This is a genomic window from Mesorhizobium sp. M1409, from assembly GCF_040317535.1.
In the GTDB taxonomy this organism is placed as follows: domain Bacteria; phylum Pseudomonadota; class Alphaproteobacteria; order Rhizobiales; family Rhizobiaceae; genus Mesorhizobium.
This window is the reverse complement of record NZ_JAMYKV010000013.1, coordinates 1-109,878: the sequence shown is the minus strand read 5'-3', so window position 1 is coordinate 109,878 and position 109,878 is coordinate 1. Positions and strand designations below refer to the sequence as shown.

Annotated in this window: 113 protein-coding genes, 2 tRNA genes and 1 pseudogene (1 of these 116 only partly in view); 67 read left to right on the top strand and 49 right to left on the bottom strand. The window is 62.4% G+C overall.

What is annotated here, in order from left to right; all coding sequences use genetic code 11:
* A protein-coding gene (locus NKG99_RS13450) for a S10 family peptidase (protein ID WP_352868210.1) crosses the window boundary here: on the bottom strand, positions 1 to 938 show its 5' portion. The gene continues 580 nt to the left of window position 1, outside the view; 938 of the gene's 1,518 nt are visible here — the first part of the coding sequence; it begins with the start codon at positions 936 to 938; its stop codon lies off the left edge, out of view.
* 243 nt (positions 939 to 1,181) lie between these two features.
* Between NKG99_RS13450 and NKG99_RS13445 the strand changes: the two genes are divergently transcribed.
* Entirely contained in the window at positions 1,182 to 1,688 is a 507-nt protein-coding gene (locus tag NKG99_RS13445; RefSeq protein WP_352868207.1) for an OsmC family protein, read from the top strand.
* Positions 1,689 to 1,904: 216 nt separating this feature from the next.
* On the opposite strand, the gene NKG99_RS13440 is transcribed toward NKG99_RS13445, so the two are convergent.
* The 13 genes from NKG99_RS13440 to NKG99_RS13380 form a co-directional block, all read right to left on the bottom strand.
* Positions 1,905 to 2,123 carry a hypothetical protein gene (locus tag NKG99_RS13440; RefSeq protein ID WP_023761619.1) on the bottom strand — a complete coding sequence of 73 codons (219 nt, stop codon included), beginning with the start codon at positions 2,121 to 2,123 and terminating at the stop codon, positions 1,905 to 1,907.
* 167 nt (positions 2,124 to 2,290) lie between these two features.
* Positions 2,291 to 3,037: an SDR family NAD(P)-dependent oxidoreductase gene (locus NKG99_RS13435; RefSeq protein WP_352868204.1), complete on the bottom strand. Its 747-nt coding sequence runs from the start codon at positions 3,035 to 3,037 to the stop codon at positions 2,291 to 2,293.
* A 350-nt stretch (positions 3,038 to 3,387) separates the two neighbouring features.
* Positions 3,388 to 4,857, bottom strand: coding sequence for an amidophosphoribosyltransferase (purF, locus tag NKG99_RS13430; protein ID WP_183453881.1), 1,470 nt, complete (start codon positions 4,855 to 4,857; stop codon positions 3,388 to 3,390).
* 105 nt (positions 4,858 to 4,962) lie between these two features.
* Positions 4,963 to 5,631, bottom strand: coding sequence for a CvpA family protein (locus NKG99_RS13425; RefSeq protein WP_352868202.1), 669 nt, complete (start codon positions 5,629 to 5,631; stop codon positions 4,963 to 4,965).
* An 84-nt stretch (positions 5,632 to 5,715) separates the two neighbouring features.
* The gene (gene radA, locus NKG99_RS13420) at positions 5,716 to 7,119 is read right to left on the bottom strand and encodes a DNA repair protein RadA (protein ID WP_352868200.1); all 1,404 of its coding nucleotides are present in this window, start codon (positions 7,117 to 7,119) and stop codon (positions 5,716 to 5,718) included.
* 69 nt (positions 7,120 to 7,188) lie between these two features.
* Positions 7,189 to 8,679, bottom strand: coding sequence for a replicative DNA helicase (locus NKG99_RS13415; protein ID WP_352868197.1), 1,491 nt, complete (start codon positions 8,677 to 8,679; stop codon positions 7,189 to 7,191).
* A 219-nt stretch (positions 8,680 to 8,898) separates the two neighbouring features.
* A complete protein-coding gene (locus NKG99_RS13410) occupies positions 8,899 to 9,876 on the bottom strand; it encodes a small ribosomal subunit Rsm22 family protein (protein ID WP_352868195.1) in 978 nt (325 codons plus the stop codon).
* Between the two features lies 1 nt (position 9,877).
* Positions 9,878 to 10,201 carry a YnfA family protein gene (locus tag NKG99_RS13405; protein ID WP_352868192.1) on the bottom strand — a complete coding sequence of 108 codons (324 nt, stop codon included), beginning with the start codon at positions 10,199 to 10,201 and terminating at the stop codon, positions 9,878 to 9,880.
* 68 nt (positions 10,202 to 10,269) lie between these two features.
* Complete coding sequence (locus tag NKG99_RS13400) at positions 10,270 to 11,574, bottom strand: cyclopropane fatty acid synthase (RefSeq protein WP_352868189.1); 1,305 nt, start codon at positions 11,572 to 11,574, stop codon at positions 10,270 to 10,272.
* Positions 11,575 to 11,847: 273 nt separating this feature from the next.
* Positions 11,848 to 12,432: a 50S ribosomal protein L9 gene (gene rplI / locus NKG99_RS13395; protein ID WP_352868186.1), complete on the bottom strand. Its 585-nt coding sequence runs from the start codon at positions 12,430 to 12,432 to the stop codon at positions 11,848 to 11,850.
* Positions 12,433 to 12,731: 299 nt separating this feature from the next.
* Complete coding sequence (gene rpsR / locus NKG99_RS13390; RefSeq protein ID WP_006203718.1) at positions 12,732 to 12,980, bottom strand: 30S ribosomal protein S18; 249 nt, start codon at positions 12,978 to 12,980, stop codon at positions 12,732 to 12,734.
* On the bottom strand, positions 12,980 to 13,471 hold the full coding sequence (gene rpsF / locus NKG99_RS13385) for a 30S ribosomal protein S6 (protein ID WP_352868182.1): 492 nt from the start codon (positions 13,469 to 13,471) through the stop codon (positions 12,980 to 12,982). The genes rpsR and rpsF overlap by 1 nt, the downstream gene beginning before the upstream one ends.
* A 560-nt stretch (positions 13,472 to 14,031) precedes the next feature.
* Positions 14,032 to 15,960 (bottom strand): LTA synthase family protein, encoded by a 1,929-nt coding sequence (locus NKG99_RS13380; RefSeq protein ID WP_352868179.1) that lies wholly within the window; start codon positions 15,958 to 15,960, stop codon positions 14,032 to 14,034.
* Positions 15,961 to 16,237: 277 nt separating this feature from the next.
* Between NKG99_RS13380 and fabD the strand changes: the two genes are divergently transcribed.
* From fabD to fabG, 4 genes are all read left to right on the top strand, one after another.
* Complete coding sequence (gene fabD / locus NKG99_RS13375) at positions 16,238 to 17,191, top strand: ACP S-malonyltransferase (protein ID WP_352868176.1); 954 nt, start codon at positions 16,238 to 16,240, stop codon at positions 17,189 to 17,191.
* A gap of 72 nt (positions 17,192 to 17,263) precedes the next feature.
* On the top strand, positions 17,264 to 17,485 hold the full coding sequence (gene relB / locus NKG99_RS13370) for a type II toxin-antitoxin system RelB family antitoxin (protein ID WP_352868173.1): 222 nt from the start codon (positions 17,264 to 17,266) through the stop codon (positions 17,483 to 17,485).
* Positions 17,469 to 17,735, top strand: coding sequence for a type II toxin-antitoxin system RelE family toxin (locus NKG99_RS13365; RefSeq protein WP_352868170.1), 267 nt, complete (start codon positions 17,469 to 17,471; stop codon positions 17,733 to 17,735). Before relB ends, NKG99_RS13365 begins: the two co-directional genes overlap by 17 nt.
* 40 nt (positions 17,736 to 17,775) lie before the next feature.
* Positions 17,776 to 18,513, top strand: a complete 738-nt coding sequence (gene fabG / locus NKG99_RS13360; protein WP_352599135.1) for a 3-oxoacyl-[acyl-carrier-protein] reductase — start codon at positions 17,776 to 17,778, stop codon at positions 18,511 to 18,513.
* 18 nt (positions 18,514 to 18,531) lie between these two features.
* On the opposite strand, the gene NKG99_RS13355 is transcribed toward fabG, so the two are convergent.
* Entirely contained in the window at positions 18,532 to 20,505 is a 1,974-nt protein-coding gene (locus NKG99_RS13355; RefSeq protein WP_352868283.1) for a putative bifunctional diguanylate cyclase/phosphodiesterase, read from the bottom strand.
* A 22-nt stretch (positions 20,506 to 20,527) separates the two neighbouring features.
* A complete protein-coding gene (locus tag NKG99_RS13350) occupies positions 20,528 to 21,058 on the bottom strand; it encodes a putative pterin-binding protein (protein ID WP_352868167.1) in 531 nt (176 codons plus the stop codon).
* A 498-nt stretch (positions 21,059 to 21,556) separates the two neighbouring features.
* Here NKG99_RS13350 and NKG99_RS13345 point away from each other — a divergent pair, with 498 nt between their 5' ends.
* The 5 genes from NKG99_RS13345 to gmk all read left to right on the top strand — a co-directional run bounded on the left by NKG99_RS13345 (position 21,557) and on the right by gmk (position 26,148).
* Entirely contained in the window at positions 21,557 to 21,793 is a 237-nt protein-coding gene (locus NKG99_RS13345; protein WP_006203723.1) for an acyl carrier protein, read from the top strand.
* Between the two features lie 34 nt (positions 21,794 to 21,827).
* The gene (gene fabF / locus NKG99_RS13340; protein ID WP_352868162.1) at positions 21,828 to 23,090 is read left to right on the top strand and encodes a beta-ketoacyl-ACP synthase II; all 1,263 of its coding nucleotides are present in this window, start codon (positions 21,828 to 21,830) and stop codon (positions 23,088 to 23,090) included.
* Positions 23,091 to 23,192: 102 nt separating this feature from the next.
* A complete protein-coding gene (gene mltG, locus NKG99_RS13335; protein WP_352868159.1) occupies positions 23,193 to 24,440 on the top strand; it encodes an endolytic transglycosylase MltG in 1,248 nt (415 codons plus the stop codon).
* Positions 24,441 to 24,597: 157 nt separating this feature from the next.
* Positions 24,598 to 25,488 carry a YicC/YloC family endoribonuclease gene (locus tag NKG99_RS13330; protein ID WP_352868156.1) on the top strand — a complete coding sequence of 297 codons (891 nt, stop codon included), beginning with the start codon at positions 24,598 to 24,600 and terminating at the stop codon, positions 25,486 to 25,488.
* Positions 25,489 to 25,491: 3 nt separating this feature from the next.
* Positions 25,492 to 26,148: a guanylate kinase gene (gene gmk, locus NKG99_RS13325; RefSeq protein WP_013532512.1), complete on the top strand. Its 657-nt coding sequence runs from the start codon at positions 25,492 to 25,494 to the stop codon at positions 26,146 to 26,148.
* Positions 26,149 to 26,154: 6 nt separating this feature from the next.
* On the opposite strand, the gene NKG99_RS13320 is transcribed toward gmk, so the two are convergent.
* The 8 genes from NKG99_RS13320 to NKG99_RS13285 form a co-directional block, all read right to left on the bottom strand.
* Complete coding sequence (locus NKG99_RS13320; protein ID WP_352868152.1) at positions 26,155 to 26,448, bottom strand: DUF1330 domain-containing protein; 294 nt, start codon at positions 26,446 to 26,448, stop codon at positions 26,155 to 26,157.
* A 67-nt stretch (positions 26,449 to 26,515) separates the two neighbouring features.
* Positions 26,516 to 27,355, bottom strand: a complete 840-nt coding sequence (gene rsmA, locus NKG99_RS13315; RefSeq protein WP_352868149.1) for a 16S rRNA (adenine(1518)-N(6)/adenine(1519)-N(6))-dimethyltransferase RsmA — start codon at positions 27,353 to 27,355, stop codon at positions 26,516 to 26,518.
* A 10-nt stretch (positions 27,356 to 27,365) separates the two neighbouring features.
* A complete protein-coding gene (gene pdxA / locus NKG99_RS13310; RefSeq protein WP_352868146.1) occupies positions 27,366 to 28,382 on the bottom strand; it encodes a 4-hydroxythreonine-4-phosphate dehydrogenase PdxA in 1,017 nt (338 codons plus the stop codon).
* 13 nt (positions 28,383 to 28,395) lie between these two features.
* Positions 28,396 to 29,331, bottom strand: a complete 936-nt coding sequence (locus tag NKG99_RS13305; protein WP_352868144.1) for a SurA N-terminal domain-containing protein — start codon at positions 29,329 to 29,331, stop codon at positions 28,396 to 28,398.
* Positions 29,332 to 29,422: 91 nt separating this feature from the next.
* Complete coding sequence (locus tag NKG99_RS13300) at positions 29,423 to 31,843, bottom strand: LPS-assembly protein LptD (RefSeq protein WP_352868141.1); 2,421 nt, start codon at positions 31,841 to 31,843, stop codon at positions 29,423 to 29,425.
* Positions 31,843 to 32,928 carry an LPS export ABC transporter permease LptG gene (lptG, locus tag NKG99_RS13295; RefSeq protein WP_352868281.1) on the bottom strand — a complete coding sequence of 362 codons (1,086 nt, stop codon included), beginning with the start codon at positions 32,926 to 32,928 and terminating at the stop codon, positions 31,843 to 31,845. The genes NKG99_RS13300 and lptG overlap by 1 nt, the downstream gene beginning before the upstream one ends.
* On the bottom strand, positions 32,925 to 34,127 hold the full coding sequence (gene lptF, locus NKG99_RS13290; protein WP_352868138.1) for an LPS export ABC transporter permease LptF: 1,203 nt from the start codon (positions 34,125 to 34,127) through the stop codon (positions 32,925 to 32,927). Before lptF ends, lptG begins: the two co-directional genes overlap by 4 nt.
* Before the next feature lie 113 nt (positions 34,128 to 34,240).
* Positions 34,241 to 34,429, bottom strand: a complete 189-nt coding sequence (locus tag NKG99_RS13285) for a hypothetical protein (protein ID WP_352868135.1) — start codon at positions 34,427 to 34,429, stop codon at positions 34,241 to 34,243.
* A gap of 51 nt (positions 34,430 to 34,480) precedes the next feature.
* Here NKG99_RS13285 and NKG99_RS13280 point away from each other — a divergent pair, with 51 nt between their 5' ends.
* Both NKG99_RS13280 and NKG99_RS13275 read left to right on the top strand, forming a co-directional pair.
* Positions 34,481 to 35,992, top strand: a complete 1,512-nt coding sequence (locus NKG99_RS13280; protein ID WP_352868278.1) for a leucyl aminopeptidase — start codon at positions 34,481 to 34,483, stop codon at positions 35,990 to 35,992.
* 28 nt (positions 35,993 to 36,020) lie between these two features.
* Complete coding sequence (locus tag NKG99_RS13275) at positions 36,021 to 36,470, top strand: DNA polymerase III subunit chi (protein ID WP_352868133.1); 450 nt, start codon at positions 36,021 to 36,023, stop codon at positions 36,468 to 36,470.
* A gap of 130 nt (positions 36,471 to 36,600) precedes the next feature.
* Here NKG99_RS13275 and NKG99_RS13270 read toward each other — a convergent pair whose 3' ends face one another.
* Positions 36,601 to 37,119, bottom strand: a complete 519-nt coding sequence (locus NKG99_RS13270; RefSeq protein ID WP_352868131.1) for a DUF995 domain-containing protein — start codon at positions 37,117 to 37,119, stop codon at positions 36,601 to 36,603.
* 133 nt (positions 37,120 to 37,252) lie between these two features.
* Complete coding sequence (locus tag NKG99_RS13265) at positions 37,253 to 38,176, bottom strand: glycoside hydrolase family 26 protein (protein ID WP_352868128.1); 924 nt, start codon at positions 38,174 to 38,176, stop codon at positions 37,253 to 37,255.
* Positions 38,177 to 38,779: 603 nt separating this feature from the next.
* Here NKG99_RS13265 and NKG99_RS13260 point away from each other — a divergent pair.
* Positions 38,780 to 40,660 (top strand): glycosyltransferase family 2 protein, encoded by a 1,881-nt coding sequence (locus tag NKG99_RS13260; protein WP_352868125.1) that lies wholly within the window; start codon positions 38,780 to 38,782, stop codon positions 40,658 to 40,660.
* A 289-nt stretch (positions 40,661 to 40,949) separates the two neighbouring features.
* Entirely contained in the window at positions 40,950 to 41,351 is a 402-nt protein-coding gene (locus NKG99_RS13255) for a hypothetical protein (protein ID WP_352868122.1), read from the top strand.
* 245 nt (positions 41,352 to 41,596) lie between these two features.
* Here NKG99_RS13255 and NKG99_RS13250 read toward each other — a convergent pair whose 3' ends face one another.
* The 3 genes from NKG99_RS13250 to NKG99_RS13240 all read right to left on the bottom strand — a co-directional run bounded on the left by NKG99_RS13250 (position 41,597) and on the right by NKG99_RS13240 (position 45,389).
* Complete coding sequence (locus tag NKG99_RS13250; RefSeq protein ID WP_352868276.1) at positions 41,597 to 42,598, bottom strand: glycosyltransferase family 2 protein; 1,002 nt, start codon at positions 42,596 to 42,598, stop codon at positions 41,597 to 41,599.
* A gap of 44 nt (positions 42,599 to 42,642) precedes the next feature.
* A complete protein-coding gene (locus NKG99_RS13245; protein ID WP_352868119.1) occupies positions 42,643 to 43,569 on the bottom strand; it encodes a lysylphosphatidylglycerol synthase domain-containing protein in 927 nt (308 codons plus the stop codon).
* A gap of 191 nt (positions 43,570 to 43,760) precedes the next feature.
* Complete coding sequence (locus NKG99_RS13240) at positions 43,761 to 45,389, bottom strand: ArnT family glycosyltransferase (protein WP_352868117.1); 1,629 nt, start codon at positions 45,387 to 45,389, stop codon at positions 43,761 to 43,763.
* 228 nt (positions 45,390 to 45,617) lie between these two features.
* Here NKG99_RS13240 and NKG99_RS13235 point away from each other — a divergent pair, with 228 nt between their 5' ends.
* Positions 45,618 to 46,220: a DUF995 domain-containing protein gene (locus NKG99_RS13235; protein WP_352868115.1), complete on the top strand. Its 603-nt coding sequence runs from the start codon at positions 45,618 to 45,620 to the stop codon at positions 46,218 to 46,220.
* A gap of 430 nt (positions 46,221 to 46,650) precedes the next feature.
* Positions 46,651 to 47,070, top strand: a complete 420-nt coding sequence (locus tag NKG99_RS13230; protein ID WP_352868113.1) for a hypothetical protein — start codon at positions 46,651 to 46,653, stop codon at positions 47,068 to 47,070.
* A 1-nt stretch (position 47,071) separates the two neighbouring features.
* Here the strand turns inward: NKG99_RS13230 and galE are convergent, their stop codons facing one another.
* Together galE and NKG99_RS13220 are read right to left on the bottom strand one after the other, a co-directional pair.
* The gene (gene galE, locus NKG99_RS13225) at positions 47,072 to 48,103 is read right to left on the bottom strand and encodes a UDP-glucose 4-epimerase GalE (RefSeq protein ID WP_352868111.1); all 1,032 of its coding nucleotides are present in this window, start codon (positions 48,101 to 48,103) and stop codon (positions 47,072 to 47,074) included.
* Positions 48,100 to 49,137, bottom strand: a complete 1,038-nt coding sequence (locus NKG99_RS13220) for a UDP-glucuronic acid decarboxylase family protein (protein WP_352868109.1) — start codon at positions 49,135 to 49,137, stop codon at positions 48,100 to 48,102. The genes galE and NKG99_RS13220 overlap by 4 nt, the downstream gene beginning before the upstream one ends.
* A gap of 802 nt (positions 49,138 to 49,939) precedes the next feature.
* On the opposite strand from NKG99_RS13220, the gene NKG99_RS13215 reads away from it, so the two are divergent.
* The 6 genes and pseudogenes from NKG99_RS13215 to NKG99_RS13190 form a co-directional block, all read left to right on the top strand.
* Positions 49,940 to 50,545: a hypothetical protein gene (locus tag NKG99_RS13215; RefSeq protein WP_352868107.1), complete on the top strand. Its 606-nt coding sequence runs from the start codon at positions 49,940 to 49,942 to the stop codon at positions 50,543 to 50,545.
* Between the two features lie 61 nt (positions 50,546 to 50,606).
* Positions 50,607 to 51,461 carry a 23S rRNA (adenine(2030)-N(6))-methyltransferase RlmJ gene (locus NKG99_RS13210; RefSeq protein ID WP_352868104.1) on the top strand — a complete coding sequence of 285 codons (855 nt, stop codon included), beginning with the start codon at positions 50,607 to 50,609 and terminating at the stop codon, positions 51,459 to 51,461.
* A 214-nt stretch (positions 51,462 to 51,675) separates the two neighbouring features.
* Complete coding sequence (locus NKG99_RS13205; RefSeq protein WP_352868102.1) at positions 51,676 to 52,128, top strand: hypothetical protein; 453 nt, start codon at positions 51,676 to 51,678, stop codon at positions 52,126 to 52,128.
* Positions 52,129 to 52,266: 138 nt separating this feature from the next.
* Positions 52,267 to 52,848, top strand: a complete 582-nt coding sequence (locus NKG99_RS13200) for a TetR/AcrR family transcriptional regulator (protein WP_352868099.1) — start codon at positions 52,267 to 52,269, stop codon at positions 52,846 to 52,848.
* Positions 52,845 to 53,681 (top strand): EamA family transporter, encoded by an 837-nt coding sequence (locus NKG99_RS13195; RefSeq protein WP_352868097.1) that lies wholly within the window; start codon positions 52,845 to 52,847, stop codon positions 53,679 to 53,681. The genes NKG99_RS13200 and NKG99_RS13195 overlap by 4 nt, the downstream gene beginning before the upstream one ends.
* Before the next feature lie 101 nt (positions 53,682 to 53,782).
* Positions 53,783 to 54,379 (top strand): annotated as a pseudogene (locus NKG99_RS13190) (LysE family translocator); the annotation flags it as partial.
* Between the two features lie 35 nt (positions 54,380 to 54,414).
* Here the strand turns inward: NKG99_RS13190 and NKG99_RS13185 are convergent.
* Positions 54,415 to 54,726: a transcriptional regulator gene (locus NKG99_RS13185; protein WP_352868094.1), complete on the bottom strand. Its 312-nt coding sequence runs from the start codon at positions 54,724 to 54,726 to the stop codon at positions 54,415 to 54,417.
* 565 nt (positions 54,727 to 55,291) lie between these two features.
* On the opposite strand from NKG99_RS13185, the gene NKG99_RS13180 reads away from it, so the two are divergent.
* Together NKG99_RS13180 and NKG99_RS13175 are read left to right on the top strand one after the other, a co-directional pair.
* Positions 55,292 to 55,759: a hypothetical protein gene (locus NKG99_RS13180; protein ID WP_352868093.1), complete on the top strand. Its 468-nt coding sequence runs from the start codon at positions 55,292 to 55,294 to the stop codon at positions 55,757 to 55,759.
* Between the two features lie 486 nt (positions 55,760 to 56,245).
* Positions 56,246 to 56,842, top strand: a complete 597-nt coding sequence (locus NKG99_RS13175) for a glutathione S-transferase family protein (protein WP_352868091.1) — start codon at positions 56,246 to 56,248, stop codon at positions 56,840 to 56,842.
* 135 nt (positions 56,843 to 56,977) lie between these two features.
* Here NKG99_RS13175 and NKG99_RS13170 read toward each other — a convergent pair whose 3' ends face one another.
* A complete protein-coding gene (locus NKG99_RS13170) occupies positions 56,978 to 57,634 on the bottom strand; it encodes an outer membrane protein (RefSeq protein ID WP_352868089.1) in 657 nt (218 codons plus the stop codon).
* Between the two features lie 413 nt (positions 57,635 to 58,047).
* Between NKG99_RS13170 and NKG99_RS13165 the strand changes: the two genes are divergently transcribed.
* The 7 genes from NKG99_RS13165 (at position 58,048) to NKG99_RS13135 (ending at position 63,599) form a co-directional block, all read left to right on the top strand.
* Positions 58,048 to 58,812: an SDR family oxidoreductase gene (locus NKG99_RS13165; RefSeq protein WP_352868087.1), complete on the top strand. Its 765-nt coding sequence runs from the start codon at positions 58,048 to 58,050 to the stop codon at positions 58,810 to 58,812.
* Entirely contained in the window at positions 58,809 to 60,872 is a 2,064-nt protein-coding gene (uvrC, locus tag NKG99_RS13160) for an excinuclease ABC subunit UvrC (RefSeq protein WP_352868085.1), read from the top strand. Before NKG99_RS13165 ends, uvrC begins: the two co-directional genes overlap by 4 nt.
* 101 nt (positions 60,873 to 60,973) lie before the next feature.
* Positions 60,974 to 61,570 (top strand): CDP-diacylglycerol--glycerol-3-phosphate 3-phosphatidyltransferase, encoded by a 597-nt coding sequence (gene pgsA / locus NKG99_RS13155; RefSeq protein WP_352868083.1) that lies wholly within the window; start codon positions 60,974 to 60,976, stop codon positions 61,568 to 61,570.
* 1 nt (position 61,571) lies between these two features.
* Positions 61,572 to 61,829 carry a molybdopterin converting factor subunit 1 gene (gene moaD / locus NKG99_RS13150; RefSeq protein ID WP_352868081.1) on the top strand — a complete coding sequence of 86 codons (258 nt, stop codon included), beginning with the start codon at positions 61,572 to 61,574 and terminating at the stop codon, positions 61,827 to 61,829.
* Position 61,830: 1 nt separating this feature from the next.
* Complete coding sequence (locus NKG99_RS13145) at positions 61,831 to 62,307, top strand: molybdenum cofactor biosynthesis protein MoaE (RefSeq protein WP_352868079.1); 477 nt, start codon at positions 61,831 to 61,833, stop codon at positions 62,305 to 62,307.
* A 94-nt stretch (positions 62,308 to 62,401) separates the two neighbouring features.
* The gene (locus tag NKG99_RS13140; protein WP_352868077.1) at positions 62,402 to 63,166 is read left to right on the top strand and encodes a YbaY family lipoprotein; all 765 of its coding nucleotides are present in this window, start codon (positions 62,402 to 62,404) and stop codon (positions 63,164 to 63,166) included.
* A 163-nt stretch (positions 63,167 to 63,329) separates the two neighbouring features.
* Positions 63,330 to 63,599: a hypothetical protein gene (locus tag NKG99_RS13135; protein ID WP_352868075.1), complete on the top strand. Its 270-nt coding sequence runs from the start codon at positions 63,330 to 63,332 to the stop codon at positions 63,597 to 63,599.
* A gap of 30 nt (positions 63,600 to 63,629) precedes the next feature.
* On the opposite strand, the gene NKG99_RS13130 is transcribed toward NKG99_RS13135, so the two are convergent.
* Entirely contained in the window at positions 63,630 to 64,238 is a 609-nt protein-coding gene (locus NKG99_RS13130; RefSeq protein ID WP_352868074.1) for a class I SAM-dependent methyltransferase, read from the bottom strand.
* 125 nt (positions 64,239 to 64,363) lie between these two features.
* Entirely contained in the window at positions 64,364 to 64,786 is a 423-nt protein-coding gene (gene ndk / locus NKG99_RS13125; RefSeq protein ID WP_352868071.1) for a nucleoside-diphosphate kinase, read from the bottom strand.
* A 199-nt stretch (positions 64,787 to 64,985) separates the two neighbouring features.
* Here ndk and NKG99_RS13120 point away from each other — a divergent pair, with 199 nt between their 5' ends.
* Positions 64,986 to 65,240 carry a DUF2934 domain-containing protein gene (locus NKG99_RS13120; protein WP_352868068.1) on the top strand — a complete coding sequence of 85 codons (255 nt, stop codon included), beginning with the start codon at positions 64,986 to 64,988 and terminating at the stop codon, positions 65,238 to 65,240.
* Positions 65,241 to 65,327: 87 nt separating this feature from the next.
* Here the strand turns inward: NKG99_RS13120 and NKG99_RS13115 are convergent, their stop codons facing one another.
* Positions 65,328 to 66,020, bottom strand: a complete 693-nt coding sequence (locus NKG99_RS13115; RefSeq protein ID WP_352868067.1) for a glutathione S-transferase family protein — start codon at positions 66,018 to 66,020, stop codon at positions 65,328 to 65,330.
* Positions 66,021 to 66,081: 61 nt separating this feature from the next.
* On the opposite strand from NKG99_RS13115, the gene NKG99_RS13110 reads away from it, so the two are divergent.
* Complete coding sequence (locus NKG99_RS13110) at positions 66,082 to 66,594, top strand: DinB family protein (RefSeq protein WP_352868066.1); 513 nt, start codon at positions 66,082 to 66,084, stop codon at positions 66,592 to 66,594.
* Positions 66,595 to 66,830: 236 nt separating this feature from the next.
* Here NKG99_RS13110 and NKG99_RS13105 read toward each other — a convergent pair whose 3' ends face one another.
* Positions 66,831 to 67,790: a LysR substrate-binding domain-containing protein gene (locus NKG99_RS13105; RefSeq protein WP_352868064.1), complete on the bottom strand. Its 960-nt coding sequence runs from the start codon at positions 67,788 to 67,790 to the stop codon at positions 66,831 to 66,833.
* A gap of 110 nt (positions 67,791 to 67,900) precedes the next feature.
* Here NKG99_RS13105 and NKG99_RS13100 point away from each other — a divergent pair, with 110 nt between their 5' ends.
* The 13 genes from NKG99_RS13100 (at position 67,901) to NKG99_RS13040 (ending at position 81,793) form a co-directional block, all read left to right on the top strand.
* Positions 67,901 to 68,734, top strand: a complete 834-nt coding sequence (locus NKG99_RS13100) for a hypothetical protein (RefSeq protein ID WP_352868062.1) — start codon at positions 67,901 to 67,903, stop codon at positions 68,732 to 68,734.
* Positions 68,735 to 68,779: 45 nt separating this feature from the next.
* Complete coding sequence (locus NKG99_RS13095; protein ID WP_352868060.1) at positions 68,780 to 69,706, top strand: DMT family transporter; 927 nt, start codon at positions 68,780 to 68,782, stop codon at positions 69,704 to 69,706.
* 10 nt (positions 69,707 to 69,716) lie between these two features.
* A complete protein-coding gene (locus NKG99_RS13090) occupies positions 69,717 to 69,920 on the top strand; it encodes a hypothetical protein (protein WP_352868274.1) in 204 nt (67 codons plus the stop codon).
* A 152-nt stretch (positions 69,921 to 70,072) separates the two neighbouring features.
* Complete coding sequence (locus NKG99_RS13085; RefSeq protein WP_352868273.1) at positions 70,073 to 70,528, top strand: Ros/MucR family transcriptional regulator; 456 nt, start codon at positions 70,073 to 70,075, stop codon at positions 70,526 to 70,528.
* A gap of 136 nt (positions 70,529 to 70,664) precedes the next feature.
* On the top strand, positions 70,665 to 72,542 hold the full coding sequence (locus NKG99_RS13080) for an ABC-F family ATP-binding cassette domain-containing protein (RefSeq protein ID WP_352868057.1): 1,878 nt from the start codon (positions 70,665 to 70,667) through the stop codon (positions 72,540 to 72,542).
* 195 nt (positions 72,543 to 72,737) lie between these two features.
* Positions 72,738 to 74,846 (top strand): molybdopterin-containing oxidoreductase family protein, encoded by a 2,109-nt coding sequence (locus NKG99_RS13075; protein WP_352868056.1) that lies wholly within the window; start codon positions 72,738 to 72,740, stop codon positions 74,844 to 74,846.
* Positions 74,847 to 74,918: 72 nt separating this feature from the next.
* Positions 74,919 to 75,068 (top strand): arginase family protein, encoded by a 150-nt coding sequence (locus tag NKG99_RS13070; protein WP_352868054.1) that lies wholly within the window; start codon positions 74,919 to 74,921, stop codon positions 75,066 to 75,068.
* 395 nt (positions 75,069 to 75,463) lie between these two features.
* Positions 75,464 to 75,637, top strand: a complete 174-nt coding sequence (locus tag NKG99_RS13065) for a hypothetical protein (protein WP_352868052.1) — start codon at positions 75,464 to 75,466, stop codon at positions 75,635 to 75,637.
* An 84-nt stretch (positions 75,638 to 75,721) separates the two neighbouring features.
* Positions 75,722 to 77,815: an ATP-dependent helicase gene (locus tag NKG99_RS13060; RefSeq protein ID WP_352868050.1), complete on the top strand. Its 2,094-nt coding sequence runs from the start codon at positions 75,722 to 75,724 to the stop codon at positions 77,813 to 77,815.
* 16 nt (positions 77,816 to 77,831) lie between these two features.
* Entirely contained in the window at positions 77,832 to 78,611 is a 780-nt protein-coding gene (gene dapB, locus NKG99_RS13055) for a 4-hydroxy-tetrahydrodipicolinate reductase (RefSeq protein WP_352868048.1), read from the top strand.
* A gap of 202 nt (positions 78,612 to 78,813) precedes the next feature.
* Positions 78,814 to 79,800: an ABC transporter substrate-binding protein gene (locus NKG99_RS13050; RefSeq protein ID WP_502913485.1), complete on the top strand. Its 987-nt coding sequence runs from the start codon at positions 78,814 to 78,816 to the stop codon at positions 79,798 to 79,800.
* Positions 79,801 to 79,960: 160 nt separating this feature from the next.
* Positions 79,961 to 80,815: an ABC transporter ATP-binding protein gene (locus NKG99_RS13045; protein WP_352868044.1), complete on the top strand. Its 855-nt coding sequence runs from the start codon at positions 79,961 to 79,963 to the stop codon at positions 80,813 to 80,815.
* Positions 80,816 to 80,914: 99 nt separating this feature from the next.
* A complete protein-coding gene (locus NKG99_RS13040; RefSeq protein ID WP_352868042.1) occupies positions 80,915 to 81,793 on the top strand; it encodes an ABC transporter permease in 879 nt (292 codons plus the stop codon).
* 20 nt (positions 81,794 to 81,813) lie between these two features.
* On the opposite strand, the gene NKG99_RS13035 is transcribed toward NKG99_RS13040, so the two are convergent.
* Together NKG99_RS13035 and NKG99_RS13030 are read right to left on the bottom strand one after the other, a co-directional pair.
* Positions 81,814 to 83,166 (bottom strand): sensor histidine kinase, encoded by a 1,353-nt coding sequence (locus tag NKG99_RS13035; RefSeq protein ID WP_352868041.1) that lies wholly within the window; start codon positions 83,164 to 83,166, stop codon positions 81,814 to 81,816.
* The gene (locus tag NKG99_RS13030) at positions 83,163 to 83,840 is read right to left on the bottom strand and encodes a response regulator (RefSeq protein WP_352868038.1); all 678 of its coding nucleotides are present in this window, start codon (positions 83,838 to 83,840) and stop codon (positions 83,163 to 83,165) included. Before NKG99_RS13030 ends, NKG99_RS13035 begins: the two co-directional genes overlap by 4 nt.
* Positions 83,841 to 84,309: 469 nt before the next feature.
* Between NKG99_RS13030 and NKG99_RS13025 the strand changes: the two genes are divergently transcribed.
* Positions 84,310 to 84,552 carry a DUF680 domain-containing protein gene (locus tag NKG99_RS13025; protein WP_352868036.1) on the top strand — a complete coding sequence of 81 codons (243 nt, stop codon included), beginning with the start codon at positions 84,310 to 84,312 and terminating at the stop codon, positions 84,550 to 84,552.
* A 207-nt stretch (positions 84,553 to 84,759) separates the two neighbouring features.
* Here the strand turns inward: NKG99_RS13025 and NKG99_RS13020 are convergent, their stop codons facing one another.
* The 3 genes from NKG99_RS13020 to purM are packed head-to-tail and all read right to left on the bottom strand — an operon-like array spanning position 84,760 to position 87,104.
* Entirely contained in the window at positions 84,760 to 85,269 is a 510-nt protein-coding gene (locus NKG99_RS13020) for a SixA phosphatase family protein (protein WP_352868035.1), read from the bottom strand.
* 15 nt (positions 85,270 to 85,284) lie between these two features.
* A complete protein-coding gene (purN, locus tag NKG99_RS13015; protein ID WP_352868032.1) occupies positions 85,285 to 85,998 on the bottom strand; it encodes a phosphoribosylglycinamide formyltransferase in 714 nt (237 codons plus the stop codon).
* Complete coding sequence (purM, locus tag NKG99_RS13010) at positions 85,995 to 87,104, bottom strand: phosphoribosylformylglycinamidine cyclo-ligase (RefSeq protein WP_352868030.1); 1,110 nt, start codon at positions 87,102 to 87,104, stop codon at positions 85,995 to 85,997. Before purM ends, purN begins: the two co-directional genes overlap by 4 nt.
* Before the next feature lie 249 nt (positions 87,105 to 87,353).
* On the opposite strand from purM, the gene NKG99_RS13005 reads away from it, so the two are divergent.
* From NKG99_RS13005 to NKG99_RS12980, 6 genes are all read left to right on the top strand, one after another.
* On the top strand, positions 87,354 to 88,343 hold the full coding sequence (locus NKG99_RS13005; protein WP_352868027.1) for a methyltransferase: 990 nt from the start codon (positions 87,354 to 87,356) through the stop codon (positions 88,341 to 88,343).
* 207 nt (positions 88,344 to 88,550) lie between these two features.
* Positions 88,551 to 89,108 (top strand): CDP-alcohol phosphatidyltransferase family protein, encoded by a 558-nt coding sequence (locus NKG99_RS13000; protein ID WP_352868025.1) that lies wholly within the window; start codon positions 88,551 to 88,553, stop codon positions 89,106 to 89,108.
* On the top strand, positions 89,080 to 90,288 hold the full coding sequence (locus NKG99_RS12995) for an AI-2E family transporter (protein WP_352868023.1): 1,209 nt from the start codon (positions 89,080 to 89,082) through the stop codon (positions 90,286 to 90,288). Before NKG99_RS13000 ends, NKG99_RS12995 begins: the two co-directional genes overlap by 29 nt.
* A gap of 1 nt (position 90,289) precedes the next feature.
* Positions 90,290 to 90,994 (top strand): DnaA regulatory inactivator HdaA, encoded by a 705-nt coding sequence (gene hdaA, locus NKG99_RS12990; RefSeq protein ID WP_352868021.1) that lies wholly within the window; start codon positions 90,290 to 90,292, stop codon positions 90,992 to 90,994.
* Between the two features lie 325 nt (positions 90,995 to 91,319).
* Positions 91,320 to 91,577, top strand: a complete 258-nt coding sequence (locus NKG99_RS12985) for a type II toxin-antitoxin system Phd/YefM family antitoxin (RefSeq protein WP_352868019.1) — start codon at positions 91,320 to 91,322, stop codon at positions 91,575 to 91,577.
* Positions 91,574 to 91,957, top strand: coding sequence for a type II toxin-antitoxin system VapC family toxin (locus NKG99_RS12980; RefSeq protein WP_352868017.1), 384 nt, complete (start codon positions 91,574 to 91,576; stop codon positions 91,955 to 91,957). Before NKG99_RS12985 ends, NKG99_RS12980 begins: the two co-directional genes overlap by 4 nt.
* Before the next feature lie 54 nt (positions 91,958 to 92,011).
* On the opposite strand, the gene NKG99_RS12975 is transcribed toward NKG99_RS12980, so the two are convergent.
* Positions 92,012 to 92,088: transfer RNA gene (locus NKG99_RS12975), tRNA-Pro, on the bottom strand.
* 124 nt (positions 92,089 to 92,212) lie between these two features.
* On the opposite strand from NKG99_RS12975, the gene NKG99_RS12970 reads away from it, so the two are divergent.
* The 3 genes from NKG99_RS12970 (at position 92,213) to NKG99_RS12960 (ending at position 93,147) form a co-directional block, all read left to right on the top strand.
* Positions 92,213 to 92,518: an ETC complex I subunit gene (locus NKG99_RS12970; RefSeq protein WP_056587179.1), complete on the top strand. Its 306-nt coding sequence runs from the start codon at positions 92,213 to 92,215 to the stop codon at positions 92,516 to 92,518.
* 46 nt (positions 92,519 to 92,564) lie between these two features.
* Positions 92,565 to 92,641: transfer RNA gene (locus tag NKG99_RS12965), tRNA-Arg, on the top strand.
* Positions 92,642 to 92,922: 281 nt separating this feature from the next.
* Complete coding sequence (locus tag NKG99_RS12960; RefSeq protein WP_352868015.1) at positions 92,923 to 93,147, top strand: hypothetical protein; 225 nt, start codon at positions 92,923 to 92,925, stop codon at positions 93,145 to 93,147.
* 103 nt (positions 93,148 to 93,250) lie between these two features.
* Here NKG99_RS12960 and NKG99_RS12955 read toward each other — a convergent pair whose 3' ends face one another.
* Entirely contained in the window at positions 93,251 to 93,409 is a 159-nt protein-coding gene (locus NKG99_RS12955; protein ID WP_352868013.1) for a hypothetical protein, read from the bottom strand.
* 40 nt (positions 93,410 to 93,449) lie between these two features.
* Here NKG99_RS12955 and NKG99_RS12950 point away from each other — a divergent pair, with 40 nt between their 5' ends.
* A complete protein-coding gene (locus NKG99_RS12950; RefSeq protein ID WP_352868011.1) occupies positions 93,450 to 94,094 on the top strand; it encodes a GGDEF domain-containing protein in 645 nt (214 codons plus the stop codon).
* Between the two features lie 140 nt (positions 94,095 to 94,234).
* Here NKG99_RS12950 and NKG99_RS12945 read toward each other — a convergent pair whose 3' ends face one another.
* Positions 94,235 to 94,993: a glycosyltransferase family 25 protein gene (locus NKG99_RS12945; RefSeq protein ID WP_352868009.1), complete on the bottom strand. Its 759-nt coding sequence runs from the start codon at positions 94,991 to 94,993 to the stop codon at positions 94,235 to 94,237.
* A gap of 557 nt (positions 94,994 to 95,550) precedes the next feature.
* On the opposite strand from NKG99_RS12945, the gene NKG99_RS12940 reads away from it, so the two are divergent.
* Complete coding sequence (locus NKG99_RS12940) at positions 95,551 to 96,516, top strand: glycosyltransferase family 4 protein (protein ID WP_352868006.1); 966 nt, start codon at positions 95,551 to 95,553, stop codon at positions 96,514 to 96,516.
* Positions 96,517 to 96,670: 154 nt separating this feature from the next.
* The gene (locus NKG99_RS12935; RefSeq protein WP_352868004.1) at positions 96,671 to 97,897 is read left to right on the top strand and encodes an anion transporter; all 1,227 of its coding nucleotides are present in this window, start codon (positions 96,671 to 96,673) and stop codon (positions 97,895 to 97,897) included.
* A 2-nt stretch (positions 97,898 to 97,899) separates the two neighbouring features.
* Here the strand turns inward: NKG99_RS12935 and NKG99_RS12930 are convergent, their stop codons facing one another.
* Entirely contained in the window at positions 97,900 to 98,481 is a 582-nt protein-coding gene (locus tag NKG99_RS12930) for a TetR/AcrR family transcriptional regulator (protein ID WP_352868001.1), read from the bottom strand.
* Between the two features lie 88 nt (positions 98,482 to 98,569).
* On the opposite strand from NKG99_RS12930, the gene NKG99_RS12925 reads away from it, so the two are divergent.
* The gene (locus NKG99_RS12925) at positions 98,570 to 99,451 is read left to right on the top strand and encodes a crotonase/enoyl-CoA hydratase family protein (RefSeq protein WP_352867998.1); all 882 of its coding nucleotides are present in this window, start codon (positions 98,570 to 98,572) and stop codon (positions 99,449 to 99,451) included.
* Here the strand turns inward: NKG99_RS12925 and NKG99_RS12920 are convergent.
* The 3 genes from NKG99_RS12920 to NKG99_RS12910 form a co-directional block, all read right to left on the bottom strand.
* The gene (locus NKG99_RS12920) at positions 99,412 to 99,720 is read right to left on the bottom strand and encodes a cupredoxin domain-containing protein (RefSeq protein WP_352867995.1); all 309 of its coding nucleotides are present in this window, start codon (positions 99,718 to 99,720) and stop codon (positions 99,412 to 99,414) included. The two genes, NKG99_RS12925 and NKG99_RS12920, sit on opposite strands and share 40 nt — an antisense overlap.
* 115 nt (positions 99,721 to 99,835) lie before the next feature.
* Positions 99,836 to 100,924: an HPP family protein gene (locus NKG99_RS12915; RefSeq protein ID WP_352867992.1), complete on the bottom strand. Its 1,089-nt coding sequence runs from the start codon at positions 100,922 to 100,924 to the stop codon at positions 99,836 to 99,838.
* A gap of 130 nt (positions 100,925 to 101,054) precedes the next feature.
* Positions 101,055 to 102,239: a cystathionine beta-lyase gene (locus tag NKG99_RS12910; RefSeq protein ID WP_352867989.1), complete on the bottom strand. Its 1,185-nt coding sequence runs from the start codon at positions 102,237 to 102,239 to the stop codon at positions 101,055 to 101,057.
* A 609-nt stretch (positions 102,240 to 102,848) separates the two neighbouring features.
* Between NKG99_RS12910 and NKG99_RS12905 the strand changes: the two genes are divergently transcribed.
* The 7 genes from NKG99_RS12905 (at position 102,849) to NKG99_RS12875 (ending at position 109,819) form a co-directional block, all read left to right on the top strand.
* Positions 102,849 to 103,484, top strand: coding sequence for a DUF1326 domain-containing protein (locus tag NKG99_RS12905; protein ID WP_352867986.1), 636 nt, complete (start codon positions 102,849 to 102,851; stop codon positions 103,482 to 103,484).
* Positions 103,485 to 103,493: 9 nt separating this feature from the next.
* Complete coding sequence (locus tag NKG99_RS12900) at positions 103,494 to 104,348, top strand: DUF2182 domain-containing protein (protein WP_352867983.1); 855 nt, start codon at positions 103,494 to 103,496, stop codon at positions 104,346 to 104,348.
* A 407-nt stretch (positions 104,349 to 104,755) separates the two neighbouring features.
* Entirely contained in the window at positions 104,756 to 105,784 is a 1,029-nt protein-coding gene (locus tag NKG99_RS12895) for an amino acid ABC transporter substrate-binding protein (protein ID WP_352867980.1), read from the top strand.
* 63 nt (positions 105,785 to 105,847) lie between these two features.
* Complete coding sequence (locus NKG99_RS12890; protein WP_352867977.1) at positions 105,848 to 107,035, top strand: amino acid ABC transporter permease; 1,188 nt, start codon at positions 105,848 to 105,850, stop codon at positions 107,033 to 107,035.
* A gap of 9 nt (positions 107,036 to 107,044) precedes the next feature.
* Positions 107,045 to 108,202 (top strand): amino acid ABC transporter permease, encoded by a 1,158-nt coding sequence (locus NKG99_RS12885; protein ID WP_352867976.1) that lies wholly within the window; start codon positions 107,045 to 107,047, stop codon positions 108,200 to 108,202.
* A 78-nt stretch (positions 108,203 to 108,280) separates the two neighbouring features.
* Positions 108,281 to 109,030 (top strand): amino acid ABC transporter ATP-binding protein, encoded by a 750-nt coding sequence (locus tag NKG99_RS12880; RefSeq protein WP_031260969.1) that lies wholly within the window; start codon positions 108,281 to 108,283, stop codon positions 109,028 to 109,030.
* 117 nt (positions 109,031 to 109,147) lie between these two features.
* Complete coding sequence (locus NKG99_RS12875; protein WP_352867973.1) at positions 109,148 to 109,819, top strand: TIGR02117 family protein; 672 nt, start codon at positions 109,148 to 109,150, stop codon at positions 109,817 to 109,819.
* The last annotated feature ends 59 nt before the right edge of the window (positions 109,820 to 109,878 follow it).

Below are 109,878 nucleotides of genomic sequence, written 5' to 3'. Positions count from 1 at the left end.
TCAGCCACGCGTTGGCTCGCCAGCCGCCTGCCTTGCTCCAGTCCGCTGGTGAGCGCCGTAAGATAATCGCCCATCGCATAATGTTCGACTTCGGCCAGCTTCTCCCGTAACGCATCGCCGGTGACGCCTTCGGCGCGCAGGCGCACCGCCGCCAGTGAAGGCAGTTCAAGCGCCCAGTGCAGCGGCTCGAATTCGTCGGGTTGCACCAGCGTGAACTCCAGCGCCGGCGAGATCAGCACGATGCCGTTCGGACTGATGCCGATGTCTTCCTGCAATGTCCTGGCGAGCAGCGCCGCGCGGAACCCGCCATAGCTTTCGCCGGCGAGGAACAACGGCGATCCGGTGCGGCCGTTCTGCGCGAGATAGAGCCGGATGAAGGCGCCTATCGAGCTGGCATCCTGATTGACGCCCCAGAAGTCGTGCGTGTCCTGGCCGGGTGCCTCGCGGCTATATCCGGTTCCGACCGGATCGACGAAGACGAGATCGGTCATGTCGAGCCAGCTGTCCGGATTGTCGATAAGTCTTTGCGGTGAGGGCAGGAATTCGCCGTCGGCTCCCGTTGCGATTATACGCGGACCGAGTGCGCCGATATGCAGATAGGCGGACGCTGCTCCAGGGCCGCCGTTGAACACGAAGGTGATCGGCCTCTGCGGGTCTTTGGCCATGCTTGCCGGTGGCTCCAGCGTGTAGGCGACGTAGAAGATCTCCGCCGTGACGTCGCCCTTGCCGGAAAGCAGCGACAGAGTGGCGGCCCTTGCCTGATAATCCAGCTTGCGCCCGGCGAGGGTGATCGAATGGTTGGTGGTCCGCGGCGGAGGCAGCAGGGACAGCACGCCGCCCGAGGGGCCTGGCCGCTCCACCGTTTCAGCCAGGAGGGGCTGCGCCAGGGCGGCAAGCATCGGCAGGATAAGGAAGATCAGTTTCAGCTTGACCGGCATGATGGCTCCGCGAGAACGACTCCCGCATAGGTATGGCCGAGATGATCGAAGTCAAAGGAAATGGCTGTATGGTTGGACAACTGCCGCTGCCGCTCCTTCTCCCTTCTTCCTGCGAGCGGGCTGCTGGCTCCAACCGCGTCTTGGCGGCTCGCCCGTATGCGGTGGCGGTGAACAGCATTGCCTTTCCGTAGTGATCGGCGCAAATCTCGACCGCACGAAATAGCCGACGAAAGGGGAGAGCGGATGGATGCGACCGAACTGAAGGCCATGCAGGCGCCGCTGAAGCAGACCTATCGTGACGATGCTTCGCAGGCCCTGATCACGCTTCGCGCCAAGGGCTCGATCGACGACCAGTCGGTCGCCTGCAAGGTGGAGACGGGCAGGGCGCTCGCCATCGCCGGGCTGCATCCGGCAACAGGTGGCTCGGGCCTTGAGCTCTGCTCGGGCGACATGTTGCTGGAGGCATTGGTGGCCTGCGCCGGGGTGACGCTGAAGGCGGTGGCGACGGCGCTCGAGTTCAAGCTCGGCGCCGCCACGGTGGAAGCGGAAGGCGACCTCGATTTTCGCGGCACGCTCGGTGTGGCAAAAGATGCGCCGGTCGGCTTTCGCGCCATTCGGCTCAATTTCAACCTCGACACCGATGAGCCGCGGGAGCGGGTAGAGTCACTGCTGAAGCTGACCGAGCGCTATTGCGTGGTATTCCAGACCATCAACCAGAAGCCGGAACTGACGGTTTCAGCTCGACGCTGAGGATCTCCCCCTTGAGGGGAGATGTCGCCGAAGGCGACAGAGCGGGTCGGAACGACGGGACGCGACCTTCTTCCGCCGGCAGAGGAGGTTAGCGCTCGACGCGCGGCGACCCCCTCTGGCCTGCCGGCCGTTCGTCGTTCGGAAAGCCAAGCAATTGGCTTTCCGTCCGCTGTGCGGACCACTCCTCAACCCCCTCAAGGGGCGAGATTACGCTCATTACTGCGCTGACGGTTCTTCGGCGTCGCCCTCGTCGGTGAAGGGCGAGGCGCTCGGCACGCATTGCACCGACCAGCCGGCCGGTGTCGGCTGTTTCTGATACTCAGCGATGGCGGCGGTGCACTGTTCGCGCTTGTCGAAGGTGCTGGGCAGGACGACCATGCCGCCTTGCGGGCCGGCGATTACCAGATACCAGACCAACGCTGCGGTCGTTGCCATGGGGATTTCCTCGTTCTGCCAGTTGGGTGGTTGTTGTGGGAGTCGCTGCGATCCTACCAACTCCACGGAAGTGACGAAAGCATGGCCGCCGCGCAGCCTCCAGCCGTCACATCACAGCCGCGTGATGAGGCGGCGGGTTTGTCACGCTGCCGCCCGCGCGAGTGCGGCTATTCCGGCTGCCGATAGGCGACGAAGCGGTTGTGCTTGGCCTGGAAAATCAGCCCGGTCTCCTTCAAGTCGGGGCTCGCCAGCGGCACGATGAGCTTGGCGATCTCCGAGGGGTGCGGCAGCGTCGCCGGATCCTCGCCGGGCACCGCCTGCGCCCGCATGGCGGTGCGGGTGGCGCCGGGATCGGCGGCGTTGACGCGCAGCGGCAGGCTTTGCGTCTCATGTGCCCAGGAACGCATCATGGTCTCGACCGCCGCCTTGGACGCCGCGTAGGGCGCCCAGAACGCGCGGGCCGAGTGCGCCGCGTTGGATGACAGGATGATCGCTCGCCCGGCGTCGGAGAGCCGCAGCAGCGGGTCGACCGAGCGGATCAGCCGCCATGTCGAGGTGACGTTGATGGTCATCACCTTCTCGAAGGTTTTTGCTTCGACATGACCGATCGGCGAGATGACGCCGAGCACGCCGGCATTGGCGACGAGAATGTCAAGCTTGCCCCAGCGCTCATGGATGGCGCCGCCCAGCCGGTCGATGCCTGCCATGTCGGCGAGGTCGAGCGGCACCAGTGTCGCCTGGCCGCCGTCCGCCTTGATCTGATCGTCAAGCTCTTCCAGACCACCGACAGTGCGCGCCACCGCGATGACATGCGCGCCGGCGGCGGCCAATTCCTTGGCGATGAAATAACCGATGCCGCGCGAGGCGCCGGTGACAACCGCAACGCGGCCGGTAAGGTCGAGGGGACGGGTCAACGGGCAACTCCGAGGGCTAGCGTTCTAACTCGGACTTGGCTCTGCCTCGTCAGCCTGCATATTTGGCGAAAGCGGAGGTGGGAGCGCAATCTCCCCCCTTGCGGGGGAGATGTCCGGCGGGACAGAGGGGGGTGTGAAGGATCGCCAATTTTCGAAATGATCCGACCCCGAGAGAGAACCCGGCCAAGCGCGCGGCTGGAATTGATCGACAGGATGGAGGGACAGCACCCCCCTCTGCCCTGCCGGGCATCTCCCCCGCAAGGGGGGAGATCGGCTGCTTCGAGGAGGCCGCAACAAAGTGATCGCGGCGAAATTTGCAAACCGGCGAAATTCACGGTTGCAGCAAGGCCCTACGTCCCGCTCGTCGCCAGCAGCGACAGCGTGCGCACATTGTCGTGGCCTTCGAAGTCGAGCAGGCGGGTCGGGTACTGGCCGGTGAAGCAGGCGTCGCAGAATTGCGGCTGGTCATTGTCGCGGCTGGCCTCGCCGACGGCGCGGTAGAGCCCGTCGATTGTGAGGAAGCCGAGCGAATCGACGCGGATGAATTCGGCCATTTCTTCCACCGACATGCGCGATGCCAGGAGCTTCGACTTCTCCGGCGTGTCGACGCCGTAGAAGCAGGAGGCGCGTGTCGGCGGCGATGCGATGCGCATATGCACTTCCTTGGCACCGGCGTCGCGCACCATCTGCACGATCTTCTGGCTGGTGGTGCCGCGCACGATACTGTCGTCGACCAGCACCACGCGCTTGCCCTCGATCATGCGGCGGTTGGCGTTGTGCTTCAGCTTGACGCCCATATGGCGGATCGAATCGCCCGGCTGGATGAAGGTGCGGCCGACATAATGGTTGCGGATGATGCCGAGCTCGAAGGGAATGCCCGCCGCTTGGCTAAAGCCGATCGCCGCCGGCGTGCCCGAATCCGGCACCGGCACGACGATATCGGCCTCGACCGGGCTTTCGACTGCCAGCTCGGCGCCGATGCGCTTGCGCACCTCATAGACGTTGCGGCCTTCGACCGACGAATCCGGCCGCGCGAAATAGACATACTCGAAGATGCAGAAGCGGGTCTTCTGCGGCTCGAACGGGAACAGGCTTTCAATGCCCTTGGACGTGACGACGACCATCTCGCCGGGCTTCAGGTCGCGCACGAAACGCGCACCGATAATGTCGAGCGCACAGGTTTCGGAGGCCAGGATCCAGGCGCCGTCGAGATCGCCGAGCACCAGCGGCCGGATGCCGAGCGGGTCGCGGCAGCCGATCATCTTCTTGGCCGTCATCGCCACCAGCGAGAAGGCGCCTTCGACCTGCCGCACCGCATCGATGAAACGCGAGTTCAAATCGCGCTCCTTGCTGGTGGCGACGAGGTGCAACAGCGTCTCGGTATCGGAGGTGGAGGAGAAGATCGCGCCCTGCTTCTGCAGCGCCCGCTGCACGGTCATGGCGTTGGTCAGATTGCCGTTGTGGGCAACGGCGAAGCCGCCATCGGCCAACTCGGCGAAGAAAGGCTGGATGTTGCGCATGCCGGCGCCGCCGGTGGTGGCGTAGCGCGTGTGGCCGATGGCGCGGTTGCCTTGCAGACTGTCGATGACGCGCTGCTTGGTGAAGGTGTCGCCGATCAGGCCGACATGGCGTTCGACATGGAACTGGCTGCCGTCATAGGAAACGATGCCGGCCGCTTCCTGGCCGCGATGCTGGAGCGCATGCAGGCCCAATGTGACGATGGCCGCAGCATCTTGCCGGCCGAAAATGCCGAACACACCGCATTCGTCGTGGAAATGGTCGTCGGCCTCGGCGGAAAGCACGTCGTCTGCGTCTGCCATCTTAAGCTCCGCTAAAATCGCCATATAATGCGGGTTCGCGTCGAAAGCAACGCGCGCCGTGCAGCCATTCACACCATCGTCAAGTCCCAGCGCCCATTTCCGGCGTCAGTTTGCCGGTGCAGCCGGTGCTGGATTGGCCGGGGTGTTGTCCGCCGGCGGTGTTGCAGCATCATCATCAGGCGCCGGCGTGTTGGCATCGTCCCCACCCGCCGGAGCATCCGCTGCCGGTGCGTCCGGAGCAGCGGGCGTCTCGGTAGCCGGCTGATTCGGATTGAGCTTCTTCAGGATGGCGTTTTCCGGATCCTCGGGCAGCAGGCTTTCGAGCTTGGCGCCGATCTGCTCGAGCAGCGGCCGCGACTTGGCCTCCGTCACCCAGGCCGGTGCCTTGGCGCCGGCCAGCCAGTTGAAGAACAGCAGTGCAACGGCGACGACCAGAATGCCGCGGGCGGCGCCGTAGAGGAAACCGAGCGTACGGTCGAGCGCGCCGATCCTGGAATCGATGATCCAGTCGGCAAGCTTCATGGTGATGACCGAGACGACGGTCAGCGCGATGACGAAGACAACGCCGGCGGCGGCCGCCATGGCGATCTTTTCATTCTCGATGTAGGGCGCGAGGTAAGGCACAACCGGCTTGTAGAAGAAGAACGCCGCCGCCGCCGCCGCTGCCCAAGAGACGACGGACAGGATTTCGCGCGAGAAGCCGCGAACCATGGCGAGCATCGCCGAGACCAGAGTGAAGCCGACGAGAATTCCGTCAAGCAGCGTAATCGGCATGTCTTTCGCCCCACTCCATGAGCTGCATTATAGCGCGGAGCATCGGATTTTCCCAAACCGGTTCCCGCCTTCGGGTCCGATGCCCTAATCTTCCTCGTCCGCGCGGCTTCGGCGTGAGCCGGCTATGCGCGCGACGAGGTCGGCAAGCTCGGTCGGCTGGAAAGAACCGGCCCCGATCCCCCCGGCCAATTCCCCGCTGCCCGAAGGCAGGACCGCGCTTCCAAAACCCAGCTTTTCGGCTTCCTTGAGGCGCTGTTGCGCATGCGCGACCGGCCTCACTGCGCCCGAAAGACTGATTTCGCCGAAATAGACGCAATCGGCGGGAAGGGCAAGGCCGGTGAGCGAGGAAACCAGGGCCGCCGCCACCGCAAGATCCGCCGCGGGCTCCGAAATGCGATAGCCGCCGGCGACGTTGAGATAGACATCATGGCTGCCGAAGCGCACGCCGCAATGGGCTTCGAGGACCGCCAGGATCATCGACAGCCGGGCGCCGTCCCAGCCGACGACGGCGCGGCGCGGCGTGCCGAGCGAGGAGGACGCCACCAGCGCCTGGATCTCGGCCAGCACCGGCCTTGTCCCCTCCATGCCGGCGAAAACCGCCGCGCCCGGCGATTTGGCATGGCGTTCGCCAAGGAAAAGCTCGGATGGGTTGGCAACCTCGCGCAGGCCCTTGTCCGACATTTCGAAGACGCCGATTTCGTCGGTCGGTCCAAAACGGTTCTTCACCGTGCGCAGGATGCGGTAATGATGGCCGCCTTCGCCTTCGAAGTAGAGCACGGCGTCGACCATATGCTCGACGACGCGCGGCCCGGCGATCTGGCCTTCCTTGGTGACATGGCCGACCAGCACGATCGCCGCCCCTGTGGATTTCGCATAACGGATCATCGCCTGGGCGGCGGCGCGCACCTGGGTGACGGTGCCGGGCGCCGAATCGGCAAGGTCGGTCCACAGCGTCTGGATCGAATCCAGGATGACGAGATCCGGCCGTTTGCCGTCGGCTATTGTGGCGAGGATGTCCTCGACATTGGTCTCGGCGGCAAGTTCCACCGGAGAGGAGGCAACGCCAAGCCGCTGCGCCCGCAGCCTGATCTGCGCGACCGCCTCTTCGCCCGAGACATAGACGATGCGGTGGCCTTTTGACGCCAGAGCGGCCGCCGCTTGGGTGAGCAGCGTCGATTTGCCGATGCCGGGGTCGCCGCCGACCAGAAGCGCCGAACCGCGCACGAAACCACCGCCGGTGGCGCGATCGAGTTCGCCGATGCCCGAAATGATGCGCGGCGCGTCCTCGATGTCGCCGGACAGCGTGGTCAGCACCACCGCGCGGCCCTTGCGGGCGTTGCGTGTATTGGCCGGACCCGAGCCGATGCCGCCGGACGTACCTTCCTCGACCAGCGTGTTCCACTCGCCGCAGGCATCGCATTTGCCGGCCCAGCGCTGATGCACCGATCCGCAACTCTGGCAGATGAATTGTACGCGCGACTTGGCCATCAGATTTATGCCCCCCGATGTCTGGCAGGACAGAGGGGGGCGCGAAGGAACGAGGCCTGTCTCAATAGGTCACTCGAACCTTTCCGGCAGATGATGCTCCTCGGCAAGGTCGGAGAAGCGGGTGAACTCGCCCTGGAAGGCAAGGCTGACGGTGCCGGTCGGTCCGTGGCGCTGCTTGGCGATGATCACTTCGGCCTTGCCCTGGACCTCGATCATCTTCGCCTCCCAGGCGAGGTGCTCGGGCGTGCCTTTCTCCGGTTCCTTGTTCTTGATGTAATATTCCTCGCGGTACACGAACAGCACCACGTCGGCATCCTGCTCGATCGAGCCCGATTCGCGCAGGTCCGACAGCTGCGGATGCTTGTCGTCGCGGCTTTCGACCTGACGCGAGAGCTGCGAGAGGGCGATGATCGGCACGCCAAGCTCCTTGCCGAGCGCTTTCAGTCCGGTGGTGATCTCCGTGATTTCCTGGACGCGGTTCTGCGACGCCTTGGCGGATGAACCCTGCATCAGCTGGATATAGTCGATGACCATCAGATCCAGCCCGCGCTGGCGCTTGAGGCGGCGGGCGCGGGCCGCGAGCTGGGCGATCGAAATACCGCCCGTCTGGTCGATATAAAGCGGCCGCTTGTGGTTCTCTTGAGTGTAGGCGACGAGCTTGCCGAAATCGGCTTCCGTCAAATCGCCGCGCCTGATCTTCGACGACGGGATCTCGGTCTGCTCGGAAATGATGCGGGTGGCCAGCTGCTCGGACGACATTTCGAGCGAGAAGAAGCCGACGACGCCGCCATTGGCCGCCTTGACGGAACCGTCGGCCTGCTGGGCCGGCTCATAAGCGGCAGCGATGTTGTAGGCGATGTTGGTGGCCAGCGACGTCTTGCCCATGCCCGGGCGGCCGGCGATGATGATCAAATCCGATGGCTGCAAGCCGCCCATGCGGTGGTCGAGATCGCGCAGGCCGGTGGCAATGCCGGACAGGTGGCCGTCGCGCATATAGGCCGCGCTGGCCATGTCGACGGCATTCTTCAACGCATCGGAAAAACTTTCGAACCCGCCATCGTAGCGACCGTTTTCGGCCAGCTCGAACAGGCGGCGTTCGGCGTCTTCGATCTGTTCGCCGGGCGCCATGTCGACCGGCGCGTCATAGGCGATGTTGACCATGTCCTCGCCGACGGTGATCAGCGCGCGGCGCGTGGCAAGGTCATAGATGGCGCGGCCATAATCGGTGGCGTTGACGACGGTCACCGCCTCCACCGCCAGCCGCACGACATATTGCGCCATCGTCATGTCGCCGACCTTCTCATCGGCCGGCAGGAAGGTTTTTAGCGTTATCGGCGTCGCGACCTTGCCCATGCGGATGAACTCGGACGCCACCTCATAGATTTTGCGGTGCAGCGGCTCGTAGAAATGGCTGGCCTTGAGGAAGTCCGAGACGCGGTAGAAGGCGTCGTTGTTGACGAGGATGGCGCCGAGCAGCGCCTGCTCGGCCTCGATATTGTTTGGCGCTTCACGATAAAGCGGTGTTTCCGCGACGCCGAATTTTCGCGCTGCCTCTGCCATGATATCCCCGATTTTGATCCCGACCTTCGATATCAGAACGAGACGAGTCGATGCTGACCTTTCTGCATCACTGCGCGACCAAAGAGCCTCGATGCCCGTTGTTCACAGGAACGACCAATCGTCCACAGGAGAGTATGCCCGCGCCCCGATTCCGATTGACTCGACAAGGCGATGATTCGTATCCGACTCGTCAGAACGAAGCAAGAACGATTTCGCCGTTCATGTTGCCGCTTTGTCCAGCCTGTCGCCCCAGCCAAGCCGCCGGGCGAGCTTGAAGTCGGCGCCGTCGCGCTTGGTGAACAAGCGCTCGGCGGCAGTGCCGTCTTCCCTGCAAAGCTTGAGCAGAACCTTGCTGGAGCCGGATTTCGGCGGCGCAAGAACGCGTGCCTGGTGTGAAGTGGGCGCGTCTCGGGAAGCCGCGACATAGATGAACTTCTCGTCTTCCCAAGGCACGTCGGCGTCCTTGGCCAGCCGGTGCAGGCGCGAGCGGGCGACGCGGCGGGAAAAATGGCACCAGTCGGGCTGGGCGAGCGGGCAGGGCGCCTGATGCGGGCAAGGGGCAAGCACATGCGCGCCCGCCTCGATCAGCTGTCGGCGCACGGCAAGTATTCGTTGCCATCCGGCAGGGGTGCCCGGCTCGACGATCAGCAGCGTGTCGGCGGTGAGCTGCCAGAGCCGGTCGATGAGCTTCTGCAGCGAGGCCGGGGCAATTTCATCCAGCACATAGGCGCACGTCACCAGATCCGCTGGCTCGAGGCCGGCAAGATCGATGGTGACGTCGCCGGCCAGCCAACTGGTCTGGGCGAAAATCGCGTCGCCCGCTAGCGCCTCGCCCACCTTGCGCACCGCCGCGCTCGCTTCCAGCAGCACCGCCTGTTCGAGATCGGGCCACTGGTCGGTCGTGGCCCAAAGCACCGTACCAGGGCCGGCGCCGACATCGAGCAGGCTCCTGGGCTGAAAGTCGGGCCTGGCGTCGCTCAGCGCGTCGAGGCTGGCACGGATCGCGGCATAGGTCGCCGGAAGCCGCGTCGCCAGATAGGCCTTCACCGCCAGATCCTCGGCCATATGCAGGCGGCCGTCGCGCAACTCGGCACGGTAGCGGTCGGACAGCATCTTTGCCGCTTGCTTGAGCACCGCCAGCGGAATGTTTTCGAGCAGACGCTCGACACCTTGGCGAAGTTGGGCCGGCAGTTCCATCTCACGCGCCCCGCGGGGCGAGAAGGATCACCGAAGCGCCTGCAATGCAGAGCGCCGCTCCGGCAAAATCCCAGCGGTCGGGGCGCACACCCTCCACCAGCCACAGCCAGCCAAGCGACGCCGCGATGTAGATGCCGCCATAGGCGGCGTAGGCGCGGCCGGCGGCGTTCGTGTCGACCAGCGCCAGCAGGAGGCCGAACAGCGCGAGCGAGGCGAGACCGGGGAGCAGCCAAAGCGGCGACTTTTCCAATCGCCACCAGGCCCAGAACGAAAAGCAGCCGGCGATCTCGGCCAGGGCGGCAGCGGCATAGAGGACATAGGTCATGAAAAAGGTCCCGAGACGATCACGGGACCTTTTTCAGTGCAGGCGCCGACAATGGCAAGCGGCAATGCTTATTCCGGATCCGCAACCTTGCGGCGGCGAGCTGGCTTGGCGGCGGGGCTCTTTTTGACCGGCGCCGTTTCGCGATGCCCCATATCACGCATCTCAAGCGCCTTCTCGCACTTGGCCATGTAATCGCGTGTCATCGGCAGCGTGTCGTTCTTCTTGGTGATCTGGATCTGAAAGATGACCAGATCCTGCCAGCGGAAGGCTGCTTCCGAGGCCGCCAGGTAGAATTCCCACATACGGCAGAAGCGCTCGTCATAAATCGCCTTGGCCTTGTCGCGGTTGGCGGCGAAGCGCTGGCCCCAGTGCTTCAGCGTGTCGGCATAGTGGAGCCGCAGGATTTCGACGTCGCTGACGACCAGGCCCGATTTCTCGATCGCCGGCATGACTTCCGAAAGCGCGGGTATATAGCCGCCCGGGAAGATGTATTTGCGGATGAAGGCGCTGGTTGCCCACGGCACGCCGGAACGGCCGATCGTGTGCAACAGCATGACGCCGTCCGGCTTGAGCAGCGTCGCGCTCTTGTCGAAGAAGGTGCGATAGTGGTTGACGCCGACATGTTCGAACATGCCGACCGAGACGATGCGGTCGAAACGCTCGTTGAGCTCGCGGTAGTCCTTGAGCTCGAAATGTACGCGGCTTTCCAGCCCTTGCGCGTGCGCCCGGTCCGTTGCGACGCCGTGCTGCTCGGTCGACAATGTCACGCCCTGCACGTCGACGTCGAACGCCTTGGCGAGGTAGAGACCGAGCCCGCCCCAACCGGAGCCGATGTCGAGCACCGTCTGGCCGGCTTTCAGCCTGAGCTTGGCGGCGATATGGCGTTTCTTGGCGGCCTGCGCTTCGTCGAGCGTCATGTCCGGTTGTTCGAAATAGGCGCAGGAATACTGCATGTCGTCGTCGAGGAAGAGCCGGTAGAGATCGCCTGACAGATCGTAGTGGCGCTGGACGTTGCGGCGCGAGCGCGAAGCGGTGTTGATCTGCTGCAGGCGGCGGAAGGCGTGGCGCAGGCCTTCTATGGCTTTCGACCAGGTGGCGTCGATGCCGCCGCTGCCCATATTCTGGAAGGCGATGCGCATCACGCCCAGCACGCCACCTTCGAGAATGTCGAGTTCGCCGTCCATGTAGGATTCCGGAACCGCCAGCATCGGATCTAAGGTGATGGCGCGCTCGGCATGCGCGGTCTTGATGTGCATGTGCACCGGTTCGCCGCTGCCGTCGCCGAAAACCACCGTCGCGCCCTTGGCGCCGGTTACCTTGAGATTGCCGGTGCGCACCAGGCGGTCGAGAACGCGCTTCAACAGAATATTCATGACCAAATGTCCCCTCTCGGCCAGACAGGCTGTCTTGGCGCGTAACCGCGAAAATCAGAATCGATTTCGAGGAGCCTTGCGCCGAGCCAAAGTTCACAACGTCACTTGCGCGACCAAAGGACGCGCGACGCTATAGTCTGCAACAATATATAGGGGTTCGAAAAGTTCCATTTGGCACAAAAATGCCCGGGCAAGAGGCCCGGGCATTGGTCCAGTATGGCTGGATGCCGGCAAAGTGATCGGAGCACAGCTCCAAACCTCCGCGACGTATGATCAGGCGTTGTCTTCGCCACCCTCGAATTCGGTGTTCGGGTCGAAGAAGTTTTCCGGCCGGGCATTGTCGTTGATGTCCTCGCCATAGATGGCCTCGGCGGTGGTCAGTGTCTCGCCCTTGGCCTGGCGTTCGGCTTCGTCGGCCGTGCGGGCGATGTTGAGCGTGATCGTGACTTCGACTTCCGGATGCAGCGCGATTGCCACATTGGTGACGCCGATGGTCTTGATCGGCTGGTTGAGCAGGATCTGGTTGCGGTTGATCGAAAAACCTTCCGCCGTCAGCAGGTCGGCGATGTCGCGGGTCGACACTGAACCGTAAAGCTGTCCGGTTTCACCAGCGGAGCGAACGGCGATGAAGCTCTTGCCGTCGAGCTTTTCGGCGACTTGGGCAGCTTCCGACTTGCGCTCGAGGTTGCGGGCTTCGAGCTGGGCGCGCTGGCCTTCGAACTTCTTCTTGTTGCCTTCGTTGGCGCGCAGCGCCTTGCCCTGCGGCAGCAGGAAGTTACGGGCAAAGCCGTCCTTGACCTTGACGGTATCGCCCATCTGGCCGAGGCGGGAAACGCGTTCGAGAAGAATGACTTCCATGGTTTTGTTCCTTTGGTTGGGCGCCAATCGATCGATGAGGTCGACGCCGAATGTCTCTGGAACAGGTCAGGAAGCTTGAGCGCCTGGGGCGCTGGTGTCGCTGTCCTGCCTGTCGCGGCAGTTAGAGGTTTTTGACCTCAACCCGGGATTTGACGTTCAACCCTGCGGCGCCCGTCGCCGTGGGAGAAGAGCGGGCGGCGAACCGCCCGCATGCTAGATCATGATCCCGAAAAGTGGATACCGGTTTTCTCGGACAAACGGAAACCGTTTGTCCAGAGATCATGGTCAAACTAAAAGTCTTAGCGAACCACGTAGGGCAGCAGGCCGAGGAAACGGGCGCGCTTGATCGCCTTGGCGAGTTCGCGCTGCTTCTTCTGGCTGACCGCGGTGATGCGCGACGGCACGATCTTGCCGCGCTCGGAAATGTAGCGCTGCAGGAGACGCACGTCCTTGTAGTCGATCTTGGGCGCGTTGGCGCCGGAGAACGGGCAGGTCTTGCGACGGCGATGGAACGGGCGCCGGGTCGGGATCTGATTGATGTCGACCATTATTCTGCACCCCCTTCAAAGCCTTCGCGCGGACGGCGCGGACCGCGATCGGCACCGGCGTCGCCGAACGAGCGCGGCGGACGGTCGCCACGATCACGGTCGCCGAACGAGCGTGGACCACGATCGCCACGGTCGCGATCGCCGAAACCGCCGCGTTCCGAGCGCTCTTCGCGCTTCTGCATCATGGCCGAAGGGCCTTCCTCATGCGCCTCGACCTTGATGGTCAGGAAACGCAGCACGTCTTCGGACAGGCCCATCTGGCGCTCCATCTCGTTGAGCGCGGCCGGCGGGCAATTCAGGTCCATCAGCGTGTAGTAAGCCTTCCGGTTCTTGTTGACCCGGTAGGTGAGGGACTTCAGTCCCCAGTTCTCGACCCGGCCGACGGACCCGCCATTCGCGGAGATGACACCCTTGTACTGTTCGACAAGCGCATCGACCTGCTGCTGCGAGAGGTCCTGCCGGGCAAGAAACACATGTTCGTAAAGAGCCATTATGTCTTATGCCTTTCTTCGTTTCTCTCCCGGTTCCCGGCGGCAAAAGCCTCTGCAACTTCTCTGACCCGCAAAATCGGGGAAGAAAGGAGCATGACGAGACGGTCGAGAGCGGAGACACGGGAGGCGGAAGCACTTCTGGCATCACACGGAGGTTTTCGAAAAAACCTCCGGCCCTCCGTTCAGCCCCCAGCTAGGACCGGCAGATTGCGGGCGTCTATATAGCAATCCGGCGGCAAAGCAAGGGCAGACGACGTCCTCCGTGTCGCAGGCGGCGAAAAAATCAAGCAGCAACAACGGCAAGGTTTGTGGCGGCAAACCACGGCTTAACCGCACTATCAGGTTGTGCGGAGTTGAGCCCCCGCCGCCAACCGCACGCTTTACAGCGCCTGTGCTTCGGATCCGAGCGACTATTATGCCGTAAACGATCCGACCAAACTGCCGAACGTGTTCCTGGGGTTCGCCAACAAGTTCACGAAGCTGCAATTGACGAACTGAACACCCAACCGAACGGTCGAACCGGGTCCAGATGGACAAGTCTGTTCAACTCGCCAGTCTGTTCAACTCGTATGAGCGACAACCTTGTCGACCGTTTCGGGGAAGAAGTCGGGCGCCGCGTGGCGTTTGCCGAACATCATGTCGTACTGCAACAGGCGGAAATCGCGGATCGCTGGATCGATCTCTTTCTGCCGCGCCCAATCGGGCGTGGCCTCGCCAGCCGGCGTCAGCAACAGGTTGCGGTCGACGACGCGGTAGCGCTCGCTCATCTCGCCCAGGAAGCCGGTGTAGTAGGGATGAGTGATGCCGGCCGTCTTCAGGATATGATAGGGCAGGAAGGCCGGGCTGACGGCGCCCATGTCTTCAGCCGGCCCGGTGCGGTTCGACCAGATGACCAGCGGCGTCTCGTGGTGTTCGAGGGCGGCCTCGGGCGACGCTTCCTTGCGCGGCGCGACATTGTCCTTGAGGAAGCCGGTTTCGACGTAGACCGGCCCTAGCGGCGGCAGATGGTCGCCGAAGAAGGCGATCACGGTCGGGCGAGAGCGTTTCTTTGCCCATTCGACCAGGCGTTCAAGGCCGCGATCGGCGTCGGCCGAGCCCTCGGCGTAGCTGAGCAGCGATTCGCGCGCCCACTGGCTGATCGGCGCCTGCACCGTATGCGTCGGATTGTAGTAGCGGTTCGGCTCGTAGGGGCCGTGGTTTTGCAGGCTGACCGCAAAGAAGAACACCGGCTCGTCGCTGGCGTCGGCCTCGCCGATGATCTCGTCGGTCATCGCCGCGTCCGATGCCAACGGCCCGCGCTTTTGCATCGGCGGCAGCGTCTCTTCCGACTTGAAGTCGTTGAAGCCGAAATCAGCGTAGACCGCGCCACGGTTCCAGAACCAGTTCGTGCCGGGGTGGATGGCGCGCGCCCGGTAACCCTGGCTCTTGAGGAAGGTTGCCAGCGAAGGCGTCGGCGTGCGCACATATTGCTGATAGGGGATGCTGCCGGCCGGCAGGAACGCGTTGGAGAAGCCAGTCAGCGCCTCGAACTCGATGTTGGCGGTCATGCCGCCGAATTCCGGAGAGAACATCGAGCCCGAGCGCAGCGCCCGCACATTGGGGATCGGATCGGGCTTGATGGTGACGCCGGGCAACTTGGTCGGATCCCAGAAGGATTCGCTCATGACGATGATGATGTCGGGCTTCTCGGCCGGCACCGAGGCGGTCACATCAGGCCTGCCGATCGCCGCGATCGCCTTGTCGGAATAGCCCGGCGGGGCCGAGACATGCGCCATCGGCACATTGAGGGCAAAGGCCAGCGCAAAGCCGTTGGAGGCATAGTTCTCTTTCTGGTCCCACATGATCGGGATGATCTGCAGCCTGTCCCTGGTCCAGGAGAAGGTGGCGTAGTCCATGATCGAGACGAAGAAGGCGAGCAGCGGCACTGCCAGCGTCAGCCGGGCAAGGCGTCCCTTGCGGCTGAGCGCCGGCACCTTGCGGCGCCACAGCCGCCAGCCGTAGACGAGCAGCGATAGGCCGGCGACGATGCCTGCGACCATGGCGAGCGCGGTCATCGGCCGGTCGCGCACCAGGAGCGGCAACAGCGCGAAGATCTGGCGGGCATAGAGGAAATCGGTCGGATAGAGCGGATCGCCGAGATAGTGCGACTTCTGGTGACCGACGAAAGCAAGGGAAAGCGTCAGCGGCGCGACGATCATCAGGCTCTGGTGGCTGCGCCCAAGCACCGCATCGAGGCCGATCAGGATCAGCGCAAACACGACAATGGTGGTCCAGCCCGGCTTGAGTGGCTGCAGGAAGAAGGAGATCGTGCCGGCAAAGTCGCCGCGCACGATCAGCTCGATGGCAAACACCAGGATTGCAGCGATCGCCAGGCTGACCAGCCCATAGCGCACGACCGGCCATCTCCTGCCCGGCAGGTAGCCGGTGGAGGGGTCGTCTTCCAGGAACTGCGGCGCGGCCTTACCGGCGCGTTTCGAACTCTTTGCCACTTTTGATTTCCCCACCCAGCGACAAACACGTCACTCGGTTGTCATGGAACTGTCACCCAATGCTAGCGCCTGTGGCCAAAATAAGAAGAGCCAGCAAACGAATCGTGAGCGGTTTTCATCAGGAGTGATCGCCAAAAAGCTTTTCGGAACAGGCACTCGGCGTGTGACACTGCCGTCAGGAAGGGTTGAAGTGGCTTGACTTGGCGGCCCGCCTTGCGTCACAGGCAAGCAAAACTCGTCTACCAGGCAAGCAAAACCAACCCTTGGGAGCCCTCGCATGGCCGTTGCATTCACCTTTCCTGGACAAGGCAGCCAGGCTGTCGGCATGGGCAAGGATCTCGCCGACGCCTTTCCGGAGGCGCGCGGGATTTTCCAGGAAGTCGATGACGCGCTCGGCGAAAACCTGTCGAAGCTGATCTGGGAAGGGCCGGAAGAGACGTTGACGCTGACCGCAAACGCGCAACCGGCGCTGATGGCGGTGTCGCTCGCCGCGATCCGGGCGCTGGAATCGCGTGGTTTGTCGCTGAAAGGCAAGGTCGCCTATGTCGCCGGCCATTCGCTGGGCGAATATTCGGCGTTAGCCGCTGCTGGCTTCGTTTCGATTGCCGATGCCGCCCGGCTCTTGCGCATCCGTGGCAACGCCATGCAGGCGGCGGTGCCGGCCGGCGAGGGCGCGATGGCGGCGATCATCGGACTGGAACAGGCCGATGTCGAAGCTGCCTGCGCCGAGGCCGCCGAAGCGGCCGGGAAGGGCTCTGTCTGCCAGGTGGCGAACGACAATGGCGGTGGCCAACTGGTCATTTCCGGTGCAAGAGCCGCGGTCGAACTGGCGGCGAAACTTTGCACCGAGAAAGGCGCCAAGCGCGCGCTGATGCTGCAAGTGTCCGCGCCCTTCCACTCTGCGCTGATGACGCCCGCGGCCGAGATCATGCGCGAGGCACTGGCCAGCGTGACGAAGGCCGCGCCGGTGGTGCCCATCGTCTCCAACGTCACCGTCACCCCGACCAATGACCCCGACGAGATCGCGCGGCGTCTGGTCGAGCAGGTGGTCGCCCGCGTGCGCTGGCGCGAAACGGTGGAATGGCTCGGCGCAAACGGCGTCACCACGCTTTACGAGATCGGCGCCGGCAAGGTGCTTTCAGGATTGGCGCGGCGCATCAACCGCGACATCGCCACCGCGTCGGTCGGCTCGGCGGCCGAGGTCGACGCGGCGCTGGCAGCGTTGAGTTGACCTACACACACCGGACTTGAAATCCCGACGTCATGACGATACATGAATACATGTATTCACAAGGAGAGCGGTATGCCGACCTCGATCCGACTTGCTCCCGAAATCGAAGAACGCTTGGATTTTCTCGCGACCAAGACCGGCCGGAGCAAAGCTTACTATCTACGTGAGCTTATCGAACGCGGTCTTGAGGACATAGAGGACTATTATCTCGCGGCCGAGGTCCTGGAACGGATCAGACGCGGTGAGGAGGATGTCGTGAAGCCTGAGGACTTCTGGCGTGGCCTGGACGCTTGAATATGCCCGCTCGGCGCGCAAATTCGTCGAAAAGTTGGATCCGCAGACACGCAACCGAATTCGCGACTTCATCGAGAACCGTATCGCCGCTCTCGACAATCCACGGGAGGCTGGCAAACCGCTGAAGGGTCCGCTTGCGACCTTTTGGAGGTATCGGGTTGGGGATTATCGAATTATCTGTGATGTGCAGGACAGCCGGCTCGTAATTCTGGTGGTGACGATAGGCCATCGCGGCGACGTTTACAGATAGCCAATTCGCGGGCTGTCCGATTTGAGAAGAGGATTGAGACATGTTCGAATTGACTGGCCGAAAGGCGCTCGTCACCGGTGCATCGGGCGGCATCGGTGAGGCCATCGCCAGGGTGCTGCATGCGCAAGGCGCGATCGTTGGCCTGCATGGCACCCGCGTCGAGAAATTGGAAGCGCTAGCCACCGAGCTTGGCGACCGGGTCAAGCTCTTCCCGGCCAATCTGTCGAACCGCGACGAGGTCAAGGCGCTCGGCCAGAAGGCGGAGGCCGATCTCGAAGGCGTCGACATCCTGGTCAACAACGCCGGCATCACCAAGGACGGGCTGTTCGTGCGCATGTCGGATGCCGACTGGGACACCGTGCTCGAGGTCAACCTGACCGCCGTGTTCCGGCTGACCCGCGAACTCACTCATCCGATGATGCGCCGCCGCCACGGCCGCATCATCAACATAACCTCGGTCGTCGGCGTCACCGGCAATCCCGGCCAGACCAACTACTGCGCCTCCAAGGCCGGCATGATCGGCTTTTCCAAATCGCTGGCGCAGGAGATCGCCACCCGCAACATCACCGTCAACTGCGTCGCCCCGGGCTTCATCGAATCGGCGATGACCGGCAAGCTCAACGACAAGCAGAAAGAGGCGATCATGGCGGCGATCCCGACGCGCCGCATGGGCACCAGCGTTGAAGTCGCGTCCGCCGTCGCCTATCTCGCCTCCAACGAAGCCGCCTACGTCACCGGCCAGACCATCCATGTAAATGGCGGCATGGCGATGATCTGACCGGACGTGGCACGATGACTAGGCGGAGAGGTTCAGCTTGAATTTTCCCGCGCTGCTCGTCCTGCCTCGCCGGGCAATCATATGATTTGTCAGCAAGGTTTCTTCGATGGGCTTCGACATAAAGAACCCTTGAGCGCGGTGACATTGTTCAGCGATCAGAAAATCTAGCTGCGCTTCGTTTTCCACCCCTTCCGCCACGACTGTCAGACTGAGCGAATTGGCCAGCGCTATGATCCCTCGCACGACATTCTGCTTTTTCGGGGACGATGCCAAATCGCTCAAGAAGGATCGGTCGATCTTCAATTGATCCAGGTTGAAATCGGCGAGATAGCCGAAACTCGCATAGCCAGATCCAAAATCGTCGAGTGCCAAACTGACTCCGATGTTTCGAATTTCGGTCAGGATATCCAAAGCGCTTCGGCTGTTCTGGACAAACACCCCTTCAGTGATTTCCAGCTGCAGACGTGACGTCGGCAGTCCCGTTTGTCGCAACACTTCAACCAGGTGGGTGAAGTACACGTCGTTCTGAAGACTCTTGCCTGAGACATTTACCGAGCAGACAAAGTCCTCCGAGCAAATGGGCAGCCACTGTGCTGCCTGCCGGCAAGCCTTGCTCAAGACCAACTTGTCGAGTTCCAATATCAGGTCACTTCGTTCGGCTGTTGGAATAAACGACATCGGCGGCCGAATCGCCCCTGAGATCGGGTCGCGCCAGCGCACCAAGGCCTCGGCGCCGGTCATGCGGCCGGTTGCCAACTCAAATTGTGGTTGCCAGACCAGGAAGAATTCGTCGCAATTAAGCGCTCGCTTGATTGCGGCCTCTTCGCCAAGCTGCACATCGATTTGACTGAGGATTGCAGGCGAAAACGTCACCAGGCCGGCCCGCCCCTGGGCCTTTGCGGCATAGAGAGCGCTATCCGCGTTGCGCATCAAGGTTGAAATGTCCGCACCATGCTGCGGAAAACTGGCCATGCCGATGCTTGCGCCAACTCGAACTTGATGGCCTTCCAACTCGGCAAACCCATTCAATCGCTCCCGAAGACGATTGCCGAGACCTTTTTCGGCCGAATGCGTCACTCCAATCTCGATGACCGCGAACTCGTCTCCGCCCAATCGAACCGCAAACACATCGTCGGGGCGTTCGATCAACTGCAGGATTTCGGCGACGGCTTTCAGTAGGAGATCACCAACGTGATGGCCGAACGTATCGTTCACGTTCTTGAAATGATCGAGGTCGATCAGGTAAAGATGGAGTTGCCTGCCAGCTAGCTTTGCGCGATCCAGCAAATCGTCTCTATTGGCTGACATCCAGGCACGGTTCTTCAAACCAGTGGTCGCGTCACGCCAAGCCAGAAATTCCAGTTTTTTTATGGTCTCACGACGGCCAATAAGCAATACGGCGGTTCCGATTGCAAGTAGCGACAAAATCGCCAGCGCGAAGGCTATCTGATAATTAAATCTATTCAGGCTGATTTCCGAGGCGTAGAGATCGGCGTTTACCTGTTCGCCGAATTTATAATACTCATCATTCATTCGGGCTACGATCTGATCAAGTTCCAGCCCCATTTCCTTCAATCTGATTCCATCGAGAGGTAGCCCGGCCGCGATCAGCGCATCAATCCGCGTCACCGAGTCGTTGACGCGCGGCACGATCCCCGCATAGGCCGGAATTTCGCGACTCGTTCCACTGCCGTCGACCCGCTCGAAGCGGACATAAACCAGATCATTTGCCGCCAGTAACTGATCGAGGCTTGCTGCGGACGTGGGAGCAGCTTGAGCGAGCGAAATCATATCCCGCAAATGCGTTACGTCGCGTATGGCGATGTGGAATTCGCGGATGGCGAAAAACCCGAACCGGGGCAGCGAGGACTCTATCTTGCTGATGCTGAGAAACAACATCGTGATCAAGATGCCCGAACAGGCCACGGCCGCGGCTATGGCTGTCCCGTATGTAACCGGAACTCGCCAGCCCCTCTTTCCAAGCCTTGCCATCAAGGTCACGCGGAAGCTCAAACTAGCTGCCGGATTCAATCGCCTTGATCAGCCAGACCCATCGTGGTTTGCGAATCGGCGTATCGAAACCAGGATAGTCGTTGAGGGGGTATACGAGCCGGGTAGGACCCTGGGTGCGTCGGGTCAGTAACTTTCCGTCCTGTCGCGTGGCGAGCAGGAGAGGACCGTCGGTCCAGTCCTCTCTCGGAATTATCTGCACATAGTCGTCGACGGCTCGCAGAACCACAGAATCCTTGCCCTCCAATCCAACCAGCTTGAGCACATCGCTGAACAGGACACCTTCAAATGTAAGCTGGCCGCTTTCGAAAGGGCTTGGGGTAGTGATCCTATAGAGGCCGAGCTTCTCCAGTTGCCTCAACGTGATCGGAGTCGATTCACCGTTCTTCTGGATATTGAAAGCAACCGTGTCCGGCGGTTCTGGGAGCTTTATGGATTCCAATGCCCGCGCAGGCAGAATGCCAAGTGCGAAAACCGCCAGGAAGATTAGGCAGCGCTTGATCGTCAGGCGTCTTTTATTGAGCAAGGATGACATGCGTCCACTCCTTTTCTTATTATCGCAAGACAGCGCCACCGTCGCCGAGGCACCATTTCTTGACGGAATCATTAACGCTATCATGGCCGAGTAACTTTTCAGTTAGCGGCCTATCTCCAATGTCGATTTTCATCTGGCTGTCGTCGGCACGCGCAGGAAGCCCGTTTCGGACCGGTTCGCGTCTGGAACAATGACCCTAATCGACCCGCGTCGGTCGTCCTGCTGGACCATTCTCGCGGAATTTCCTTTGCGGGACGCCAGGCACGCACGCGACGGAGGGGATGGAGCGGGGTCGCGACAGAACCCGCTCAAAGTCATCGGAGAAGGCCCATTTCGGCTTGGACCTCAGCCGATTTTCGTGTAATGCGGCCCGCAACCCGGCGGTTCGGGCAAAAACCGGTCGTAGCCGTTGCGTTTCCGGCAGGACCATCTTTCAGCTTGATTAGCGGCATTCTGCCCGCTAACGAAGACAGACAAACAAAAGACGAGGATGCCCAAATGAGTGACACCGCAGAGCGCGTCAAGAAGATCGTCATCGAGCACCTTGGCGTCGATGCCGACAAAGTGACGGAGCAGGCGAGCTTCATCGATGATCTGGGCGCCGACAGCCTCGACACGGTCGAACTCGTCATGGCGTTCGAAGAAGAATTCGGCGTCGAGATTCCCGACGACGCGGCCGAGACGATCCTGACCGTCGGCGATGCGGTGAAATACATCGACAAGGCTTCGGCCTGATATTTTCCGCAGTCATCACCGGGGAGGACCTGCGATGAGGCGTGTCGTCGTCACGGGCCTTGGGCTGCTGTCACCGTTCGGCATGGGCTTCGAGCACAGCTGGAAGGAATTGCTGACCGGCCGCAGCGCTGCCAAGCGCGTCACCGAGTTCGAGGTGGAAGATCTTGCCTGCAAGATCGCCCACGTTATTCCGCGTGGCGACGGCAGCAATGCCACCTTCAATCCCGAGGCCGTGCTCGAGCCGAAGGAATTGCGCAAGGTCGGCGACTTCATCCTGTACGGGATTGCCGCCGCCGACGAAGCGCTGAAGGATTCCGGCTGGGAGCCGAAGACGCACGCCGAGCAATGCGCCACCGGCGTCCTGATCGGCTCCGGCATTGGCGGCATCGAGGGCATCGCCGAGAACGCGATGATCCTCAAGGAACGCGGCCCCCGCCGCATCAGCCCTTTCTTCATCCCGGGCCAGATCATCAATCTTGTCTCCGGGCAGGTTTCGATCCGGCACGGGCTGAAGGGCCCGAACCATGCCGTCGTCACGGCCTGCTCGACCGGCGCCCACGCCATTGGCGATGCCGCCCGGTTGATCATGTGGGGCGATGCCGACGTGATGCTCGCAGGCGGCGCCGAAGCGCCGGTGACGCGGCTGTCGATCGCCGGCTTCGCCGCGTGCCGGGCACTGTCGACAGAGCGCAATGATTCGCCGCAAACGGCGTCGCGCCCCTATGATCGGGACCGTGACGGCTTCGTTATGGGCGAGGGTGCCGGCGTTGTCGTGCTCGAGGAACTCGAGCATGCCAAGGCGCGCGGCTCCAAGATCTATGCCGAGGTGACGGGTTATGGTCTCACCGGCGACGCGCATCACATCACCGCGCCCGCCGAGGATGGCGATGGTGCCTTCCGTTGCATGATGGCGGCACTGAACCGTGCCAAGCTGACTCCTGCCGATGTCGACTACATCAACGCCCACGGCACCTCGACCATGGCCGACACGATTGAGCTCGGCGCCGTCGAGCGGCTTGTCGGCAATGCCGCGTCGAAGATTTCGATGTCGTCGACCAAGTCTTCGATCGGCCATCTGCTTGGGGCGGCGGGTGCCGCAGAAGCGATCTTTTCGATCCTTGCCATCAGAGACAATGTCGCGCCGCCGACCATCAACCTCGACAACCCGGAGCGAGAAACCGCGATCGACCTGGTTCCGAACAAGCCGCGTGCCCGCCAGATCGACGTGGCGCTGTCCAATTCCTTCGGCTTTGGCGGTACCAACGCGTCGCTGGTCTTCCAGCGCTACAATGGCTGATCGTCCGGCTGCCGGACGAAGCCTTGGCGTGCCGTCAATTTTGCCATATTCGCCTCTACTCTGCCGCTGGGGATTCGTTGGGCGATCAAACGGTAGGGCGAAATGAACACAAATCCGGCAGGCAACGGAGAATTCGGGCAGCGGCCGGCGACGTCCGGACCGATCGTGCCGAAAACGGCCAGCGAGGCGTTGCGGCCGGAGGCCGGCACGCCGCCGCCGAAGCGCTCGCGTGCGTCACGCAGCCAGGTCGTCGTGTTCATGAACTTCGTCATCTCCTCGGTGATGCTGATGGTTCTGGCGGCCGGCGTCGCCGTCTATTTCGGCAAGCAGGAATTCACCGAACCCGGCCCCTCGGCCAATGGCGACACCTTCCTGGTCAAGCCGAACACCGGTGTCCAGGATATCGCCGACCAACTCGAACGCCGCGGACTGGTCAGCGACGCTCGGATCTTCCGCCTTGGCGTGCGCGCCTTCGGCAATGATTCCGCGCTGAAGGCCGGAGAGTACGAGATCAAGCCCAGGGCTTCCATGCGCGACATCATGGAGCTTTTGAAGAGTGGCAAGTCGGTGATGTATTCGCTGACCGTTCCAGAGGGGCTGACGGTCGAGCAGGCGTTGCAGCGCATCGCCGGCGAGACTGCCTTGAGTGGCGATATGCCGGCGACCATTCCTCCGGAGGGCAGCCTCGCCACCGACACGCTGCGATTCACGCGCGGCGCGACGCGCCAGCAGATGGTCGACAAGCTGCTGGCAGATCAAAAGAAGCTGGTTGACGATGTCTGGCAGCGGCGCGCGCCGGACCTGCCGCTGGCCAACGTCGAGGAGTTCGTTACGCTGGCCTCGATCGTCGAGAAGGAAACGGGCAAGGGTGACGAGCGTTCACGGGTTGCCGCCGTCTTCTTGAACCGGCTTGCCAAGGGCATGCGGCTGCAGTCCGATCCAACCATCATCTACGGTCTGTTCGGCGGCAAGGGCAAGCCGGCGGACCGGCCGATCTACCAGTCGGACATCCAGAAGCAGACGCCCTACAACACCTATTTGATCAACGGCTTGCCGCCGACGCCGATCGCCAACCCGGGTCGTGCGGCGCTGGAGGCGGTAGCCAATCCGTCGAAGACCGACGACCTCTATTTCGTCGCCGATGGCACAGGCGGCCACATCTTTGCCGCGACTCTGGAAGAGCACAACGAGAATGTCGCCCGCTATCGCGCCTTGCAGAAGAAGCAGGCCGATGACGCCGCCAAGGCCGCCAACACCACCGGCGCCGTCGACAGCAATATCGACAAGCCCGCTGACGGTGGCCCCGCTGACAGTGCCGACGATAGCGGCGACGCGGGCGCTGCCCAGTAGAATAAAGAAAGGCGTTGCTCACCGGGCGACGCCCCGACATTTGCAAGAGCGCCGCGCGTCCGATTTCGACGTGTCCGCGGCGCAGTCATTTTCAAGCAGCACTGCTCCTCTCCGGAAAGCCGGTCTCGGGGTGATGCGCCGGGGACTTGTGGACGATATGAATTTGCAGAGCATGACCGGTTTTGCGCGTGCCGTCGCCGAGCATGAAGGCACCTCGATCGCCTGGGAGGTCAAGTCCGTCAACGGCAAGAGCGTCGAAGTCCGGCTGCGACTGCCGCAAGGCTTCGAGCGGCTGGAACCGGCCGTCAGGCAGACACTTCAGAAGCGTTTTGCACGCGGCAATTTCCAGGCGACGCTGACTATCGGCCGTGCCGCCGGCGCGCAGGCGCAGCCGGTTGTCAACGAAGCCTTCCTGAAGGACCTAGCCGGCCTCGCCAAGCGGCTGCAGGAGCAATTCGGCGTTGCTCCCGCGACATCGGACGGATTGCTTTCGCTGCGCGGCGTGCTCGATATTCCCGAAACTGTCGAAACCGAAGAGGCGAGGGCCGCGCTCGATGCCGTGATCATGGTCGCGCTCGAGATCGCCCTGGCTGGGCTCGAACAGGCACGACAAAGCGAGGGCGCCGCGCTGGCTTTGCTGCTGTCGGGCCATATCGACACAATCGAGGCGCTGACGCTGCGGGCAGAGGCTGACCCGTCGCGCGAGACGGCGGCGATCCGCGAACGCATCGCCGAGCAGGTCAGGCTGCTGATGGATGCTTCCGCCAACCTGGACGCCACCCGGCTGCACATGGAGGCGGCGTTCCTCGCCACCAAAGCCGATATTCGCGAAGAGATCGACCGGCTGAAGACGCATGTCGTATCAGGTCGGGCACTGCTTGAAGGCGGCGGCGCGGTCGGCCGCAAGCTCGATTTTCTGGCACAGGAATTTAACCGCGAATCGAATACGTTGTGTTCGAAGTCGAACGCCGCCGCCGTCACCGCGATCGGGCTGGAGCTGAAGGCAGTGGTCGACCAGTTTCGTGAACAGATCCAGAATCTGGAGTAGCCGATGGTTGCCAAGGATTTGGGGTCCCGCATTCGCCGCCGGGGCCTGATGCTCGTCCTGTCGTCGCCGTCCGGCGCCGGCAAGTCGACGATCGCGCGCAACCTTCTGGAAAGCGATTCCAGCCTGGAACTGTCGGTCTCGGTCACCACCAGGCCGCGCCGCGGCAGCGAGATCGAGGGCGTCCACTATCATTTCCGGACGATGCGCGAGTTCGAGCGGCTGCGCGATTCCGACGCGCTGCTGGAATGGGCCGAGGTGCACGGCAATTGCTACGCGACACCGCGCGAGCCAGCCGAACTGGCGCTGTCTGAAGGGCGCGACATGCTGTTCGACATCGACTGGCAAGGTGCCCAGCAGCTCAAGGAGAAGATGCGCGCCGACATTGTCTCGATCTTCATCCTGCCACCGTCGATGAAGGAATTGAAGGCGCGGCTGAAGCGCCGCGCCGAAGACCAGGAGGCTGTGATCGAAACGCGGCTGAAAAACGCCCGCAACGAGATCGAGCACTGGAAGGAATATGATTTCGTCATCGTCAATGACGACCTCGACCGCGCCTTCGCCGAAGTGCGCGGCATCGTCGTCGCCGAGCGGCTAAGACGCGATCGCCGGCCAGGCCTGTTCGATTTCGTCTCGGGACTGTTGGACGAGAAGACGGGCTGACCGGCTTTAGGGCGCTATGCCATCGACCAGGATCAGATTGCGGCTGAGCGCTGCATCGCGCACGTCCAGTGCCGCCGCGTACTCGGCGGAGGCGTACCAACGCCTGGCCCGTTCCATGTCTGGAAATTCGACGATGATCAGCGGTTCGGGATGCCACATGCCTTCCAGCGTCTCTACCCGCCCGCCACGCACCAGATAGCGCCCGCCATGCTGGGCGATGGAGGCTGCGGCGCGGGATCGGTAGGTCTCGATCGCCTCTTCGTCGCGGATCGTGACATCGGAAATGACATAGGCGGGCATTTTGATCCTCCGGCATGTTGGCCAGATTATCTATGCCTCGACCAAAGCGCTTCCAGACCCGCCGGCACTACACCGCGTTGGTCAGCCGCACGAATTCCTCGACGCTGAGCGTCTCTGCCCGGCGTGTCGGATCGATGCCTGCACGGGTGAGCAGCGCCTCGCCCCCCAAGCTTTTCACGCTTTGCCGCAGCATCTTGCGGCGTTGGCCGAAGGCGGCTTCGGTGACGCGGCCGAGTTTTTTCACCTCGGCGGCCAGCGGAGCCACGCGCGGCACCAGATGCACCACCGAGGACGTGACCTTCGGCGGCGGCGTGAATGCCTGTGGCGGCACGTCGAAGGCGATCCTCGCCTCCGTTCGCCAGCCGGCAAGAACGCCGAGCCGGCCATAGCTGTCGCTGCCGGCGGGCGCGACGATGCGCTCGGCCACCTCGCGCTGGAACATCAAGGTCATCGAGGTGTAGAATGGCGGCCAATCGCTGACCGTCAACCAGCGCACCAGCAGCTCCGTGCCGATATTGTAGGGCAGGTTGGCCACGATCTTTACCGGGCTGCCGCTCCCGGCCGCTCGACTGGCAAGTGCCGCGAAATCCGTCTTCAGCGCATCGCCGGACACAATCTCGAGCCGGCCGGGATAATGATCGGACACTTCGGCAAGGGCTGCCAGGCAGCGTTCGTCACGCTCGATGGCGATCACGTGGCGCGCTCCATTGGAGAGCAAGGCGCGGGTCAGCCCGCCGGGACCGGGACCAACCTCGATCACGGTTGCATCGGACAAGTCGCCGGCGGTGCGGGCGATCTTGCCGGTGAGGTTGAGGTCGAGCAGGAAATTCTGGCCGAGCGCCTTCTTGGCTTGTAACCCATGACGTTCGATCACCTCGCGCAGCGGCGGCAGCCCGTCGATGCTCATCCCTGCGGTCTCATGCGGCAACCGGCCTCGTGTTCGTGTCGGCCAATTGCCGGGCAAGCTTCAATGCCGCCATCAGGCTGTCGGGCCGCGCCACGCCCTTGCCGGCGATGTCGAAGGCGGTGCCGTGGTCGGGCGAGGTGCGGATGAAGGGCAGGCCGAGCGTGACATTGACCGCTTCGTCGAAGGCCAGCGCCTTGGCCGGGATCAGCGCCTGGTCGTGATACATGCAAAGGGCGACGTCATAGCCTGCCCGTGCCCGGGCGTGGAACAACGTGTCGGCCGGCAGCGGGCCGAAAGCGTCGATACCTTCGGCTCGAAGGATATCGACCGCCGGACGCACGATCCGCTCGTCCTCGAGGCCCATGGCGCCGCCTTCACCGGCATGCGGATTGAGCCCGGCAATGGCGAGCCTCGGCCTTGCGATGCCGAAGCGGCTGGCGAGGTCGGCGGCGGTGATGCGCGCGGTGGCGACGATCAACCCGGTGGTCAGTGCCTTGGGCACTTTCGCCAGCGCGATGTGGATGGTGACGGGAACGGTGCGCAGGTCGGGGCCTGCCAGCATCATCACCGGCATCGCCTCGACGCCGCTGTGCCGGGCTGCCAGATGCGCCAGATATTCGGTATGGCCGGGAAAGCGGAAGCCGGCATCGTAGAGCGGCTTCTTGGCGATGGGGCAGGTGACGACAGCCAAGGCTTCGCCGGCAAGGCAGTCGGCGACGGCACGGTCGATGGCCTCGATGGTGGCGGCCGCATTGGCCGGGTCCGGCCGGCCGGGGCTGTCGATGCCGCGGGCAGTCAGCGGTACGATCGGCAGGGCGCGGGCAAAGACTTGCGCAGCTTGTGCTGGTGTCGTTTCGACCATTGGCAGCGAAATGCCGAGGAGGCGCGCCCGGGAGGCGATCAGCGCCGGATCGGCGAGCAGATAGAAGGGGGGCAGGGCGGCAGCCTCGCGCGCCATGAAGGCGGCGATGGCGATCTCCGGTCCGATGCCGGACGGATCGCCGGCGCTCAACGCGAGCGCAACCATTGTGCTGCTCACGTCAGCGCTTGACGATGCGGGCTTTCGCCTTCAGCTCGTCGACATATTTCTTGCTGAGCTCGTCGGCGTTCTTGTCGCCGGAGCCTTCGTTCTGGAACACCATCTGGGCGACCTTGTCGTCGGACACTTCGCGCGAAGAGCAGATGCCGATGAATTCGACACCGCGTTCGGTCGCGCGCGTGACGGTGGCGCCGCCGACCTTGGTGGCCTTGATCTGTTCGGCCCAGTCCGGCGGCAGTTGCGGCGCCAGCACCCGGCCCAGATCGCGAACGGTGACATCGATCAGACCCTTGGCGAATTCGCGCGTCGTGTCGCAGCCGCTGAAGCGGGCACGCATGGCGTCGGCCTCGCGCTTGCGCTTGGCCAGCGTAGCGCTGCGTTCGGCCGCCGGCACCACGAAGATGACCTGCTGCAGCATGTACTCGGTAGCGCTCGGCTTGGCGCCGCCCTTTTCGAGCATCTTCCTGACAAGGTCTTGTTCGCTGACGGCACCGGTGCCATCGCCGGAACGGTAGCGCGCGCTCAAGGCCTGGTTCCAGGCCATCTGGGCGCGGATGAATTCCTTGAAGTGGCTCTTGCCGACGCCTGACTTCTCCATGACGCCGTCGAGTTGGCTGAGCTGCATCTTGTTGCTCGAAGCAAAGCGTTGATATGCCGCTTCGACCTGTGCGTCGCTGATGCGGATGCCAAGCCGCTTGGCCTCGGCCATGCGCAGCGTCTGGTCGATCATTTCCTGGCCGGCATCGCCCTTCTTGCGCTGCAGCTTCAGGAAGGCGGCGCGATGGGCGATGTCGCCGGTGGTGACCGGAATGTCGTTGACGACGTATTTGATCTCGCTGGCGAAAGCCGGTGGCGTCATCATGGTGATCGATACGGATGTCGCCGCCACAAGCAACGCGAAACCCGCTGAAAAGAGGTATTTCCTCATCGTTGGCATCCCAATTCTATCCCGGTTCCGCCCAATTTTATCGTTTCCCAGGTGCGCGAATCCGTGCCAGCCCTATGCGGCGAAACGATGTCGCCGATTGTTACTGGATCGTGTCGATGGCACTGGTCGACGTGCCGAAGTCGCCGAGGGTGCGGAACGACAGATTGAAGCCGATGCTCTGCGACACCGCCTTGGTATTTATGTCGCGCGACTGCGAGTAGGTCATCAGATAGGTGAAGCAGGAATCGTTGTAGGCGAAGCCGACGCCGTCCTTGACCAGCACGCTTTCCTGCAGGTCGTAGGTTCCGGTGCCGAAGACGCGCCAGTTCTCGGCGAGATGCGTCGAGGCACCGAGCGTGACCTCGTGGCGGTCGGTCGTGAACCCGTATAGCGGCTGGGCCTGGATGAAAGCGTATTTGGCGCTCAGCGACACCGGCAGGCCGGAATAGGCGGCCTTCACCTCGGTGCGACGGTTCTCGAAGGTCTGTTCGTCGAAACGGCCGCTGATCGAGGCAGCGAATCCGTTGGGACTGCTGATGCCGAACAGACCGACATAGTCGGACTTGGTCGTGTCGAGGCCGGAATTGGCGCCGACATTGACCAGATCCGGCGCGGCGAAGGAGTTCTCGCCGCCGATCTGGTAGGATTGGCCGAAAATCGCATTGGTACCCCAGCCATTGTTGTATGAGCCGGAATAGCGGAAGCCGACATTGGCGCGCGAACCGCCTTCGACGCGGTCATAACCGGAGAACTTGTCGCGTTCGAACAAGGTGGTCGCGTCGAAGACCATGCTTTGGGCGTCTTCGTTGGGAACGGCGAGACCGCCTACATACTGTTCGTTCGGGCGCATGAAGACCTGCGCCATCGGCTCGATCACGTGATTGGATCCGCTGGCCATGGAAAACAGCACCGGCCAACGCATCTCGAGGCCTGCGGTTGCCATGAAGCGGGCAAACGACGAGCGCATGTCGTCCTGCTGGCCCAAATTTGTTGCCATCTGATTGATGGCGTCGAGCGAAGCCGACGACGCGTTGAGGTAGTCCACGTCGCCCTGCAGCGCGAGCAACGGCGTCAGCACCAGTCCGTCATCGGTGACGAAGCTCCGCTTCCACTCGGCCTCGGCTGTGAGGCGTCCGGATTCGCCTTCGATGCCAGGAACACGCTGCGTGGGGATGTAGAAGGTCTTGTCGAGATCGTCGCGGCTGATGACGCGGGCGTTGACATTGAGCGACAGCTGGCCGCCGGCCACCGACACGTCGGGAATATAGGCGTAGTCGAGCGACGGCAGCACCCATGGCTGCTGGCCGCTTCGCGCAGAGATGTTGTCGTTGGGTGTATCTTCCTGCACGTCGAAGTGCATGGCGCGCACGTCGAAATAGTTGCGGCCGTTGAGACCCGTCAGATAGACCGTCGACTGATGGACGGAGGCACTATACTTGTCGATGTTGTAGGTGTTCGCGAAGTTCTTGTCGGTCTGCAGCAACACGTCCCAGCCAAAATTCCAGCGCGGATTGATGGCGAACTGGCCCTGCGTGCCCATCATGCCACGGAATTTATTGGGATCGCCCGCTGAGCCCGAATCGACATTGTGGCCAGCGGTGCTGGGGAAAGCAGTCGTGTCGAGGAAGGCATCGGGATCCTGCTGGTGGATTCCGGCGATCTTCAAACTGTACTGGCCATTGTTGAAACGCTGGCGCCACTCGGCCTCACCGAGGAAGCCCTGCTTGGTATAGCCGGTGCCGGTGACGGTCAGGTCATAGGTCGGTGACAAGGCGAAGTAATAGGGAATTTTTACGCCGACGCCGAGATCGCTCTTGTAGACGATGCTGGGGATCAGGAAGCCGCTCTTGCGCTTCACCGTCGGGTCGGCAATCTCGAATGCAGGCAGATAGGCGAGCGGAAAACCGAAGAACTCGAAATTCGCATTCTCGAAGCGAACCGTCTTCTTCTCGCCGTTCCAGATGATCTTCCTGGCCTTGACGCGCCAGGTCGGCGCTTTGTCGGGCTTGTCCTCGCACGGTTCGCAGGCGGTGTAGACGCCATTGTGGAACGTGGTCAGCACGCCGCCCATGCGCTCGGCGCTTTCGGCGGCGAAATAGGCCTTGTCGATGGTTTCGACGCGCAACGCGTTGACGAAGCCGTCGGCGAAGTCATCGGTGATGTCGATATGTTCCGAATTGATCTTGGTGCCGTCGCTGTTGATGACTTCGACATTGCCGCTCGCGACCATTCGCTTGGTGTTGCGGTTGTATTCGACCCGCTGGGCGACAAGGCGATTGCCACCATAGTCTATCTGCACGCCACCGACGGCGGTCACCGTCTGGTTGTCGTTGTTGTAGACCAGCGTATCGGCCGCCAGCAGCATCTGTGAGCCGGACGGAACCGATGTTGCCATGTCGCCGACATCCTGCGCGAACGCCGGCATCGGGACGGCGCTGGCAAACAGGCACGCCAAGGCGGTCGCCGCATAGAGGCGCGCCAAACGGGCCTGCCTGTTGCTGGGCAAAAACGCTTCCCTCACTAGCCGTCTTCCTTGTATAGCAGGAAAGTCACCCCGAAGAACATAGCCACCACGACCGGCACCCATGCGGCTACGACAGTCGGCACGAATCCCGCCACGCCGAATGCCTTCACCAGCACCGAAACGACATAAAGCAGAAAGCCGGCGATGATGCCACCCAGAATCATCGTCGCCGATTGCCCCATCCTAGCAAATCGCATTGAAACCGTTGCCGCAATCAGCGTCATGGCGACGAGAAGGAACGGCAACGCCACCAGCGAATCAAACTGCATGGCAAAGGCATTTGCCTTGAGGCCGAAGGAGCGGGCAACCTCGATCTTTCCGGGCAGTTCATAGAACGGGATGGTTTCGGGCCGCGCCAGCCGCTCTTGCACGAATTCGGGCCTCAGATCGGTCGGCACGCGATCGCTTGCCGATGCCTGGATCGTGCCGCTCTTGAGCGTCTTGACGTCCTGCAAGTCCCAATAGCCGTCGCGCAGGAAGGCGCGCGCGGCGTCCTTGCGCTCGACGATATTGCCTTGCGGGTCGAGAATGAAAAAGACGACATCGGCCATCTCCATGCCCTGGTTGAGGATGGCCCGCGCACCGATGATGGTGTCCCCCGAACCGGTTTTCTGCCGGATCCAGGGTGCGGCATCGGCCGAAACCGTGTTCGATTTGCCGGAACGCAGCTGGGTTTCGATCTGCTCGGACCAGGAGAATGCGTGTGCGGCGAGCGGATTGATGACGCCCACCGACAGGACGCCGAACAGCAAGGCTCCGATGCAGCATGGCAAGAGGAATTGCCAGGCGGAAACGCCGGCGGAACGCGCGATGACCAGTTCGTAGCGCCGGTTGAGCGACACCAGCGTCGCCATCGCCGAGAAGAGACCGACAAACGGCACTGTCTGCAGCATGATCATCGGCATGCGGAGGCCTGAGATGGCCACTGCCGTCCCGTAGGTGAAGCCGGGCAGGCCGGTGGTGCGGCCGGAGAGCTCGGTGAAATCGATCAGGAACACCAGCGCCAAGAGGCCGATGAAGAACCAGATGGTGATCGTCACATAGCGTAAGAAGAAATAGCGGCCCAGCGTCCAGCCCATCAGCCGACCCCTTGCCCTGAAGTGCGGCGCCTGGACAAACGCAGCTTGAGAGCGTTCCAGCTGTCACCGATGTGGGTGGCGAAGTTTGTCATCCAGTCCGCCCACGCCACCGGCAGTTCCATGGTCCGGTTGGAGACGATGAACCAGATCGCCACCGCGGAAGCCACGATCGGCACGCCATAGACCATATAGGCATATTGCGGGATGTCATCGGCCTTGCTGGCGGCAAAAAAGCCCAGCCAGCGCACGAACAGTGATATCCCTATGGCCGTGATGAGCGGATTGACACGCGCCTCGCGGTGCGAGCGGGCGTCTCCGGCGACCGCGAGCGCGATGAGCGCGAAGACCATGGAATACGTCCATTCCGAAAACCGCTGGTTGACCTCGGCCAGGTATTCGTAGGGGTTCTGCTGATAGCTCTTGTCGTTGGCACTTGGGTTGAGCAGATACTGGGTCGTCTGGTCCTTCGGCAGGAGCGTCACCGCCGAAGCCGCCGCCATGAAGGCCGACATATCGAAGGCATAAGAGGTGAACCGGATAACGGAGAGATCCCCGGTCAGCGTTTTGCGATGGATGACGCCGTCATTCATCATCAGCACCTTTTCGCCGCCGCGTTCGACGATGCTGCCGGTCTTGGCGTAATAGACGAGGTTGACGCCTTCTTCGCGTGAATCGGCGACGAAGATGCCGCCCAGCCGATTGTCGGGAAGCCGCTCGCCGACCTGCAGGAACAACCCGTCCTCGATCTTGCGGAAGGTGCCTTCCTGGATGATCAGCGACAACAGATCCGCGCGTGATGACGCCACCAGGGCGCGGTTTTTCTGCCGTGCATAGGGGTCGATGCCGTTGTCGACGGCAAAGGAAAAGACGGCGGCCGCGAGCGCCAAAAGCATGATTGGTCGCACGATCGTCCAGCGCGAGGCGCCCGCGGCGTTGACGACGGCGAGCTCGGAATCCGAATTCATGACACTGAGTGTCTGTGCGACCGCCACCACCAGCGCAAAAGGCACCACGATCGGGATGATGGACGGAAGAATGAGGGCGGCGACCTCGAAGAAGGTCAGCGCCGATTGGCCGCTGTCGGTAACCAGGTCGATCTTTGCCAGCACCTGCGTCGTCCAGACGATGGCCAGCGTCCAGACAAGCGCGGCCATGAAGACCACGAAAGCGCGGCGCATGATGTAGCGTTCAACGACCTTCATGAAGGCTTTTCTCGATTTTCTCGAACGGCATCATGCCACCGCACAAGGGTAGCTGTCCGGCGGCGCCCGCACAACTGGCTCCAACAGAGGCTCGACCCGGTTCCCGTCCCAAGTCAGCCGCCCCGGCGGGCCGGAGTGTCGGCGGGAATGGATAAGAAAGGGAGAACATCGATGGTTAACAACAGGTTGCGGCAAAAAGCGGGGCCGTGCCGCGAAGAATCATTATCGATTCCGTAGGTCATATGGGATGCGAATTCGGCAAAGTCTTGCCAAATGCCGGAAAACGACCAAATGTCGCGCATCGTCTCGAACCGCTTCCCCAAAAGCCGCGCATTCCCCGAAAGCAGGACATGATGAGCCAAAGACCGTCGATCGCCTTCGCCAAATTCTCCGCACCCCAGACCGCGTCGAACAAGAAGGGCACGGTCTTCGTGCTCTCGGCGGATGAGGGCAGCCTGAGCGACGCGGCCAAGGCTTGCGATCCCGGCAAGACACTGGAGCGGGCCTTTCCGGTGGCCGAGTTCACTGGCAAGTTCGCCAGCGTGGTGGAAGTTCTGGCGCCGCAGGGGGCGTCCATCGACAGGCTGGTGGCGGTAGGCGCCGGCAAGGTGTCGGGACTCGACGACTATGCGTGGCTGAAGCTTGGTGGCACCATTGCCGCGTCGCTGCGCAAGGCGACCGACGTGGCCGTGGTGCTCGACCTCGCCGGCGCGTCGCCAAGTGGCAAGGATGCGGCAAGCCTTGCGGCGGGCATTCTCCTGCGCAGCTATTCCTTCGACAAATACAAGACCAGGAAGGACAAGGACGACGGCAAGGCCGAGCCAAAAAAGCCGGTCAAGGTGACCATCCACACCGCCGATCCGGCCGCGGCGAAAAAGGCTTTCACCGATGCCGAGGCGGTGATCGAAGGGGTGCTTCTGGCGCGCGACCTCGTCAACGAACCGGCAAACGTGCTCGGGCCGGTCGAGTTCGCCGCCCGCGCCAAGGAACTCGAGGCGCTCGGCGTCAAGGTCGAGATCCTGGGCGAGAAGGAGATGAAGAAGCTCGGCATGGGCTCGCTGCTCGGTGTCGCGCAGGGCTCGCCGCGCGGCGCCCGCATGGCGATCATGCAGTGGAACGGCGGCAAGCCAAAGGACAGTCCGGTTGCCTTCGTCGGCAAGGGCGTCACCTTCGACACCGGCGGCAATTCAATGAAGCCGGCGTCCGGCATGGAGGACATGAAGGGCGACATGGGCGGTGCCGCCGCTGTCACCGGCCTGATGCATGCGCTGGCCACGCGCAAGGCGAAGGCCAATGTCGTTGGCGTCATCGGTCTGGTCGAAAACGCCGTCGACGGCCATGCCCAGCGTCCCGGCGACATCGTCACCTCGATGTCGGGCCAGACCATCGAGGTGCTCAACACCGACGCGGAAGGCCGCCTCGTGTTGGCCGATGCGCTGTGGTACTGCAACGACCGCTTCCAGCCGAAATTCATGGTCAATCTGGCGACGCTGACCGGCGCCGTCATGGTCGCGCTCGGCCAGCACCATGCCGGCCTGTTTTCCAACAATGACGAACTGGCCGAAAGGCTGACGGCGGCGGGGCAGGCTACACAAGAGCGGCTGTGGCGCATGCCGCTCGGCGCCGAATACGACAAGCTGATCGATTCCAAGAACGCCGACATGAAGAACATCGGCGGCCGCTATGGCGGCGCCATCATCGCCGCGCAATTCCTGCAGCGCTTCGTCAAGGATACGCCGTGGGCGCATCTCGACATTGCCGGCACGGCAATGGGCTCGCCGTCCAACGAGATCAACCAGTCCTGGGCGTCGGGGTTCGGCGTCAGGCTGCTCGACCGGCTGGTGCGCGACAATTATGAGCAGTGAGCGGATTCAATCACTATAGAACGAAGCGATGGCCGACGTCCTGTTCTACCACCTGACCGAATCGACGCTGGAGGATGCGCTGCCAGGCCTCCTGGAGCGCAGCATCGATCGTGGCTGGCGCGCCGTGGTGCAGACCGGCACCGAGGAACGCCGTGATGCGCTCGACCAGCATCTTTGGACCTTCCGTGACGATTCGTTCCTCGCCCACGCAACCGATCGGGAGGCCCATCCCGGCGAACAGCCGATCCTGCTGACCACCGGCGACGGCAATCCCAACCAGGCCAAAATAAGGTTCCTCGTTGACGGCGCGGTGCCGCCCGACCTTGGCGGCTACGAGCGCGCGGTGTTTCTGTTCGACGGCCACGATGCCGCCCAGGTCGAAGCGGCTCGGGGAAACTGGAAGATGATGAAGGACGCCGGCCATGCCGTCACCTACTGGCAGCAGACGCCAGACCGCCGCTGGGAGCGCAAGGCCTGATACATGTCGCCCAAAAATGGCCTCGGTTTTGGGAGAACGGCTGCATAAAAACAAAGATCTAAAGTAAAGCAGGTCGCCTGAACCGTTCAGTCGGCCCGCTTTACCAGTGGCTTGTCGCGGAAGACAGTATCTACTGCTTTGCCTTGATCCGGTCCATTTCCCTGGTGACGTAGTCGCCGTATTTCAATTTCATCGCCTCGTCCGACCGGTTGTGATGCGAACTCCTGAAAACATACCACTCGCCACCAGGTGATTTACGCTTGTAGATCACGTTGCCTGCCTGGCGATGCTCGAAGCAGGTCATCGAGCCCTTCACACCCCACGAGCCGTGCCATTGCGCGCGGTAGCACAACTTGCCGCCGCCGGGAATGAACCACATGCCATCGCCATAGCCCGACTTGCCTTTGTCGTGGGTCCAGGCGTCGAACTGCCGCTGTTTGACGGCAAAGAACCCGGCGCCCTTCTTGGCCCACAGCCACGAATGGTTCTGATAGATCTGGTAGACGCCTTCGTCGGGAACCGCGGTGGCTTTTTGCGCCTGCTCGGCGATTTTCGTCGCCGTTTTGGCTGTCGCGGGGATCTGGAAGGCAAGAACAAGAACGGAGCAGGCGAAGACCGCTCCGAGACGATTTCCTAGTATTCGTTTCACGAAACCCCCTCCACGGACTGATTTATGCCATGCCTCAACCATCTTCCCGAACCGCTGGTTCGGGAAGGATCACGATCAAACAAGGAGATGGAGACCCATCCCGATCACGTCGGGATGGGTAGGCACGATGCGTCTACGGCAGGACGTGCTGGGTCACCCGCCAGTCGGGCAGACCGTAGCCATCCAGCCACGGCCACACTTCCTTCTGGTTGAAGTAGACGACCGAGGTCAACGCTGGGAACTCCGCATAGGATTTACGGGTATCTTCCTGCCACTTCGAGACATAGTCCTGCTTTCCGACATAGCCGAGTTCCGCCACCACGATCGGCTTGTTGAACCCTGCCACGCGGTCATAGCCGGGCTTCAGCATCTCGGCGAACGTACGATCATGACCGGCCTCGTTATTGTCCTTTTTCTGCAGACCGAACACCGACAGGCCGATGACATCGACGTAATCGTCGCCAGGGTAGTATTTTTCCAAGCCCTCTTCGCCTTTGGGTGACCACATGTACTTGGCGGCCGGCGCGGCTTTGCGGCAAAGATCGACTTCGCGCTTGTAGGCGGAAATCCAGTCCTTGGGCGCCCAGTTGGCCCAGGTGAAGCGGCCGTTCTTGTCTTCCATCTCCTGCGCCCAGCGAATGGTCACCGGGCTCTTCATCTGTCCCACCAGGTCGCAGATCGCCTGCATGTTGGCGTCATATTTGCCGCCCAGTATGCCGTCGCGCAATTCGGGCGGGGTGATGCGCCAGTCCTTCGACCAGGTCCACGGCTCAATCGTGATCAGCAGCGAACGGCCGCGTTGCAGCGCATAGGCGTCGGCCTGTGGCAGTGTCGCCAGATCGACGTCCTCCCAGGGTAGGAACAACTCCTCGATGCTGGCACTCTTGTCGGTGCTGAAGTCCCCATAGGGATCATAGGATCCGAATGCGGAGGCGGCACTGCTCGTCTGAACGGGGTCCGTCCCTGCGACGGAGCCGGCGCCTCCTGCGGTGGGGAACGCGGCGCTCCCGCCCAATACCAGCGCGATTGCAAGTGCATTTGCTGCAGAGCGTTTCATGTCTGACCTCCCATGGCTTCAACTTCCCGCGGAAGTAAAGCTTCGCCCGTACGCATCGATGTTTGATCGACACGACTATCCAAAACCAATAAGCCCTAATGGCGCAATCTGCGGGATTTCGGAGCGACCATCGGCGGGTGTGCGAGCCTTCGCACAGAGCCCACCCAAATTATCTCTCACGGCACCAACACCGAGGAGCTACTGAGAGAAGTTCGCCGCGATACTCACAAATTCGCGTCAATATCCCGATATATCATCACTAGCTAATTTAAGAGCCGGTCAGGGCCAAGAGTCAAGTGCAATTAACGGTTGCTTAACCTTAACACGCGCGACATGGTTAACGCTGCTAGCGGACCGGTTCCCTCCGAGCAGCCTCGCCCCCGTCAGCCGGCACTGAAAAATTTGCCGGCTTGTCCCGACAGGGCTGGTCGGTTGCGATTGCTCCGCCCCGATTCAAAGGCGTCAGGTAACCAAGCCTCAGGGATTGTAGTTAACGAATACTTAATTTAGTTGACTCTAAGCAAGGGCGGGCTGATTCTGCCTCCCGGGTTTGAGAGCTTTCAGCCTTCTGTCGGCGGAAGCCCAAGTGGCGGCGAGTAAGTTATGAGTGCTTCCGTACAGGCACGCATCATCGGCCATACGAGCAGACGGGCGCATCGATCCGAAGCGGCTCTGGCCGTCACTGCGCGGAAGGGGCCCTTTCTGGTTCCCGTTCTGTCGGCCACTCAGCAATGGATATTGAGACTCGCGCTGGCTTTCTGGTTCGTCACACTCGGGTTTTTCTGGATCTGGTGGCTGAAGCCCGAGCATGTCGAGCGTGTCGGGCCATACACATTCGCGACGCTCATTCTGCTCTGGCTCACGCTCATGCCGCTGTACTTCCTCTTGAATGTGCATGCGTCGAAGAAACCGTCCAAGCTTCACACGATCCCGAAGCGTTCTCGGGTCGCGATGGTGGTCACCAAGGCCCCGTCCGAACCGTTTGCCGTGGTTGCGCGCACGCTCGAAGCGATGCTGGCGCAGGATTACCCACATGACACCTGGCTGGCGGACGAGGACCCTTCCGAGGAGACGGTTCGCTGGTGCGAGGCTCACGGCGTGCTTATTTCGACGCGGCGCGGCAGGGAAGACTATCACCGCACGACATGGCCGCGCCGCACCCGCTGCAAGGAAGGCAACCTGGCGTTCTTCTACGACCACTATGGCTATGAGCGTTACGATTTCGTTGCTCAGATGGATGCGGATCACGTACCGACGCCGACTTATCTCAGGGAAATCCTTTATCCCTTCGCCGATCCCTTGGTTGGCTATGTCTCGGCGCCGAGCATTTGCGACAACAATGCCGCCGAGAGCTGGTCGGCGCGCGGCAGGCTGTTTCCGGAAGGGATGTTTCACGGCCCCCTGCAGTCCGGCCATACGGGCGGTGGAGCTCCGCTCTGCATCGGCTCGCATTATGCCGTGCGGACCAAGGCGCTGAAGCAGGCGGGCGGTCTCGGTCCGGAACTGGCGGAGGATCACTCCACCTCCATGCTGATCAACGCGGCCGGATGGCGTGGGGTGCACGCGCTCGACGCCATCGCCCATGGCGACGGCCCACAGACCTTTGCCGATCTCGTGACCCAGGAATTCCAGTGGTCGCGAAGCCTGGTGACGATCCTGCTCGAATATTCTCCCACATATTTTCCCAAGCTTCCGCCGCGGCTGAAGTTCCAGTTCCTGTTCTGCCAGCTCTGGTATCCGCTGTTCGCCGTCTTTGCGCTGCTGATGTACGTCACGCCGATGTATGCGCTGTTCACCGGGCGTAACTTCGCCAATGTCATGTACGCCGACTTCCTCGTCCACTATGTGCCCAACGCCGTCGCCCTGGTTGGCTTGGTTATGATGCTGAAGGCTTTCGGCCTCTCGCGCCCGATGACGGCCAAGACGATCAGCTGGGAAGGCACGCTGTTCCTCTTCTTCGCGCGCTGGCCCTGGGTGCTCGCCGGCACGCTGTCGTCGATCCGCGACTATCTGACCAAATCGTTCGTCGATTTCCGGGTCACGCCAAAGGGCAGCGGCCCAAAGAACCTGCTGCCGGCCCGCGCCCTCGCTCCCTATGTGGCGCTGGCGATCGGCGCGGCGCTGCCCGTGCTGCTCGTGGATCACCCCTTCGACGCCACCGGCTTCTACTGGTTCGCCGCCTTCAACGCCTTCCTCTACGGGCTTCTGGTGGTGGTCATCGTCGTAAGGCACGTCATCGAGAACAGGATCCCGTTGCGTGCCAATGCCGCGAAAGTCGCCTTACAGGCGTCGCTTGCCACGCTGGCGCTCGCCGTTCCGGCCGCGAGCTTCTACGATCGCGGCATGGAAGGCGTCTATGGCCTGCAGCAGGGCGCCGGCGGCCTCCGCATTGTCAGGATCGCCTATGTGGTTTCCGGCGCCGGCCAGGGCGACATCGGTGCCCGCAATTTCTACTTCGATCCAGCTTGGGGATCGCCCCGCTGACGCCGTGAGGCGTACGCGCGCAAGCAGCTTCCTGAATTGCATTTGGCTTGATGGCTGCCGGCGACCGCGGCAGTGGCGGGCGCGAGCTCAAAAGATCAAATTTTAATAATATCCGATCGAGCGCTGAAAGACCGCGCTCATCATGTCGCTTGCACGAATTTTAATAAGCTTCCTCTAATATTTGGCCACGATGTGAGCGGCGATGGGCTGCTCACGTGGCGCGGAAAAGCAAATAAGAGAGAATAGATCTCCGCGCTCCAGCAACTTGTATTCGTGGCAGGGGAAGGCGATGAAAAAATTTATGGAAAGCGGGGCAAGGATCGGCAAGAAATATGCCTGTGCATTTGCCGCTGTTGCATTGATCTCGATGGTGTCCGGTTGCCAGGGCATGGATGCGACCAGCTCGATCGGCACCAAGCCCGTGGTTCATACGCTCGGCAAGAAGGTGCACTACATCAAGAACAAGCGGCTGCATCTGATCAACCGCAAACCGCTCACACAAATGACCACCGTGACGCGCACGAGGCAGGAGGCCTATGCGGCCTTCGTGCGGCCGCAGCGGGTCGGCAGGCCGGCGCCGGTGAAGGTTTCCTATAGGCCGGGCAATGGCGGCCCGTTCCTGGGTCATTCGCCCTGGATTTGCGGGCCGAGCGGTTTCGGCCAGCGCGCCAGCTGCCGTTCGCGTTACTAGAATCAAACCCAAAAGTGGCGGCGCGATTTGACTGAAGAGTCGGCCGCTCTGGTCTTCGCCGGGGGGCGAAAGTCGAGGGCGGGAGGTTGGCGCATGCGTTGCGCCTTGCCTCTTGCCCTCGACCGCCATTCTTGGCGACACCAGTCGACGAACCTTGCCAGCCCTTCCTCGGTCGGCACCTTCCTGGCAGCCGGCTGAGCCGGTCATCACAATCGGCATGGAACCTCCAGGGTGTTCCGATCAGGTCACGATGGCCGGCTAGGGCGTTGCCAGCCGTCATTGTCACCGGAAGCCGGCTGCGGCCGCGCGACATAGGCCGATGCTCCATTCGCCTCGTGATAGACACGTGCCAGCATTTCCGCCAGGACGCCCGACGTCACCATCTGCACCCCGGCGATGAGCAGGAAGAAGCCGGTGAACAGCATCGGGCGTGTTCCGATGTCCTCCGCGAAAAGCAACTTGAGGCAAAGCAGGTAGGCGAGGATGAGCGAACCCAGCGCGCCAAGCACAATGCCGATGCCGCCGAAGAAATGCCCGGGCCGTGTGCGATAGCGCATGAAGAAATACATGAACACCAGATCGAGCACGACCCTGAAGGTGCGCGAAATGCCGTATTTGGACTGGCCGTGGATGCGGGCATGATGCGTCACCACCTCCTGCGCGATGCGTCTGGGGGTCGTCACCGTGGCCAGCCAGGCCGGGATGAAGCGGTGCATCTCACCATAGAGCTTGACGCTGCGGATCACGTTGCCGCGATAGACCTTGAGGCTGCAGCCATAGTCCTTGAGGCGCACGCCGGTGACACGCGCGATCAGTGCGTTGGCGATGCGCGAGGGCAGTCTGCGCATGAAAAAACCTTCCTGGCGGTCCTTGCGCCAGCCGACCACCAGGTCGAGATCCTCGCTCAGCAGGCGGTAGACCATGCGCGGGATGTCGAAGGGATCATTTTGCAGGTCGCCGTCGATCGTGGCGATGACGTCGCCGCGCGCCGCGTCGATGCCGGCCTGCATCGCGGCGGTCTGCTTGTAGTTGCGCACCAACTCGACCGCATGCACATGCGGGCCGTAATGCATTGCCAGGCGCCTGATCTCGCTCACCGTCGCGTCGGTGCTGCCGTCATCGACCAGCACGACCTCCCACGGCTGGTCGTAGCGCTCCATCGCCTGGTGAATCCGTGCCAGCAACGGCTCGACGTTGTCGGCCTCGTTGTACATGGGTACGACGATGGACAGCGTATGGTCCGGCATTACCGCGCCGTCAGGCAGTCCCGAAGCTGGGATGGGCAATACGTTCATTGGGATGGCTTCCTTGCAGGTCCGACAGCCGGGTTCCCCGGCAGCGTCGATTTCGAGGGAAACAGCCAGGCGATCGCGCCCGTAGCGATAGCCGAGCAGAAGATGAACAGGTGCAGCGCCAGGGCCGCCTGCAGGCCGCTCTTCATCGCGATTCCGGATGTGAGCAGCGCCGCCGCCGCACCCGCTTCATAGGTGCCGAAGCCGGCGACGCCTTGCACTGGCAATATGGCGGCGCCTTCGGCTCCGACGACGCCGGGAAAGGCGGTGGTGAAAGATGTCCCCAATATCAGCGCCAGCAGCCATCCCTGCACGGTGAGCTTCAGCGACCAGTTGGCGATCGTCCACCACCAGCCGTAGCGGGAGCGCCCGGTCGCCTCGGTGAAGGTGTCGCGAAGCAGGCCGAGCTTGGCCACGATCCTGCCGCGCCCGGCCCAGTCATGCGGCGCGCGCGCCCAGCGCGGCAGGTACCAGGCCGCGGCGATCAAGGCGGCCACGCCAGCAATCCTTATCGCCGGATGCAGGCCGGGCCACACCGCCAGGGCCAGCACGCCGACGACGAAGGCATCCTGCAGCCTGAACCACAGCAGCGAGGCGCTGGCACGCATGATCGGTACGCCGAAGACCTGGCGCAGGAGGAGCGGAAAGGCTGTCTCGCCGCCACGGAAAGGGACGACGTTGATCATCGCATTGTGGATCAGGATAATGCGCAGGCAGGCGCCGAAGCGGCCATGCACTTCGTCGCGGAACTCGTCGCAGACGCGCAGCGCACGCAAGACATAGGTGACGAAAAACGCGATCGTCGCCACCGCGAACGTGCCGGGCGTGATGCGGTCGAAGGCGTCGCCGACCATGCGCCAGCGCGAGTCGCTGGCCAGCCAGGCCAGCAGGGCCAACGTCACGACTATCGAGATTGCCCGTTTCAACCAATTCTCCGCCGGTTTTCACCGCCGAGTTCCAGCGGCGGCATCGCGTGGCGCCCGAATATCCCTGGCGTCATCGGGGATCGGTTTGCCTGGCCCACCGCCTTGCCCGCCTTCCGCGGGCGAATGCGGGGCCGCTGACACGTCGGGACCATATCCTGTCCGAGGCCCGCGGCCCCAGACTGTCGCGGCTCTCATGGACGGGTGATCCTATAGACCAGCAAATCATCCGAATCCACAAGCTTGGTTGCGGTCTTGTCCAGATAGTCGATGACCCCGTCATGATGCTCGACGAACAACCGGTCCTGTTTGTCGGCTGCGTTCTTGGCCGTGCCGAACAGGTCCGCGCCTTGCGCGCGCAACTCCTCGAGCTGCGCGATCGCGGTAGCGTCGTCGGCGACGAATTTCGACCATTCGACATCGCCTCCGCCAGGCGGGAACACCCAGCCGCGCGCCCTGCTGTAGTAGACGGCGACGGGATCGCCGGCCTCGGGCGCGATAGCGACGACGAGGTCGCCCGGGCGCGCCAACCGCGCCAATTCCTCGCCAAGCAGCTTGCCTTTCATGGCGATCGGCGTCTTCATTGTCCTGACGAGGGGAAAGGTCGACCACACGAGTGCGATGGCCGCGATGCAGATCGAGCGCAGTACGACCGCCGGCGACAGAACGGTTCCCGATGCAAGCGCTGCCAGGAGAAGCGCGCCGCGGCCGCAGAACATCGCGAACGGCACATGGAAAATGTGGTAGTTCCAGGGATTGCTGGTGATCTCGCGCGCCGCCGCCAGGTAGACGGCCATGGCCGCGGCCAGCCAAACATAGGGAATGGCCGAAAGGGTGCGTCGCCTCGGGTCTTCGGCGGGTCTGGGCGGCATCCAGAAGCCGATCGCGATCAGCACCATGAACGGATAGCCGTAGAACCACCAGACCGACGTGTTCCATACGGATTTGAAGTAGAAGCTGTTCCTGAAGAATGTCCAGAAGCCGGAATCCCAGATATAGCCGCTGCCGGCGACATGAAACGGCGGATAGCTGCGGCCGAGATAGATCGCCCAGCTGAAATAGGCGCCGATGATGGCCAGGCTCAAAAGCCCCGACAGGAAGACCCTGGTCGCCTGCTTCCACTTCTTCTCCAGCATCCAGCAGACCATCAGGTAGAAGATGACGGCGCCGGCGGCGAGGCCTGGCGGCTTCGACAGCACGCCGAGCGAGAAGCTGGCCGTGGCGAGCGGCAACAGCCAGCCGCTGCCGCCGGCCCAGTATTTCGCGAAAAGCCAGACGCCGAGCGTCACCAGGGCCAGCATCGCGGGGTCGGGAAGAAACGAACTGTCGATCATGATCGCCGCCGGCATCAGCGCGTAGGCAAGTGCCGCGGCGTGGGCGTGCGTCTCGCCCCAGAACAGCGCCGTTAGTCTGTGTAGCGAAAACACCGTCACCAGACCGAAGAAGGCCGCAACCATGCGGCCGAACCAGTCGTGCCAGCCGAAGAGTTGGTAGAGCAGGGCGGTCAGATAGCTGACGATCTGGAACTCGCGGCCCTGATAACTCGGCCCGGGCCCGGTCCAGCTGACCTCGGGGAAGAAGATGTTCCAGCTGTGCTGCTGGAAATTGTCGGCCATCATTGCCGTGCTCGTCTCGCGCCAGCTGAAGGCGTCGACCAGCGGCAAGGTTATGTTGTGGAACCTGAACACGACCGCAATGAACAGGATCCCCAGCAAGATCGCCGTGTTGGGGCTCAGGTAGTCGCGAGCAGCCGTATCCGAGCCGGCCGACTGCCGCAGGTATTGCTGAACTTCGGCCTGATCCAATTCCGGGTCGTCCGTCATTTGAAACCGCGTCCTCTCTGATGTCCGCGGATTTTGTTTTTGCGCGCGATTGTCAAAGGTGCGGCAGTATACGACGCAATCCCTAATTTTGACGACAGCGGCTATGCGTGTCTCGAATAGTTGTTGTCGTCGGCTTCGCGAACGTTGACATCGCGGTTCTCGCGGCTGTTAAATAGTTCGCATGGCTGTCGCGCCGATAGCGCCGCCGTGGGTCAAGCAGACATGCGAATGCCAATTGTGCAGATAGCTCCGACCAGATCGCCGCCGCCTTGTGTCGACCGTCGGCGACACAAGGAACGTCGTCGGTTCGCAAGTTGCGCGCAGCTACTGTTTCTCCTGGCCCTCTTCGGCCAGACGGCCCTTTCGGGAACGGCGCACGCGGCTGCCGCCAAGGACAGCGCACCCGCGCAAGCGAATAGCGCAACTGTTCCGACAGCCTACGAACTGCAGCTTCTATATGCCGACCGCACATGGGTATGGAAGAACGGAGCGGCCTATTTCGCGCAGGGCGATCGGCACCTCAAGGCCTGGACATCCGGGCAGGACACGGCATCTGTCGCGGAGGGCAGATGGCTGGTGACCAGCGGCGGCAAGATGTGCATGGAGCTCGCCTGGCGGTCGAAGGGCTACACCGGCAAGCAGCATCGCACCTGCTACAGCCACCGGATCCAGGGCGGGAACATCGAGAAACGCAAGGATCCGGATGGGGAATGGTACAGTTTTAGGCGATCGCCCGAGGGTCTTTCCGACGAAGACCGGAAGTTCGAAACAGGCGACACGAAGGGCGCGCGGTTCGAAGAGGCGCGCAAGCTGGTCGATTCCAAGAATTAGGCCGTGTCCAGCCGCGCTGAGACACGGCCGGACCCGCCCCGGAGGCTCCCCCAGTCTTGATCCCTGGTGGTACCGTTCAGCATGGCCGGCAAGAGCCATGACGCCAATGACTCTCGCAACCCGCTTCCGACCCATCCAGACGGCTCATGCCGGAGTGCCTGTCAAGGAACTGGCGAATCGCTTATGGTGAAGCATCACGCGGTTCGGCGGGTGCGGTCGGCACGCCGACCGCCGCTTGATATCATTCAAATCGTATATGACAGAACGACAAGATGGTGGGGCCTACCATACGGTTTTGATGAAATTTAATAATTAGTGATGTCTAATGTTCAGGTGTGATGTGCGAAGGGTCACTCATACGGCGTGAAAGCGGCGAAGGCATAGGTATGTCGCGACGCGCTCTTGGATTACACTTGATAGCAAGGGACAAATGATGAACAATTCGGCAATGGGCGCGTTTCGCCCAAGCAAAAATATCGTATCTATTGTTACGGCTGCAGTGATGAGCTTTATGGTTGCGGGTTGCCAGGGGATGGATGCGACCGAAACCAATTCGGTTCTCATCAAGCCTGTGGTCCATGCGGTCCGCAGCGAGCCCGCGGTCCAGCCGGTCCAAGCTGGATACTTCGTACGTTCGCTCAGAGCCGAGCCTCAGATCCTGATGACCAGCACAGTTCGAACGACCGAAAGAGATTACGCCTTTGCATCGCCGATCAAAGTCCGCACGCCGGCGCCGGTGAAGGTCTCTTTCAATCCGGGCAGTGGCGGCAGGTTCCTGAGCGGTTCGCCTTATATCTGCAGCCCTAGCGGGTTTGGCCAACGCGCGAGCTGCCGCCCCCGCTATCTCTGATCTATCGAGCCGCGGCCGAAGCTGCCGCCTTGATCGGCGGCAGCTTCATCGGCTTTGTCTCCAGCCCAAAAAATGGGGCAGCCGTTCTGACGATCGTGTCGATGTCGGAGAGCTCCGGCACGAAGCCGAGATGTTCGCGTGCGCTTCCCGGATCGGCGTAAAGCTCCGCCGGATCTCCCGGGCGCCGGTTCCTGAAGACGGCCGGGACGGATCTTGACGTCATACGGCCGACCGCCTGGACAATCTCCTTGATGGATACGCCCCGCCCTGTGCCGAGGTTGACCGCCAGGCTTTGTCCGCCGCCCTCAAGATAAATAAGGGCCTTCAGATGGGCGCGGGCCAGATCGCTGACGTGGATATAATCGCGTATGCAGGTGCCGTCCGACGTGTCGTAGTCCGTGCCGAAAACCTCGATCTCATCGATGATGCCTGATGCGGCCATGAGCACTCTGGGAACAAGGTGCGTTTCCGGCGAATGCCACTCACCAAGTTCGCCGTCGGGATCGGCGCCGCAAGCGTTGAAATAGCGCAGGATCACGAATTTCATTCCGTATGCGGACGCATAGTCGGAGATGATCTGTTCGCCCATCAGCTTGGTGCGCCCGTAAGGGCTGATCGGATTTTGCGCGGAGGTCTCGCGAACGGGCAACGCTTCCGGCACGCCGTAGGTTGCGCAGCTGCTGGAGAAGATGATGTTCTCGATTGAGTTCGCACGCGCCGCATCGAGCACCGCGATGGTGCCTGTCACGTTGGTCGAATAGTATTCGGCCGGCTGGTGAACGGATTCTCCGACATAGGCCAGCGCCGCAAAGTGGATGACCGCCGTCGGTTGATATGTCTTCATCGCGGCCCGCAGCGCGGTCTGGCTGCGGATGTCGCCGACGACAAGCGGACCCCAGGCGACGGATTTCTTGTTGCCGCGGCTCAGATTGTCGAAAACCACCGGCAAATAGCCGGCGGCGGCCAGCAGCTTGCAGGTGTGGCTGCCGATGAAGCCGGCCCCACCTGTCACCAGGATTGCCGCACGGGTCATGAAGCCGTGGCTCCTTTGGCCAGCTGGCTTCCGTAAAGCAGGGTATCAAAATACTCGACGGTACGTGCGAGCCCCTGGCGCAGGCCGACTTTCGGCTCCCAGCCGAGATTGGCCCTGGCAAAGGAAATGTCCGGCTTGCGCTGTCTGGGATCGTCGATCGGCAGTGGCCGATGCACGATCTTCGATTGGGAGTTGGTGTAATCAATGACCAGTGTCGCCAATTCCATGATGGTGAATTCGCTGGGGTTGCCGAGGTTGACCGGGTGCGTGGGCGCACTCGGCGTATTCATCAGCCGGACAAAGCCCTCGATCAGGTCATCGGCATAGCAGAACGAACGGGTCTGCAGGCCGTGGCCATAGACGGTCAGGTCTTTGCCCTGCAGCGCCTGGACGATGAAGTTCGAAACCACGCGCCCGTCATCGGGCTGCATGCGGCGGCCGTAGGTGTTGAAAATGCGCGCGACGCGGATATCGAGGCCATACGTTCTCGAATAGTCGAAGAACAGGGTTTCGGCCGAGCGCTTGCCTTCGTCGTAGCAGGACCGCGGTCCGTGCGTATTGACGTTGCCGAAGTAGCTCTCGGGCTGTGGGTGCACAAAGGGGTCGCCATAGATTTCCGAGGTCGAGGCCTGGAATATCTTGGCATTGTTCTGGCGCGCGAGCTCCAGAAGGTTCAGCGAACCAAGCACGCTCGTCTTGAAGGTATGAATCGGGTCTGCCTGGTAGTGCGGCGGAGAGGCTGGGCAGGCGAGATTGTAGATCTCATCGAACTGAAGACCCGAAGGCAGTGTATCAACGATATCGTGCTCGATACACATGAATCTCGGATTACGCAGAAGGGTATTGAGATTGTATCTCTTGCCGGTGTGGAAATTGTCCAGCGCGACGACGTCGTATCCGTCCCGCAAAAGGCGTTCGCATAAATGCGATCCTAGAAATCCAGCACCTCCGGCGACCAGGGCGCGGCTTCGTTTTTGGTTGGCGCCCCTTTGGCTGCCGGATTCCAGTTTCAGAACCTTGATGAGCTTACTCATGCTTTCCCCGCACGCATCGCACACGCTATCGCCAGCCGGACAAAGCATTGCCCAGCCACTTCCATGAGAACGCGGCAAACCTCCGCATCCGCGGAATCGCCATCGCTGATGTGCTTTAATTGTCCTTTGGGGTTCGCGAAGCTGGTGCCGCTACACGATCTATGTGCCGCCGCTCAGCATTCTCCGTGCCCCGAAATCGCGATCACACGTCTGGTGCCATCATCGTCGATTGCTCGCCCAAATTGCACATCCCAACGCATCAAAAATATACCTGTGGAAATTATAGTCAACTAAATTAGCAATTCCTTAATCATATCTGTTTACGAATGGTTAATCATAAAGCCGATGTCGGCTTCTCCAGGCCGAGCCATAGGCGTCCAAGGACGATTCTCTTTGTGAATCAGCGTATTGGCTCGACCATCGCAAATTAGATGGTCGGACGAGGCATGCTCGTTTTAAGGCCGACTCAGAGCTTGGCAGCGAGGGATTCCAAAAAAGAACCGGTGAGACAATCTTCGGCGCGCGCCCGAGCCAGTGGTCCCATCTTGCCAGAAAGTGTCCACGCGCATTCATTTCATTGGAGAATGCCGGTCATTATCGCAATTGCGTTTGAGCGCATAGGTAGAACCTTGTCTGCCTTGTTGTGCGGCCATGCCGCCGATCTGGTTGCTGCCCCGTGTGATCCGCTTCTGGGGTCTTCTCGGTCGCCCGCTCCAGCGGCCGGAAAGCCGCGGCATCTGGCCATCGCCTTTTGATCGTCGGGGCGCTATTGGCAAGGTCACGATAGCCTGTGGTGATGTGAATGCGCTTTCTGTTTGTCCTGATCCTGCTCGCCGGCACCGGCATCGGTGTCATCTATCCCTGGGCGATGAGCAATTTCTCCGGTCATGAGATCGGCACCTGGCGGGTCTATGAGCAGGGCCGCTTCAAGCCGCGGACGGTGCCGCTCGGCAGCCGCGACGCGCCGGTGCGGGTGCTGGTCGACCTGACCGCAAGAGCCGAACGCATCGTCTCGCAGCAGCGCACCGTGCTGACGCTGACCGCCGCCAGCAGTGGCCGCACGGTGCTCGCCTCGACGCTCCAGTTCAACCATTCCGACAATCCGCGCCAGGCCAGCCCCCAGCTGCCAGACAAGATCTTTCGCGACGAGGCCGGCGTGATCGAGACCATCAGCCCAGGCCCTTATATCTTCACCGTTGGACCGGGTGATGCCGACGACATACCGATGCGAGCGGTCGATCTCATTTTGCGCTCCGGTGTCGGCGAGATCGACAGCCGTGCGCGGCCGATCGGCTTCTCGCTGGTGGCGGTCGGCTTGATCGGGTTTTTGCTGACTTTGCGCACTCGCGGCGGCCGGCCGGAAAATCCGAACTCGCAGCCGCCACCGCCGCGCTGGGGCAGGGGCTGATGCAAGTCGCCCAAAGTGTGCAGCGGTTTTGGGACAACGACATGCATAACGGTACCGAACCATGAACTACCGCCATGCCTATCACGCCGGGAATTTTGCCGACGTCGTCAAGCATGTCGTGCTGACGCGATTGCTCGAGTATCTGAAGCAGAAGGACAAGGCGTTTCGGGTCATCGACACCCATGCCGGCATCGGCCGCTACGATCTGTCGTCGGTCGAAGCGCAGAGGACCGGTGAGTGGCAAGGCGGCATCGGCAGGCTGATCGATGCCCCGTTTGCCGCACCGGTGGCGGCACTGCTTGCGCCTTATCTGGAGACGGTGCGGTCGCTCAACCCCGAGGGTGGCATCCAGAAATATCCGGGATCGCCGCTGATCGTGCGTCACCTCATGCGCAAGCAGGACCGGCTGACGGCGATCGAGCTTCACCCCAAGGATGTCGCGAAGCTGAGGACGCTCTTTGCCGGTGATTTCCAGGCCCGGATCATCGAACTCGATGGCTGGCTGGCGCTCGGCGCGCATCTGCCGCCGAAGGAAAAGCGCGGCCTGGTTCTCATCGACCCGCCATTCGAGGAGGCGGGTGAGTTCGAGCGCCTCGTTGACGGGCTCATGAGGGCGCACAAGCGGTGGCCCGGCGGCATCTATGCGCTGTGGTATCCGGTCAAGGACCGCAAGGCGATCATCGCCTTCCGCAAGGCGCTGAAGCAATCCGGTATCCCGAAGCTGCTCGACATAGAATTCGAGATCAGGCCGGCCTCTTCGGAGCCCAGCCTCGACGGCAGCGGCCTGCTGGTGGTCAACCCGCCATTCACGCTGGAGGGCGAGCTGCGGACGCTGCTGCCGGCTTTGCACGGATTGCTTGCGGTGGGGAGGCCGGCGCACTGGTCGCTGGAATGGCTGGCAGGCGAGCAGGCTTGACGGTGAAGGGCTTCAGATCTCGCCATTCGGGGCCAGGTGCGAAAATGCCCGCGTTCCGGCAGGGTTGGGAAGGCGGGCTCCTTAACAACCCGGGCTCGCGCTAATCCGGCTTTGGCCAACGCGGTTTCAACCTGGGAAACCATTGTTTCCGCAACCGCTTGACCGCCGCCAAGCGAATCCGCACAGTGCGCGCAATCGACCTTGAGAGGCTGTCATGACTCGCTTCGCCAAATCCGCACTTGCTGTCCTGATTTCGCTCTGCACACCGCTGGCCGCGCCTCTCGGTGTCACCCAGGCCGTGCAGGCGGCCGACCTTGGCGTCTATTCCGACGACGATGGCGGCATCTGCGGCGAAGCCTGGGTGCTGAACAAGATCACCAGCCGCTTCTCCTACCAGGTGCACCACGTGCCGCATCTGCCGGATGTGCGGATCACCGATTTCCAGCGCATCCACCAGCACCGCTATCTGCCGGCCAACGATACCTGGCCGATCGGTCGCCGCTACTGCGGCGCCACCGTCAGTCTCTCCGACGGCCGTGACCGCACCATCTGGTATCTGATCGAGGAAGGCCAGGGTTTCGCCTCGATCGGCGACAATGTCGAATTCTGCGTCTCGGGCTTCGACCGCTGGATGGTTTACAACGGCCGCTGCCGCGTCCTGCGCTGAACGCGGGGTTTTCTGTTTCCAATCACTTTTCGCGCCCGCGGCCCGATCGGCCGCGGGCGTTTTTCCGTGCTGTGTTGACAGAAGATGCGATCCGCCGCATTTCTATGAGACAGACCTGTCTCATCACTGGTAAGCGTCATGACGTCATCGCCTGCTTCCGACAAACGCCAGCACGTCATTGAAACCGCCTACGCGCTGTTCAAGCGCGCCGGCTTTCACGCCACTGGCATCGACCGGATCATCGCCGAAGCCGAGGTGGCCAAGATGACGATGTATCGGCACTTCCCGAGCAAGGACGAGTTGATCGTCGAGGTGCTCGACTACCGCGCCATGCGTTTCGACCGCCAGCTCGACCGGCTCGCCCAGGAGGGCATCACGCCAGAGCAGAAAATCGGAAAAATCTTCAGCTGGCATGAACGTTGGTTCCGCAGCTCGGATTTTCATGGTTGCCTGTTTGCACATGCGCTGGCCGAGTTCGGCGATCCGGGGCATCCGGTATTCAAGGCTGTCGCCAGGCAGAAGAACGGCCTCAAGCGGCGCATGCGGTCGATCCTCGAGGAGGTAATGCCGCGCGGCCGCGCCGAGAGTGTGGCGGCGACACTGCTGATGCTGATCGAAGGGGCGACCTTGCTGGCGCAGATGGGGCAGGCGGACACCGCCATTCGCGACGCCCGCAAGGCGGCCCTGAGCTTCGTCGCCGCTTCGCGCGGGTCGCAATGAGCCCGCTGGTCATCGGGCTCGCGCTGTTTGCCGCGATCCTGCACGCAACCTGGAACGCCTTCCTGCGAACTGGGGCCGACAGGTTGTGGACCGTCACCGTCATGAGCTTCTCCAGCACGGCGCTCGCCATTCCCTTCGTCATCTTCCATGCCCTTCCGGCCGCGCAGGCCTGGTTCTATATCGTGCTCTCGGCCTGCCTTCAGGTCGGCTACAGCTTCTTTCTGGTGGCCGCCTACAGATATGGCGAGCTGGGACAGGTCTATCCGATCGTTCGCGGCAGCGTGCCGCTGCTTGTCACGCTCGGCGGATTTTTCCTGGCCAGCCAGCAGCTCACCATGCCGCAAACAGTCGGCGTCGCGCTGGTCGCCGGCGGCATCATGGGCCTTTCACTCGGAAGGGGCAGGGCCGCCACGACATCGATCCTCTATGCGCTGGCAACGGGCGCGATCATCGCCGCCTATGCGACAGTCGATGCGATCGGCGTTCGCGCGGCGGGAAATGCCGGCGCCTATACCGCCTGGGTCCTGCTGATCTACGGCACCTTGCTATCGGCGACCTTCGTCGCCTGCCGTGGCCGCCTTACTGTCGACCCGCGGGCACCGGAAACCTGGAAGGCGCTGGGCGGCGGCCTGTTCGCACTTCTGGCCTATGGCGTCGTGGTCGCGGCCTTCGCGCTCGGGCCGGCCGGCCCGATCACCGCGATCCGCGAAACCAGCGTCGTCTTCGCGGCCTTCATCGGGCGTCTGTTCCTCGGCGAGATGCTGACGCCGCGGCGGGTCGGCGCCTGTGCCATTGTCGCGCTCGGCGCCATCTGTCTTGGCTATCAGCCGTGAGGAAAATCCGCATCGCGACGATCCTGAATTTTCCTGATGTCGCCGACAGGCAAACTGGCTAATCAGAACGCCCGAGAGCAACAGTCGCTTTCGGGGTCTTAATGGACCTTGCCACCATCCTTGCTTTCGCTACTGCCTTCTTCGTCTTCGCTGCCAGCCCCGGACCGGACAACATGACAATCGTCGCGCGCACCATCTCCAGCGGCGCCGCCTCGGGTATCGCCTATGGTGCACGCACGGTTGGCGTTCTCATCTTCCTGATCCTCGCTGCCTTTGGCCTGTCGATCATCGCGGCGAAGATGGCGATCGTCATGACGGTGCTTCGTTAAGGAGGAGCGGCTTATCTGATCTGGATGGGCATCAGGCTTGTGGACCGCCGTGCCCGTCGTGCGGAACTGCAACCCGTCTCCGGACGACGCAGGCTGCTGACGATTTTTGCCACGGCATCGCGCTCAATCTTGGCAATCCGAAAATGCCGCTGTTCTACGTGGCACCGCTGCTCAACGTGGTCGGCGCATCGCTCAACGCGGATCATCTCGGTGTATTGATAATGATAGTCCTGGCCGTCGAGGTCGTGGTGATCGGCGGCCATGTCATCCTCGCCGGTCGCGCCCGCTCCCTGTTGCACACGCCGAAGATCATGCGTCGGGTGAACCGCGCGGCGGGCGGTGTGAATGATCGGCGCCGGCGTCGCCGTGGTCGCACGCGCTGAGAGATACGTGCGATCGCCACGCTATCTTCCGCGCGGCGCTGCCTCGGCCCGATCGAGAATTTTGCGCAAGAACGCGGCGTGGCCGCGGAACGCGCGCCGTCCGCTCGTCGTCGCCCTGATGCGCGTTTGCGGCCGGCGCCCGACGAACAGTTTTTCGATATCGACATAGCCGGCCCTGGCCAGCGTATCGAGATGCGCGCCGAGATTGCCGTCGGTGACGTCCATGATGGCCTTCAACTGGCTGAAGTCCAGCGTTTCTCGCCTTTCCAGCATATTCAGGGCGGCCATGATCCTGAGCCGAGTGCTCTGGTGGATGATTTCGTCGGCACTCATCGGTCAGCTTCGATGCGGCGTCGCCGGAGACCTCCAACGACGCTGCCGCCATGAGGCGCCGTCTCGGCAATCTCGAACAGTGACACCGCCGCTCGCTCCTGCGTGATCGACATTGAAGCACTCTCCTTTTCCTCTTGCAGAATACTCTGCGATGTAGAGTAGTCTGTCAATTCACGAACAGGCCGGGTGATGGGATCGTGCTTGACAAGGTCAAGCAGCGATCGGTCATCTCATTGAAGTGTAGATCGCCAGCTCGCACGAGATGATCGCGCCGTTAAAGCAGCAGGTTATGATGTCAGCAGCCGGAGATCGATGCGCAAAGCTGGCGGCTGATCTTCACAGCTTCGCCGTCGCAGGGTGTGGAGGATGTCAGCCGCACACTCTAGGCAGTGATCGAAGATCAGCAGCGGATTTTTACGATGGTCAGCGCGATCGTGTGCCATTCGTAACCAAAACTTAAGCTGCGAAAATCAGTCTATTGCTTCGCTGGCTAGCAAGCCGCGAGTCAGATATGCATGAGCGCGCCAGGTCATTACGACCGTCGGCACAACGGAAGGGGCATCGCATGGCTAAGCAGTCATCCAAAGCGCCGGCGTCCAAGGCACCGGCAAAGAAAGCACCCGCAAAAGCAGCGACGGCGAAGGTCGCGGCTGCAGTGAAGAAAGCAGCACCTGCTGCCAAGCCGAAGGCCGCGGCGGCCAAGGCAAAAGCAGCGCCGGCCAAGAAGCCGGCGGCAAAGGCAGCGGCAAAACCGGCAGTGAAGAAGGCAGCACCTGCCAAGGCAGCGGCAAAGCCGGCTGCGAAGGCGGCACCGGCCAAGAAGCCGGCCGCGAAGGCTGCGGCAAAACCCGCGGTGAAGAAGGCAGCAGCACCTGCCAAGAAGCCGGCTGCGAAGGCTGCACCTGCCAAGAAACCGGCAGCGAAGGCTGCGCCGGCAAAGAAGGCGGCGGCAGCGAAGTCTTCAGCCCCGGTGAAGAAAGCGGCACCCGCGGCCAAGCCGAAGGCAGCACCCGCGAAGTCCGGCAAGAAGTAATCGCGTCCTCCCTCGCCGGGGGCAGTGTCGAAACAGTCAAGGGCGGTGCCTGACAGGCGCCCCGCTCGTTGCTTCGGCATTCGGAAGGCGAGAACAGAGGCGGACGGAGGATATCTTTTCGCAGCTCCCAGGACTTCGCCATAGGGCGAAGTCCGGTGGGGTTTTTTTGTATCATCGATGGCGGATCAAATGTCGGCGTGAGGCTTTTCAGTCTTGGTTGTTGACCGGCTGATCCGCCTGCCGTCATCTTCTGCCCCCGTACGGAATTCCGGTCGGCTGCCTGGGTGATGAAGTGACTTTGGATCTCACGATTCGCAGAGCGGACGAGGACGGCGCGGAAGCCGTGAGCCACGTAATCCCAGCAGTTCTGCGACAGTCCAATGACTTGCCCGTGGCTCGCTGGCGGCCGGGTTTTCCGTTTCTGGCCATTGCTCCATCGCGCCCGATCGGTCAACACTGCCCGCCTGCAAAACAGGAAACCGATCCATGCCGAAGCTGCTCTACGCGTCGTCTTCTCCCTACAGTTCCAAGGTACGGATGGCGGCAGCCTATGCCGGCATCGCGGTCGATCTGGTGCCGATCAAGACCGACGAGAAGCCAGCCGACTTGATGACCGCCAACCCACTCGGCAAGATCCCGGTTCTGGTGCTCGATGACGGCCGCTCCATCCATGACAGCCGCGCCATTACCCAGCACCTCAACCGTTTGTCGAAGAACGCGTTGTTTCCGCGCAATCCCGACAAGCGGCTCGAGGCGGAAGTGCTGGAGGCGTTGGCGGACGGCATTTGCGACTGTGCGCTGTCGATGGTCTATGAACGGCGCACGCGGCCTGAGGAGATGGTCTACCAGCCCTGGCTCGACCGCCAATGGGGAAAGATCACGGCGGCACTCGATCTGCTCAACGCCAACCCGCGGAAGCTGCCGAAGAAGATCACTGCCGGCCAGATGGCGTTGCGCGCCTGCCTTGGCTATCTCTCATTGCGCTTTGCCGGAAAATGGGAGAAGGGCCGCGCCCGGCTGACGCGCTGGGCGGCACGCTTCGACGAGAAATTTCCAGAACTGAAGCCCTGCATTCCCGGGTGATCCACTTGATCACCCGGGTGATCCATTTGATCACCCCGATCTCCCGGGTGATCGATTCGATCTCCCGCGTGATCATCCGGACACAAAAAAAGCCGGGCGCGAGGCCCGGCTTTTTCGTGTCGTGGCTTGAACGACTTAGAACTTCATACCGACGCCGAAGGTGACGCGGTTGTCGGTGGCCTTGACCTTGCCGATACCATCGAAGCTCTTGCTGCCGAAGTCGGTGTAGCGGTACTCGACGCGGCCGAAGACGTTGTCGGTCAGCTTGATGTCGGTACCGAGGCCGGCGGTCCAGCCGAGCATGGTTGCGGTGTCGCTGGCGTCAAGCACGGTGTCTTCCACCTTCAGGCTTCTGCCGGCGAGACCGCCGGTGCCATAGAGCAGGATTTCCGGGGTCACGGCATAGCCGAGACGGGCACGCAGCGAGCCTTCGAAGCCGGCCTTGGAGTTGATGCCGTTATCGTCACCCTTCACGCCGTTGTAGCCGAGTTCGGCTTCAGCACCGTAAACGAAGTTCTCCTGCTGCCACTGGTAGCCGCCGAAGACGCTGCCGACGAAACCCTTGGTATCGGTCTCAACGCCGAAATCCTTTTCCTTGGTACGGCCGCTGAAGCCGTAGCCAACGTTGAGACCGGCATAGGGACCCGCCCACGAAGCGACCGGAAGTTCGGCGATCGGCGCGGGTGCCGGCGGCTCTTCCTGGACGACGTCCGCGGCATAGGCGGTCCCGCTGAGGGCGAAGAGCCCGAGCGCCACGGCGAGCGGCCGTGCGAATTTGAGATTGGCTTGCATTGTTCTTTACTCCTTAAGCCACAGGACACAGGCTTTTTTCTCACGATCGCCATCAACCCGCCCCGGGGGGTGAAACGGATCTGGCGTTCGTCGGTTCCAAATGTCGTGTCAAAATGCGGCTGAAGCGAACCTGAACTTGGGTCATTCCCCGGCACGAATGAGGCAGAAACTTGACGTTGCATCTTCGCAACAGCGAAATGGCAGGAGCCGTCCCGTGCTGCGTCGCACACCGCTTGGTGCAAGGAGTCCAGCACCCTATATTCCGGTCGGGCGGCTCCGAGTCCAAGGCGAGTCGGGACGCCGAAAAGGCCGTTTCGCCACAATGCTGCCCAAGGTGCGAACGCCATTTAACGCATGCCGGGCCATATTTCGCCGGCACCGTTTTTCGGGCCGAAATTGAGGATTGACACGCTATGAGCAAAGTCACGGCCACGGCGCTGGTGACGGGTGGGGCCAAACGGATCGGCAGGGCAATCGTCGAGGATCTCGCCGCCCACGGTTTTGCCGTCGCCATCCATTGCAACCGTTCTCATGTCGAGGCCGATGCGTTGGCTGCCGCAATCATCGCCAGCGGTGGCCGCGCCGCCGTGGTTGCCGCCGACCTGACCGATATGGACGCCGTAGGCGACCTAGTCGGGCAGGCGCAAGCAGCGCTCGGACCGATCTCGCTGCTGGTCAACAATGCGTCGCTGTTCGTCGACGATTCGGTTCTGGATTTCGACTGGCTGGCCTGGGATCGGCACTTTGCCGTCCATGTGAAGGCACCGGCGCTGCTGGCGCAGAATTTCGCCTGGGCGTTGCCTAAGGAGCAGGAGGGCCTGATCGTCAACATCATCGACCAGCGCGTCTGGCGGCCGACGCCGCGCTACTTCTCCTATGCGCTGTCCAAGTCGACGCTGTGGACGGCCACGCGGACAATGGCGCAAGCGCTCGGTCCCCGCATTCGCGTCAACGCCATCGGTCCGGGGCCGACCTTGAAGAACACACGCCAGGACGACAGCGATTTTGCCGCCCAAGTCGATGGCTTGATCCTCAAGCGCGGCCCGGAATTGCCGGAATTCGGCGCCACAATCCGTTATCTCTGGGAAGCGCGCTCGGTCACCGGCCAGATGATCGCGCTCGATGGCGGCCAGCATCTTGCATGGCAGACGCCCGATGTGACAGGCATGACGGAATGAGTCCTTTGGATCACAAGAACAAGCCGCGCGGCGGCGCCGATGATCTGCCCCCCGATATCGACCTCGAGGACGAGGCGGTCGAAGAGATCGTCGAACCTGCGGGTCCCGATGTCGCCTTCACCGCCATCGACTGGACGCCGCATGCCGGCGACGCCGAAGGCATGGTCGGCGCCGAGGTGATCCAGACGCTGGTCAAGCGGCTGCCCAACGCGCCCGGCGTCTATCGCATGATGAACGCCTCCGGCGACGTGCTCTATGTCGGCAAGGCGCGCAGCCTGAAGAAGCGCGTCACCAGCTATGCGCAAGGCCGCTTCCACACCACCCGCATCGGCCGCATGGTGCGCGAGACATCGACGATGGAGTTCGTCGTCACCCGCACCGAGATTGAAGCGCTATTGCTCGAAGCCAATCTTATCAAGCGCTTGCGGCCACGCTTCAATGTTCTGATGCGCGACGACAAGTCGTTTCCCTATATTCTTTTGAGCGGCGATCATGTTTCGCCCGGCATCTACAAGCATCGCGGCGCACGCTCGCGCAAAGGCGACTATTTCGGCCCCTTCGCTTCGGCCGGCGCCGTCGGCCGCACCATCAACTCGCTCCAGCGTGCCTTTTTGCTCAGGAGTTGCACCAACTCCTTTTACGAGAACCGCACGCGGCCATGCCTGCTTTATCAGATCAAGCGCTGCGCCGGCCCCTGCACCGGAGAGATCTCGCATGAGGACTATGCCGTGCTGGTCGGCGAAGCGAGGGACTTTTTGTCCGGCCGCAGCCAGAAAGTGAAGACGGAAATCTCGGCCGCCATGCAGCAGGCGTCTGAAGCTCTCGATTTCGAGCGCGCCGCGATCTATCGCGATCGACTGGCCGCCCTGTCGCATGTGCAAAGTCACCAGGGCATCAATCCGGCGACCGTCGACGAGGCCGATGTCTTCGCCATCCATCAGGAAGGCGGCCAGGTCTGCATCCAGGTGTTCTTCTTCCGCACAGGCCAGAATTGGGGTAACCGCGCCTATTTCCCCAAGGCCGATCCGGCGCTGGAGGCGGCTGAGGTGTTGGGCTCGTTCCTGGCGCAGTTCTATGACGACAAGCCGACGCCGCGGAACATTCTTCTGTCGCATGGCGTCGAGGACCAGGAATTGCTGGCCGAGGCGCTCTCCACCCGCGCCGGCCGCAAGGTCGCGATCTCTGTGCCACAGCGCGGCGAGAAGAAGGATCTGACCGACAACGCGCTGCAGAATGCCCGCGAGGCACTGGGCAGGCGGCTTGCCGAAACCTCCACCCAGGGACGCCTGCTTGCCGGTTTCGCCGAAACCTTCGGCCTTGCCAAGCCGCCGGTGCGCATCGAAGTCTATGACAATTCGCACATCATGGGCACCAATGCGGTCGGCGCCATGGTGGTCGCCGGGCCGGAAGGTTTTGTGAAGAACCAGTACAGAAAATTCAACATTCGCTCGACCGAGATCACGCCTGGCGACGATTTCGGCATGATGCGCGAGGTGATGGAGCGGCGGTTTTCGCGGCTGCTCAAGGAACATGGCGATGTTGCCGTTGCCGACGCTGCGGGCGGGGCGGGCGATGATATCGAAGACGATAGTTCCGGCAACTTCCCGGCCTGGCCCGATGTCATCCTGATCGACGGCGGCCAAGGCCAAATGAGCGCGGTGCGCAAGATCCTCTCGGATCTCGGCATCGAGGACCGGGTGGTGGCGATCGGCATCGCCAAGGGCCAGGACCGCGATGCCGGCCGTGAGCGCTTCTTCGTCAGGGGCAAGGACTCGTTTTCGCTCCCCGTGCGCGATCCCGTGCTCTATTTCGTCCAGCGCCTGCGCGACGAGGTCCACCGTTTCGCCATCGGTTCGCACCGTGCGCGCCGCAAGAAGGAGATGGTCAAGAGCCCGCTCGACGAGATCAGCGGTATCGGTCCGGGCCGCAAACGAGCCCTACTGCTGGCCTTCGGCACCGCCAAAGCGGTCAGCCGCGCCGCCATCGAGGATCTGAGGAAAGTCGACGGCATTTCAGAGCGGGTGGCGAAACTGGTCTACAATCATTTCCACGAGAGCTGACAGCCAGGATGCTATTTTCATCTGGCCAATCGATTGTCGCCTGTTGACCCCCTACGTTGGCATCTGATTTGAGTAGGCAGGCAGAAAGAGTTTTCCCAGATATGGCCCAGCGCGCGTTCAACCTGCCCAACATGCTCACCTACGCCCGCATCGTCGCGGTGCCGCTGGTGGTGCTGTGCTTTTTTCTTGAAGGGCATTTGAAGTCGAGCGACTTCGCCCGCTGGTCGGCGCTGGTCATCTTCCTGCTCGCCTCGATCACCGATTATCTGGATGGCTACCTGGCGCGCGCCTGGCAGCAGACCTCCAACATCGGCAAGATGCTTGACCCGATCGCCGACAAGCTGCTGGTCGCCACCTGCCTGCTGCTGCTGGCCGCGGACACTGACCGTCATGCCGGCATCGCCGGATGGTCGCTATGGGCGGCGATCATCATCCTGTGCCGCGAAATCCTCGTCTCGGGCCTGCGTGAATATCTGGCGGCGCTCAAGGTCTCGGTGCCGGTGACGCAGCTGGCAAAATGGAAGACCGCCATCCAGATGGTCGCCATCGCCTTCCTGCTGGCCGGGCCGGCCGGCGACAAGATCTTCCCGCTGACCACCCAGACCGGGCTGGTGCTGCTGTGGATCGCGGCGTTGGTTACGCTCTACACCGGCTACGACTATTTCCGAGCCGGCCTCAAGCACATCATGGACGAGTGAGATGACGACCCGGCTCATCTATTTTGCCTGGGTGCGCGAACGCATCGGCATGCCTGAGGAAGACGTCGACTTGCCCGCTGACATCGAGACGGTCGCCGACCTCTTGCGCTGGCTGAAATCGCGCGGCGAGAGCTACGAGCACGCGCTGCAATATCCCGATGTGATCCGCGTCGCCATCAACCAGGAACATGTCGAACACCGTGAGAAGATCGCGGGCGCGCGCGAAATTGCGCTGTTTCCGCCGATGACCGGGGGCTGACATGAGCGCCGCGGTCGTACCTGTCGTGCGCATCCAGGCGCAGGATTTCGACGTCGCCGCCGAGATCGCCAGACTGACGGAAGGCCGCGCCGATATCGGCGCCGTCGTCACCTTCTCCGGCCTTTGCCGCGACGAGCAGGGCGCGCTCTCAGCGCTTGAACTCGAGCACTATCCCGGCATGGCCGAAGCAGAAATCGCCCGCATCGCTGCTGAGGCGGTCGAGCGCTGGCCGCTGCAGGGTCTCACCGCCATCCACCGCCACGGCAAGATCGCGCCCGGCGACAACATCGTGCTGGTAGTGGCCGCCTCGGCGCATCGCCAGGCGGCATTCGAGGCGGCGAATTTTCTCATGGACTATTTGAAATCGCGCGCGCCGTTCTGGAAGAAGGAGCATCGCGCCGACGGTTCCGAGGGCGGCTGGGTCGAGGCCAAGGAAGCCGACGACGAGGCGGTCGGCCGCTGGAAATCGTCCGACTAAAATACCGCCACAGCCATGTATTGACCGCAATCCTTTGGCCAATTAACTGCGGTTGGTCAGCCTGATTGGCCAGCCTGGGCAAGGGGAGATGGTCATGCTGGACAGGATCGCGGAGTTCTTCGTCTTCGGTTTCGTGCCTCTGGTCGTTGGCATATTGGCCGTGCCGGAACCGTCTGTTGCCGCCGAAAATTCCGTGAGAGGCGAGGTCATCTATCGCGAGCGCATCGCCTTGCCGCCTAGTGCCGTGCTCTCGGTCCAGCTTGCCGACGTGTCGCTGGCCGATGCACCGGCCAAAATCATCGGCAAGCAGACCGTCAAGCCGGCTGGCCAGGTGCCGATCAGCTTCGAGATTAAATTCGATCCCTCCGTCATCCGGTCGCGGATGACCTACGCTTTGCAAGCCCGCATTACCGTCGATGACAAGCTCCTGTTCATCTCCGATGTCCGCCATCAGGTCGATCCGCTGACCGACGTGCCGCAGACCATCGTGCTGAAGATGGTGACGCCGAGCGCCGAGCCGGCGGTTTCCGTCTTTGATCAGCTCTGGCTGGTCGATTATGTCGACGGCATCGGCGCCATCACCGCGCCGCAAGCGACGTTCAGGGTCAGCGAGGCTGGCAAGGCAGGCGGCAGCGGCCCCTGCAACACCTATTTCGCCACCGCCAAGATCGATGGCCAGACGATCGCGATCAGCGACATTGGCTCGACCTACAAGGCCTGCGCGCCCGAGGTGATGGCCGAGGAAAAGGCGCTGTTCGATGCATTGGCCAAGGCTGCGTCATACAATGTCGCTGCCGGCAAGCTCATCATTGCCGACAAGGATGGCCTCGAAATCCTGCGCTTCAGCGCCGCGAGCTAGCGCGTATTTCATTGCTAAAACTTTTTTCGGAATAATTCGGGCAAGAGAAGCGTTTCTCTCCCAGACATGGCGGGCAAGGCAAAGGGGATATTTCGGATATCCCTCGGTTGAAGCCGCCAGACCTGCTGCGGCTCGTTCTGGCTTAACTCAAAGGAGTCCAGAGATGAAAACGCACACGCTTATCCTTGCTGTCACAGGCGTATCGCTCCTTGCTCTTACCGGCCTTGCGTCGGCGGACGACCATTTGGTCAATGCCCTTGACCATGGTCTCAGCGCCGATGGCCACCCATTCCAGACCAACAAGGCCGGCCATAGCGGCGATCTCGCGCCTGGGCAGGGTAGTCCATTCGCGGGTGCCGATACCCAGACACCGGCCACCGATACGGAGGCAGCGAACGCCCATGCGAACGTGAAAGATCGCCAGCCGAAGTGACCAGAACCCGCCGTGGCGGCGGCGGGCCTCTCAATCCGTCGTTTGTTCGAATACGGCGCCATAGTGATAGGGCGGCACCTCGACCAGGTTGGCAAGCCTGAGGCCACCCGCCTCGGCGGCCGCCACGGTCTGTTCCGGCGACAGCCTCAATTCGGTCCTCGGTCCGCGAGGCTCGCCCTGGATCATCGTTGTTTCGCGTGGACGCTGGTGCCAGTTGACGATTGCGAAACGTCCGCCCGGACCGAGTGCCGCCCGCACCGCGCGCGCCAGACGCGGCCGGTCAGGAACGCCGTGAAAGGCGTTGGCCATGAAGATGAAATCGGCAGGCCGAGGCGTAAGCCTTGCAAGCTCATAGGCATCGCCTACGACAAAGTCGCAATTCGTCGCGCCGTCTTCGGCCAACCGATGTCTGGCTTCTTCGAGCAGATCGGCGTCGATATCGATGGCCACGACATGACGAGCCACCCTTGCGATCGGCAGCGTAAACCAGCCGTCGCCGCAGCACAGATCGATCACGTCCATGCCTGGCTTGATCCCCGTTGCCGAAACCACCGCGGCGGGGTTGGGCCACAGCGCCTCCCACCAGTCGCTGTTCGGCATCTCCGTGCCTTGGAAGAAACCCGGAATGGCACTGGTCATGCTGTGGTCCGCTCCATCGTCGGCATCCTAGCACATGCGGTTCGCACGCGGGCTGACTGTTCGGCCGAAAAAAAGGCCGGCGAAACGCCAGCCTTCTTTACGTGATCACGCTTTGGACTATCGGCTCAGCCGACGATCTCGGTATCCGAGAACCAGTACTTGATCTCTTCTGCCGCGGTCTCCGGCGCATCGGAGCCGTGCACCGAGTTTTCGCCGATCGACAGCGCATGCACCTTGCGGATCGTGCCTTCGGCGGCATTGGCCGGGTTGGTGGCGCCCATCACTTCGCGGTTCAGGGCAATGGCGTTCTCGCCTTCCAGCACCTGCACGACGGTCGGTGCCGACGACATGAATTCAACCAGTTCGCCGAAGAACGGGCGGTCCTTGTGCACGGCATAAAAGCCTTCCGCCTCACGGCGGCTCATCCAGACCCGGCGCGAGGCGATGACGCGCAGGCCGGCCTCTTCCAGCATCTTGGTGATGGCGCCGGTGAGGTTGCGCCGGGTTGCGTCCGGCTTGATCATGGAAAATGTGCGTTCGAGCGCCATGGGTCGTCCTTGTCTGAGAATGGAATTGAGGGTGGCGGGCTCTATACAAGCCGCCCGGCCCATTGCCAAGGGGCGAGGAGCGGTCCGCGAAGCGGACGGAGCCGCGGGCGAGATCGGATGGCTGCACAGCAACGCTTTGCTTGCTATAGTTACCTGTCGGCGCCGCGCTGAAGTCGGCCCGCATGGAGACAACATGATCATGGCAGACGATCGTCAGGAACGCATTCGCAACCGCGCGCATCAGATCTGGCTGCAAGAGGGACAGCCGGCTGGACACCATGAGCGCCATTGGCATCAGGCGGCGGCCGATGTCGACCAGGAGGATGCCGCGGGGAAGTCGGCAGCCAAAAAACCAACCAGGAAGGCAGCTGGCGCCACCAAGGCAAAAGCCGCCCCCAAGGAAGCAAAGGCCGCCACGAAAGCCAGCAAGCCAAAGAAGGCAGCGGCCAAGTAAGGCTTGGCTATCGCCTCGCGGCTGAGCTTTCTTGCAGGACATTGACGGCCCACGTACTGCCTTGCGGCAAGGACAGGCGATTCAACGTCACGCTGCCGCGGCCACCTTTCGTCCCAGCCCGCCATGCAGGTCGAGGCAGCGGGCGAACCATTGCGCCACCACGTCGCCGTCGTCGAGCAATTGGTAGGGCGAGGCTATGCGCGCCCATTGCAGCGCGCCGAAGACGATATAGTCGGCAAACAGCGGCGACGCACCGCCGATGAAAGGCTGATAGCCGAGCATTGAACGCAAGGGTTCCAGCGAGGCCCTGAAGTTGCCGAGGCCGGCCTCCCGGGCTGCCATCACGTCCTCCAGCCGCTTGCCGAAACGCTGCTCCCGGCTCTGGCGGAAATAGGCGGCGTTCTCCGCGTCCTGCATGGCATGCAGGTCGATGATCGCCGCAGTGGTCACATAGGGATGAATGGTCAGTTGCGACCAGCGTTCGATGAAGCGCGCCATCGCCTTGCCGCCTTCACCGCCAAACAGCGTCGGCCGGTCCGGATAGGCTTCATCGAGATAGAGCGCGATTGCGAAGGAATCCGAAACGACCGTCTCGCCGTCGCGGATCACCGGAACGGTTTTCGAAACGCCGCCCTCGACAGCGGGCACATCGAGAAAGCGCGTCGGCGCGGTTGCTGTGTCGAGCCCCTTGTGGGCAAGCGCCATCACCACCTTCCAGCAATGCGGGCTGAACGGACGTGTGGTGTCGCGTCCGACGAGGTCATAGAGCAGAATGGTCATTGGCGGCGGCCCTCTCGCGGGTTAGGTAGGCCTCCTTATCGACGCGAGCCGAGGGGAAGCCATGAGACAGCATTTCATGATGTTTGCGGCCTATAATCAATGGGCCAACAAACGCATCTATGATGCCGCCGCGGAGCTCGATGAAGAGGAATTCAACCGCAATGTCGGCGCCTTCTTCGGCTCGATGATGGGCACGCTCAACCACCTGCTGACAGCCGACCGCATCTGGTTGAAGCGCTTCACCGGCGAGGGCGACGCGCCGACGACGCTGGACGCCATCCTGCATCGGGGCTTGCCCGGTCTGCGGATGGCGCGTGAAGCCGAGGACAGGAGGATCATCGATTGGGTCGGCGGCCTCAATGACAAGGCTTTGACGGGCCGCTTCACCTACATGACAGTCTCGGACATGCGCACGGTCTCACAAAGGCTGGCGCCGGCGCTCGACCATGTCTTCAATCACCAGACTCATCATCGCGGCCAGGCACATACAATCCTGACCATCCTGGGACGGCCAAGCCTGGGGTTGGATCTGATGCTCTTCCAGCGCACCGAGGAAGGCAGGGCCTTCGCCTGATCCCGGCGATGTTTGGCGGTTGTGCCGGGGACCACGGTGGCCTTCAGGTTCCACAGCATACCATCCGCCGCCGCGCTCAGAAGCCCCGACGAATGGTCCTGCTGAAGCGGCACGAGCTCTACAATCACACCGACCAATGCGGGCTGTATGGATTGGGCGTCCATTAACCGATGGCTCTCAACTTGCTTCTTGCCGGTCGTATCTCATCGGCGGCCAACCAAATGCTCGCCCGAAATTCAGACAGCCATGGCGGCCTCGCCGCTGGTTTCGCTGTCGAGCTGGCGCTGCGTCAGAGCCGCTTCCGCCATCACCCATTGCTTGAACAGCAGCACCTTGCGTGCGGCAAGGCTCTTCGGGGAAGAGACAAAATACCAGCCAGCCGTGTTCGGATGGTGGACGGCGAACGGGGCCACCAGCCTTTTGGCGCGGATATCGCTGGCCATATAGGCGCGGTTGGCCACTGCAAAACCCATCCCGGAATTGGCTGCCTCGTAGGACATCATGCACGAATCGAAATAAATGCTTTTGGCCTTGCTGAGCACGAAGCTGGCGCCGGCGAAACCAAGCCAGGATTGCCAGTTCTGGGTGCAGGTATCGGAATGCAGCAGCGTGAAGTGCCTAAGGTCGTCCGGTATCACCTTCGACAGCTTCTTGTCGCCAAGAACTTCATGGAACAGCTTGCGGCTGCACACTGGTGTCAGGTCTTCCCGAAACAGCAGATCGGATTGCAGCCCGTGCAAGTGACCGTCGCCATAGCGAATTTCAAGATCGAACTCGGAGGTCGTGAACTCATGCGTCGCGTAGGAGGTCGAGACCCGCATCACGATGTCGGGATATCGCTGCTGGAACAGCGGCAGGCGCGGAAACAGCCAGCGTGCCGCAAAGGTCGGCAGCACTGATATCTTCAGCACATGTTCCTGGGATTGCCCGGTCGCTTCCATGCTGGCGGCGACGATTCTCTCCAGCGCCTCGCGAACGCGCGAGACATAGGTCTCGCCCTCCGGCGTCAGCGACACCGCATTGCCGCCGCGCTGGAAGATCTTGAATCGCAGCTGATCCTCCAGGCTTTTGACGCGCTGGCTGACCGCTGAAGCGGTGATAAACTGTTCTTCGCCGGCGCGCGTGAAATTCCCGTGCCTCGCGGCACTTTCCACGATTTTCAGCGAATTGAGATTGACCTGACTGAGCAGACGCACGGTTTCGACCTTAAGCTGAGCTTACACTAGCACCAGCATTCCTAATTTTACAGGGGATGCTAATTTAATCGACTGCTAACTAAGTGATTGCCCTCACTTGGAGAAGTACAATGAACGCCCATATCATACCCGAATTGCGCTATGCGATGAGCCGCGAGGCCATCATCGGTCACGAAACCGCCTGGAAAGTGTCGAGTTTCGGCGTCGCGCAATATCTGCATGGCTACGATCCGGCACTGCTTGCCGCGATCGAGGAGGCTGCTCTGAAGCTCAAGGCCAGCCATGCCGTGCACAAGCACCTCGATCTGACCTTCATCACCGGGGCAGACCGTTTCATCCCCGAGATCAGGGAATTGCTCCATGACAAGCTGCGCCTGGAGCGGCTGTCCGACATGATGGGCACCAAGCTGGAGCCCTATCCGCTGTCGATCGTCGGCTCGACGGTCACCTTCATGAACCCCAAGGACGGCGCCGTGGAATGGCATTGCGATGGCGTTCCGGTCACCGAACTCATTCCACTGTCGATCAGCAATCCGCTGGTCGGCGGCCATCTCGAAATCTACTGTGACGACTCCGAAACCGGCCGCGCCATCCTCGAATCCGGCCGCGAGATCCCGCGCAACCGTGTCATGCGCATCGATCACAAGATGAACTACGCGACGCTGGGGCAGTTCCTGGGCGTCCTCCATCGCACCGCCCCGATCCGGTTCGGCGAGCGCGTCACGCTGGTGCTCAACCAGCGCTCGGTGGCCAAACCCTATGTCGACGACAACCGCATGTTCTATCTCGCCGCCGACAATGACCACGACCGTGAGTGGGTCAACGAACTGGCCGAAGATGTCTGGACCAACCAGCTGCCGGCCTATCGCCGGTTCGAGGCAGAGCATCCCGTGCCCGCCGCGGTTGACGCGCCGGCTCCGGGCGGAGCCAGGGAATCGTGGTGACGAGCCATGATTCCGAAAAGTGGGAACCGGTTTTCGGGCAGGATCATGGTCAAACATAGAGATAGAGCCCCATGCCGGACCTTTCGGCATGGGTCAGGCTCGATATCCGCGCTGGTCTTCGCTGCCGGCGCGGTGGCGTTGTGGTCGACCAACGCGCTGGTCGGCAAATCCCTGCTGGCCAGCCACCCGGTGTCGCAGGTGCAGTTCCTGCAATTTGCAGGCGCCGCACTCGTCTTCGCCGCCATCCGGTTGATGAGCAGGGAGAGCGCCGCGCCGGTTGCGGCCGGGGCCGCGCTCGTGCCTCTCGCGGTCGGCTTTATCGGCCTCGTCGGCACCATGGTGCTGCAATACATGGCCTTTGCTTCGATGCCGGTGATCGAGGCCAATCTGGTGGCCTATACCTGGCCGTTGATGGTCGCGGCGGCGGTCATCGCCTTTGAAAATCCACAGCGCCCGGTGCTGCTGGGCCTTGCCGCGGTGGTGGGCTTCATTGGCGTTGCATTGGTGATTTCGGGAGGGCGTAACCAATCGTGGCTCCAGGGTGATCTCGTCGGGTATCTCACCGCATTCGGATCCGCGCTGTGCATGGCCTTCTATTCGATCATGGTGGGACGGTTTGTCACCTCGCCGGAACGTCTGTTGCTGCCATCGGCGCTGATTGGTGTCGCCTTGACGTTTCTGTGGTGCGTTCACGACGGTTTCGCCTGGCCCGTCGGCACGGACCTGGCTCTCGGCCTCTATCTCGGCGCCGGTCCGATGGGACTGGGCTACTATTTCTGGTCGCGCGCCCTGAAGCTCGAAGGCAGCGGCAAGGTCGCGGTCGTCGCCTATCTCACGCCGATCGCTTCGACCCTGCTGCTGTCCCTGTCCGGTGAACGGCTGACGATGACGGCCATTGTCGGAGCCGTCCTGGTCATCGGCAGTTGCGTCGCGGTCGGTGTGGAACGTTCGGAGGCCGAAAATCATGTTTGACGAAAATGCCATGTTTGACGAAAATGAACGTCTGGACATTCAGGAAGCGCATTGGCTGATCAAGGAATTTGGCGCCGAGGCGCCGCTTTACGCCGCGATGAAGGCCGAAAAGGCGATAGAACAGAAGGATTTCGGGCGTTGCGCCCGCTGGAAGCGTATTCTAGAGATATTGGCCGATAGCCTCGCCGCGAAGTCTGCTGGTTCGAAGTATTAGATTTTCTAATTTGCGCGACGTCGATTTCGCATGAAAGCTATTTTGCCGGTTCTTGATTCCTTGTTGAGAGTTGGCGGTCCGTAGGGGGACGCGGGTAAAGAGATACATCGACATAAGTCTTCGCTGGGGTGGAAGATATTGTCGCAAATAGGATGAAAGAATTGTCAAATATCGATGATAAGACCGTTATCGAGCTGACGGCCGATATTGTCTCGGCCTATGTAGGCAACAATCCACTTCCGGCTTCTGGCTTGCCCGAACTGATTGCCAGCGTCAGTGCTTCGGTTCGCAAGCTCGCCGGTGCGGTTGTCACGGAAACTCCAAATCTTGTTCCGGCAGTGAATCCGAAGAAGTCGGTGTTTCCCGACTACATCATCTGTCTTGAGGACGGGAAGAAGTTCAAGTCTCTCAAGCGGCATCTGCGGACCGACCACGGCCTGAGCCCAGACGACTACCGGGCCAAATGGGGTCTGCCGCCGGACTATCCGATGGTTGCGCCAAATTACTCGGCGAAACGGTCGGCGCTGGCAAAGTCGACAGGACTTGGCCGCAAGCCGGCAGCAGCGCCGGCCGCCGTTACCAAAGCGAAGCGCAAGGTCCCTGCCTGAGCGCTGCCTGGCCGCTAGGCGAGCCACTGATCGACTGCTTTGACGGCGCCTTCGCGGGCGTCGTTTCAAGACCTTGTGCGGCCAACTGGCCCACAAGGTCTTGCGAAGCGTTGATGTCCAGTGCAAAAGCGCGGCCATGCTGATCATCAACGACCTTTCGCTCCGGATGGCCGGACGCCTGCTTCTCGACCATGCCTCGCTGACCTTGCCGGCCGGCACCAAGGCTGGCCTTGTCGGTCGCAACGGCACCGGCAAGACGACGCTGTTCAAGGCCATCACCGGCGATTTTCCCTCGGAGACGGGCTCGATCAGCTTGCCGAAGAGCACCCGCATCGGCCAGGTGGCGCAGGAAGCGCCGGGCACCGAGGATGCGCTGATCGAGATCGTGCTCAAGGCCGATCTCGAACGCTCGGCGCTGCTCGAAGAGGAAAAGACGGCGACCGATCCGCACCGTATCGCCGATATCCATATGCGACTGGCCGATATCGACGCCCACTCCGCCGAATCCCGGGCCGCCACCATTCTCGCCGGCCTCGGCTTCGATGACGCGGCACAGCGCCGCCCCGCCTCGTCCTTCTCCGGCGGCTGGCGGATGCGCGTGGCACTCGCCGCGGTGCTGTTCGCGGAGCCCGACCTTCTGCTGCTCGACGAGCCGACCAACTATCTCGATCTCGAAGGCACGCTGTGGCTGGAAAACTATGTGTCGAAATACCCGCACACGGTGCTCTTGATCTCGCACGATCGCGACCTGCTCAACCGCGCCGTCAACTCGATCGTCCATCTCGACCAGAAGAAGCTGACCTTCTGGCGCGGCGGCTACGACCAGTTCGAGCGCCAGTACACCGAGCAGAAGGAGTTGCAGGAGAAGGGCCGCGTCAAGCAGGAAGCCGCCCGCAAACATATGGAATCCTTCGTCGAACGCTTCCGTGCCAAGGCCTCCAAGGCGAGGCAGGCCCAGTCGCGCATCAAGGCGCTGGAGAGGATGAAGCCGATCGCGGCGATCGTGAACGATTCGGTGCGGCCATTCTCGTTCCCCGAACCGGTGAAGACGGTGGCCTCGCCGATCGTGGCGCTGAACAACGTCAATGTCGGTTACACCGACGGGCAGCCGATCCTCAAGAAGATGACGCTGCGCATCGACGCTGACGACCGCATCGCGCTGCTCGGCGCCAATGGCAACGGCAAGTCGACGTTCGCCAAATTGCTGTCCGGCCGGCTCAAGCAGGAGAGTGGTACCATGACGGTGGCGCCCGGGCTGAAGGTGGCGATCTTCGCCCAGCATCAGCTCGATGATCTCCGGCCTGAGGAAAACGCCTACGAGCATGTCCGCCGGCTGATGCCGGAGGCCCCTGAATCGAAGGTGCGCGGCCGCGTCGCCCAGTTCGGCCTCACGACCGAGAAGATGAACACCGCCGCCAAGGATCTGTCGGGCGGTGAGAAAGCACGGCTGTTGATGGGCCTGTCGGCCTTCGAGGGCCCCAACCTGTTCATCCTCGACGAACCGACCAACCATCTCGACATCGACAGCCGCGAATCGCTGATCCATGCGCTGAACGAATTTCCCGGCGCCGTCATTCTGATCTCGCACGACCGGCATCTGCTGGAAGCGACCGCCGACCGGCTGTGGCTGGTCAAGGACGGCGCGGTCAACCCGTATGATGGCGACCTGGAAGACTACAAGACGCTGGTCACCGGCGTGTCCGGCGACCGCCGCGGCAAGCGCGAGGCCGACAAGGCGTCAAAAGCCGATCGCCGCCGCGACGCGGCAGCGCGCCGCGCCGCCTTCGAGCCGCTGGCCAAGGAGATCCGCGCCACCGAAGCGCTGATGGACCGCATCCGCAAGCGCATCGACGGCATCGAGGACGAGCTGTCGAATCCTGCTGTCTATGAAAAGGATCCCTCGACCGCGACCCGTTTGGCCAAGGAGCGCTCGCAACTCGCGCAGACGCTGGCCGGCCACGAGGAAAAATGGCTGACCATGTCGGCCGAATATGAGGAAGGCACGGCGGAGTAGGGGAGTGTTCTTTCCTTCTCCCCTTGTGGGAGAAGGTGGCCTCGCGAAGCGAGGTCGGATGAGGGGTGTTCCAGGGAACGCAAGCGTCTCACTCCGCTGGAACACCCCTCAACCGTCCCGGCGCTCCCACAGGGGGAGAAGGGAAGGCGCTATCTGGCCCTACACGCGCCGGTCACAATCAATTACTTTGCACCCATGAACCAGCACGCCAAGCTCAGAATCGGCCATTCGGCCTGTCCGCATGATTGCCCGTCGACCTGCGCGCTCGAGGTCGAACTGCTCGATGGCAACCGCATCGGTCGCGTCCATGGCGCCAAGGCCAACACGTATACCGCCGGTGTCGTCTGCGCCAAGGTCGCGCGTTATGCCGACCGCGTCCACCATCCCGACCGGCTTCTGAAGCCGCTGATCCGAGCTGGCGCCAAGGGCGACGGTGGCTGGAAGGAAGCGAGCTGGGGGGCAGCACTCGACCTCGTCGCCGAAAAGTTCATCGTGGCCGAGGAGAAATACGGTTCGGAGACGGTCTGGCCCTATTACTATGCCGGCACGATGGGGCTGGTGCAGCGCGATGGCATCGACCGGCTGCGCCATGCCAAGAAATATTCCGGCTTCTTCGGTTCGATCTGCACCAACCTGGCATGGACCGGCTGGATGATGGGGGCAGGCGCGCTGCGTGGTCCCGATCCGCGCGAGATGGCGAAATCCGATTGCGTGGTGATCTGGGGCACCAATGCGGTGGTCACGCAGGTCAACGTCATGACCCACGCCATCAAGGCGCGCAAGGAGCGTGGTGCCAAGATCGTCGTCATCGACGTCTACGAGAATGCGACGATGAAGCAGGCCGATCTCGGCCTGGTGCTGAAGCCCGGCACCGATGGCGCGCTGGCCTGCGCCGTCATGCATGTGCTGTTTCGCGACAGTCTCGCCGACCGCGCCTATCTCGAAAAGTACACCGACGACCCAAAAGGGTTGGAAGAGCATCTGAGGACGCGCACGCCGGAATGGGCGGCTGATATCACAGGCTTGACGGCCCCCGAGATCGAGGCCTTCGCCCGGCTTGTCGGCACGACCAAGAAAACCTATTTCCGGCTCGGCTATGGTTTTGCACGCCAGCGCAATGGCGCCGTCAACATGCATGCCGCGTCGTGCATCGCGGCTGTCACCGGCAGCTGGCAATATGAGGGCGGTGGCGCCTTCCACTCCAATTCCGGCATCTTCAAGCTCAACCAGGATGTGCTTGAAGGCACGAAGATGCGCGATCCCTCGATCCGTCATCTCGACCATTCACGTATCGGCCCGGTGCTGACCGGTGCCAGCGATGCGCTTTATGGCGGCCCGCCGGTAACGGCCATGCTGATCCAGAACACCAACCCGGTGAATGTCGCGCCCGAGCAGCGGCTGGTGAAGCAGGGTTTTATGCGCGACGACCTGTTCACCTGCGTGCATGAGCAGTTCATGACCGACACGGCCAAGCTCGCCGATGTCGTGCTGCCGGCGACGATGTTCCTGGAGCATGACGACGTCTACAAGGGCGGCGGCAACCAGCACATCACGCTTGGCCCCAAATTGATTGAGCCACCGGAAGGCCCGCGCACCAACCATTTCGTCATCGAGGAACTGGCTGAGCGCCTCGGGGTCGCCGACCGCCCGGGTTTTGGTCTCACCGAGCGCCAGCATATCGACATCATCCTGGGCAAGCGCGGGCTGGGCAGCTTCGACAGCTTGAAGGAGGACAAATGGGTCGACCTGCAGCCGGATTTCGAGACCGCGCATTTCATCAAGGGATTTGGCCATGCGGATGGTAAATTCCGCTTCCGCGCCGACTGGACCGGGCAGGCGGCGCCCAACAGGCCGCCGAGAAGCATGGGGCTGTTCGGGCCGGTGGAGCGGCTGCCGGAATTCCCTGATCATGTCGACCTGATCGAGGTCGCCGACGAGGCGCATCCGTTCCGGTTGGCGACGTCGCCGGCGCGCAATTTCCTCAACTCTACATTCTCGGAGACACCGGTATCGAAGGCCAGGGAAGGCCGGCCGGAGCTCTTGCTGCACCCCGACGATGCCGCGGCACATGGACTGGCCGACGGCGACCGCGTCGAGGTCGGCAATCAGCGTGGCGAGGTCGTGCTGCACGCAAAACTGTTCGACGGCATCAAGCGCGGCGTGGTCATCGCCGAAGGCATCTGGCCAAACAGCGCGCATGAGCGTGGCGAAGGCATCAACGTGCTGACCGGCGCCGATGCGCCGGCACCCTATGGCGGTGCCGCCTTCCACGACAACAAGGTCTGGCTGCGCGCGGCAGGCTAAGAACTCAGTTCCTTTCGCGCCAATCATACCGGCAGGATTTCGGCCGCCTTCCTTCGGTTTCGTCGGTAGCTGATGTCGTCGGCGATCCATTCCAACCAGCCGATCGTGGGCGCCGATATCGTTGAACTAAACCCGTCTCGCGACATCGCCAATCTGACCGCCGGCGTGGCGGCAAAACTCCTCAAGGAGATTGCCGGGATGATGGTCAAGACACATGGGTGACAGGCCCGCGAGGGTACGTTTTTAACGAAGACGATCTCCCGATGACGCCGGGGAAAGACTCAGCTACCTTCTGCTGTGCGGCGGACCTAATTATCCGCTTGGCCGGCGCTTCATTCTTCCTCCCAAGCGGCGCCGGCCTTCTTCCCCAAGAGCCTGCCGAACCGGAGCGTGAGCTGACGGCGACCTCAGCTCCGGACTCCACAGGCGGCATGAGGCAGGACACAAACTCGCAACGCCTAGTTCCGCCCGCGGCGCCTTGAGAATGCATCGGGGAAGCGCAAGCGAAGTCATCGCCGCCCTCGAACTTTGATCGCGCGCCTGGATGATCGGCAAGGGAACCAAATGCCGTTTCCTCGGTTGGTCCTGCTTCAATGCTTCAATGGAGTGTTGCAACCATGTTCCGTCTGCTTGTCGCCGGCGCTTTGGCTTATGTCGCCTATCGAATCGCCAGGAAGATGGTCGAGGACGTGCCCGATACAGTCGATCCGCTGCTTCTGCCACCGCCGCAACATGATCGCGAGGCCTTACGCCGGCAGTCAGCCGCCATGGGTGTCGATCCCGGGCGCTAGGGGCGATCCGTTTCCTCGGTCCGTGGGGCTCGGTCTGCCTCGCATTGACGTTGCGAACAAAGCAGAAACGATGCTTGATGGGCGATGAACCTCGCCGCCGCTGATTCGACCTTTCGGGAACCAACCGTCCAGCCTGCCTATCTCGCGCGGCTGAACGATGCCCAGCGCCAGGCCGTCGAGCATGGCGACGGCCAGATCGCTGGCCCGCTGCTGGTCATCGCCGGCGCTGGCTCCGGCAAGACCAACACGCTGGCTCACCGCGTCGCCCACCTGATCGTCAAGGGGGCGGACCCGCGCCGCATCCTGCTGATGACCTTTTCGCGCCGCGCCGCGTCCGAAATGGCCAGGCGTGTCGAGCGCATCGCCGGCGAAGTGCTCGGCCGCGACGCCGCGGTGATCGCCGACGCGCTGACCTGGGCCGGCACCTTTCACGGCATCGGCGCACGGCTGCTGCGCGACTATGCGCTGGAGATTGGCCTCGACCCGGCCTTCACCATCCATGACCGCGAGGATTCCGCCGACTTGATGAACCTGGTGCGGCACGAGCTCGGCTTCTCGAAAACGGAAGCGCGCTTTCCCACCAAGGGCACCTGCCTTGCCATCTATTCGCGTGCCGTCAATGCGCAGGCGCCGCTTAACGAGGTATTGGGGTCTGCCTTTCCCTGGTGCGCCGGCTGGGCCGAGCAGCTGAAACTGCTGTTCGCCGGTTATGTCGAGGCCAAGCAGTCGCAAAACGTGCTCGATTACGACGATTTGCTGCTCTACTGGGCGCAGATGACGGCCGAACCTGAAATAGCGGCCCATCTGGGCGGACGTTTCGACCATGTGCTGGTCGATGAGTATCAGGACACCAACCGCTTGCAGTCCTCGATCCTGCTGGCGCTAAAACCCGACGGCGCTGGGCTGACGGTGGTGGGCGACGATGCCCAGTCGATCTATTCGTTCCGTGCCGCCGAGGTTCGCAACATCCTCGACTTCCCAAAACAGTTCGCGCGGGCCGCCGACGTGGTGATGCTGGAGCGCAACTATCGCTCGACCGAAACCATTCTGGCCGCCGCCAATGCGGTGATCGGCGAGGCCTCGGAGCGCTTCACCAAAAACCTGTGGTCCGAGCGCAAATCGACCGACAGACCAAAACTGGTGACCGTGCGCGACGAGGTCGAGCAGGCCAATTTCGTCTGCGACACCATCCTGGCCGAGCGCGAGGCCGGCACGGCACTGAAATCCCAGGCGGTGCTGTTTCGCGCCTCGCATCACAGCGGACCGCTGGAGATCGAACTGACCCGCCGCAACATTCCTTTCGTCAAGTTCGGCGGCCTGAAGTTCCTCGATGCCGCCCATGTCAAGGATGTGCTGGCGGTGCTGCGCTTTGCCGAAAACCCGCGCGACCGCGTCGCCGGCTTCCGCGTGCTGCAACTGATGCCGGGCATCGGCCCTTCGGCCGCCGCGCAGATCGTCGAGACGATGACGACGGCGCTCGACGAAGCGATGGGCCTGGCCGGCTGGCGCCCGCCGCAACGCGCGGCCGATGACTGGCCGGGCTTCGTCTCGCTCTATTCCGGCCTGCGGGCCGGCGCCAAATGGCCTGCCGATCTCGAACAGATCAGGCTGTGGTACGAGCCGCATCTGGAACGCATCCACGAGGATGCTACAACGCGGCGTGCCGATCTGTTGCAGCTTGAGCAGATCGGGTCGGGTTACGCCTCGCGCGAACGGTTTCTCACCGAACTGACGCTCGATCCGCCGGACGCGACCAGCGACCAGGCCGGGCCGCCGCATCGCGACGAGGACTATCTGATCCTGTCGACCATCCATTCGGCCAAGGGCCAGGAATGGAAGAATGTCTTCGTGCTCAACACGGTCGACGGCTGCATTCCGGCTGATCTCGGCGTCGGCACCAAGGAAGATATCGACGAGGAGCGCCGGCTGCTCTACGTGGCGATGACGCGGGCCAAGGACAATCTCAATCTGGTCATGCCGCAACGCTTCTTTCCGCACGGCCAGGCGGCGCGCGGCGACCGCCATCTCTATGCTTCGCGCACCCGCTTCATCCCGGCTTCGATCCTTGCGGCATTCCAACAGGTATCGTGGCCGACCGCGCAAGCGGCGCAGGGCAGGGCGGCCCGGCCGGAGGTGCGCGTCGACATCGGCGCTCGCATGCGCGGCATGTGGAAATAGTCTCAAGGGTCGGCGCATGCCCCAACCACCGACCAGGATAGCCCTCGCGGGCGCGCTGGGCCGCATGGGTCGCCAGATGGCCGACGCCGTGCAGGCCGATGCGCGGCTGGCGCTAGCCTCACGTTTCCACCGGTCGGGGACTGTCGGCGAAGGTCTGGTGAGCCGCGACGAGGCGCTTGCCATGGCCGATGTCGTGATCGATTTCACCACGCCGGCTGCCTCGGCCGACCTGGCCAGGGTCTGCGCCGAGCGCGGCGGGCCGGCCCTGGTCATTGGCTCGACAGGATTCAGTGCCGCTGAGTTGGCGACCATCGCCGATGCCGCGAAAACCATCGCCATCGTGCGCTCCGGCAGCTTTTCGCTTGGGCTCAACATGCTGGTCGGGCTGGTCGAGCGGGCGGCGAAAGCGCTCGAGCCCGACGACTGGGATGTCGAGATTGTCGAGGCGCATCATCGCCACAAGATCGATGCGCCGTCGGGGACGTCGCTGATGCTCGGGCAAGCCGCCGCCGGCGGGCGCGGCATCGACCTGGGGACGGTCGCAAGGCGGGTCCGCGACGGCGTTACCGGCCCGCGTCCAGCCGGCGAGATCGGCTTCGCGGTGATGCGCGGCGGCAGCATCATTGGCGAACACAGCGTCGGCTTCTGCGCCGAGGGCGAGACCGTGACCCTGTCGCATTCGGCGCAGGACCGTGTCATGTTCGCGCGCGGCGCCATCGCCGCCGCACTCTGGGTGAGGGGCCGACCGCCCGGCGAATATGACATGCGCGACGTGCTTGGGTTCAACGCCTCGTGATGAGCAATCCCGCCCGATTTCATCTATTCCGCTCATCGAACGGCTGAAAGCCAGCTGAAAGCTTGGGCATGCCATGACGGGGCCGCGGTGTTCACCGCGTGACCGGCCCTTGGTGGCCGGTGAGGAGGAAATGCGGCGCAGCCTGTCGGCGCGCCGCCCAGGTGGAGGAAGTTTCGTGACAGGTATCATCTCGAAGTGCGCCTTGCGTTCAGCGACGCTGGCGTTGGCCATCGCCGCAACGAGTGCCACGGCGGCATCGGCGGCCGACAAGATCACCATCATCGTCGGCGGCATGGAGAAGCAAATCTATCTGCCGGCCGTGCTCACCCAGCAGCTCGGCTACTTCAAGGACCAGGGGCTCGATGTCGAACTGGTCAACTCGCGCGCCGGCGTCGAGGCCGAGAATGAACTGCTGGCCGGCGCCGTGCAGGGCGTCGTTGGTTTTTACGACCACACCGTCGACCTGCAGTCGAAGGGCAAATACATCCAGTCGATCGTCCAGTTCAGCCAAGCGCCGGGCGAGGTCGAGCTGGTCTCCGCCAAGCATCCCGAAATCAAATCGCCGGCCGACTTCAAGGGCGCCACGCTCGGCGTCACCGGCCTCGGCTCGTCGACCGATTTCCTCAGTCAGTATCTGGCCGTGCGCAACGGCCTGAAGCCTGGCGACTATACGCTGCTGCCGGTCGGCGCCGGCAACACCTTCATTGCCGCCGTCAAGCAGGATCAGATCCAGGCCGGCATGACCACCGAGCCGACGATTTCCCAATTGCTGAAGACCGGTGAGGCCAGTGTCCTGGTCGACATGCGCACGCCTGAAAAGACCAAGGAAGCGCTGGGCGGCCCCTATCCGGCGGCGTCCTTCTACGTCCAGTCCGCCTGGCTCGAAGACCACAAGGATGAGGCACAGAAGCTCGCCAATGCCTTCGTCATGACGATGAAGTTCATCGCCACGCATTCGGCCGGGGAGATCGCCGACAAGATGCCGAAGGACTACTACGCCGGCAACAGGGATCTCTACGTGCAGGGGCTGGCCGGCGGCAAGGCGATGTTCACGCCGGACGGCCGCATGCCGGCCGACGGCCCGCCAACCGTGCTCAAGGTCCTCTCGACATTCTCCAAGAGCCTGCAAGGCAAGCAGATCGACCTGTCGAAGACCTACACGACGGCGTTCGTCGACGCCGCCAAGTAGCGTCGCCCGACGGGCAGGGGCTTCCATCTCTGCTCGTTGAAGAACAACGGCTTGCGCCGCTTGCTTGAATGTAACCGCAGCGGCACGGCCCTTGCCGGACCACCAGGAGACCCGCGGCCGCGCCGTGGGCTCCCTTGCCCCATTGCGACAGGAGTGTGCCATGCAACTGCAACCCATGGCGGCCAAGAGGCTGTCTCAGGCCGCGCCGCCAGCTGACGCCGCGATCGCCATCGACGACGTGACATTGCGCTTCGTCACGCCGGACGGCCATATGATGACGGCGATCCGCGATTTCACCATGACAGTGGCGCGCGGCGAATTCGCTTGCGTCGTCGGGCCGACCGGCTGTGGCAAGTCGACGACGCTCAATCTCGTCACCGGGCTGCTGCGCCCGACGACCGGCAATGTCCGTGTCATGGGCAGCCCCGTCACCGATATCAGCCGCGACATTGGCTTCGTCTTCCAGGCTGACGCGCTGTTTCCCTGGCGCAGCGTCATCGACAATGTCGCCGCCGGCCCGCTCTATCGCGGCATGCCAAAGGCGCAGGCCTATGAGCGGGCGCGTGACTGGATCGCCCGTGTCGGCCTCGGCCGCTTCGAAAAGCACTATCCGCACCAGCTGTCCGGCGGCATGCGCAAGCGCGTCGCGCTCGCCCAGACCTTCATCAACCAGCCCAAGATCCTGCTGATGGACGAGCCGTTCAGCGCGCTCGACATGCAGACGCGCACCGCCATGCAGGACGAGCTGCTGGGTCTGTGGTCGCAGCAGAAGTCTTCCGTCGTGTTCGTCACTCACGACCTGGAGGAGGCAGTGGCACTGGCCGACAAGGTCTATGTTCTGACGGCCGGGCCGGGCACGGTCAAGAGCGTCTACCACATCGACCTGCCGCGTCCGCGCGTCATGGCCGACATTCGCTACGACCCGAAATTCGTCGAGATCGCCAAGGTGATCTGGAACGACCTGCGCGAGGAAGTGCAGCTCGGCCAGAGCCGCACCTTGCAAACCGGCCATTGAAGCGGGTCGCCGACCCGCTCCAATGGTTTTGTTTTCGCAATTCCGGACGGAAAACCGCTTGGCACTTTTCCTGGAATTGCTCTGAGAGGAGACGCTGCCATGACCGCCATATCTCCCACCACTTCCCAGGCCGCCGTCCGCGATGCCTCCATCGCCGTTGCCGAAGGCCGGGCGAAGGCACGGGTGCGCCGCCGGCATGCGCTGGTCATCGGCCTGCGCCTGGCTATCCTGGTCGTCTTCCTCGGCCTATGGGAACTCGGTGCCGACCACGACATCATCGATCCGTTCTTCTTCGCCAGCCCGTCCGGTATCTGGGACCAGATCTGGGTGTGGGTCACCGAGGGCACGTCGCAAGGGCCGCTCTGGGTGCAGATCTATGTGACACTCGAGGAAACCTTCCTCGGCTTCGTCATCGGCGCCGTCGGAGGCATCGCCGCGGGCATCATCCTCGGCCGCAACCGACTGCTGGCGGACGTCTTTTCGATCTACATCAAGATCGCCAACTCGGTGCCGCGCGTCGTGCTGGGCTCGGTGTTCATCATCGCGCTCGGCCTCGGCATGGCCTCCAAGGTGGCGCTCGCCGTGGTAATGGTGTTCTTCGTCGTTTTCGCCAACGCCTTCCAGGGCGTGCGCGAAGCCGACCGGGCGATGATCGCCAACGCCCAGATCCTCGGCGCTTCGCCATTCCAGATCACCCGCACCGTCATCATCCCGTCGGCGATGAGCTGGATCCTGGCCAGCCTGCATGTCAGCTTCGGCTTTGCCCTGGTCGGCGCGGTGGTCGGCGAATTCCTCGGCGCCAAGCAAGGCATGGGCCTGCTGATCTCGACGGCGCAGGGCGCCTTCAACGCCAATGGTGTCTTTGCCGCCATGATCATCCTGGCGGTGATGGCGCTGGTGGTGGAGTTCATCATCACCCGCTTCGAGAACTATGTCGTCAAATGGCGGCCGGCGCCGTTCAACGAGCAGGGGACCTGATCCACTTCGGCATGCCGCGATCAGGCCAAAGGCAACCTTACCTCAACCACCAGGCCACCGGTCGCGCCATCTCCAAGGGTGACGCGTCCGCCGGCATTTTCGACGACCTCGCGTACGATGGCGAGGCCAAGCCCGCTGCCTTCCTCGGTCGAACCGGCAATGCGGTAGAAGCGTTCGAACACATGATCTCGCTCGTCCGCCGGAATGCCGGGCCCATCATCGGCGACCGTCAGCACGGCTTTGCCGTCGATGACCGCCAGCTTCACCGTGACGCTGCCGCCGGCTGCCGAGTAGCGAAGCGCATTGTCGACAAGATTGACGATCATCTCGCGCAGCATGGTGCCGTCGCCGATGACCGGCACGGGGCCAGCCTCCTCGAGGCCGAGATCGATCCTGCGAGCGATCGCCGCCGGCGCCTGGGTTTCCAGCACGTGCCGGGCGGCGTCGGTCAGGTCGATGCGGTCGGCGCGCGGCCGCCGGCTACCGGGTTCGGCTCGCGATAGCGTCAGCAACTGTTCGGCCAGCCGCGCCAGCTTGCCGGAGCTTGCCTGCAGCGCCACCAGGGCTTCCTGTCGCGCCTCCGCAGCACTTTCGCGAAGCGCGTAGCTCGCCTGTGTCGACAGCAGCGCCAGCGGTGTGCGCAACTGGTGCGCCGCGTTCGCGATGAAGCGGCGTTGCGCCGCCATCTGCGCGCGCACCCGCTCCATGTAGGCGTTCAACGCATCGATCAGCGGCTGAATCTCGCTTTGCGCCCCCGGCACTTCGACCGGATCGAGATCGCTGCGGCCTGGAGAGCGCACCGCGTCGCGCAGCCGGATCAGCGGTGCCAGGCCGCGACGCAGGCCAAGCAGCACGAAGATGCCGGCAATGGCCACCAGCGCCAGTTGCTGGGCAAAGGCGCTGAGCCACAGCCGTTTCACCATGGCATCATGCCCGGCCAGCGTGACACCAACGGTGACGGATATTGGCGAGTCAGCGCCGGCGCCGACCACCGCATGACTGAATGTCAGCAGCCGCAGCGCGTGGTCGCGATAGACCGCTTCCGTGCTGGGCTGCCTCGGACCCTCGGGCAGGTCGGGGTAGCCGGTCAGCAAACGCCCGCCAGCCGTCTCGACACGATAATAGACGCTGTCGCGATCGCCGGTGTCGAACATCTCGATCGCCGCCGGCGGCACCGTGGCGTCGAGCACGCCGTCGACAATGGCAACCTGCTCGGCGATGGCGCGCGCCGAACCCAACAGCATCCGGTCCGTGACCAGATCGGCGGTCGCCTGCGCGCTGCGGTGGCTGGTCCACAGGTTGATGGTGGCGAGCCCGGCGAGCGGCAGCACTACCCAGGCCAGCAACTGCAAACGGAGGCTGCTGGTCCTCATGGCGCCAAATCGTCATGACGCAAGAGATAGCCGAGGCCACGCAAGGTGGCGATCTGGACACGAGATCCTTCGAGCTTCTTGCGTACACGGTGCACATAGATCTCGATGGCGCTAGGGTCGGCGTCGGTCTCGAAATCATAGATCGCGGCCGACAACGCCGCCTTGCTCACCGTGCGCCCGGCCTTGACCATCAATTGCTCCAGCACTGCGTGTTCGCGCGGCGTCAGCGCCAACGTCTCGCCAGCGAGCGAAAACAGCCGGGTATTGGTGTCGAAGACGAGATCGCCGCAGGCGACGACGGGCGCGGTGCGGTCATTGGCGCGGCGCAGCTGCACGCGGATGCGAGCCTCCAGCTCCTCGATCTGGAACGGCTTTGCCAGATAATCGTCGGCGCCTTCATTGAGGCCCTTGACGCGGCCGTCGAGGCTGGCATTGGCGGTCAGCACGATCACCGGCACACGGTTGCCGCGCGCCCGCAACATGCGCAGCACCTCTAGCCCGCCCATGCGCGGCAATGCCAGGTCGAGGATGACAAGCGCGTGGTCGCCGGCGGCCAGGGCATGCTCGACATCCTCGCCATCATGGACGACGTCCACCACATAGTTCGCCTGACGCAGGGTCTTGCCCAGCCAGTCGGCCAGGTCGCGATTGTCTTCGACGAGCAGCAGCCGCATCTCTATCGCTGTCCTGGGGTGCGGTTCACCCGGATTTCCATCTGTTTCTTCGACTGGCACAGCCAGGTCGCGCCCGATTGATGATCGTGCACCAGCGATAATATCGATCCATCCGCAAGGCAAATGCTGGAGATCCCGAGGTTCAGGCGGCGGCGCCTTCGCACAAATCGAACCGATCGGTTCGTCTTCTGTTGACGGACCGTGCAGCATGTGGTGAACGCCGGCTCGGTGAACGGTCGCGCCCGGCGGTGGGGGTTTCTGCCAACAATCTGATTTTGATGAATAAAATAATGACCGCGGAGGCTGTTTGTCGAATTTCAAGGGCCGAAATCGCACGATCCGTGGAACATCTTCGTGATTGGAATCCGTGGCGGGGCAAACCCATCTCGGGGTGGTCCGAGCGACGCGAAATTCCTCCCAAGGGCACGCCACCAGACGGACAGAACAAAGAAATACTGGAGTAAACAAAATGACCAAGATCGCTCTTACCGCCGCCGCCATCCTCGTCGCCTCGGGCACTGCTTTTGCCGGCAGCGACAATTACGGCTCTTACAATGCCAACCAGCCGGTTCCCAACCAGTCGCCTTCGAGCCAGTCGACTTTCAACATCGACACCTCGCACACCGGCTCGATCCTGAAGCCCTCGAAGGCACAGGGCGACGCCAACGCCAAGGTGCCGGCTGAGTCTGGCCAGGGCATCTGGGGCCGCTAATCTAGGCTAGTCTCGACTACCAAGTCTGACTACAAAGAGCGGTGGGCTTGGCCCGCCGCTCTTGTTTTTTGCGCGGAGTAGCGCCGCCGGGGGCGCCGGCTCAAGCAGCCAATCCTCGCCGTCGGCAACAAACAGTTCTCGCCCAAAAATAAAGTTGGATTGGCCGGGGTCCGCTGCATGGCAGGCTTGGCCTGCCGCGCCTGGATCCTAGCCCAGATCCTTCGGCCGCAGACAATGTGTCAGCCGGGCGCAGGACAGGCCCGACCAGTCGCCCTCGAAGACGAAGCGCGCGAGGGCTGCCGTCGGGAATCTTTCCTCGAGCTTCTTGCGCGCCTTGGCCTCCGACCCTGGCCCGGCAAGCTGTCTGGCCAGGTCTTCCAGGCCCGGATTGTGGCCGATCACGAGCAAGCTGCCACCCGACGGGTCGACCTGATGAATCTGGCTTAGAATATCCGCCGCTGAAGCGTCGTACAGCGCCTTGGCGAATACGACCTTGGGATGCGCGGGCAGTTCCGCCGCCACCAGCCGCCAGGTGTCGCGGGCGCGCAGTGCCGGCGACACCAGCGCCAGGTCCGGCAGCCAGTCGCGCGCCGCAAGCTCGCGCCCCATCAAGTGTGCCGCCTTCAATCCGCGGTCGGTGAGTGGACGGTCGAAATCATCGAGTGCCGGATCGTCCCAACTCGATTTGGCGTGGCGAAGCAGGAGAAGCTGTTTCATCGCCACGCTCTCGGCTCACGGCGTGATGCGCGCCAGGTGCTCGAGGTCGGCTTCCTCGCGCAGCGGGTCAGGGGCCATCACCACCGAGGTGCTGTTGTCGGCATCGTCGGCAAAGTGCGCAAGCACGGTGCGGCCGGCCTCCATGCGCGCCTTGCCTTCGGCGACCAGCCCCAGCGCCAGCGGATAGAGCCGGTGCTCGGTCTTCAGCACGCGGGCAGCCAGTGTATCCGCATTGTCGCCAACCATCACCGGCACGGCCGCCTGGGCGATGATCGGGCCGTCATCCATCTCGGAGGTGACGAAATGCACGGTGCAGCCATGGATGCGCATGCCGGCGGCGAGTGCGCGCGCATGAGTATCGAGCCCCTTGAAAGCCGGCAGCAGGGCAGGGTGGATGTTGATCATGCGGCCCTGCCATTTCTGGACGAAGCCGGGGGTGAGGATGCGCATGTAGCCGGCCAGCGCCACGATCTCGGCATTGAATGCCACGAGCGCCGCGTCGATGGCGGCATCATGCGCCTGCTTGCTGCCATGGTCGGCGCGCGAGATGACCTGCGTGGCGATGCCGCGCGCCCTGGCGATGCCGAGGCCGGCGGCGTCGGCCTTGTCGGAAATGACGCCGACGATCTCGGCCGGGAAGGCCGGGTCGCTGGCCGCCGCGATCAGCGCGGTCATGTTGGAGCCGCGCCCCGAGATCAGGACAACGGTGCGTTTCCTCTGTACGCTCATAGGCCGATCGAGCCCCGATAGATGACGCCGGCATCTCGGCGCGGCACGATGCGGCCGATCGGCGTCACCGTCTCGCCGGCCTCCTGCAGCACGGCGGCGACCTGCGCCGCCTGGCCGGACGCGACCGCCAAAATCATGCCGATGCCGCAATTGAAGGTGCGCATCATCTCTTCCGGCTCGACGCCACCGGTCTTGGCCAGCCACGAGAACACTGGAGGGACGTCGATCACCTCGAGGTCGAGCTCGGCCGAAAAATCCTTGGGCAGCACGCGCGGAATGTTTTCCGGGAAGCCGCCGCCGGTGATGTGGGCGAGCGCCTTGATGCCATGCGTGTTGCGGATGGCCTTGAGGATCGACTTGACGTAGATGCGGGTCGGCTCGAGCAGCGCCTCTGCCAGGGTGGCCTCGTCGTTGAACGGCGCCGGATCGCCCCACGCCAGGCCGCTGACGGCGACGATGCGGCGCACCAGCGAATATCCGTTCGAATGCAGGCCCGAGGAAGCGAGGCCCAGCAGAACGTCGCCTTCGACGATGTCGTCGGTGGGCAAGAGCTGGCCGCGTTCCGCCGCGCCCACCGCAAAGCCGGCAAGGTCGTAGTCGTTGCCATGATACATGCCGGGCATCTCGGCCGTCTCGCCGCCGATCAGCGCGCAGCCGGCCTGGCGGCAGCCCTCGGCGATGCCGCCGACGATCGCGGCACCCTGGTCGGGATCGAGCTTGCCGGTGGCGAAATAGTCGAGGAAGAACAGCGGTTCGGCTCCCTGCACGACGATGTCGTTGACGCACATGGCGACGAGATCGATGCCGATCGTGTCGTGCTTGCCGGCATCGATGGCGATCTTGAGCTTGGTGCCGACGCCGTCATTGGCCGCCACCAGCACCGGATCCGTGAAGCCGGCGGCCTTGAGGTCGAACAGGCCGCCGAAGCCGCCGATCTCGCCGTCGGCGCCCGGCCGGCGCGTCGCGCGCACCAGCGGCTTGATCTTCTCGACCATGAGATTGCCCGCGTCGATATCGACGCCGGCCTCGGCATAGGTGAGCCCGTTCCTGCGCTTGCTCGTTTTGGGCTGGCCCGTTTTGGGCTGGCTTGTGTCGCGCTTGCTCATCGCAATTTTCCTGCTCGTTTGCGGGCTCTTCGCATGAACGGCTGCGCCTCGCAAGGATGACGACAGAATGGTTGGCTTTTACCCCGATAAAAACGAGGCGATGGCGCCCCTTGTGCAAAATCTCCTCGGCCCTCGTTTCTCATCGGAGGCAAAACCTCGCGTCTCCATTTTCGCCTCACCCCTTTGCATCCTTGTATGTAGTTGTTGTTGGTGCTCTGTTGCCATGCATCAGGCATTGGGGGACAAGGCATGCTCAATCCTTCGCAACAGATCATGAGACTAGGCTTCGGATTCGCCGTGTCACAGGCGCTGCGCGTCATTATCGAACTCGGCATCCCCGATCTCCTGGCTGCCAGCGAGCGGTCGGTAGATGAACTGGCGGCTGCCACTCAATCGGATGCTGACTCGCTTTATCGTGTAATGCGACTTCTCGCGCCTGAAGGGGTGTTTAGGGAAGTGCTGCCCCGTCATTTCGAGTTGACGGAGGTTGGTGCGGTGCTGCGCTCCGATCGGCCGGGTCCCCGTGACTTCATCCGTATGATCAACAGCGAGGCCTATCTTGCCTTCGAGCAGCTGCTGCATTCTGTCCGCACCGGAAAGCCGGCCTTCGACAAGGTGTTCGGGAGCCCAAGGTTTGACTGGCTGTCGGAACATCCGGAACAGGCTGCCTTGTTTCAGCGTGCCATGGTCGCCCTGAGCCAAGGCAGTAACGAGGCCGTTGCCGAAGCCTATGATTTCAAGCCGTTCACGCGGATCGTCGACGTTGGCGGCGGACATGGCCAGCTTCTCTCGGCGATCCTGGCTCGCAACCCTCATCTGGACGGCGTGCTTTTCGATCTGCCGTCGGGCGTCGCGGCAGCACGCCAGGGTGCCGGAGGCGACCTGCCGCGTACCGAATTTGTCGCCGGTAATTTCTTTGAAAGTGTTCCCACCGGGGACGTCTACGTCATCAAGAAGGTCGTTCACGATTGGGATGATGGGCGTGCCGTGGAGATCCTGCGAAATTGCCGCAAGGCAATGCTGCCGAACGGGAAGGTGCTTGTGGCCGAGACGCTCGTGCCGCCAGGTGACGAACCGAACCAGATCAAGGGTATCGACGTGGTCATGCTCGCCGTCACTGGCGGCCTAGAAAGAACGCGGGTCCAATATGCAAGCTTGTTCGACGTCGCTGGGCTACGCCTTGAACGAGTGATTCAGACCCAAGGACCCATTTCCATCCTTGAGGCATCGGCGGTCTGACCAAAGAAGTTGTCGCCGCGAGCCCAGGTCGCGGTACTTCGCTGTCCAGCGACCGCACCTTTTCCGTGAAGGTTAGGGATATCGCATGTCGAGATGGCCGGCAGGGCATAGGGGTTCAAACAGACCTTTGCCATGTCTGGCGCTTCTCCCTTGCGATCCTCCTTCGTCTCCATCATTTATCGGCAAGCAAACCCAACAGGCACGCATTTGACCGTCCCCAATCTGATCACCATCCTGCGCTTTGTTCTGGTGCCGGCGGTGGTGCTGGCAATGCTGCAGGCGCGCTGGGACTGGGCCTTTGCCGGGTTCCTCGTTGCCGGCATTTCCGACGGCGTCGACGGTTTTATCGCCCGCCGGTTCAACCAGCAGTCAACGCTCGGCGCCTATCTCGACCCGATGGCCGACAAGCTGCTGCTGGTTTCGGTCTTCGTCGTCATGGGCTTCATCGGGCAATTGCCGCTCTGGCTCGTCGTGACCATGGTGTCGCGCGACGCGTTGATCGTCTGCGCCGTTGTGTTGTCCACCGTCATGGCCCATCCGGTCGAGATGAAGCCGCTTTTCGTGTCGAAGGCCAACACCGCCATCCAGATCGTGCTGGCCTCGGTGGTGCTCGGCGAACTTGCCCTGTCGGTTCACCTCGACCCGCTAAGGCCAGGCCTCATATTGCTGTCCGGGGTCTTGACCGTGGCTTCGGCCGCGGCCTATCTCGTGGCTTGGCTGAGGCATATGAGCGGCTATGGCGAAGGCTCCAAACCGGGCACCTGATCAAGAATCCATCGAAGCGGCCGCCGAGGCCGCGGCGGCAGGCGAAACTGCGTCTCTGGCGTTTCGCCGCCAGATCCGCTTCTGGCTGATCAGCGCCGTCCTGCTGGCGCTGTTCCTCTACGTCTTTTCAGGCATCCTTTTGCCGTTCGTCGCCGGCATGGTGCTGGCCTATTTCCTCGATCCGGTCGCCGACCGGCTGCAGCGGCTCGGCCTGTCGCGCTTCATGGCGACGGTGGTCATCCTCATCACCTTCCTTATCGTGCTGGTGCTGGCCTTCGTCATCCTCATTCCGGTGCTGGCGACGCAGATGGCCGATTTCGCCGGCAAATTGCCGGAATACCTGACCCGGCTGCAGAGCCTGATCACTTCTTTCGATCCGAAATGGCTGGAACAGAAGTTCGGTGTCAACGCCAATGGCTTGCGCGACGGACTGAATTCGCTGCTGACCTCCGGCTTCGGCCTGCTCACCACGGTCTTCACCTCGATCTGGAGTTCCGGCGTGGCGCTGGTCTCGGTGGTCAGCCTGTTCGTGGTGACGCCGGTGGTCGCCTTCTACATGCTGCTCGACTGGGACCGCATGGTGGCGGTCATCGACAGCTGGGTGCCGCGCGACAATGTCGCGACGGTGCGCGCCATCGCCAAGGACATCAACACCGCCACCGCCGGCTTCGTGCGCGGCCAGGGTACGCTGTGCCTGGTGCTGGGCGCCATGTACGCCACCGGGCTGACGCTGACCGGGCTGAATTTCGCCATCCTCATCGGCCTGTTCGCCGGGCTGATCTCCTTCATTCCCTATGTCGGCTCGCTGACCGGGCTGGTGCTGGCCGTCGGCGTCGCCTTCGTTCAGTTCTGGCCGGACTGGACGATGATCGTCGCCGTCGCGGTGGTGTTCTTCATCGGCCAGTTCATCGAGGGCAACATCCTGCAGCCGCGGCTGGTCGGCAAAAGCGTCGGCCTGCATCCGGTGTGGCTGATGTTTTCGCTGTTTGCCTTCGGCGCGCTGTTCGGCTTCGTCGGCTTGTTGATCGCGGTGCCGGCTTCCGCTGCCGTTGCCGTGCTGGTGCGGTTTGCCATAGCCCGCTATCTCGAATCGCCGCTTTACAAAGGTCACGGCGCGGGGCCTGTGCCACAGCTTCCGGCCGATCGCGGCGGCGGCCACCGCACGCAACCGCGTCGCTGACGTGACTGCCCAGCCAACCGATCCGCCGCGCCAGTTGCCGCTCGATCTCGGCCATGGCACCGGCTATTCGCGCGACGAGCTCGTCGTCTCCGGCACCAACAACCAGGCTGTAGCCTTGGTCGATCGCTGGCCGGACTGGCCTTCGCAGGTGGTGGTGCTGGCCGGTCCCGCAGGCTCGGGCAAGACACATCTGGCCTCCATATGGCGCAAACGCGCCAACGCGGTTGCGATCGACGCCAAGCGTATCGGTGACAGCATCGCCAATCTCGGCGCCCGCCCGGCACTGATCGACGATGTCGATACCGGAGCGGTTGATGAACATGGCCTGTTCCATCTGATCAATGCGGTGCGTGGTGCCGGGTCCACGCTGCTCCTGACGGCGCGACGCTTTCCCTCGGCCTGGGGTGTCAGGCTGCCTGACCTTTCCTCACGGTTGAAGGCGGCGGCGACGGTCGAGATCCATGAGCCCGACGATCTCTTGCTTGCCGGCGTCATCACCAAGCTGTTCGCCGACCGCCAGGTCGAGGTCGAGCCGCATGTCGTGCAATACCTGGTGCGCCGTATCGAGCGCTCGCTGGCGACAGCGATGCGCGTGGTGGAAAGGCTGGATCGCACCGCGCTCGAGCGCAAGACGCCGATCACGCGCACGCTCGCCGCGGAAACCGTCAGCGCCATGGATGAAGGGCAAGGCGAGTTCGAGATTTGAGGGCGCCGCCGGGTCAGCGAGAGACGAAACCCTGCTCGGCCATGCAACCGCGAAACACTTCGTGCGACGTAATTGCATGAGTTTGCCGGCTGGCCCCGGTCCTGCCTGCGCTCCAAATCAGGTTGTAGGCCCTGGGAGTGAGGCGCTTGGGTTCTCGCCCGGCGAGCTTGCCTTCAAATGCATCGAGCGATCGCCGGTGCCGCGGCGGTGGACATTCCCAACGGCAATCATCAGCCTCCATTGCTTCGGTTGTTGAAGCGGACCATTCGATGGTCTGTCTCTCTGCTGAGTTATGGACCATCGAATGGTCCATAAGGAGCGACCAATGCAAGTATCTGTCACCGATGCCAAGGGGCAGTTGACCGAGTTGGTGCGCCGTGCGGAGGCGGGCGACGAGGTCATTCTGACCCGTCACGGCCATGCCGCGGTGCGGCTGGTCCCCATCAAGGCAATGCCCGACAGGGTGGGCCGCCGCGCGCTCCTGGAAGCCGCGCGTGCGGCAGGGGCTGCCAAGGCGAAGGCCGGACCGTCCGCTGCCCGTAGCCAGGATTTCCTCTATGGTGATGATGGCCTGCCCGAATGATCGCGGTCGACACCTCGGCTCTCATGGCGATTGTTCTTGATGAGCCCGATGCGAACCTGTGTATCGCCGCCCTCGAAGCCGGGGATGACGTTCTGATCTCCGCCGGCACCGTGGCCGAAGCCTTGATCGTCGCGGCACGACGCAATGTCGGTGAAGAGTTGTCCGGCCTGATCGACGGACTTGGTTTCGAGATAGTGGCGGTGACGCCGGCCTCGGCGCGCCGCATCGCCGAGGCTTATGCTCGATGGGGCGAGGGCAACCACCCGGCTGGACTCAATTTCGGCGACTGCTTCGCCTACGAAGTGGCGAAGGAGCATGCCTGCCGCCTGCTTTATGTCGGCGGCGATTTTTCTAAGACCGACATAGAGAGTGTGCTCTAGGAACCATAGCAGGGTGACCATCGCCGGGGCATTTGCATTGCCAGGGATGGTGGATGGTCGGAGTGGAGAGATTCGAACTCCCGACCCTCTGGTCCCAAACCAGATGCGCTACCAGGCTGCGCTACACTCCGAACGGTCTGTTGCCTATTCATTTCAGTGGAGCATGGCAAGTGCAAAAACCTTGCCGCCATGCGCATTGCGCAGTAATGACGGTCGAAGGGTGGCGATGCTGCCTTGCACAATAACGAGGTGGCCATGTCCGCGCGCATTTTCAGCCCTGCCAAAACCGCGATGCAGTCCGGCAAGGCCAAGACCGGCTACTGGGTGCTGGAATTCGACCCCGAGATGCGCAAGAAGATCGACCCGCTGATGGGCTATACGACGTCGGGAGACATGAGAAGCCAGATCAGGCTCACCTTCGATACGCGCGAAGAGGCGGTGGCCTATGCCGAAAAGGAAGCACTCGCCTACCGCGTCGAGGAGCCGAAAGAGACCAAGCGCCGCCAGATTTCCTATGCGGAGAATTTCCGCTATGACCGCAGGACGCCCTGGACGCATTGAACGGCGGCCAGCGTCAAGTATCCAGCCGGCCCAAAGGCCGGCCAGCGGTCCCGTAGCTCAGCTGGATAGAGCACCGGCCTTCTAAGCCGATGGTCACAGGTTCGAATCCTGTCGGGATCGCCAGTAATTTCAAAGACTTGTGCCGGTGGTCTGATCAATGCCGCAAGCCCTGGCATCCAGCGACTGTCAGCGCCGCAACTCTATGCAGCAGGGAATCCAGTCTGGACTTGCAGCCCATTCGGCGCGGCGCTCCGGAATTATTTCGTGATCTGGCAGGGTTGGAACCTTAGCTCTCATAACGCGTTCGGGGCCTTGTATTCGCGGTGCCTATTAAAAAGGCAATGTGCGGGCCGGCGAATGGGTGGGGCAAAACAAGCGCGGGTTGGGGGAGGAGAAGCCAGGCTATGTCGAAACGTGAAATTGGAACGTCCCCTTCGTTGGGGCGGCGTATCGCTGAACTCAGGGCGAGAATGCAGGATGCGGAAATTTCCGACCATGAGATGAAAACGTTTCACAAGGTCGCCGCCATCATGGGGCCGGGCGACGGCTCCCTACGGCTGGATGCCGACGATCTAATCGCGGCATCCTTCGTTGTCGAGACGCTGGGCGAACAGGCGTCCAACCGCTGACATTTCCCTCCATCAGCCCGAAGTTCTGATCGCGAGAGCCAGCGCGGCCGCCGTCGGCGGCCGTTGCCATGCCGCCCGATATTCAATTGGAGGGAAAGTCTTATCAATTTGTTTGCGTTGGTCCGTCATGGTAGCGGCGACTAACGGAGTTGAACGCGATGAGGATCGATCTGTCGCCGACGAGTTGGGGCAGGGTGATCGCTGTGACCATCGCCGGTACGGCATTCTTCATTGCCGTGGCGTTCTTCGTCGATTCTTTCAATTTCCCCTATCTGTCGCGCGAGGCCGTGTGGCGGGCGCAGATGACCGACCTGATGCTGCCTTTGGTGCTGGGCGGCTCGTTTTTGTTTTTCCTCATGTGGAAGATTCGCCAGTTGGCCATCGCGCAGCGCGACCTCAGCGTCATTGCCGCGACCGACAGCCTGACGGCGGTGCTGAACCGTGGTGCCTTCTCGATGCTGGTCGAGGCCTATCTCGAGCAGACCCGCAAGCAGGAGCAGACCCGTTCGGGGGCGCTGCTGATCATCGACGCCGACCACTTCAAGTTGATCAATGACCGCCTGGGCCATGACTGCGGCGACCAGGCGCTCAAGCTGATAGCGCAGGCGATCAAAGGGCAACTGCGTGGCGGCGATATTGTCGGCCGCATCGGCGGCGAAGAATTCGGCGTGTTTCTTCCCGGCGTGGATCCTTCGCAATCCTGGGTGGTTGCCGAAAGCATCCGCCGGCGTATCAGGGAGATGGACTTTTCGCCCGGTGGCAGACCTTGCCCGCTTTCCGTCAGCATCGGCGGCACGAGTTTTACCGGCCCGATCACCTATCAGGAAATCTTCTCCGCTGCAGACAGGAGGCTTTACACGGCCAAGTCGAACGGGCGCGATCAGGTCAGCTTCGATCCGGCGGCGGCCGCCCCGGTGCCTAAACCCAGCGTCACCACGGTGCATTGAGAGTAGCCTGATCATGGGTGGCCATCGCACCCTTGAAACCGTCGCGTCCTTTTACAATTGCGGACAAGAACCTTGGGCACTCGGACAGCCCACTGATTTGTGAAGGCTTTGAAGTAGACGGCGCTTTCGCTTTGCCGACATCACGCTAAAGGGATGGCTTTCTCACGCCTGAGACGGCAGACATCGAAAATCTGTCGACCTATGCGCCTCGTTTCGACCAGGAGCTTTTCGGTCGGGCTCCTCTTTGGAGCGGAATTTGTTCGAGCTCTCGTGAGCCGCTCCTCGCTAAGGAGGCTGGTCAATCCGAAGATCCTCTCGCGCACAAGATCATGTTGCACACATAGCGCGGGCAAGAGTTGATATATGGTTTTGCTCGACGATGTTGGAAGTGACGGATCGAAGACAACGTGATCGACGGGCGCATCGAGACTTCCACTGATGAGATCGTGCGCTGCTTGCTTCGAAAGAATGTAGCCGGCCGATCCGATGTGGAAGCCATATAGTCTAGCCACCGAAAACGCACGGCCGACGGAAGCACGCTTCATCGCGATAACTGTCTTCCTTAGGTATGTTTCCAGCTTGACGATATCGGCGTCGGCCGGAATCCATCCGTCATCGGAAAGCATCGGGCCAGCTGCTTCGGACAAAATGATGTCATCTTCGAAGATCACACCAAAAGCATCATCGCCATCCGCGATGACTTTCCAGCAAATCTTGTGGCTCATAAGGCAGGCGATTTCCGTGGGGGTCAAATTTGGTGAAGTCTCGCAAAATTCCGGTCGACGCAACGCGTCTACGGCAGGAACCCGGTCGAACGAGACACCAATCTTCGCGAATTCAGCCGTGACATGGGCAAGTCGATCGGGAGAACGATCGAGGTTGATGACCATACATTTCATTGATGCTTCCCAAGGGCTATGCCCGACTATAATTACTGCTTTGAACCTTGACCTCGGAATCCATCCCTCCATGCCCGGAATGACGGGCTTAAACGAATAGTTCCGCCGCAACGCTCCCAGTCTGCCAATCACCTTTCGCTCTCTAGTGGATGACCCGCTTCTGTCGAGATACCTGTCTGGATGGACAAAGTCGAGATAGTCGGGGGTTGCTGGATTGAGACGTAGCTTTTCGCCAGTCTCGTCGTTCGACATCAGGAACGGATGGCTGGGGTGCTTTGACAAAGCCTTCTCACAGCTTTAAGAGGCGCCGCTTCGGATATGTGTTCCAGTTGACGAAAATTGCGCAATAGACGATAAATATTTTGAGACCTAATTTTTTTTGAAGGCGTCTATGTTCAAAAATATTTTTTTCTCAGCAGCGTTAGGTCTGCTTGGCATAAAGTAATGTCTTCAATCGTTCGGCGTCAAGCAACGCCATCGATCGCCCGAGCGGGCAGTACGACAACGGTCAGGTTTTCACTAAAACAACTGGCCAGCCAGGGCAAAGCGCGGCAACAATGCTCCATCTATTCAATGGCTTTCAGAGCCCCTTTGGCGGCAGTGACCTCGAGACGCTGGAACTCTATCGGCTGTTGAGCGCGGACGCGGAGGTGCGTCTGTGGGCAACCTCCTCCAGGGTGTCCGGCGAGTTGATGCGACACTCACCAATCCGCCGCATCTCGCCGCTAACGCGGAACATGCCGGATGGCGGCACCTATGTCTTTCTCGGAGCGCATTGGCGCAACAAAATATGGCCTTACCTGATCCCGCGGCCGCGCCGGGTGATCTACGTCTTCAACACCTTTCACCCGAAAGTCATCGCGCTGACGGCGCGCATGCCCCGCATGCTGAACTGGCCCGAAGCCGAACTGGTGCTGATTTCCGATTTTCAAAAAAGCGTGCTTCAAATCGACGGTGTCGTGCATCCGTCGCCGATCGAGATCGGACGTTTTTCACCAAGGCTGGTCCGACCGGATGGTCCGTTCGCGGTGGGGCGGCTGAGCCGCGATGCGCCGGACAAGCACCACGCCGACGATGCGCCGCTTTACGAGGCATTGCTGGCGGATGGCGCTGCGGTGCGGATTCAGGGCGGGATGCCGCTGAAGGAGCGGCTCGCGCTCCATCCGCGATTGGAACTCCTGCCGCAGGGCCAATTTGCCGCCGAACAGTTCCTGTTGAAGCTGGACGCATTCTACTATCGCACCGGCTCGCATGTGGTGGAGACGTTCGGTCGCGTGGTGTTGGAGGCGATGGCCTGTGGTTTGCCCGTGGTCTGTCATTCGCATGGCGGCTACGCCGACCACATCAGGCATGGCGAAAACGGCTTCCTGTTCGAGACGACGCAACAGGCGGCGCGGATCCTGGCCGATCTCAAAGCCGATCCGAAACTGCGGGCGACAGTGGGTCGCGAGGCGCGGCAGACGGTCGAGCAGTTGTTTTCGCCGCAGGCACTGCGACGGCGGCTGGATTTCTATCTGCGTTAGCGGCACATCATCCGTCGGGCTTCGCGGACACCCTCGGCGCAACACGTGTCCGTGTGTTGTCAACGATCTCGACATCGCGTTAAAGCCGGCATGCAGGCGGACCATCGGGGCGGACAGCCAGCGCGCACCACAGGCTGAGCAGGACTTCTTACCGATGACATTGATGAGCGCGGCGGCTCTGCTGATCCTTGTCCTGACTTACGCCGGTGTCGCCATTGGCCGCATCCCCGGCCTGCGCCTCGACCGGGCGGGGATCGCGTTGCTCGGCGGGGCCGCGATGATCGCCATCGGCGCGCTCAGCATGGAGGACGCCTACCGGGCGATCAATTTCGACACCATCACGCTTCTGCTCGGCATGATGATCGTGGTGGCGCATCTGAAAGTGTCGGGCGCCTTTCGCGGCCTTGGCGCCATGGCCATCGAGCACGCGCATGCGCCCTTCATGCTTTTGGTGATGGTGACGCTGCTGACCGGCGTGCTGTCGGCCTTCCTGGTTAACGACGCCATCTGCCTTGTCATGGCGCCGATCGTCGTCCACGTCACCCGCGTCATCAAGCGCAACCCGATCCCCTATCTGATCGCCACCGCCACCGCGTCGAATTGCGGCAGCGTCGCCACCATCACCGGCAATCCGCAAAACATGGTCATCGGCGCGCTGTCGGGCATTTCCTATCCGGCCTTTTCGGCGGCACTCGCTCCGGTCGCTCTGTTCGGCCTCGTCGCGGTCGTTGTCATCATCCGCATCGTCTACCGGGCCGAATTCGCTCGTAAGGTCCCATTGACGCCCGAGGTCTCGCGTGGCCGCATGCACAAGCGGCAGGTGCTGAAGGCGGTAGTGGTGTGCATCGGACTGGCAATTGCCTTCTTCGCTGGTGTGCCCGTCGCCAAGGCGGCACTCATCGGCGGCGCGATCCTCTTGCTCACCCGCGCCATCAAGCCGGAACGCATCTACCGCGAGATCGACGGTCCGCTGCTGTTCATGTTCGCCGGCCTGTTCATTGTGGTCGCCGGCGCCGAAAAGACGCTTCTTACATCAGAGATGATCGCCTCGGCAAAGAACCTCGGTCTGGACGATGTCTGGCGCCTGTCGGGCTTCACCGCGGTGCTCTCCAACATCATGAGCAACGTCCCGGCCGTGCTGGCGCTGCGGCCTTTCATTCCCGGCCTTGAAAACCCCGAGCGTGCCTGGCTGGTCGTCGCCATGAGCTCGACGCTGGCCGGCAATTTCACGCTGCTTGGTTCGGTCGCCAACCTGATCGTCGCCGAACAGGCACGGGCCGCCGGCACGCAGCTGTCATTCGGCGCCTTCTTCAGGGTCGGCTTGCCGTTGACGCTGATCACGCTTGGCGTGGGCACTGCATGGCTGGCGTTTGGGTTCTAGATCTAGTCGCTTGAAGTCCGCGCCCGCACAAGCGTCGCCGCGGCGCGGCCGGCCGCCTCGATATAATCGGGGTTGTGGTGGATCAGCATGATCGAAAACGAGCCGTCGATCAGGAGTACGATCTCGCGCGCCAAGGCTTGCGGCGCCGCGACGCCGTGGTCCGACAATGCGCCAGCCAGCCATGTTTCGAAATTCGACTTGTGCCGCGACCCGACCTTGATCGCCGGATGTCCGGGCATCGAGGCGAGTTCCGCGGCCGTGCGCAGGAAGCCGCATCCTTTCCATTTCGGATGGCGGGCGGCCCGTGCCAGATTGGTAAAGATCGCCTCAACCTTGCGATCCGCGCCGCCTTCGGCAGCATCGAACCAGCCGGCCATCCGCTTCAGATTGGGTTGGTCGCGGCCATCGAGATATGCGGCGATGAGGTTGTCCTTGCTCTTGAAATGGTAGTAGAGCGTCCGCTTGGTGAGACCCGCCGCCTCGGCGACGGCATCGACGCTGACGCGACCGATTCCTTCGGCGTAGAAGAGCCTGGTCGCGGCATCGACAATGCGTTTGCGGGTGGGGCTTTGTGCGTCAGGCATGAGCCTAGGTATACCGACTAGTGAATATACACAAGCGCCAAAGGGCATAGTCTTCCGGCTCATCAGCATGATGGAGAAGGAAGAGCCAATGACCGATCTTGTCCTCAATGATACCAAGGATGGGATTGCCATCCTCACCCTTAACCGGCCGGAGAAACTCAACGCGCTGAACTATGCCCTGATCGATCGCCTGCTTGCGATCCTCGACGACATCGAAATCGACGACGGCGTCCGGGCGGTCATTCTTACCGGAGCAGGGGAGCGGGCATTTTCGGCGGGTGGCGACATCGCCGAGTTCTCGGCCAGCGTGGCGCTTGGCGTCGATGTCGCGATGCGGGACTTCGTCATGCGCGGGCAGCGGCTGACGGCAAGGCTGGAAGCCTTCCGCAAACCCGTCATCGCCGCCGTCAACGGCATTGCCTTTGGTGGCGGCTGCGAAATCACCGAAGCGGTGCCGCTGGCCATTGCCAGCGACCGGGCTTTGTTCGCCAAGCCGGAAATCAACCTTGCGATGCCGCCGACTTTTGGTGGAACGCAGCGCTTGCCCAGGCTCGCAGGGCGCAAGCGGGCGCTGGAACTGCTTTTGACCGGCGATTGGTTCCCGCCGCGGCGCGCTCTCGAACTTGGCCTCGTCAACGAGGTGGTGCCGCATGGCGATTTGATGCCGGCCGCAATCGGCCTGGCCAGGCGTATCCTGCGGCACTCCGATCTGGCGATCGCCAGCATCCTCGCGGCGGTGGCGCAGGGCCTCAACCGGAGCATCGCCGACGGCCTGCTGGTCGAGGCCGAGCAGTTCGCCCGCATGGCCTCGACCGCCGATTTGCGCGAAGGGCTCGATGCCTGGATCGAGCGGCGCGAGCCGCGCAATGACGGCACATGGACGCATATCGCGCGGCCTGACGAGCCCAGGCGAGCCTCGCTGGCGTCGGATCAGGGCGCCACCACCAGCCGGCCTTTCATATTGGGGTGAAAGCGGCAGAAATAGTCGACCGATCCCGCGGCTTTCAATGTCAGGCTCGCGGATTTCTTCGGCGGGATCATCACCTCCCAGCCACCTTTCAAAGTGGCCGTGTGGGCGAACGCGTCCTTGTTCACCCACTCGATCGTATCGCCGACCTTCGCCTCGACGGCGGCCGGCGAGAACACCAGTTTGTCGATGGTGACCCGGATGGTTTCAGCTTGCGCCGGGACGATACCGCCGGCCAGCATCAACGCAATCCACAGATGGCGTTTCGGCATGCTCCCGGTCCTTACTTCAGCATGCCGGCGACGTGTTCGGCATTCTGAGATTGAGAGATTGGACGCTGTTGCCGGCAAAAGGTTCCCGAAGATCTTTCTCCGGGTCCGGCGGCCGCTAAACTACCGCATCCAATGAGGGCTTGTCAGCAGCCTGCAGGCGCGCCGTGGCCGCCAGGAGATCGGTCTGGGTGATCAGCCCGAGAATCCGCTCGTCGTCGTCGACGATGATCACCGCATGGCTGCGGCCATCGGTGAGCACGGGCAGCAGACCCATGGCGGCGAAATCGGCGGCGGCGGTCGCGGCGGGCGATATCACGGACCCAACCGAACCGCAGGCCTGGGTCAATTCCCGCAGTCCCACGGTGCCCGCCAGCCTTGCCTCCGCGTTGACGACCGGCAAGGTGCGGATGTTGTGGTCGAGCAGCAATTGGCGCGCCGACTCGGCTGAGGTGTGTGCGTCGACCGAGATTACATCGCGCGACATGATGTCCTCGCACAGAAGGGTCTTGTGCGCGCGCACCATCGCCTGCAATTCGACTTGCCGCAGCAGCCGGTCGAGATCGCTGCGATCGATATCGAATGTCTCGTCGAGTGCGCCAAGCGCGGCATCGATGTCTTCGGACCGGAAGCCGACGCGCGACTGTGCAGGCGGATCGCTGGTGCCGTGGCTATTCGCCGGTGCTGCAACCGGCACATGCGGATAATTGCGCCGGGCCAGTCTGTGGAAGCCGTAGCCGAGCGCCACCAGCAGGATCGAGTTCAGCGCCACCGGCACGAATGGGAACAGGAAGCCGGCGCTGATGACGGCGGGCCCTCCCAGCACCGCGGTCAGGGCGGCGGCTCCGCCCGGCGGATGCAGGCAGCGCGTGAACGACATGGCGGCGATGGCCAGTGCCACCGCGACGCCCGTGGCAAGCGCGGTTTCATGGATGAAATGCGCCACGATCACGCCGACCAATGCCGATATCGTGTTGCCTCCGATGATCGACCATGGCTGCGCCAGCGGGCTGGCGGGGACGGCGAACAGCAGCACCGCCGACGCCCCCATCGGCGCCACCAGCAGCGGCACATGCGGACCGTTGCCGAGCACAAGGCTGGCGATGACGCCGGTGAGTGCAATGCCGATCGTCGCGCCGATGCAGGCGACAAGGCGCTCGCGCAGCGTCGCGCCGGCAAGAATGGGAACAAAGAGGCGGAAGGCCATGACGTCGAAAAACTCTGCCGTATTCCAGGGGAAGTCGAAAGTGTACTGTTCGCACCGCAATGACGCGGCAACATTGGATTTGAAAGCCAAACTGATCCGGGAAACAGCAGTTTGAGGGAATAGAATTCCGCTACGCAGCCGCCGCGGCGGTCAGGCCGCGCGAAATGTCGGCCTTCAGGTCGTCGACATCCTCGAGGCCGATCTGCAGGCGGATCAACGGACCCTCATAGGGCGCTTTCGCGACAACGCGGTCGCCGAGCCAGACCGGCACGGCAAGGCTCTCATAGCCGCCCCAGGAATAGCCGAGGCCGAAGATCCGCAGTGCGTCGAGGAAGGCGTGCTGCTGCTTCTGGCCGCCGCCGGCAAGCACGATGGAAAAGATGCCGCTCGAACCGGAGAAGTCGCGCTTCCACAAATCGTGGTCCGGGTGGCTGGGTAGGGCAGGGTGGAGCACGCGCGCCACGCCTTTCTGGCCTTCGAGCCAGGAGGCGATGGCGAGCGTGCTGCGCTGATGATGCTCCAGGCGCACGCCCATGGTGCGCAGGCCGCGCAGCACCTGGTAGACGTCGTCGGGTCCGGCACAGCAGCCAAGCGTGCAGAAGCTTTCATAGAGATGCTTCCAGCAGCTCTCATTGGCCGACACCGTGCCCAGCAGCACGTCGGAATGGCCGGCCGGGTACTTCGTCGCCGCATGGATCGAGATGTCGACGCCGTGGTCCAGTGGACGAAAATACAGCGGCGTCGCCCAGGTGTTGTCCATCATGACGATGGCGCCGGCGGCGTGCGCCGCCTTGACGATGGCCGGGATGTCCTGCACCTCGAACGTGTTGGACGCCGGCGATTCCGTGAACACCACCTTGGTGTTGGGCTTGATCAACGCCGCGATGCCGGCGCCGACCTCGGGAGCGTAGTATTCGACCTCGATGCCCAGCCGCTTCAGCATCGTGTCGGCGAAGTTGCGGGTCGGGTGATAGACGGTATCGACGATCAGCAGATGGTCGCCCGCCGACACGAAGGCGAGCAGCGGCACGGTCACCGCCGCCAGGCCCGATGGCACCACGATCGTGCCGGCCGAGCCTTCCAGCGCGTCTATGGCGTGGGCAAGGGCATCGGTCGTCGGCGTGCCGCGCGTGCCGTAGGTGTATTTCTGGCTGCGTGCCGCCATCGAAGCCGCGTCACGAAAAAGCACGGTCGAGGCATGCACCACCGGCGGATTGACGAAGCCGAAATAGTCATGCGGATTGTTGCCTGAATGGGCAAGCCGCGTGTTGATGCCCATCCCGCCGCTAAAGTGTTCGCTGCCGTCTTTCGCCATTCCGCGTCGCCTTGTTGACAAGCCGCTAGCCATAGTGCGGCGTCATGGACCGTGCAACAGCCACCGGCCGCCAGGGGATGGACTTCGAATATGCCAATTCGTCGCGGCAGACGGTGGCGATGCGGGGAGTGACGCGACCCCGGCGGTGCGTTGTAGGCAACAGCGCCAGTCTCCGCCGACAGGGCAACGAACTCGGGCTAACGGGTTCCCTCGCAGCCTTCGCCGGCGCGTTGGCTGACGGAGCGTCAAATGAAAAACCCGCCTGTGCGGCGGGTCACTGGCGCAAATCAGCACCATGGACGAACATGTACCATAGCTGAGGTCACGGAATCAAGAAAAAATTCCTATCGTGAAAAGCTGCCGGCACAAAAACTGCCAACACCGCCGAACTGGCTGTCGTCAGGTCTTTTGTTAACCTGAGTTCGGAGCCCTATCTCCGCCGATCGGCCTATTGTGGACGATTGCGAAAGATATATAATCGTCTGCTAATATTAATCGCCGGATTGCTTCGATCAGATGCTGCCGGATGGTTGTTGCCGGTTGTCCTTCTGGTCCTCCACGATCCGGATCGCGTTCACGAAGCGTGCGCGCGGCAAGGGGAGGAATGCCATGCCCGACGTCAAATGGACAATGAAGGCGCGCGAATTCACCAACTGCAACTGCGCCTATGGCTGCCCGTGCCAGTTCAACGCCATGCCGACATACGGTTTCTGTGAAGCGGTTGCTGGCATGGAAATCGAGAGTGGCCATCACGGCGACACCAAGCTCGACGGATTGCGGTTCGTCGGGATTTTCCGCTGGCCCGGCGCCATACACGAGGGCAGGGGCGAAGCCGCTGTGGTTATCGACGAGAGGGCGACCGAGGCCCAGCGTGGTGCGCTGCTTCGCATATTGGGCGGTCTGGATACCGAACCAGGTGCGACGATATTCCAGGTCTTTTCGACCACGCTGGAGAAATTCCACGATCCGATCTTTGCCCCGATCGAATTCAAGGTCGATGTCGGCGCGCGAACCGCGCGGCTGCACGTCAACGGCGTAACCGACGGCCATGGCGAGCCGATCAAGAATCCGGTAACCGGCGCGGAACACCGGGCGCGCATCGACCTGCCGCACGGCTTCGAATACGCGATCGCCGAAGTCGGGCGTGGCTGGACCAAGACGACGAGCCCAATCAAATTCGAACTAGCCGATTCGCACAGCCATTTCGCCAATCTGCATCTCACGCAGAGCGGCATCGTGCATTGACCTGATCCAATGACCGACACGGCCCTCGAGGCGGTGCTGCGGCGCGACCGCGCGGTCGTAACGGCCGCGCTCGTCGTGATTGCCGTGCTCGCCTGGGCCTACGTGCTGTGGCTCGCCGCCCACATGGTCATGCCCGGCTCCCCCTTGCCGGACAGCGCAGGCAGTGACATGGCGGGAGTGGACATGTCGAACATGGGCGGCATGGATATGGGCGCCACGGTGGCGCCCGGTTTTCGGGCATGGGCATCGGCCGATTTCGCTTTCATCTTCACGATGTGGGCGGTGATGATGGTCGGCATGATGACGCCTTCGGTCGCGCCGATGCTGCTGCTCTATGCCGGCGTCGCTCGCAAGGCGCGAGCGGATGGCCGGCCTATCGCTTCGACGGGATGGTTTTTTGCCGGCTATCTCGCCGTCTGGGTCGTGTTCAGCATCGTGGCGACCGGTGCGCAATGGCTGCTCGCCCGTCTTGCCCTGCTCGATCCCTCGATGGCGACCGACAGCGCGATCCTCGGTGGGCTCGTCCTGATCGCCGCTGGTCTCTATCAATGGACGCCGATGAAGGGCGTCTGCCTGCGCCAATGTCAGGCGCCGATCGCGTTCCTGGCCAGCCATGGCGGGTTCCGCTCAACTCCGCTCGGCGCACTTCGGCTCGGCGTCGATCATGGCGCCTATTGTCTCGGTTGCTGCTGGGCGCTGATGGCTCTGCTGTTCGTCGGCGGCGTCATGAACGTGCTCTGGATCGCCGGCATCGCCATCCTTGTCTTGCTGGAGAAAACGGTCCCGACCGGGCAGTTGATCCCGCGCGTTTCCGGCGCGTTGATGGCTGCTATCGGAACCTGGCTCGTCTTTCGGGCGCTTTGAAAACGATCCTTGTCTCAAGGCGATATTGGCTCGCAACCGCCCAATATGCGTTGGATACCATTGCGCCGGGTCAGTAACGCCGAGGTATTGCCTGGGATGAATCTCGCCTGCCGCGGCCTGCATTTGCGTTGTATGAGCTTTGCCGTCTTTATTTGCGCTGCTGACTAATTCGCGGGCGCGTTTGTCTGCAATTCAGGCATTTGCGGCAATCGGTTTTCAAACTCCTTCGGTTTCGGTCATTTCCCTTGACCTCACAGGAATTATCGCCTTCGATGACATTCGTGAATGGGAGGCTGCGCGTCGGTTACCGATGCGGGGTTCCGGGAATGGGCCGGAACGGGAACTGCATTCACACGGGAAAAAGGTCAGGGTTTGCCCTGAAAAACAGAGAAAAGGGTCTGTGGGTCATGAAACATATTGCTATCGGCATTCTTGGCGCCGCCACGCTTGGGTTGATGGCGTCGGCCGCGTCGGCGGCCACGCTCGATACCGTCAAGGCGAAGGGTTTCATCCAGTGCGGCGTCTCGACAGGCCTGGCCGGCTTCTCGGCGCCGGACGACAAGGGTGACTGGCAAGGCATCGATGCGGATTTCTGCCGCGCTGTCGCGGCCGCCGTCTTTGGTGACGGCACCAAGGTCAAGTTCACGCCGCTCAGCGCCAAGGAGCGGTTCACCGCGCTGCAGTCCGGCGAGATCGACATCCTGTCGCGCAACACCACCTGGACCATCAACCGCGACACGGCGCTTGGCTTGAATTTCATCGGCGTCACCTACTATGACGGCCAGGGTTTCATGATCAATGCCAAGAAGCTGCCGGGCGTCAATTCGGCGTTGCAGCTTTCCGGCGCCGCCGTCTGCGTGCAGAGCGGCACCACCACCGAGCTCAATCTGGCCGACTATTTCAAGGCCAACAAGATGGAGTACAATCCGGTCGTCTTCGAAAAGCTGGAAGAGGTCAACGCCGCCTATGACGCCGGCCGTTGCGACGTCTACACCACCGACCAGTCGGGCCTCTACGGCATCCGCCTGACGCTGGGCTCGCCGGCCGACCACGTCGTGCTGCCAGAGATCATCTCCAAGGAGCCGCTCGGACCGGCCGTGCGCCAGGGCGACGACCAGTGGTACCACATCGTCAAGTGGACCTATTTCGCACTGTTGCAGGCGGAAGAGCTTGGCATCACCAAGGCCAATGTCGACGAAATGAAGAACTCGCCCAGCCCGGAGATCAAGCGCGTGCTTGGCCAGGAAGCCGATACCAAGATCGGTACCGATCTCGGCGTCTCCAACGACTGGGTCGTCAACATCGTCAAGGCCGTGGGTAATTATGGCGAAATGTTCGAACGCAATGTCGGTTCGGGCAGCCCGCTGAAGATCGCGCGCGGCATCAACGCGCTGTGGACCAAGGGTGGCCTGCAGTACGCTCCGCCGATCCGCTGATCGAAATGTGATCCGGGAGGCGGGTCGTCTGCTTCCCGGTTTCTCTTTCCAGGGGACGGTCGAATGGCATCGCAGGAAGTTCTTCGCGAGGAGCCCAGCCGCGGTTCCTTCATCAACGATCCGAGGGTCCGGGGCGTATTCTTCCAGGCGGTGGTCGTCGTCGTGCTGGTGGCTGGCGTCTGGTGGATTGCCCACAACGTCATCGACAATCTGACCCGGCTGCACATCGCGTCCGGCTTCGGCTTCCTCAAGGGCCGCGCCGGCTTCGACATAAGCGAAAGCGCCATCGCTTATTCATCGGATTCGACCTATGGCCGTGCCATCCTGGTTGGTTTCCTCAACACCGTGATCGTCGCCGTCGTCGGCATCATCACCGCGACAATCATCGGCTTCATTGTCGGCATCGGCCGGCTTTCGCAAAACTGGCTGATCAGGAAGATCTGCACGGTCTATGTCGAGGTGTTCCGCAACATCCCGCCGCTGCTGGTCATCTTCTTCTGGTATTCCGGCGTGCTTGCCGTGTTGCCGCCGCCGCGCGAGAGCATCAATTTGCCGTTCGGCTCCTTCCTCAACCAGCGCGGCTTCTATTTTCCACGCGCCGTCTGGGGCGACGGCTCGTGGCTGATCTTCGTCGCTCTGCTTGTCGGCATCGCCATGGCGTGGTTCGTCGCGCGCAAGGCGCGGCAGCGGCAGATGGCGACCGGCCAGCAATTTCCGGTGTTTTGGACGTCCGCTGCGGTGATCGTCGGGCTGCCGCTGCTCGCCTATGCGCTGAGCGGCTTCCCCTTGAGTTTCGATTACCCCAAGCAATCGACATTCAACCTGACCGGCGGCTTCCAGGTCAGGCCCGAGTTCCTGTCGCTGTATCTGGCGCTGTCCTGCTATACCGCCGCCTTCATTGCCGAGATCGTACGCGCCGGCATCAGGGGTGTCAGCACGGGCCAGACGGAAGCTGCCGGTGCGTTGGGGCTGCGGCCCGGATCGATCCTGCGGCTGGTCGTCGTGCCGCAGGCCATGCGCATCGTCATTCCGCCGCTGACCAGCCAGTATCTCAACCTGACCAAGAACTCGTCGCTCGCCATCGCCATCGGCTACCCGGACCTGACGGCGACCGCCGGCACGGTGCTGAACCAGACCGGCCAGGCGGTCGAGGGCGTGGTGATCATGATGGTGATCTATCTGGCCATCAGCCTTCTGACCTCGGTTGTGATGAACTGGTTCAACGCCAAGATGGCGCTGGTGGAGAGGTGAGGTAAGGACATGCAAGAACATGATATGTCCTGGGTGCGCAGCGAAATGGCGCTGGCGCAGCCAGCGCCTGCCGGCGTCACGGGTTTCGGCGCGTGGGTGCGCAAGAACCTGATCGCTTCCACCGGCGACACCATTATGACCATCGTCGGCATCGCCCTGGTGGCGATGATCCTGCCGCAAATCATCAACTGGGCGTTCATCAACGCTGTGTGGACCGGGCCGGACCGGACCGTATGCGCCACCGTGACGCAAGGCGGCGTCCAGCCGGAGGGCTGGACCGGCGCCTGCTGGGCTTTTGTCAATGCCAAATTCGGCCAGTTCATGCTCGGGCGTTATCCGATCGAGGAGCGCTGGCGTCCGATCCTGGTCGCCATCCTGTTCGTGGCTCTGCTGGTGCCGATGCTTATCCCGAAGGTGCCGCGCAAGGGCCTGAATGCCATTCTGCTGTTCTTTGCACTGCCGATCGTCGCCTTCATCCTGCTGGTCGGCGGCATGTTCGGCCTGCCGCATGTCGAAACCTCGCTGTGGGGCGGGCTGCTGGTGACGCTCAGCCTGTCCTTCGTCGGCATTGCCGTGTCGCTGCCGCTGGGCATCGTGCTGGCGCTCGGCCGCCGTTCCAAGATGCCGATCATCAAGACGCTGTGCGTCGTTTTCATCGAGACGGTTCGCGGCATCCCGCTGATCACCGTGCTGTTCTTCGCCAGTGTCATGCTGCCGCTGTTCCTGCCGGCCGGCGTCTCGTTCGACAAGTTCCTGCGCGCTTTGATCGGCGTGTCGCTGTTTGCCGCCGCCTATATGGCCGAAGTGGTGCGCGGCGGACTGCAGGCGATCCCCAAGGGACAGTATGAAGGTGCGGATTCGCTCGGCCTCGGCTATTGGCAGAAGATGTATTTCATCATCATGCCGCAGGCACTGAAATTGGTGATCCCCGGCATCGTCAACACCTTTATCGGCATGTTCAAGGACACCAGCCTGGTCATCATCATCTCGATGTTCGACCTTCTCGGCATTGTGAAGCAGAACTTCTCCGACCCAAACTGGGCAACGGCGCAGACGGCCAGGTCTGGCCTGATCTTCGCGGCCTTCGTCTTCTGGCTGTTCTGCTTCGGCATGTCGCGCTATTCAATGTTCACCGAACGTCGGCTCGACACCGGCCACAAACGCTAAACAAAAGAACAAGGGGACCCTGTCATGGCCACCGAAAATGCCGTTAGCGCGGAAGAGATCAAGGTCAACGCCGCCAAGATGCAGATTTCCACCACCGATGTCGCCATCGACATCATCGCCATGCACAAATGGTATGGCGAATTCCATGTGCTGAAGGACATCAATCTGAAAGTGATGCGCGGCGAGCGTATCGTCATCTGCGGCCCTTCGGGCTCCGGCAAATCGACGATGATCCGCTGCATCAACCGTCTGGAAGAGCACCAGAAGGGCAAGATCATCGTCGACGGCAAGGAACTGACCAACGATCTCAAGAAGATCGACGAGGTCCGCCGCGAGGTGGGCATGGTGTTCCAGCACTTCAACCTGTTCCCGCATCTGACCATCCTCGAGAACTGCACGCTGGCGCCGATCTGGGTGCGCAAGACGCCGAAGAAGCAGGCCGAGGAAATCGCCATGCATTTCCTCAAGCGCGTCAAGATCCCGGAACAGGCCCACAAATATCCCGGCCAGCTGTCGGGCGGCCAGCAGCAGCGCGTGGCGATCGCCCGCTCGCTGTGCATGAACCCGCGCATCATGCTGTTCGATGAGCCGACTTCGGCGCTCGACCCGGAAATGATCAAGGAGGTGCTGGAGACCATGGTTGGCCTTGCCGAAGAAGGCATGACCATGCTGTGCGTCACCCACGAGATGGGCTTTGCCCGCAAGGTCGCCAACCGCGTTATCTTCATGGATCAGGGCCAGATCGTCGAGCAGAACACGCCGGCCGAGTTCTTCGACCACCCGCGCCACGAGCGCACGAAGCTGTTCCTGTCGCAGATCCTGCACTGATTGTTTTTCCACAGACGGAAGAAGCCCGGCCGAAACCTTGGCCGGGCTTTTTTCGTATGGACCGCCAGGAGGTGGGCAGATGTGTTGCGCCGGACGCGTTTGCAGGGGCCGCCATTCATGAAAAGGCTGGGACGTTTTCTAGGTCTTCTGTTGATCGTCATTGCGCTCGCTGTGACGATGGGCGCTCTCGTGCCGCGCCCGCTGTGGCGGCCGGCCGTCGCGGCAGCACCCGCCAACACGCACCGCATCCTGGTGCTGAAGAACCCGATCCACACGGACATTGCCATTCCGGTCAACGATGCCGTGCGCCAGCGTTTCCATTTCCTGGCCGACGCCGGCATACCGGCGGATGCCCCTGAGGTCCGCTACATCGTCTTCGGCTGGGGCGGCCGCGCCTTCTATCTGGAGACGCCGACATGGTCTGAGTTGAAGGCAGTGCCGGTGATGAAGGCACTGACCCTCGATGCGTCGGTCATGCATGTCGATGTCTCCGGCGACATCGACGAAGGTCATCCCGGCATTGCCGGCTTCGATATCGGCGAGGATCGGTTCGCGTCGCTGCTCGATTTCATCGGTGCGAGTTTCCAGCGGGGGCCGAAGGGTCCGATCCTTGTTTCGGACGCGGCCTATTCCAGGTTCGACGGCTTTTACGAAGCCAACGGCCATTTCAATGCACTGGTCGGCTGCAACACCTGGACGGCGGCCGCCTTGCGCACCGCCGGCCTGCGCACCGGCTGGTGGAATCCGCTGCCTGTATCGCTTGGCCTGTCGATGCGGCTGTATAATTAGCGGGGGCATTCCGCGAATTGGCAAGCGTCGCGTTCCTTCACACCCCCCTCTGTCCTGCC

What these genes read in the sequence shown, in the direction of transcription:
- NKG99_RS13445 (WP_352868207.1), top strand. Translation starts at nt 1,182, where the DNA reads ATGGATGCGACCGAACTGAAGGCCATGCAGGCGCCGCTGAAGCAGACC.
- NKG99_RS13440 (WP_023761619.1), bottom strand. Translation starts at nt 2,123, where the DNA reads ATGGCAACGACCGCAGCGTTGGTCTGGTATCTGGTAATCGCCGGCCCG.
- purF (WP_183453881.1), bottom strand. Translation starts at nt 4,857, where the DNA reads ATGGCAGACGCAGACGACGTGCTTTCCGCCGAGGCCGACGACCATTTC.
- NKG99_RS13425 (WP_352868202.1), bottom strand. Translation starts at nt 5,631, where the DNA reads ATGCCGATTACGCTGCTTGACGGAATTCTCGTCGGCTTCACTCTGGTC.
- radA (WP_352868200.1), bottom strand. Translation starts at nt 7,119, where the DNA reads ATGGCCAAGTCGCGCGTACAATTCATCTGCCAGAGTTGCGGATCGGTG.
- NKG99_RS13415 (WP_352868197.1), bottom strand. Translation starts at nt 8,679, where the DNA reads ATGGCAGAGGCAGCGCGAAAATTCGGCGTCGCGGAAACACCGCTTTAT.
- NKG99_RS13410 (WP_352868195.1), bottom strand. Translation starts at nt 9,876, where the DNA reads ATGGAACTGCCGGCCCAACTTCGCCAAGGTGTCGAGCGTCTGCTCGAA.
- NKG99_RS13405 (WP_352868192.1), bottom strand. Translation starts at nt 10,201, where the DNA reads ATGACCTATGTCCTCTATGCCGCTGCCGCCCTGGCCGAGATCGCCGGC.
- NKG99_RS13400 (WP_352868189.1), bottom strand. Translation starts at nt 11,574, where the DNA reads ATGAATATTCTGTTGAAGCGCGTTCTCGACCGCCTGGTGCGCACCGGC.
- rplI (WP_352868186.1), bottom strand. Translation starts at nt 12,432, where the DNA reads ATGGAAGTCATTCTTCTCGAACGCGTTTCCCGCCTCGGCCAGATGGGC.
- rpsR (WP_006203718.1), bottom strand. Translation starts at nt 12,980, where the DNA reads ATGGTCGACATCAATCAGATCCCGACCCGGCGCCCGTTCCATCGCCGT.
- rpsF (WP_352868182.1), bottom strand. Translation starts at nt 13,471, where the DNA reads ATGGCTCTTTACGAACATGTGTTTCTTGCCCGGCAGGACCTCTCGCAG.
- fabD (WP_352868176.1), top strand. Translation starts at nt 16,238, where the DNA reads ATGGCCGTTGCATTCACCTTTCCTGGACAAGGCAGCCAGGCTGTCGGC.
- relB (WP_352868173.1), top strand. Translation starts at nt 17,264, where the DNA reads ATGCCGACCTCGATCCGACTTGCTCCCGAAATCGAAGAACGCTTGGAT.
- fabG (WP_352599135.1), top strand. Translation starts at nt 17,776, where the DNA reads ATGTTCGAATTGACTGGCCGAAAGGCGCTCGTCACCGGTGCATCGGGC.
- NKG99_RS13355 (WP_352868283.1), bottom strand. Translation starts at nt 20,505, where the DNA reads ATGGCAAGGCTTGGAAAGAGGGGCTGGCGAGTTCCGGTTACATACGGG.
- NKG99_RS13350 (WP_352868167.1), bottom strand. Translation starts at nt 21,058, where the DNA reads ATGTCATCCTTGCTCAATAAAAGACGCCTGACGATCAAGCGCTGCCTA.
- NKG99_RS13345 (WP_006203723.1), top strand. Translation starts at nt 21,557, where the DNA reads ATGAGTGACACCGCAGAGCGCGTCAAGAAGATCGTCATCGAGCACCTT.
- fabF (WP_352868162.1), top strand. Translation starts at nt 21,828, where the DNA reads ATGAGGCGTGTCGTCGTCACGGGCCTTGGGCTGCTGTCACCGTTCGGC.
- mltG (WP_352868159.1), top strand. Translation starts at nt 23,193, where the DNA reads ATGAACACAAATCCGGCAGGCAACGGAGAATTCGGGCAGCGGCCGGCG.
- NKG99_RS13330 (WP_352868156.1), top strand. Translation starts at nt 24,598, where the DNA reads ATGAATTTGCAGAGCATGACCGGTTTTGCGCGTGCCGTCGCCGAGCAT.
- gmk (WP_013532512.1), top strand. Translation starts at nt 25,492, where the DNA reads ATGGTTGCCAAGGATTTGGGGTCCCGCATTCGCCGCCGGGGCCTGATG.
- NKG99_RS13320 (WP_352868152.1), bottom strand. Translation starts at nt 26,448, where the DNA reads ATGCCCGCCTATGTCATTTCCGATGTCACGATCCGCGACGAAGAGGCG.
- rsmA (WP_352868149.1), bottom strand. Translation starts at nt 27,355, where the DNA reads ATGAGCATCGACGGGCTGCCGCCGCTGCGCGAGGTGATCGAACGTCAT.
- pdxA (WP_352868146.1), bottom strand. Translation starts at nt 28,382, where the DNA reads ATGGTTGCGCTCGCGTTGAGCGCCGGCGATCCGTCCGGCATCGGACCG.
- NKG99_RS13305 (WP_352868144.1), bottom strand. Translation starts at nt 29,331, where the DNA reads ATGCCAACGATGAGGAAATACCTCTTTTCAGCGGGTTTCGCGTTGCTT.
- lptF (WP_352868138.1), bottom strand. Translation starts at nt 34,127, where the DNA reads ATGAAGGTCGTTGAACGCTACATCATGCGCCGCGCTTTCGTGGTCTTC.
- NKG99_RS13285 (WP_352868135.1), bottom strand. Translation starts at nt 34,429, where the DNA reads ATGCGCGACATTTGGTCGTTTTCCGGCATTTGGCAAGACTTTGCCGAA.
- NKG99_RS13280 (WP_352868278.1), top strand. Translation starts at nt 34,481, where the DNA reads ATGAGCCAAAGACCGTCGATCGCCTTCGCCAAATTCTCCGCACCCCAG.
- NKG99_RS13275 (WP_352868133.1), top strand. Translation starts at nt 36,021, where the DNA reads ATGGCCGACGTCCTGTTCTACCACCTGACCGAATCGACGCTGGAGGAT.
- NKG99_RS13265 (WP_352868128.1), bottom strand. Translation starts at nt 38,176, where the DNA reads ATGAAACGCTCTGCAGCAAATGCACTTGCAATCGCGCTGGTATTGGGC.
- NKG99_RS13260 (WP_352868125.1), top strand. Translation starts at nt 38,780, where the DNA reads ATGAGTGCTTCCGTACAGGCACGCATCATCGGCCATACGAGCAGACGG.
- NKG99_RS13255 (WP_352868122.1), top strand. Translation starts at nt 40,950, where the DNA reads ATGAAAAAATTTATGGAAAGCGGGGCAAGGATCGGCAAGAAATATGCC.
- NKG99_RS13250 (WP_352868276.1), bottom strand. Translation starts at nt 42,598, where the DNA reads ATGCCGGACCATACGCTGTCCATCGTCGTACCCATGTACAACGAGGCC.
- NKG99_RS13240 (WP_352868117.1), bottom strand. Translation starts at nt 45,389, where the DNA reads ATGACGGACGACCCGGAATTGGATCAGGCCGAAGTTCAGCAATACCTG.
- NKG99_RS13235 (WP_352868115.1), top strand. Translation starts at nt 45,618, where the DNA reads ATGCCAATTGTGCAGATAGCTCCGACCAGATCGCCGCCGCCTTGTGTC.
- NKG99_RS13230 (WP_352868113.1), top strand. Translation starts at nt 46,651, where the DNA reads ATGATGAACAATTCGGCAATGGGCGCGTTTCGCCCAAGCAAAAATATC.
- galE (WP_352868111.1), bottom strand. Translation starts at nt 48,103, where the DNA reads ATGACCCGTGCGGCAATCCTGGTGACAGGTGGGGCCGGCTTCATCGGC.
- NKG99_RS13220 (WP_352868109.1), bottom strand. Translation starts at nt 49,137, where the DNA reads ATGAGTAAGCTCATCAAGGTTCTGAAACTGGAATCCGGCAGCCAAAGG.
- NKG99_RS13215 (WP_352868107.1), top strand. Translation starts at nt 49,940, where the DNA reads ATGCGCTTTCTGTTTGTCCTGATCCTGCTCGCCGGCACCGGCATCGGT.
- NKG99_RS13210 (WP_352868104.1), top strand. Translation starts at nt 50,607, where the DNA reads ATGAACTACCGCCATGCCTATCACGCCGGGAATTTTGCCGACGTCGTC.
- NKG99_RS13205 (WP_352868102.1), top strand. Translation starts at nt 51,676, where the DNA reads ATGACTCGCTTCGCCAAATCCGCACTTGCTGTCCTGATTTCGCTCTGC.
- NKG99_RS13200 (WP_352868099.1), top strand. Translation starts at nt 52,267, where the DNA reads ATGACGTCATCGCCTGCTTCCGACAAACGCCAGCACGTCATTGAAACC.
- NKG99_RS13195 (WP_352868097.1), top strand. Translation starts at nt 52,845, where the DNA reads ATGAGCCCGCTGGTCATCGGGCTCGCGCTGTTTGCCGCGATCCTGCAC.
- NKG99_RS13185 (WP_352868094.1), bottom strand. Translation starts at nt 54,726, where the DNA reads ATGAGTGCCGACGAAATCATCCACCAGAGCACTCGGCTCAGGATCATG.
- NKG99_RS13180 (WP_352868093.1), top strand. Translation starts at nt 55,292, where the DNA reads ATGGCTAAGCAGTCATCCAAAGCGCCGGCGTCCAAGGCACCGGCAAAG.
- NKG99_RS13175 (WP_352868091.1), top strand. Translation starts at nt 56,246, where the DNA reads ATGCCGAAGCTGCTCTACGCGTCGTCTTCTCCCTACAGTTCCAAGGTA.
- NKG99_RS13170 (WP_352868089.1), bottom strand. Translation starts at nt 57,634, where the DNA reads ATGCAAGCCAATCTCAAATTCGCACGGCCGCTCGCCGTGGCGCTCGGG.
- NKG99_RS13165 (WP_352868087.1), top strand. Translation starts at nt 58,048, where the DNA reads ATGAGCAAAGTCACGGCCACGGCGCTGGTGACGGGTGGGGCCAAACGG.
- uvrC (WP_352868085.1), top strand. Translation starts at nt 58,809, where the DNA reads ATGAGTCCTTTGGATCACAAGAACAAGCCGCGCGGCGGCGCCGATGAT.
- pgsA (WP_352868083.1), top strand. Translation starts at nt 60,974, where the DNA reads ATGGCCCAGCGCGCGTTCAACCTGCCCAACATGCTCACCTACGCCCGC.
- moaD (WP_352868081.1), top strand. Translation starts at nt 61,572, where the DNA reads ATGACGACCCGGCTCATCTATTTTGCCTGGGTGCGCGAACGCATCGGC.
- NKG99_RS13145 (WP_352868079.1), top strand. Translation starts at nt 61,831, where the DNA reads ATGAGCGCCGCGGTCGTACCTGTCGTGCGCATCCAGGCGCAGGATTTC.
- NKG99_RS13140 (WP_352868077.1), top strand. Translation starts at nt 62,402, where the DNA reads ATGCTGGACAGGATCGCGGAGTTCTTCGTCTTCGGTTTCGTGCCTCTG.
- NKG99_RS13135 (WP_352868075.1), top strand. Translation starts at nt 63,330, where the DNA reads ATGAAAACGCACACGCTTATCCTTGCTGTCACAGGCGTATCGCTCCTT.
- NKG99_RS13130 (WP_352868074.1), bottom strand. Translation starts at nt 64,238, where the DNA reads ATGACCAGTGCCATTCCGGGTTTCTTCCAAGGCACGGAGATGCCGAAC.
- ndk (WP_352868071.1), bottom strand. Translation starts at nt 64,786, where the DNA reads ATGGCGCTCGAACGCACATTTTCCATGATCAAGCCGGACGCAACCCGG.
- NKG99_RS13120 (WP_352868068.1), top strand. Translation starts at nt 64,986, where the DNA reads ATGGCAGACGATCGTCAGGAACGCATTCGCAACCGCGCGCATCAGATC.
- NKG99_RS13115 (WP_352868067.1), bottom strand. Translation starts at nt 66,020, where the DNA reads ATGACCATTCTGCTCTATGACCTCGTCGGACGCGACACCACACGTCCG.
- NKG99_RS13110 (WP_352868066.1), top strand. Translation starts at nt 66,082, where the DNA reads ATGAGACAGCATTTCATGATGTTTGCGGCCTATAATCAATGGGCCAAC.
- NKG99_RS13100 (WP_352868062.1), top strand. Translation starts at nt 67,901, where the DNA reads ATGAACGCCCATATCATACCCGAATTGCGCTATGCGATGAGCCGCGAG.
- NKG99_RS13095 (WP_352868060.1), top strand. Translation starts at nt 68,780, where the DNA reads ATGGTCAAACATAGAGATAGAGCCCCATGCCGGACCTTTCGGCATGGG.
- NKG99_RS13090 (WP_352868274.1), top strand. Translation starts at nt 69,717, where the DNA reads ATGTTTGACGAAAATGAACGTCTGGACATTCAGGAAGCGCATTGGCTG.
- NKG99_RS13085 (WP_352868273.1), top strand. Translation starts at nt 70,073, where the DNA reads ATGAAAGAATTGTCAAATATCGATGATAAGACCGTTATCGAGCTGACG.
- NKG99_RS13080 (WP_352868057.1), top strand. Translation starts at nt 70,665, where the DNA reads ATGCTGATCATCAACGACCTTTCGCTCCGGATGGCCGGACGCCTGCTT.
- NKG99_RS13075 (WP_352868056.1), top strand. Translation starts at nt 72,738, where the DNA reads ATGAACCAGCACGCCAAGCTCAGAATCGGCCATTCGGCCTGTCCGCAT.
- NKG99_RS13070 (WP_352868054.1), top strand. Translation starts at nt 74,919, where the DNA reads ATGTCGTCGGCGATCCATTCCAACCAGCCGATCGTGGGCGCCGATATC.
- NKG99_RS13065 (WP_352868052.1), top strand. Translation starts at nt 75,464, where the DNA reads ATGTTCCGTCTGCTTGTCGCCGGCGCTTTGGCTTATGTCGCCTATCGA.
- NKG99_RS13060 (WP_352868050.1), top strand. Translation starts at nt 75,722, where the DNA reads ATGAACCTCGCCGCCGCTGATTCGACCTTTCGGGAACCAACCGTCCAG.
- dapB (WP_352868048.1), top strand. Translation starts at nt 77,832, where the DNA reads ATGCCCCAACCACCGACCAGGATAGCCCTCGCGGGCGCGCTGGGCCGC.
- NKG99_RS13045 (WP_352868044.1), top strand. Translation starts at nt 79,961, where the DNA reads ATGCAACTGCAACCCATGGCGGCCAAGAGGCTGTCTCAGGCCGCGCCG.
- NKG99_RS13040 (WP_352868042.1), top strand. Translation starts at nt 80,915, where the DNA reads ATGACCGCCATATCTCCCACCACTTCCCAGGCCGCCGTCCGCGATGCC.
- NKG99_RS13035 (WP_352868041.1), bottom strand. Translation starts at nt 83,166, where the DNA reads ATGAGGACCAGCAGCCTCCGTTTGCAGTTGCTGGCCTGGGTAGTGCTG.
- NKG99_RS13030 (WP_352868038.1), bottom strand. Translation starts at nt 83,840, where the DNA reads ATGCGGCTGCTGCTCGTCGAAGACAATCGCGACCTGGCCGACTGGCTG.
- NKG99_RS13025 (WP_352868036.1), top strand. Translation starts at nt 84,310, where the DNA reads ATGACCAAGATCGCTCTTACCGCCGCCGCCATCCTCGTCGCCTCGGGC.
- NKG99_RS13020 (WP_352868035.1), bottom strand. Translation starts at nt 85,269, where the DNA reads ATGAAACAGCTTCTCCTGCTTCGCCACGCCAAATCGAGTTGGGACGAT.
- purN (WP_352868032.1), bottom strand. Translation starts at nt 85,998, where the DNA reads ATGAGCGTACAGAGGAAACGCACCGTTGTCCTGATCTCGGGGCGCGGC.
- purM (WP_352868030.1), bottom strand. Translation starts at nt 87,104, where the DNA reads ATGAGCAAGCGCGACACAAGCCAGCCCAAAACGGGCCAGCCCAAAACG.
- NKG99_RS13005 (WP_352868027.1), top strand. Translation starts at nt 87,354, where the DNA reads ATGCTCAATCCTTCGCAACAGATCATGAGACTAGGCTTCGGATTCGCC.
- NKG99_RS12995 (WP_352868023.1), top strand. Translation starts at nt 89,080, where the DNA reads ATGGCGAAGGCTCCAAACCGGGCACCTGATCAAGAATCCATCGAAGCG.
- NKG99_RS12985 (WP_352868019.1), top strand. Translation starts at nt 91,320, where the DNA reads ATGCAAGTATCTGTCACCGATGCCAAGGGGCAGTTGACCGAGTTGGTG.
- NKG99_RS12980 (WP_352868017.1), top strand. Translation starts at nt 91,574, where the DNA reads ATGATCGCGGTCGACACCTCGGCTCTCATGGCGATTGTTCTTGATGAG.
- NKG99_RS12970 (WP_056587179.1), top strand. Translation starts at nt 92,213, where the DNA reads ATGTCCGCGCGCATTTTCAGCCCTGCCAAAACCGCGATGCAGTCCGGC.
- NKG99_RS12960 (WP_352868015.1), top strand. Translation starts at nt 92,923, where the DNA reads ATGTCGAAACGTGAAATTGGAACGTCCCCTTCGTTGGGGCGGCGTATC.
- NKG99_RS12950 (WP_352868011.1), top strand. Translation starts at nt 93,450, where the DNA reads ATGACCGACCTGATGCTGCCTTTGGTGCTGGGCGGCTCGTTTTTGTTT.
- NKG99_RS12945 (WP_352868009.1), bottom strand. Translation starts at nt 94,993, where the DNA reads ATGAAATGTATGGTCATCAACCTCGATCGTTCTCCCGATCGACTTGCC.
- NKG99_RS12940 (WP_352868006.1), top strand. Translation starts at nt 95,551, where the DNA reads ATGCTCCATCTATTCAATGGCTTTCAGAGCCCCTTTGGCGGCAGTGAC.
- NKG99_RS12935 (WP_352868004.1), top strand. Translation starts at nt 96,671, where the DNA reads ATGACATTGATGAGCGCGGCGGCTCTGCTGATCCTTGTCCTGACTTAC.
- NKG99_RS12930 (WP_352868001.1), bottom strand. Translation starts at nt 98,481, where the DNA reads ATGCCTGACGCACAAAGCCCCACCCGCAAACGCATTGTCGATGCCGCG.
- NKG99_RS12925 (WP_352867998.1), top strand. Translation starts at nt 98,570, where the DNA reads ATGACCGATCTTGTCCTCAATGATACCAAGGATGGGATTGCCATCCTC.
- NKG99_RS12920 (WP_352867995.1), bottom strand. Translation starts at nt 99,720, where the DNA reads ATGCCGAAACGCCATCTGTGGATTGCGTTGATGCTGGCCGGCGGTATC.
- NKG99_RS12915 (WP_352867992.1), bottom strand. Translation starts at nt 100,924, where the DNA reads ATGGCCTTCCGCCTCTTTGTTCCCATTCTTGCCGGCGCGACGCTGCGC.
- NKG99_RS12910 (WP_352867989.1), bottom strand. Translation starts at nt 102,239, where the DNA reads ATGGCGAAAGACGGCAGCGAACACTTTAGCGGCGGGATGGGCATCAAC.
- NKG99_RS12905 (WP_352867986.1), top strand. Translation starts at nt 102,849, where the DNA reads ATGCCCGACGTCAAATGGACAATGAAGGCGCGCGAATTCACCAACTGC.
- NKG99_RS12900 (WP_352867983.1), top strand. Translation starts at nt 103,494, where the DNA reads ATGACCGACACGGCCCTCGAGGCGGTGCTGCGGCGCGACCGCGCGGTC.
- NKG99_RS12895 (WP_352867980.1), top strand. Translation starts at nt 104,756, where the DNA reads ATGAAACATATTGCTATCGGCATTCTTGGCGCCGCCACGCTTGGGTTG.
- NKG99_RS12890 (WP_352867977.1), top strand. Translation starts at nt 105,848, where the DNA reads ATGGCATCGCAGGAAGTTCTTCGCGAGGAGCCCAGCCGCGGTTCCTTC.
- NKG99_RS12885 (WP_352867976.1), top strand. Translation starts at nt 107,045, where the DNA reads ATGCAAGAACATGATATGTCCTGGGTGCGCAGCGAAATGGCGCTGGCG.
- NKG99_RS12880 (WP_031260969.1), top strand. Translation starts at nt 108,281, where the DNA reads ATGCAGATTTCCACCACCGATGTCGCCATCGACATCATCGCCATGCAC.
- NKG99_RS12875 (WP_352867973.1), top strand. Translation starts at nt 109,148, where the DNA reads ATGAAAAGGCTGGGACGTTTTCTAGGTCTTCTGTTGATCGTCATTGCG.